Annotated in this window: 96 protein-coding genes and 2 tRNA genes (1 of these 98 cut by a window edge); 25 read left to right on the top strand and 73 right to left on the bottom strand. The window is 32.0% G+C overall.

The features are described from left to right. From TD29_RS06265 to TD29_RS06155, 22 genes are all read right to left on the bottom strand, one after another. Positions 1-101: the 5' end (the start) of a glycosyltransferase gene (locus TD29_RS06265; RefSeq protein WP_040279619.1), read on the bottom strand. The gene continues 982 nt to the left of window position 1, outside the view; the window shows 101 of its 1083 coding nt (coding positions 1-101); the start codon lies at positions 99-101; the stop codon falls past the left edge of the window. A 29-nt stretch (positions 102-130) separates the two neighbouring features. Then, positions 131-1360, bottom strand: coding sequence for an O-antigen ligase family protein (locus TD29_RS06260; protein WP_040279618.1), 1230 nt, complete (start codon positions 1358-1360; stop codon positions 131-133). Continuing rightward, positions 1353-2651, bottom strand: coding sequence for an O-antigen polysaccharide polymerase Wzy (wzy, locus tag TD29_RS06255; RefSeq protein WP_052466992.1), 1299 nt, complete (start codon positions 2649-2651; stop codon positions 1353-1355). The genes TD29_RS06260 and wzy overlap by 8 nt, the downstream gene beginning before the upstream one ends. Positions 2652-2990: 339 nt before the next feature. Continuing rightward, positions 2991-4250, bottom strand: a complete 1260-nt coding sequence (locus TD29_RS06250; protein ID WP_040279617.1) for an MATE family efflux transporter — start codon at positions 4248-4250, stop codon at positions 2991-2993. A gap of 65 nt (positions 4251-4315) precedes the next feature. Continuing rightward, positions 4316-5215 carry a sulfotransferase family protein gene (locus tag TD29_RS06245; protein ID WP_040279616.1) on the bottom strand — a complete coding sequence of 300 codons (900 nt, stop codon included), beginning with the start codon at positions 5213-5215 and terminating at the stop codon, positions 4316-4318. 46 nt (positions 5216-5261) lie between these two features. Next, entirely contained in the window at positions 5262-6206 is a 945-nt protein-coding gene (locus TD29_RS17820; protein WP_052466991.1) for a DUF4296 domain-containing protein, read from the bottom strand. A gap of 8 nt (positions 6207-6214) precedes the next feature. Beyond that, on the bottom strand, positions 6215-7468 hold the full coding sequence (locus TD29_RS06235) for a sulfate adenylyltransferase subunit 1 (protein WP_040279615.1): 1254 nt from the start codon (positions 7466-7468) through the stop codon (positions 6215-6217). A 14-nt stretch (positions 7469-7482) separates the two neighbouring features. Then, the gene (gene cysD, locus TD29_RS06230) at positions 7483-8388 is read right to left on the bottom strand and encodes a sulfate adenylyltransferase subunit CysD (RefSeq protein ID WP_040279614.1); all 906 of its coding nucleotides are present in this window, start codon (positions 8386-8388) and stop codon (positions 7483-7485) included. Beyond that, positions 8381-8983: an adenylyl-sulfate kinase gene (cysC, locus tag TD29_RS06225; protein ID WP_040279613.1), complete on the bottom strand. Its 603-nt coding sequence runs from the start codon at positions 8981-8983 to the stop codon at positions 8381-8383. The genes cysD and cysC overlap by 8 nt, the downstream gene beginning before the upstream one ends. A 37-nt stretch (positions 8984-9020) precedes the next feature. Beyond that, entirely contained in the window at positions 9021-9443 is a 423-nt protein-coding gene (locus TD29_RS06220) for a DUF2061 domain-containing protein (RefSeq protein ID WP_040279612.1), read from the bottom strand. Continuing rightward, the gene (cysQ, locus tag TD29_RS06215; RefSeq protein WP_040279611.1) at positions 9443-10252 is read right to left on the bottom strand and encodes a 3'(2'),5'-bisphosphate nucleotidase CysQ; all 810 of its coding nucleotides are present in this window, start codon (positions 10250-10252) and stop codon (positions 9443-9445) included. The genes TD29_RS06220 and cysQ overlap by 1 nt, the downstream gene beginning before the upstream one ends. Continuing rightward, a complete protein-coding gene (locus TD29_RS06210; RefSeq protein ID WP_040279610.1) occupies positions 10230-11276 on the bottom strand; it encodes a GDP-L-fucose synthase family protein in 1047 nt (348 codons plus the stop codon). The genes cysQ and TD29_RS06210 overlap by 23 nt, the downstream gene beginning before the upstream one ends. A 401-nt stretch (positions 11277-11677) precedes the next feature. Continuing rightward, the gene (locus TD29_RS06200; RefSeq protein ID WP_040279608.1) at positions 11678-13045 is read right to left on the bottom strand and encodes an SGNH/GDSL hydrolase family protein; all 1368 of its coding nucleotides are present in this window, start codon (positions 13043-13045) and stop codon (positions 11678-11680) included. Continuing rightward, positions 13045-14163, bottom strand: coding sequence for a GDP-mannose 4,6-dehydratase (gene gmd, locus TD29_RS06195; RefSeq protein WP_040279607.1), 1119 nt, complete (start codon positions 14161-14163; stop codon positions 13045-13047). Before gmd ends, TD29_RS06200 begins: the two co-directional genes overlap by 1 nt. A gap of 99 nt (positions 14164-14262) precedes the next feature. Next, positions 14263-15123: a dTDP-4-dehydrorhamnose reductase gene (gene rfbD / locus TD29_RS06190; protein WP_084203405.1), complete on the bottom strand. Its 861-nt coding sequence runs from the start codon at positions 15121-15123 to the stop codon at positions 14263-14265. Beyond that, a complete protein-coding gene (rfbC, locus tag TD29_RS06185) occupies positions 15113-15664 on the bottom strand; it encodes a dTDP-4-dehydrorhamnose 3,5-epimerase (protein ID WP_040279606.1) in 552 nt (183 codons plus the stop codon). The genes rfbD and rfbC overlap by 11 nt, the downstream gene beginning before the upstream one ends. 5 nt (positions 15665-15669) lie before the next feature. Continuing rightward, complete coding sequence (rfbA, locus tag TD29_RS06180) at positions 15670-16524, bottom strand: glucose-1-phosphate thymidylyltransferase RfbA (RefSeq protein ID WP_040279605.1); 855 nt, start codon at positions 16522-16524, stop codon at positions 15670-15672. Further along, a complete protein-coding gene (gene rfbB, locus TD29_RS06175; RefSeq protein ID WP_040279604.1) occupies positions 16521-17540 on the bottom strand; it encodes a dTDP-glucose 4,6-dehydratase in 1020 nt (339 codons plus the stop codon). Before rfbB ends, rfbA begins: the two co-directional genes overlap by 4 nt. Beyond that, positions 17530-18585: a hypothetical protein gene (locus TD29_RS06170; RefSeq protein ID WP_040279603.1), complete on the bottom strand. Its 1056-nt coding sequence runs from the start codon at positions 18583-18585 to the stop codon at positions 17530-17532. The genes rfbB and TD29_RS06170 overlap by 11 nt, the downstream gene beginning before the upstream one ends. 9 nt (positions 18586-18594) lie before the next feature. After that, a complete protein-coding gene (locus TD29_RS06165; RefSeq protein WP_040279602.1) occupies positions 18595-20286 on the bottom strand; it encodes a DUF6909 family protein in 1692 nt (563 codons plus the stop codon). Between the two features lie 29 nt (positions 20287-20315). Continuing rightward, positions 20316-21818 carry a GH3 auxin-responsive promoter family protein gene (locus tag TD29_RS06160; protein ID WP_040279601.1) on the bottom strand — a complete coding sequence of 501 codons (1503 nt, stop codon included), beginning with the start codon at positions 21816-21818 and terminating at the stop codon, positions 20316-20318. Beyond that, positions 21819-22685 carry a M23 family metallopeptidase gene (locus tag TD29_RS06155; protein ID WP_040279600.1) on the bottom strand — a complete coding sequence of 289 codons (867 nt, stop codon included), beginning with the start codon at positions 22683-22685 and terminating at the stop codon, positions 21819-21821. It lies immediately after the preceding gene. 114 nt (positions 22686-22799) lie between these two features. On the opposite strand from TD29_RS06155, the gene tatA reads away from it, so the two are divergent. Then, complete coding sequence (gene tatA, locus TD29_RS06150) at positions 22800-22985, top strand: twin-arginine translocase TatA/TatE family subunit (RefSeq protein WP_040279599.1); 186 nt, start codon at positions 22800-22802, stop codon at positions 22983-22985. A 78-nt stretch (positions 22986-23063) separates the two neighbouring features. Here tatA and TD29_RS06145 read toward each other — a convergent pair whose 3' ends face one another. The 3 genes from TD29_RS06145 to TD29_RS06135 all read right to left on the bottom strand — a co-directional run bounded on the left by TD29_RS06145 (position 23064) and on the right by TD29_RS06135 (position 26998). Next, positions 23064-24038 carry a DUF4837 family protein gene (locus TD29_RS06145; protein WP_316931849.1) on the bottom strand — a complete coding sequence of 325 codons (975 nt, stop codon included), beginning with the start codon at positions 24036-24038 and terminating at the stop codon, positions 23064-23066. Between the two features lie 22 nt (positions 24039-24060). Beyond that, the gene (locus tag TD29_RS06140; protein ID WP_040279692.1) at positions 24061-25659 is read right to left on the bottom strand and encodes a LysM peptidoglycan-binding domain-containing protein; all 1599 of its coding nucleotides are present in this window, start codon (positions 25657-25659) and stop codon (positions 24061-24063) included. Between the two features lie 151 nt (positions 25660-25810). Then, positions 25811-26998 (bottom strand): phosphoglycerate kinase, encoded by a 1188-nt coding sequence (locus tag TD29_RS06135; protein ID WP_040279598.1) that lies wholly within the window; start codon positions 26996-26998, stop codon positions 25811-25813. A 206-nt stretch (positions 26999-27204) separates the two neighbouring features. Between TD29_RS06135 and TD29_RS06130 the strand changes: the two genes are divergently transcribed. After that, positions 27205-28356: a DNA polymerase III subunit gene (locus tag TD29_RS06130; RefSeq protein WP_040279597.1), complete on the top strand. Its 1152-nt coding sequence runs from the start codon at positions 27205-27207 to the stop codon at positions 28354-28356. 9 nt (positions 28357-28365) lie between these two features. Here the strand turns inward: TD29_RS06130 and TD29_RS06125 are convergent, their stop codons facing one another. From TD29_RS06125 to TD29_RS06095, 7 genes are all read right to left on the bottom strand, one after another. Then, positions 28366-29211, bottom strand: a complete 846-nt coding sequence (locus TD29_RS06125) for a DUF4249 domain-containing protein (RefSeq protein ID WP_040279596.1) — start codon at positions 29209-29211, stop codon at positions 28366-28368. Between the two features lie 4 nt (positions 29212-29215). Then, positions 29216-31591: a TonB-dependent receptor gene (locus TD29_RS06120; RefSeq protein ID WP_040279595.1), complete on the bottom strand. Its 2376-nt coding sequence runs from the start codon at positions 31589-31591 to the stop codon at positions 29216-29218. 217 nt (positions 31592-31808) lie between these two features. Further along, positions 31809-32330: an OmpH family outer membrane protein gene (locus TD29_RS06115; RefSeq protein WP_040279594.1), complete on the bottom strand. Its 522-nt coding sequence runs from the start codon at positions 32328-32330 to the stop codon at positions 31809-31811. Between the two features lie 215 nt (positions 32331-32545). Beyond that, positions 32546-33421: a class I SAM-dependent methyltransferase gene (locus TD29_RS06110; RefSeq protein ID WP_040279593.1), complete on the bottom strand. Its 876-nt coding sequence runs from the start codon at positions 33419-33421 to the stop codon at positions 32546-32548. Between the two features lie 117 nt (positions 33422-33538). Beyond that, positions 33539-35410 carry a tRNA uridine-5-carboxymethylaminomethyl(34) synthesis enzyme MnmG gene (gene mnmG, locus TD29_RS06105; RefSeq protein WP_040279592.1) on the bottom strand — a complete coding sequence of 624 codons (1872 nt, stop codon included), beginning with the start codon at positions 35408-35410 and terminating at the stop codon, positions 33539-33541. Positions 35411-35572: 162 nt separating this feature from the next. Further along, complete coding sequence (gene ybeY / locus TD29_RS06100; protein ID WP_040279591.1) at positions 35573-35983, bottom strand: rRNA maturation RNase YbeY; 411 nt, start codon at positions 35981-35983, stop codon at positions 35573-35575. After that, positions 35976-39485 carry a DUF4175 family protein gene (locus TD29_RS06095; protein WP_040279590.1) on the bottom strand — a complete coding sequence of 1170 codons (3510 nt, stop codon included), beginning with the start codon at positions 39483-39485 and terminating at the stop codon, positions 35976-35978. Before TD29_RS06095 ends, ybeY begins: the two co-directional genes overlap by 8 nt. A 135-nt stretch (positions 39486-39620) precedes the next feature. On the opposite strand from TD29_RS06095, the gene TD29_RS06090 reads away from it, so the two are divergent. Next, positions 39621-40664: an alkane 1-monooxygenase gene (locus tag TD29_RS06090; RefSeq protein WP_040279589.1), complete on the top strand. Its 1044-nt coding sequence runs from the start codon at positions 39621-39623 to the stop codon at positions 40662-40664. Positions 40665-40749: 85 nt separating this feature from the next. Continuing rightward, positions 40750-42261: a glutamate--tRNA ligase gene (gene gltX / locus TD29_RS06085; RefSeq protein WP_040279588.1), complete on the top strand. Its 1512-nt coding sequence runs from the start codon at positions 40750-40752 to the stop codon at positions 42259-42261. A gap of 193 nt (positions 42262-42454) precedes the next feature. Here gltX and TD29_RS06080 read toward each other — a convergent pair whose 3' ends face one another. Continuing rightward, complete coding sequence (locus tag TD29_RS06080; protein ID WP_040279587.1) at positions 42455-43138, bottom strand: outer membrane beta-barrel protein; 684 nt, start codon at positions 43136-43138, stop codon at positions 42455-42457. Positions 43139-43215: 77 nt separating this feature from the next. Between TD29_RS06080 and TD29_RS06075 the strand changes: the two genes are divergently transcribed. Beyond that, positions 43216-44148, top strand: coding sequence for an SPFH domain-containing protein (locus TD29_RS06075; RefSeq protein ID WP_040279586.1), 933 nt, complete (start codon positions 43216-43218; stop codon positions 44146-44148). 58 nt (positions 44149-44206) lie between these two features. On the opposite strand, the gene TD29_RS06070 is transcribed toward TD29_RS06075, so the two are convergent. The 4 genes from TD29_RS06070 to TD29_RS06055 form a co-directional block, all read right to left on the bottom strand. Further along, on the bottom strand, positions 44207-44419 hold the full coding sequence (locus TD29_RS06070) for a hypothetical protein (protein ID WP_040279585.1): 213 nt from the start codon (positions 44417-44419) through the stop codon (positions 44207-44209). A 79-nt stretch (positions 44420-44498) separates the two neighbouring features. Beyond that, the gene (locus TD29_RS06065) at positions 44499-45659 is read right to left on the bottom strand and encodes a hypothetical protein (protein WP_040279584.1); all 1161 of its coding nucleotides are present in this window, start codon (positions 45657-45659) and stop codon (positions 44499-44501) included. A 54-nt stretch (positions 45660-45713) separates the two neighbouring features. Further along, the gene (locus tag TD29_RS06060) at positions 45714-46193 is read right to left on the bottom strand and encodes a DUF1761 domain-containing protein (RefSeq protein WP_040279583.1); all 480 of its coding nucleotides are present in this window, start codon (positions 46191-46193) and stop codon (positions 45714-45716) included. An 86-nt stretch (positions 46194-46279) separates the two neighbouring features. Next, positions 46280-48280: a glutamine--tRNA ligase/YqeY domain fusion protein gene (locus TD29_RS06055; RefSeq protein ID WP_040279582.1), complete on the bottom strand. Its 2001-nt coding sequence runs from the start codon at positions 48278-48280 to the stop codon at positions 46280-46282. A gap of 66 nt (positions 48281-48346) precedes the next feature. Here TD29_RS06055 and folB point away from each other — a divergent pair, with 66 nt between their 5' ends. Further along, entirely contained in the window at positions 48347-48709 is a 363-nt protein-coding gene (folB, locus tag TD29_RS06050; RefSeq protein WP_040279581.1) for a dihydroneopterin aldolase, read from the top strand. 92 nt (positions 48710-48801) lie between these two features. Then, positions 48802-48872 (top strand) — tRNA-Cys (locus TD29_RS06045). Positions 48873-49107: 235 nt separating this feature from the next. Here TD29_RS06045 and TD29_RS06040 read toward each other — a convergent pair. From TD29_RS06040 to TD29_RS06015, 6 genes are all read right to left on the bottom strand, one after another. Further along, positions 49108-49458 (bottom strand): hypothetical protein, encoded by a 351-nt coding sequence (locus tag TD29_RS06040; RefSeq protein WP_040279691.1) that lies wholly within the window; start codon positions 49456-49458, stop codon positions 49108-49110. A gap of 12 nt (positions 49459-49470) precedes the next feature. Further along, positions 49471-50145 (bottom strand): LysE family translocator, encoded by a 675-nt coding sequence (locus TD29_RS06035; RefSeq protein ID WP_040279580.1) that lies wholly within the window; start codon positions 50143-50145, stop codon positions 49471-49473. A gap of 70 nt (positions 50146-50215) precedes the next feature. Then, positions 50216-50890: a head GIN domain-containing protein gene (locus TD29_RS06030; RefSeq protein ID WP_040279579.1), complete on the bottom strand. Its 675-nt coding sequence runs from the start codon at positions 50888-50890 to the stop codon at positions 50216-50218. A gap of 121 nt (positions 50891-51011) precedes the next feature. Then, positions 51012-51221, bottom strand: a complete 210-nt coding sequence (locus TD29_RS06025) for a hypothetical protein (protein ID WP_040279578.1) — start codon at positions 51219-51221, stop codon at positions 51012-51014. A 4-nt stretch (positions 51222-51225) separates the two neighbouring features. Beyond that, the gene (locus TD29_RS06020; protein WP_040279577.1) at positions 51226-51522 is read right to left on the bottom strand and encodes a heavy metal-binding domain-containing protein; all 297 of its coding nucleotides are present in this window, start codon (positions 51520-51522) and stop codon (positions 51226-51228) included. A gap of 143 nt (positions 51523-51665) precedes the next feature. Then, positions 51666-53900: a ribonuclease R family protein gene (locus TD29_RS06015; RefSeq protein WP_040279576.1), complete on the bottom strand. Its 2235-nt coding sequence runs from the start codon at positions 53898-53900 to the stop codon at positions 51666-51668. A 1035-nt stretch (positions 53901-54935) separates the two neighbouring features. Between TD29_RS06015 and rpiB the strand changes: the two genes are divergently transcribed. The 3 genes from rpiB (at position 54936) to TD29_RS06000 (ending at position 56926) form a co-directional block, all read left to right on the top strand. Further along, positions 54936-55370 carry a ribose 5-phosphate isomerase B gene (gene rpiB / locus TD29_RS06010; protein ID WP_040279575.1) on the top strand — a complete coding sequence of 145 codons (435 nt, stop codon included), beginning with the start codon at positions 54936-54938 and terminating at the stop codon, positions 55368-55370. 100 nt (positions 55371-55470) lie between these two features. After that, positions 55471-56388: a cation diffusion facilitator family transporter gene (locus tag TD29_RS06005; protein ID WP_040279574.1), complete on the top strand. Its 918-nt coding sequence runs from the start codon at positions 55471-55473 to the stop codon at positions 56386-56388. A gap of 94 nt (positions 56389-56482) precedes the next feature. After that, positions 56483-56926 carry a GNAT family N-acetyltransferase gene (locus TD29_RS06000; protein WP_040279573.1) on the top strand — a complete coding sequence of 148 codons (444 nt, stop codon included), beginning with the start codon at positions 56483-56485 and terminating at the stop codon, positions 56924-56926. Here the strand turns inward: TD29_RS06000 and TD29_RS05995 are convergent. The 7 genes from TD29_RS05995 to TD29_RS05965 all read right to left on the bottom strand — a co-directional run bounded on the left by TD29_RS05995 (position 56923) and on the right by TD29_RS05965 (position 65226). Continuing rightward, entirely contained in the window at positions 56923-57786 is an 864-nt protein-coding gene (locus TD29_RS05995) for an OmpA family protein (RefSeq protein ID WP_040279572.1), read from the bottom strand. The genes TD29_RS06000 and TD29_RS05995 overlap by 4 nt on opposite strands. A 66-nt stretch (positions 57787-57852) precedes the next feature. Next, complete coding sequence (locus tag TD29_RS05990; protein ID WP_040279571.1) at positions 57853-59487, bottom strand: S41 family peptidase; 1635 nt, start codon at positions 59485-59487, stop codon at positions 57853-57855. Between the two features lie 14 nt (positions 59488-59501). Then, positions 59502-59879 carry a ribonuclease P protein component gene (gene rnpA, locus TD29_RS05985; protein WP_040279570.1) on the bottom strand — a complete coding sequence of 126 codons (378 nt, stop codon included), beginning with the start codon at positions 59877-59879 and terminating at the stop codon, positions 59502-59504. Further along, a complete protein-coding gene (locus TD29_RS05980; protein WP_040279569.1) occupies positions 59880-60689 on the bottom strand; it encodes a S24 family peptidase in 810 nt (269 codons plus the stop codon). 121 nt (positions 60690-60810) lie between these two features. After that, complete coding sequence (locus TD29_RS05975) at positions 60811-62688, bottom strand: M1 family metallopeptidase (RefSeq protein ID WP_040279568.1); 1878 nt, start codon at positions 62686-62688, stop codon at positions 60811-60813. 50 nt (positions 62689-62738) lie between these two features. After that, positions 62739-64358: a S8 family peptidase gene (locus TD29_RS05970; RefSeq protein WP_040279567.1), complete on the bottom strand. Its 1620-nt coding sequence runs from the start codon at positions 64356-64358 to the stop codon at positions 62739-62741. A 7-nt stretch (positions 64359-64365) separates the two neighbouring features. Next, a complete protein-coding gene (locus TD29_RS05965) occupies positions 64366-65226 on the bottom strand; it encodes an MBL fold metallo-hydrolase (RefSeq protein ID WP_040279566.1) in 861 nt (286 codons plus the stop codon). A 151-nt stretch (positions 65227-65377) separates the two neighbouring features. Between TD29_RS05965 and TD29_RS05960 the strand changes: the two genes are divergently transcribed. Beyond that, positions 65378-65713, top strand: a complete 336-nt coding sequence (locus tag TD29_RS05960; protein ID WP_241485229.1) for a DUF202 domain-containing protein — start codon at positions 65378-65380, stop codon at positions 65711-65713. Positions 65714-65746: 33 nt separating this feature from the next. Further along, positions 65747-67525 carry an SLC13 family permease gene (locus TD29_RS05955; protein WP_040279565.1) on the top strand — a complete coding sequence of 593 codons (1779 nt, stop codon included), beginning with the start codon at positions 65747-65749 and terminating at the stop codon, positions 67523-67525. Here TD29_RS05955 and TD29_RS05950 read toward each other — a convergent pair. Both TD29_RS05950 and TD29_RS05945 read right to left on the bottom strand, forming a co-directional pair. Then, positions 67522-69726 carry a SulP family inorganic anion transporter gene (locus TD29_RS05950; protein WP_052466990.1) on the bottom strand — a complete coding sequence of 735 codons (2205 nt, stop codon included), beginning with the start codon at positions 69724-69726 and terminating at the stop codon, positions 67522-67524. The two genes, TD29_RS05955 and TD29_RS05950, sit on opposite strands and share 4 nt — an antisense overlap. Further along, entirely contained in the window at positions 69723-70571 is an 849-nt protein-coding gene (locus TD29_RS05945) for a universal stress protein (RefSeq protein WP_040279564.1), read from the bottom strand. The genes TD29_RS05950 and TD29_RS05945 overlap by 4 nt, the downstream gene beginning before the upstream one ends. An 88-nt stretch (positions 70572-70659) precedes the next feature. Between TD29_RS05945 and TD29_RS05940 the strand changes: the two genes are divergently transcribed. After that, on the top strand, positions 70660-72510 hold the full coding sequence (locus TD29_RS05940; RefSeq protein WP_040279563.1) for a cation:proton antiporter: 1851 nt from the start codon (positions 70660-70662) through the stop codon (positions 72508-72510). A gap of 266 nt (positions 72511-72776) precedes the next feature. Here the strand turns inward: TD29_RS05940 and lepA are convergent, their stop codons facing one another. After that, the gene (gene lepA / locus TD29_RS05935) at positions 72777-74573 is read right to left on the bottom strand and encodes a translation elongation factor 4 (RefSeq protein WP_040279562.1); all 1797 of its coding nucleotides are present in this window, start codon (positions 74571-74573) and stop codon (positions 72777-72779) included. 154 nt (positions 74574-74727) lie between these two features. Between lepA and TD29_RS05930 the strand changes: the two genes are divergently transcribed. Next, entirely contained in the window at positions 74728-77145 is a 2418-nt protein-coding gene (locus TD29_RS05930; protein WP_241485228.1) for a TonB-dependent receptor domain-containing protein, read from the top strand. A gap of 105 nt (positions 77146-77250) precedes the next feature. Here TD29_RS05930 and TD29_RS05925 read toward each other — a convergent pair whose 3' ends face one another. Then, positions 77251-78366 (bottom strand): TolB family protein, encoded by a 1116-nt coding sequence (locus tag TD29_RS05925; protein ID WP_040279561.1) that lies wholly within the window; start codon positions 78364-78366, stop codon positions 77251-77253. Between the two features lie 72 nt (positions 78367-78438). Here TD29_RS05925 and TD29_RS05920 point away from each other — a divergent pair, with 72 nt between their 5' ends. Beyond that, positions 78439-79680 carry a M28 family peptidase gene (locus tag TD29_RS05920; RefSeq protein ID WP_040279560.1) on the top strand — a complete coding sequence of 414 codons (1242 nt, stop codon included), beginning with the start codon at positions 78439-78441 and terminating at the stop codon, positions 79678-79680. A gap of 103 nt (positions 79681-79783) precedes the next feature. After that, positions 79784-80176 (top strand): DUF4345 domain-containing protein, encoded by a 393-nt coding sequence (locus TD29_RS05915; RefSeq protein ID WP_040279559.1) that lies wholly within the window; start codon positions 79784-79786, stop codon positions 80174-80176. On the opposite strand, the gene TD29_RS05910 is transcribed toward TD29_RS05915, so the two are convergent. The 3 genes from TD29_RS05910 to TD29_RS05895 all read right to left on the bottom strand — a co-directional run bounded on the left by TD29_RS05910 (position 80160) and on the right by TD29_RS05895 (position 82705). Further along, positions 80160-80363 carry a hypothetical protein gene (locus TD29_RS05910; protein WP_040279558.1) on the bottom strand — a complete coding sequence of 68 codons (204 nt, stop codon included), beginning with the start codon at positions 80361-80363 and terminating at the stop codon, positions 80160-80162. The genes TD29_RS05915 and TD29_RS05910 overlap by 17 nt on opposite strands. Positions 80364-80577: 214 nt before the next feature. After that, complete coding sequence (locus TD29_RS05900) at positions 80578-81972, bottom strand: radical SAM protein (protein ID WP_040279556.1); 1395 nt, start codon at positions 81970-81972, stop codon at positions 80578-80580. Beyond that, the gene (locus tag TD29_RS05895; RefSeq protein WP_040279555.1) at positions 81962-82705 is read right to left on the bottom strand and encodes a prolipoprotein diacylglyceryl transferase; all 744 of its coding nucleotides are present in this window, start codon (positions 82703-82705) and stop codon (positions 81962-81964) included. Before TD29_RS05895 ends, TD29_RS05900 begins: the two co-directional genes overlap by 11 nt. 86 nt (positions 82706-82791) lie before the next feature. Here TD29_RS05895 and TD29_RS05890 point away from each other — a divergent pair, with 86 nt between their 5' ends. Next, positions 82792-83478, top strand: coding sequence for a hypothetical protein (locus TD29_RS05890; RefSeq protein ID WP_040279554.1), 687 nt, complete (start codon positions 82792-82794; stop codon positions 83476-83478). A gap of 97 nt (positions 83479-83575) precedes the next feature. Next, the gene (dusB, locus tag TD29_RS05885) at positions 83576-84568 is read left to right on the top strand and encodes a tRNA dihydrouridine synthase DusB (protein ID WP_040279687.1); all 993 of its coding nucleotides are present in this window, start codon (positions 83576-83578) and stop codon (positions 84566-84568) included. Between the two features lie 59 nt (positions 84569-84627). Here dusB and TD29_RS05880 read toward each other — a convergent pair whose 3' ends face one another. Both TD29_RS05880 and rbfA read right to left on the bottom strand, forming a co-directional pair. Then, positions 84628-85761 carry an ABC transporter permease gene (locus TD29_RS05880; protein ID WP_084203403.1) on the bottom strand — a complete coding sequence of 378 codons (1134 nt, stop codon included), beginning with the start codon at positions 85759-85761 and terminating at the stop codon, positions 84628-84630. A gap of 75 nt (positions 85762-85836) precedes the next feature. Continuing rightward, the gene (rbfA, locus tag TD29_RS05875; RefSeq protein ID WP_040279552.1) at positions 85837-86235 is read right to left on the bottom strand and encodes a 30S ribosome-binding factor RbfA; all 399 of its coding nucleotides are present in this window, start codon (positions 86233-86235) and stop codon (positions 85837-85839) included. Positions 86236-86418: 183 nt separating this feature from the next. Between rbfA and mce the strand changes: the two genes are divergently transcribed. Continuing rightward, positions 86419-86823 carry a methylmalonyl-CoA epimerase gene (gene mce, locus TD29_RS05870; RefSeq protein ID WP_040279551.1) on the top strand — a complete coding sequence of 135 codons (405 nt, stop codon included), beginning with the start codon at positions 86419-86421 and terminating at the stop codon, positions 86821-86823. 87 nt (positions 86824-86910) lie between these two features. Continuing rightward, positions 86911-86984, top strand: a tRNA-Ile gene (locus tag TD29_RS05865). A gap of 122 nt (positions 86985-87106) precedes the next feature. On the opposite strand, the gene TD29_RS05860 is transcribed toward TD29_RS05865, so the two are convergent. The 13 genes from TD29_RS05860 to TD29_RS05800 all read right to left on the bottom strand — a co-directional run bounded on the left by TD29_RS05860 (position 87107) and on the right by TD29_RS05800 (position 108153). After that, on the bottom strand, positions 87107-88483 hold the full coding sequence (locus tag TD29_RS05860) for a sugar porter family MFS transporter (protein WP_040279550.1): 1377 nt from the start codon (positions 88481-88483) through the stop codon (positions 87107-87109). Positions 88484-88542: 59 nt separating this feature from the next. Next, positions 88543-89364: an endonuclease/exonuclease/phosphatase family protein gene (locus TD29_RS05855; protein WP_040279549.1), complete on the bottom strand. Its 822-nt coding sequence runs from the start codon at positions 89362-89364 to the stop codon at positions 88543-88545. A 247-nt stretch (positions 89365-89611) separates the two neighbouring features. Continuing rightward, positions 89612-91378: a DUF4886 domain-containing protein gene (locus TD29_RS17815; protein ID WP_052466989.1), complete on the bottom strand. Its 1767-nt coding sequence runs from the start codon at positions 91376-91378 to the stop codon at positions 89612-89614. A gap of 59 nt (positions 91379-91437) precedes the next feature. Beyond that, the gene (locus TD29_RS05845) at positions 91438-93285 is read right to left on the bottom strand and encodes a family 43 glycosylhydrolase (protein ID WP_040279548.1); all 1848 of its coding nucleotides are present in this window, start codon (positions 93283-93285) and stop codon (positions 91438-91440) included. 3 nt (positions 93286-93288) lie between these two features. Continuing rightward, positions 93289-93528, bottom strand: coding sequence for a hypothetical protein (locus TD29_RS05840; protein ID WP_040279547.1), 240 nt, complete (start codon positions 93526-93528; stop codon positions 93289-93291). Beyond that, positions 93528-94481, bottom strand: coding sequence for an alpha/beta hydrolase (locus tag TD29_RS05835; RefSeq protein ID WP_152611469.1), 954 nt, complete (start codon positions 94479-94481; stop codon positions 93528-93530). Before TD29_RS05835 ends, TD29_RS05840 begins: the two co-directional genes overlap by 1 nt. Positions 94482-94563: 82 nt before the next feature. Beyond that, complete coding sequence (gene bglX, locus TD29_RS05830) at positions 94564-96906, bottom strand: beta-glucosidase BglX (protein ID WP_040279546.1); 2343 nt, start codon at positions 96904-96906, stop codon at positions 94564-94566. Beyond that, a complete protein-coding gene (locus TD29_RS05825) occupies positions 96906-97712 on the bottom strand; it encodes a carboxylesterase family protein (protein WP_040279545.1) in 807 nt (268 codons plus the stop codon). The genes bglX and TD29_RS05825 overlap by 1 nt, the downstream gene beginning before the upstream one ends. Positions 97713-97729: 17 nt before the next feature. Further along, complete coding sequence (locus TD29_RS05820) at positions 97730-99100, bottom strand: glucoamylase family protein (RefSeq protein WP_040279544.1); 1371 nt, start codon at positions 99098-99100, stop codon at positions 97730-97732. A gap of 3 nt (positions 99101-99103) precedes the next feature. Next, positions 99104-100462, bottom strand: a complete 1359-nt coding sequence (locus TD29_RS05815) for a glucoamylase family protein (RefSeq protein ID WP_040279543.1) — start codon at positions 100460-100462, stop codon at positions 99104-99106. Between the two features lie 112 nt (positions 100463-100574). Continuing rightward, the gene (locus TD29_RS05810; protein WP_040279542.1) at positions 100575-101984 is read right to left on the bottom strand and encodes a RagB/SusD family nutrient uptake outer membrane protein; all 1410 of its coding nucleotides are present in this window, start codon (positions 101982-101984) and stop codon (positions 100575-100577) included. A 12-nt stretch (positions 101985-101996) separates the two neighbouring features. Beyond that, positions 101997-105044 (bottom strand): SusC/RagA family TonB-linked outer membrane protein, encoded by a 3048-nt coding sequence (locus TD29_RS05805; RefSeq protein ID WP_241485223.1) that lies wholly within the window; start codon positions 105042-105044, stop codon positions 101997-101999. Between the two features lie 295 nt (positions 105045-105339). Further along, entirely contained in the window at positions 105340-108153 is a 2814-nt protein-coding gene (locus TD29_RS05800) for a helix-turn-helix and ligand-binding sensor domain-containing protein (protein WP_040279540.1), read from the bottom strand. Between the two features lie 239 nt (positions 108154-108392). On the opposite strand from TD29_RS05800, the gene TD29_RS05795 reads away from it, so the two are divergent. The 5 genes from TD29_RS05795 to TD29_RS05775 all read left to right on the top strand — a co-directional run bounded on the left by TD29_RS05795 (position 108393) and on the right by TD29_RS05775 (position 114622). Further along, a complete protein-coding gene (locus TD29_RS05795; protein ID WP_040279539.1) occupies positions 108393-109253 on the top strand; it encodes an EcsC family protein in 861 nt (286 codons plus the stop codon). A gap of 193 nt (positions 109254-109446) precedes the next feature. Continuing rightward, positions 109447-110190 (top strand): SH3 domain-containing protein, encoded by a 744-nt coding sequence (locus tag TD29_RS05790; protein ID WP_040279538.1) that lies wholly within the window; start codon positions 109447-109449, stop codon positions 110188-110190. A 141-nt stretch (positions 110191-110331) separates the two neighbouring features. After that, complete coding sequence (locus TD29_RS05785) at positions 110332-113352, top strand: ligand-binding sensor domain-containing protein (protein WP_040279537.1); 3021 nt, start codon at positions 110332-110334, stop codon at positions 113350-113352. A 63-nt stretch (positions 113353-113415) separates the two neighbouring features. Then, positions 113416-114165, top strand: a complete 750-nt coding sequence (locus TD29_RS05780; protein ID WP_040279536.1) for a LytR/AlgR family response regulator transcription factor — start codon at positions 113416-113418, stop codon at positions 114163-114165. 256 nt (positions 114166-114421) lie between these two features. After that, the gene (locus TD29_RS05775) at positions 114422-114622 is read left to right on the top strand and encodes a hypothetical protein (RefSeq protein WP_040279535.1); all 201 of its coding nucleotides are present in this window, start codon (positions 114422-114424) and stop codon (positions 114620-114622) included. Between the two features lies 1 nt (position 114623). Here the strand turns inward: TD29_RS05775 and TD29_RS05770 are convergent, their stop codons facing one another. After that, the gene (locus tag TD29_RS05770) at positions 114624-115214 is read right to left on the bottom strand and encodes a riboflavin synthase (protein WP_040279534.1); all 591 of its coding nucleotides are present in this window, start codon (positions 115212-115214) and stop codon (positions 114624-114626) included. Positions 115215-115343: the final 129 nt, after the last annotated feature.

The following is a 115343-nucleotide window of genomic DNA, read 5'->3' as shown; positions in this document are numbered from 1 at the left end:
TTAATGTTATGATTTAATAATCTTGTATGTAAATCTAAAACAACGGTTCTAATACCACCACTTTGAAATGAAAAATCTTCTAATACGTGTATAACGTTCATTACAAAAAGTTTATAATATCAACGGATTACTATGTCTCAGTTGATTCGTTTAATTTAGATGTAAACAGAAATAAATTAATAAAGAAGGAATAAAATATAACACCATCTTCGCGCTCAAGAATATTCTCTGAAAGCATGTTTAAACCAAAGTACAATAATAAAAAAAACAATAGTTGATTTCTATTTTTATTAGAAAATTTAAATATATAATAAAAGTAATAAAGAAACACAAACAGCCCAATTACACCTGCGTGTAAGAGGATACTTAAAAACTGATTGTGCGTATTATAACTTCGTACTGATATGTTTGGATTAGCTTCATAACATTCATTTAAAACATCTCTTGTATCTCCCCAACCATAACCAATTATTGGAGACTCTATTGCTTGTATAATAGCACATTTATAAATCATGAGTCGCGTTGCTGTTGATGATTTAGGGTTTTTGGTTAAACCTTCGATATCAACCAATTCTTTAAACCTATTGATGTTATTAAACTTAGGAATAAAGACTAGTGTTAACATAAAAATGCCTCCAAAAATTAAAAAATATAAGGCGGTTTTACTCTTAGTTTTAGTTTTTATAAAATATAATATGCCAACTATACCTAAACCTATAATAGGTCCTTTTTTATTTAATATGGCTAGAAAAACAAAAAGCAAGATTAATAAGAGAACGGGATATATGACTTTAGGCCTCTTGATGTTGTAGATAATATCTATTAAAAAGATAATGGCAACACCTATATGCATTGATAAATAAATAGAATGAATTTCATAGCCAATTATTCTCAAGTCTACTAGCGTATGATAATGAATGATAGTACTCTTAAATGTATAATACGGCTCTGTTAAAAAGTAATATGTAAATGTTGTAACTAAAAAGAAAACTAAAGTGAGTATGAAAACCCATTTTAGAGTTTGAATAACTGATTTATTAATTTGCTCTTTACAGTTATATATTAAAACAAACACAATAGGGTAAGCGATAAGAGAAAGTCCTGTTTCTAATTTTCTAAAGGCATAACTAAGGTCTTCTGAATATAAAATACTAAGTAATAGAATTAGAAAGAAACTCGTACTTATGAAAAACAGTTTAAACTTAAACTTATTATCAGATTTATTAACCACATAATAATAAATTGTACTTAATAAAAGCCCTATTACAGGAACTCCTTTAAATTTATCAGGCACAAGAATTATAGCACTATTTAATACTAGAAATATATTTAATAATTGTGTAGGCATTTTTTTAGGCATTTTTTGACTGTTTTTTTAATGCCGTTCTAAACAAAATAAAATAAATTTTTGGTATCAACAAAATAACCACAAAACTAGCAATCAAAAAGGCGTAACCATTAGTAAAATCACCTCTCAAGAAAAATATCATATGCATTGATGCATAAAATCCTGCTGCAACTTTTAATGGATCTCGGCTATTTATCCAAACAGACATCATAAATAGAAAATAGGCTAAAATTATTGCAAATAATATAATACCTACTATCCCAAAATTTATGTAGCCTTCAGACACTAAAGGGTTAGATAAATTGTTAAAACTTCTTTTCCCTTTTTCTTTATATTCTCTTTCTAAATATTCTCCAATATACTCACCTGTCGATATTGGCTTATCTACCCATATTTTTCTAGGCACAAAGAAAAAAACACCTCCAGACAGTTGTCTTCCATATGACAATCCATCTCTCTCGACATGTTCTATTGTAGCAGAAAAATTAATAAACGCATCATAATTTAACGTTGTAAATGTATTAGATACACCATGATTTTTAAGTTGATAAAGTAATAATTTAGGATTAGCCCTTAGTTGCTCTAATGAGTAACCAGAATGTGTGATTAGCGAAATGGTAGGAAATATAATCACCATTGCAAAAAATAAGAACAACAACGACTTAAAATTTGTATTTAACAATCTAGGTATTAAAAAGAAAATTATAGTTAAATAAATTGGCCCAAGAGCATTTCTCTTTTCGGTAAGAGGATTTTTTATGAGTAGTAATAAGATTAAAAACAGGATTGAAACCAGTAAAATGATGTAATAGTTAGTGTTTTTTTTCTTAGCTTTTTTAATATAGTAGATACTTAAAATAAATGCAGGAAAAGGGATCATTAAAATGATTTTCTCTCTTAATAGCAAAGCCGATTTAGAGGTGCCTACTAATGCTAAATAGTTATGTTCGAAATATTCAGCTTTTATATAGTCAAAATTAATTAAGAGAATCGCAATACTAATACCAAATAAAATCAAAATATGAATAGGCAAGTATTTATCAGTTTTGTAGGGCTTTAATTTAGCCTTTCTTGACATGAAGAAGCGGTAAGCGATAAAAACGACAACGTTAAACAAGAAAATATACAGATTTGTTTTTACCATTAAATAATCTTTATAGATCATTTTATTAGGCATTTTTAAATCATTGAGCTTGTATACATCATGTATTTGAAGCATTGGAGCTAGTATGAAAAACAAGAAACTAAATACAATAAAAGCGGCTAAAATTGGAGAAAACCTAGAATCCTTATATAAATACATTAAAGTAATTACAAACAGGACGAGAAAGTTAAGGGTAAAAAGTAATTTTAGATAAACAGGTACAACAGTAAAAAGTAGCAACGGCAAAAAAAGCGATACAAAAAGTAATAAAAATATAGTCTTGCCCTTCATTAAATTGATACTTCTTATAGCATGTTTATATAGTTCTCTATTGTTTAATAATTTAAAATGGTCAAATTACAATTTAAGTACAGAGATTAAATTTTAATAAATATAAAGCAAATATAATATAAACAGTAGATGTAAGAAATAACATCAAATGATATTATTAAATGTAAACCCATACGCGATTTACTTAGTGTTTTTGCGACTGATGCTTTATGTTAAGTACTTACTTAAAATAAACACACCTATTTTATCTTTTCTATAAATATAAATCACACCTGTTACATTCCAAAAAATCATACTAATACCTGTTGCTGCTGCTGCACCAAACATACCATATTGTGGAATAAAAATTAAATTTAAGATAATGTTTAACATCAAAGCAAGCACAAGTATAAATAAATACACCTTTTGTCTACCTGTCATATTGAGATAAACACCAACAGATCCACAAAAAGCATTAAACATTTGAGCAATAATCATGAGTACTAAAGCTGAATTTGCTATGACATAATTTTTACCAAATAATGCTAATATGTTTTCAGAAAAAAGAAAAATAAATAGTATTGCAGGAATCGTTAAATAAAAATTTAACATCGTAGATTTTACAATCAATACTTTTAGTTTTTGGTACTGATGGGAAAAATATAGCTTTGAGATATCAGGTGCTATTACCGCATTAATTGTTGTTAATATAATTCCTATTCCGGTTGTAATTTTAACTGCTGCACCATAAAAAGCCACTTGTTCAAACGACCAGTACTTTTCTAAGATAAAAACATCAAAGCTCTGCATCATGAGAAGCGTGATTAAACTAAAAGACATTGGTATTGATGTTTTTACAATTTCCTTGTACCCAATTTTAACCAATGATTTACTTTTTAGTTTTATGAGCTGAAAAATAATAATTAACGTCGTTACGAAACTTATTAGATAAAATATGAATATATAACCCTCTATTAAATATGAATAATCTTTTAAGGCGTATAGTACTAAACTTAAAATTAACAAACCTCCAAATCGAAAAATGTTCGACGCTATTTCAGACATATATAAGAGATTTAAACCTCTTAATACCTGAAAATTTAAAATAGAAACGGTGTAAGGACAAAGCACGAAAATCACTTTGTCAAATAAGTTTTTAACATCTTCATCTTCAAAGTACTCAATACGAAACCAATCACTTAAACACTTGTAAAACAATAAAATAACAATGAAATTCGAAATTAAAATTACAAACATGCGTTTGTATAAGGAAACTACTTGATTGAAATCATTTTGAGCTTGTAACTTTCCAGAAAACTGTAAAAAAGAATTATTCATCCCTAATAAACAAATAGCTCCACATAAAATTAAAGCATAACTCATAAAGTTAAACTTTCCAAAGAGCACCTCACTTGCATTATTAGTAATGATGAAAATTGCAATAAACTGTAATAAAATTCCAAAAACCTTTATAAAGAGTACGCTCATACTCTTCTTAAAAAACACAGATTTTAATGATTGAAGGGATTTCACTTATTTATTATTAACTATGTTTATTGTTTCCAAAAAGATAAATCTTTCTGTAAAATTTCTTGAAGCTTATCTATATCGTTATCAAAAACACCATTTAAATAATTAGCCTCATCCTGCTTTGTTTCTAAAGGCTTTAAATTGTTTTTTTGGATAACGTACTTAACTCGTGCACGAAAACTACTAGGTAACAAAGCTTTTAAAATAGATTTCACAAAACTATCCTTTAAAAGTAAAGTGTTTAATAATTGTGATTTAGGTTTACCCGAAATATTTCTATGTACTTCAGAGAAGTTATTTGACTCATTTTTAACCCCTAAAAATTCTAGAACTTCATTTGTAATTTCTTCTTGATTTTTTACAAATTCTTCAAAGATGATAACTTTTACATTGGTGAAATTTTCTAAAAAGGCCTTAGTGGAATCTGCATAAAAGCTGGCATTTTTATAAGCCCAAATAAACTCATAATCAAGTTTCATTCTTTCATCCTCCTTTTCTAATCCCTCAATAAATGACAAATTTTCTCTGCCGTCTCTTATTAAATGACCATAAGCCGAAAATGCTCTTTTTGAAGGATTTCTAAGCATAATAATAATTTTAGGATCTCCTAAAACTTCTTTTATTACAGGAATAGATTGATCATAATAATATAACAAATCTACACTAGACTCACCTTTATACTGGTTATCTTTAGCCTTCTTAAATAAATCTTTATAGCCTTCTAGTGTTTTTATAGCCTTCTTTTTTGTGAAGTCATCACCTTTGCCTTTATAAGCGTTTTCTAAAAAGCTATAAGTTAAATACTTTGGCTCTTTGGGATTACAAATAAACATGTTTTTATGTTCGTTTAAATAATCTCCTAAAGAGGTTGTACCGCATTTTGCAGCTCCTACGATTAAAAAATCTGGTAGTTTTTTATTCATATTTTTTTGAAGGTTCTATTTTTACAAATGCAATAAACCGTTACTCTCATTCTCTTATTAAAACAGGAATCGTAGTATAAACGTGAGAAAGGTTATCTGATTTTGACTCCCATACTTTTACCAATTTATCAATATCGGTTGGGCCCAACACGATTCTTACTTTATCAACTTTAGTTTTTACACGTATCTTACACTCATACCATTCTTTATCAACCAATTTGATAGAAGCTGTTTCATTAGTAAATAAACCTGTAGACTTAACCGCTTTTAACGTACCATCTTTTAAATTAAATAAAGCATCTACTCTATTAGGATAGATTCCTGAAATTCTAAAACCAAATGCACTATTATCTTTCGTTTTTTTAACATATATCGTGGCCTCTACTGATTCTCCTTTAGAAGTTTTATCGTTATTTACACTTAAATAAGCAGGATTGATTGTAGATTTTCGTGTGAGTTTAAAGACGTTTTTTTCTCGGTATTTTTCATCTGTTTCAAACACCTTTAGTCCAACATCTTCATACTTAAACACCTCTAAGTCAACATTAAAAGTATCAACTGTATTAGATTTTAATTGACCTCTTTCAGTTACAATTTTATCTTTATTACTTTTTCTCTCTTTATTTTCTTTTTTTTCTTTTACCTGCTTTTCTATAAGCGCTTCAATACGTTCTTTCTCTAAATTAATTCGGTTGTCCACCTTGGTATAAATAAGATCGTACGTTTCTATAGAACTAGCATAGTAATTCAAACTATTTACAAATTGTAAACTATCAATATTGTATTTTGAAAAAACAAACTGTTCTGGCTGTATACCATTGTCTTCTAATAGCTTCTTGTTTACACCTTTAGCATTAGTTAAAATGGAAGCCTCATAAATAACATCAACCATTTTTTCTTCGGAAATGAGATCCTCTGGTTTTGGTCTTTTATCAGAACATGATAATAAAACTACAACTATTATAAAAAGAACTAAAGATTGGTATTTCATAAAGCACTTTAAACAATCATTCCAGCAGCAACAGTTTCATTAGTTGTATCATCAACTAATATTATACTTCCGGTGGTTCTATTTTCTCTGTAAGAATCAATCATTAAAGGCTTAGTAGTACGAATTTTCACTTTAGAAATATCATTCATTTTTAGATCTTTATCTTCAGTATTACGATCTAAACTATCTACATTAATTTTATAAACAACCTCTTTAATCATTGCTTTTTGCTCATTACTAGTATGGCGAATGCTATATTTAGCTCTAGGCTTTGCAGGACTATTATTTAACCAACACAACATGACTTCAATATCTTGAGCAGATTCGGGCTTGTTATTAGAGCGCACAATCATATCTCCTCTACTTATATCTATATCATCTTCTAAGGTCATAGAGATAGACATAGGTGCATAAGCCTGATCTAATGTTTTGTCTAAAGTGTCAATCGTTTTTATTTTAGATGTAAATCCAGATGGCATAACTGTGACCTCATCACCAACTCTAAAAATTCCGCTAGCAACCCTACCAGCATAACCTCTATAGTCTCTATGCGTCTCGCTTTGTGGTCTAATAACAGTTTGTACAGGAAATCTAGCATCAACTTTATTAATATCGCTACTAATATGCATCGTTTCTAAAGTATGTAATAAAGGTGCACCTTGATACCAACTCATTGTTTCAGATCTATTCACCACATTATCTCCATTAAGAGCACTAATTGGTATAAATCTAATATCTTGAACTAATAATTTTGAAGAAAACTCTTCAAATTGATTAATAACTTTATTGTAAGCATCTTCAGCATAATCTACCAAATCCATTTTATTGATACACACAATAATATGAGGTATTTGTAGTAACGAAGCAATAAATGAGTGTCTTTTAGTTTGCTCAATAACACCATGTCTTGCATCAACTAATATAATCGCAGCATTTGCTGTTGAAGCTCCAGTAACCATGTTACGAGTATACTGTATATGCCCAGGAGTATCTGCAATGATAAATTTACGTTTTGGCGTTGTAAAATATCTATAAGCAACATCAATAGTTATACCTTGCTCTCTTTCGTCTTTTAAGCCATCAGTAAATAAAGCTAAATCTACACCTTCGTGACCTTTCTTTTTACTTGTATTAGTAATAGCTTCTAATTGATCCTCAAAAATGGATTTAGAATCATAAAGCAATCGACCAATAAGAGTACTTTTTCCATCGTCTACACTTCCAGCTGTAGTAAAACGTAATAATTGATTATTATCTAACATTGTTTTTTACCTTTTTAAAAATATCCTTGACGTTTTCTATCTTCCATAGCAGATTCAGATCGTTTGTCATCACTTCTGTTTCCTCGCTCAGTATTTCTCATACCTGCCACCTCTGTAGCTATTTTTTCTAATGTATCTGCATCAGATTCATCACCACCTGTAATTGTAATATCACCTAATGTTCTAAAACGAATTTTTTTAACTACAACCTCTTCATGATCTTCTAAAACTAAAAATTCAGAATTAGGTATCCAAGTGTCTTGTCTCCAAACCACTTCTCTTTCATGTGCAAAATATAATGAAGGAATGGCGATATTCTCTCGCTTAATATAATTCCAAACATCCATTTCTGTCCAGTTACTAATTGGAAAAGCTCTAAAATGTTCTCCTTCAAAGTGTTTTCCGTTGAAAATATTCCAAAGCTCTGGTCTTTGATTTTTTGGATCCCATTGACCAAAATCATCTCGATGTGAAAAGAAACGCTCTTTTGCTCGTGCTTTTTCTTCATCACGTCGTCCACCTCCAATGGCACAATCAATTTTATTGGATTCAATAGCGTCAAGTAACGTTGTTATTTGCAAAGCATTTCTGGTTGCGTTTTTACCTTTTTCTTCAGCAACACGACCATCATCAATAGATTCTTGAACAGAACCTACTATAAGCTGTACACCTAGATCCTTAATGATATCATCTCTAAACTGTATCGTTTCAGGAAAATTGTGACCTGTATCTACATGCATTAAAGGAAAAGGAATTTTTGCAGGATAAAATGCTTTTTTAGCCAAATGCGTGACTAATATAGAATCTTTTCCTCCTGAAAATAAGATCACAGGGTTTTCAAATTGTGCCCAAACTTCACGTAAAATGTAAATGGCCTCACTCTCTAATTCGTCTAAGTAATTTAAATAATATTTACTCATGGTTGAGTTGTAATTTTGGTGTTATAAACTCTACAATTCTAGTCACAGAATCTTCAATAGTTTCATTTTCAGTTTTAATTTCAATGTCAGGATTCTCTGGGGCTTCATATGGAGCAGAAATTCCAGTCATATTTTTGATTTCTCCAGCTCTAGCTTTTTTGTATAAACCTTTGACATCTCGACGTTCACATTCTTCTACACTTGTATTAATGTAAACTTCTACAAAGTTAACATCTTTAACGATAGTTCTAATATTCTCTCTATCTTTTTTATATGGCGAAACAAATGCAGCTAATACAATAAGTCCCGCATCTAGCATTAAATTTGACACTTCGGCAATTCGTCTTATGTTTTCGGTTCTATCTTCTGGAGCAAAGGTGAGATCGCTATTGATCCCTTTTCTAATGTTGTCTCCATCTAATGAATACGTTTTTAGGCCTAACTCAAATAATTTTTGTTCTACTAAATTAGCAATTGTAGATTTGCCTGAGCCAGAAAGCCCTGTAAACCAAATTAAAAATGAATTGTGCTTATGGGCTGTAATCCTATCTTTTCTTGATATTTGGTAATTATGAGCAATAATGTTCTCTTTCATTATTAACGGTTTAGGTTTTTATTTATAACGACTAGTATTAACTTCTATTTGATAAACCATAGTTAAGTTTATACCAAAAACGTTCGTGTAGATAATATAATAGCATTTTTGTTATGACCTCAGCAAATCCTATTTTTAATCCGGTTAAAGGATCTCCAGAAATCACCCAAGCAATAAGCATAGTGTCTATAGTCCCTATAAGTCTCCATGTAAATGTTTTGGCAATATGCCTTTTCCTACTTTCAAGAATTTCGCCTTCTTTAGATAGGTTTATTTTAAACCAAACACGTTCATGAAAGTAATATAATAACATTTTAGTAATAACTTCAGCTGAGCCTATTTTTAATCCTGTAATAGGATCTCCAGAAATTATCCAAGACAGAATTATAGTATCTATTGTACCAACAATTCGCCATGTAATGGTTTTAGCAATATGTCTTTTATGTGACTGATCTTTCATTATTTAGTAACAATAAACCAAGGGTTTAAAAGATTTTGCTTATTATATAATAATGATTGATTTGTTTCTTTCGAAATGACCTTTATACCAACTGCATTGCAAATTGCTTGGCCTGCTGCTGTATCCCACTCCATCGTAGGCGCAAATCTAGGATATACATCTGCACTTCCCTCTGCAACTAAACAAAACTTTAAAGAACTTCCTTTAGAAACAATTTCTACATCTTTACCATTAGCTTTAAGCTCATCTACATAGTCTAAAGTATCTTGACTCATATGTGAGCGACTACCAACAACCTCAACTAGGTTGCTCGTATTGTTTTTAGGCTTTAGCTCTTCACTAGAATTTAAAATCTCTGATATAGAAGTGTCATGAGAAGTTAATTCAATTTTATAAGCTTTATTTTTAGTGTTATCTGCAAAATAAAGTGTTTTTGAAGCTGGAACATAAATTACACCTAATAACGGTATTCCATTATTCACTAAAGCGATATTAACGGTAAATTCTCCATTACGTTTTATAAACTCTTTAGTTCCATCAACAGGATCTACAATCCAACATTGTTCCCAATTTTTTCTAATAGAATAATCAATTTGCTTATTCTCTTCGCTTATAATTGGAATTGGTGTGGGAGTCAAAAATGAATTAATGATATCATTAGCCTTTTTATCTGCTTCGGTTAAAGGAGATTTATCATCTTTAATTTCTACATTAAAAGCAGTGTCATACACTTGCATTATAACCTCTCCTGCTTTTAAAGATGCTTCTATAGCAATTTTTAAATTATTATTTATTTCTATACCACTCATACATCTTATTTATTCCGTCTTTTAACTCCATTTTATGTTTCCAACCCAGCGCATTTAATTTTGAGACATCTGTTAATTTTCTCAATGTTCCGTCTGGTTTATTTGTATTATAAATTAACTCGCCTTTAAATCCAACACTATCTTTTATTGTTTCTGCTAATTCTTTGATAGAAATATCTTCTCCAGTACCAATATTTATATGAGTGTTTCTTATTTCTTTATTTTCTGCGGAAAAGGTATCCTTAAAGTCCCTGTTTTGCATAATAAACACACATGCGTCTGCCATATCTTTAGACCATAAGAATTCTCTTTTAGGTTTTCCAGAACCCCAAATCTCAACCTTATTCTCAGAAACGCCAAAGGTAGATAAATAGTTTTTAGCGTCTTCAATATTTGTAATACCTAGATCTTCTAAAACAGCCTCAATTTTATTTTCGTTAAGTAATTTGGCCAAATGTATTTTCCTTATAAGTGCAGGTAAAACATGAGATTTTTCTAAATCAAAATTATCATTAGGACCATAAAGGTTTGTTGGCATTACAGATATGAAGTTTGTTCCATATTGCAAATTATAACTCTCACACATTTTTATACCTGCAATTTTAGCAATGGCATAAGGTTCATTTGTATATTCTAATGTATCTGTGAGAAGATAATCTTCTTTCATTGGTTGTGGCGCATTTTTAGGGTAAATACATGTACTACCTAAAAAGAGTAATTTTTTAACTCCATGCTTATAACTTTGATGAATCACATTATTTTGTATCATCATGTTGGCATATATAAAATCTGCCCTGTAGACATTATTTGCAATAATGCCTCCTACTTTTGCAGCAGCTAGAAAGACGTAGTCAGGTGTTTCCGAAGTAAAAAATTTTGAAACCTCATTTTGATTGGTGAGATCTAGTTCTTTGTGAGTTCGTGTAACAATGTTGTGATATCCTTTTTGTTGAAGGTTTTCTAATAACGCGCTCCCTACTAGACCACGATGTCCTGCTATATATATTTTAGAATTTTTATCCATAAAGCGTTATTAATTGTACTTTAGTTCTTTAATCATTAGGCTTAAGGGAACCACTAAAACGTTGTTTTAAGTTTCTGTTGGTTCTTCCCAAGCATTTACTTTTTTTGAGTTATCTGTTGGGCCAAATATGATCTATATATCATCTGAATTCAATTTAGCTGATAATACGTTTATTTTTTTTTCTTTACTTCTAGTATTGTTTATGAGTTTGCCAATTATAAATTCTGCGAATGAACTAATCACTATCAATATTAAAAATCTCCAATCCCACCAACTGTAAAAGAAATAGCTAGAAGCTAAAATAAAAAAAAATCTTGGCGATAGTTTTTGAGATAGTATCCAATGTAATGGAAAAACTATAGCAAAATCAATAGAATTAAATAACATTAAAATTTTGAATTTTATTTTTCTATTATGTATGGTTTAAGCACAATTAATTGCTTAAAACTTAAACCACCTTTAATAAGTTTTATATTTAAACTATGGTTATTGACCTTGTCACTCATAAATAGAGTGTATTTAGAATTATTCCTTTTTATAACTATACTATCCTGAATTAGTTGTTCAACATTAAATTTAATTTGAAATCCCTCAGGGGTTTCTTTTTTAAAGATATTTTCTATTTGAAAAACATAAAAGTCTTCTTTTTTTATTTCTATTCGTTCAGAATTTGAAATAAAGTCAGTTTTCGAATTTCCCTCACCATCAAATCCTGTTATACTTCCTTCAGTTTTAAACTTAAACTGTTTTGTTTCTCTATCTATATCAAAAAGGGTTACTGTCCAAGTTTCACTTCTTGGAAAGGCATTTCCAAAAGAAACATTTTTTATTGCTGGCATCCATGTTTGATAGCCTTCTGATGGTCTTGTTATATAATACGAACCTCTGTGCTCTGAAGGCTTCTTTCCATCTATTAGAACTTCGACAGCAGCTTCTTCTCCTATTGGACTAGCAAAAAACTCCACCCTATTGCCTGTGAAATTGGTTGTGATTTTTTTAGAAGCATTATCAAAATTTAATATAGTTCTTAAGCTATCATCTGTTTTAGGGTTATTAAGGGTATTCTTCTTAACAAACTTAGACAATACAATATTTCTCAAAAGCGCGTTTCCTTTATCATTTGGGTGCACATTAGGAGTTATAGTATTCCCCATAAGTTCATTGGGAGATATTGTATTGTTTTCCAAATATGCTTTCCATTGTGCTCTAACATCAATAAAACCACAATCATATTTTCTAGCAATGTCTTGAATAGCCTCCGAATCAAAATCATGAGATTTATTTATAGATTCTAATTTTGATTCTGGTGTATTCCAAACATAATGGTGATCTAACAAAAGAATATCAGAAGTCATTCTTTGTCTTATACGCTTAATTAAAGTGTCAAAAAGTCCGTCCTTAATACCATCATATGCATGAAATATGATCAAATCTGGATTTTCATGATAGACATCGTGTTCTGCGGTTTTAATAAGGTTAGGGATTGTAAACCCTCCTATTGGCTTGTGTTTAAAACTAATAATAGCAAATGGAAAGCGTTTTTTTAAAGAATCAACTAAAATATTTGTCTTCATTCCTCCAATAATCGATTGTCCATAAAACAATATCTCTACATTATTAGGATGTTCTTTTGTACTACTATTTAAAAGATTTAAGGTTCTATCAATGCCTTTATATCTTTTCTTAGGTATTTGCTCTAATTTTGAGCCACAAAACGATGTCAATACAATAATTAATGAAAATAAAAATGATAGTTTTTTAATAGTCATTACTCAAAGTAATTTTTGATTCTATAGCCTCCTTCTTTAAGGTATTGTTGCTTTTGCATTAATTTAATATCGCTGGTCATCATATCTTCAACTAAAGCTGGTAGGTCATATTTAGGAATCCATCCTAATTTTTCTTTTGCCTTTGTAGCATCACCAATAAGCAATTCTACTTCAGTAGGTCTAAAATACTTTTCATCTACAGCAATAACCTCTTTACCAACCTCAATTTGATATTCTGGTTGACTACAAGATTTAACAAAGCCTTTTTCACTAGAGCCTTCGCCTTTAAACTCGAGTTCAATACCAACGTGATCAAAACACATTTTAATAAAATCTCTAACCGTTGTGGTTTTACCTGTAGCAATGACCCAATCTTCTGCTTCATCGGCTTGAAGAATCATCCACATCATTCTAATATAGTCTTTAGCATGTCCCCAATCTCGTTGAGCATCTAAATTACCTAAGTAAATTTTATCTTGTAACCCTAAAGCTATTTTAGAAGTCGCCCTTGTTATTTTTCTTGTCACAAATGTTTCACCTCTAATTGGCGATTCGTGATTAAATAATATACCATTACAAGCATATATACCATAAGCTTCACGGTAGTTTACAGTAATCCAATAAGCATACATTTTAGCAACTGCATACGGACTTCTTGGATAAAAAGGGGTTGTTTCGGTTTGAGGTACTTCTTGTACTTTACCATATAGCTCAGATGTTGAAGCTTGATAGATTCTAGTTGTTTTTTCTAAACCTAAAATTCTAATGGCTTCTAATAAACGTAGTGTACCTATCCCATCTGCGTTAGCAGTATATTCTGGCATTTCAAAAGAAACGTGAACATGACTCATCGCTGCAAGATTATAAATCTCATCAGGCTTAACTTCTTTAATAATTCTAATTAAATTAGTACTATCTGTTAAATCCCCATAGTGTAAAATAAAATTTTGATTCTCTTCATGAGGATCTTGGTATAAATGATCAATTCTACCTGTATTAAAAAGTGATGATCTTCTCTTCACACCGTGAACTATATACCCTTTCTTTAATAGAAACTCACTTAAATATGCTCCATCTTGTCCTGTTACTCCTGTAATTAATGCTACTTTTTTCTGCATTTCTTATGTTTAAAACATTAGTATAAACCTATTTTAAATAGGCTGAATCTTTTGCAAATGTATGATTTTTGTTCTTATTTATCATACGATTAAATTGACTTACTCTTTTGTTAAGTGTTCAAGAACATCATCAACACTGTCTTTCCACTTTTTTAGTGGTTTATTATATAGTTGTTCTACCTTTTTATTATTCAACACACTGTATAATGGTCGTTGTGCTTTTGTTGGATAATTTTGTATGGGTTTAACATTTGAACTTTTGTTTAAATATTTTGATATATGTAATGCCAATCCATACCAAGTGGTCTCTCCTGTGGCCGAAAAATGATAAGTACCATAACTTGTGTTCTTTTTGCTGATTATAAAAAAAATAAATTCTGATAAATCACGACAACTCGATGGTGTACCTTTTTGCGATGTAATGATTGTTAATTTTTCATTTGCCTTAAGTTTATTAAATATCGTTTTTACAAAGTTGTTATTAAACTTTGAATACAGCCATGAGGTTCTTATAATAAAGTAATTGGAAAGGTGTTCTCTAATATATGTTTCACCTAATAACTTTGATTCGCCATAAGTATTTATTGGGTTTGTAATATCACTTTCTAAATAGGGAGACTCTTTTGAGCCATCAAAAACATAATCTGTAGATACATGAATTAAAGTTGTATTATATTGTTTGCAATTCACGGCTAAATTTTTAACTGCGTGAGCATTGACGTCTAGTGCTTTTTGCGTTTCGGTTTCGGCTAAATCTACGTTTGTAAAGGCTGCACAATTAATACAATAATCAAAGTTATGCTCTTTAAATAAATGCTCTACAACCTTACTGTTAGTGATGTCTAATTTAGATTTTTCTAAAAAAACAAAATCAATTGTATTGGTGAAATCATTAGAAAAATCTTTAATAGTTTTACCTAATTGACCATTACTTCCTGTAACTAAAACTCTAATTTTCATTTAAATATTCTGAAAGTGTTGGTAATACTTCATCTTTTTCTGAAAGTATGATTTCATCTTTTGATAGTCTCCAATCTATATTTAAATCGTTATCATTATAAATGATACCACGTTCTGCATCTTTATGATAAAAATTATCACATTTATAATTAATAATTGTGTTATCCTTTAGTACAACAAAACCATGAGCAAAACCTTTAGGTACAAATAATTGTTTTTTGTTCTCATCATTTAATTCTGCCGAAAAGGATTGAAGAAACGTTGGAGAGTCTGTTCTTAAATCTACACAAACGTCTATAATTGCACCTTGAACAACTCTAACTAACTTAGACTGCTCATATGCTCCAATTTGAAAATGCAGACCTCTTAAAACGCCTTTAGAAGACTTTGACTCATTATCCTGAACAAAATCAATTACAAGGCCTGTTTTTTTTTGAAAGTTATTAGCATTAAAGCTTTCAAAAAAATAACCTCTATGATCTTCAAATACACGAGGCTCAAGCACATAACAGTCTTTTAAATGTGTTTTTTCTACAATCATAAAAACTATAAGTTTCGTAAATACTCACCATAACCACTTTTAAGCAATGGCTCTGCTAACTTACTAAGTTGATCTCTATTTATATACCCCATTTTATATGCGGTTTCTTCTATACAACCTATTTTTAATCCCTGACGCTCTTCTATAACCTGAACAAATTGAGACGCTTGCATTAAAGAATTAAATGTACCTGTGTCTAACCATGCTGTACCTTTATCTAAAATTTCTACATGTAATAGCTTTCGTTCTAAATAGGTTTTATTGACGTCTGTTATTTCTAATTCTCCTCGAGGGCTGGGTTCTATATTTTTTGCTATTTCTACAACTGAGTTATCATAAAAGTAAATTCCAGGAACAGCATAATTTGATTTAGGATGATTTGGTTTTTCTTCTATAGAAAGGGCTTTATTATTTTCATCAAAATCAACCACACCATAACGCTGTGGGTCTTGAACATGGTAGGCAAAAATAATACCACCATCAATATCATTTAGTTGTCGTAATTTTTCTTCTAATCCAGAGCCATAAAATATATTATCTCCTAATATAAGCGCTACTTTATCTTGACCAATAAAGGACTCTCCTATAATAAATGCTTCTGCGAGACCATTTGGATTTTCTTGTACTTCGTATTTAAAAACACAGCCATAATCTTCTCCATTTCCTAGAAGTTCTTTAAATCTAGGTGTATCTTTTGATGTCGATATGATTAAAATTTCCCTAATACCTGCTGACATTAGAGTTGTTAATGGGTAATATATCATTGGCTTATCATAAACTGGCATTAGCTGCTTACTTACTACCCTTGTTAATGGGTGAAGCCTTGTACCAGAACCTCCTGCTAAAATAATTCCCTTCATACATTTTTATATTTATCTAAATACCAGTCAATTGTTTTTTTGATTCCAGTTTCAAAATTCTCATCGGCTTTCCAATGTAATTGATTTTCAATTTTTGAAGCATCAATAGCATATCTAAAATCATGACCTGGTCTATCTTTAACAAATGATATTTGCTTTTTATAAGAGTCTTGTTTAGGCTTTATATGGTCTAAAAGTTCACAAATTTTATTAGCGATGTACAAATTATCTCTTTCATTGTGTCCACCAATATTATAAGTTTCTCCTGATATTCCGTTTGTAAAAACCAAATCTATTCCCTTACAATGGTCTAATACATATAACCAATCTCTTATATTTTTACCATTTCCGTAGATAGGAATTTGCTCTCCATTAATTGCTTTTCTAATTATGGTTGGTATAAGCTTTTCATCGTGTTGCTTTGGTCCATAATTATTAGAACAATTGGTGGTTACAACATTCATCCCATAGGTATGAAAATAACTTCTAACTATAAAATCTGAAGAAGCTTTTGAGGCACTATAAGGACTGTTTGGTGCATAGGCTGTTTCTTCTGTAAACAAACCTGTTTCGCCTAGTGTTCCATACACCTCATCTGTTGAGATGTGATGAAAACGCTTAGCCTCACATCCTGCTTTAAAGGTATTGGCTGCTTCCATCCAATGGTTTTTTGCAACATCTATAAGATTGAATGTTCCAAAAATGTTTGTTTTAATAAACGCATCGGGATGCTTAATTGAGTTGTCAACATGAGACTCTGCTGCAAAATGAAAAATAGCATCAAAATTATAGGTCTCAAAGAGATTTTCTATTAACGCTCTATCACAAATATCCCCTTTAATAAAGGTATAGTTGCTATGAGATGCAATTGTTTCTAAATTAGAAAGCTCACCAGCATAAGTGAGCTTATCTAAATTTATAATTTTAGTAGATTTATAATTTTCTAGAAAATAAGGAATAAAATTTGAACCTATAAATCCCGCTCCTCCAGTAATTAAAATTGTTTTATCCTTCATATTCTTTTGCAAATTTTATCACCTTAATTGCAAAATACATAAGGAATAATATAAACATAGCCAGTAATGGAAAAATCAAAGTGTAGCGCTTTTCAAATTCATTAGACCTTAGGCCTATTTCCGAAAAATTTGTAATAACATCGTAGTAAACACTTTCTTCAATTTTTAGTTCATCTAAAACTCGAATAGAATCTCTAATGGCTATTTCATTTCTAAATAAATCAAATTCTTTAGTTTCAGTTTTCTCTTGTGTTAATGGTAATAATCCCTCAATTCCAACAGATACTGCTCGGTTTTTAGATTCTTGATTTAAAATTTGTAAGTATACTAATTGTAAAGAATCTATCTTTTTTAAATCTTTTAAATAAGTGGCTTTTTTAATTGCAATAGTGGAGTCTCTAACACGCATTAATTTTTTAGAATACTCATTATTGAATGTTGAGTTAAATCCATTTGAAAGATTTTTAAATATATTTCTTTTAGTAGACATTACTCTAATACTAAAAACATCACTAGAATATAAATCTCTATTTTCAACAAAATCTTCAAAAGTTAGTTCTTGAGCTCTAATGCTGTCTATAGATTTAGCATATTCATCATATTCTTGAATTAACTGATTTTCAGTTTCTGGACCAACATCAATTTCAAATTTTTCTATAGTTTTTATATCATCTTCAGAAATTTCAAAAATAGTCGCCAAATCGCCATAATTCTCACTTTCTAATAAAGAGTTGTAATAATCAATGTTAGAAACCAATTGATATTTAGAATTAAAATATGGTTTAACTAACATTTCAGAATAAAAAATTGGCGTTTTGGTTTTCTCTAAACCAAAGCCAACTAATAAAGCTAATAAAACGACTATAGAGATAAGTTTAAAATTCTCAATTATAGCTTTAATTAAAAAGACTACCGTTGAAAAAACTGCTTTAATAATTCCTCCTATAAAATTAAATATCTTATTAAAGAAATCTCCTATTGCATTAAATAAAACGCCTAAATCAACTTCTTCGTTGGTATTATTATTAGGTAAATTTTCGCTCATAGCTTTATATTATTTATTGAATATCTGTTGTAATATTTTTCTTGTTATTAGGTAGGTTGGTTTAACTCCTGAGGTGCCTAAACCACCCGAGGCCAATGTACTTCCTGTTTCTAATGGGTTATCACTAGCATAATAAGCATAACGCACTTTTACATTAGGGTTTATGCTGCCTCTAACCTTAGATGCTGCTTGTATCGCCTTTTGATAATGTGCACCTTCCATTTCTAATCCAATCACATTCCATGTTGAATTATAAAAGAACTTTAATATTTCTTTATTTTGCAATGATGTACCTAATACACTAATCATTGCGCCTTCAAAAACTTTTACACCTTGCCCTTCTAAATCTGATTTACTCAATTCATTTTTAAAAGGATAATTATCGGCTGTGCCTTCAAAAATATGAGCAGACGGAATCATAATATCGCCTTTATCACCTTCTAAAATACCGGCTTTACCCATAATGGAAACCGACTCTACATTTAAGTGCACTTTTTCATCGTTAACACGGTAAGGTTTTAAAAACTCATCAATAGTTTCATAAGCTTGCTCTCCAAAAGCATAATCCATAACAAATATAACTGGCTTCTCTTCATTTTTAAATGAATCACCAACGTCTATATCTGTTTTAGAAAAATCGATTTTATCTGTATCAAAGATTTGAACATCTATATTGGTTCCAGAGGTGTCCTTAATATAAGTCATTCCACTCTGCAACGCTTCTTTAGTAATTTTATTGCGTAAGGTTTCGTTATCTTTTTGGCTTATAGCTTCATAGACATCAAATATATCTTTTTTTGCGGCCATTGTTTTTAATGCAATTGGCGCAAAAATAGAATTCATTACACTATGCATATTGGCACTAATAACATGTATTGGACGACCTAGTAAGTTTTTCTTTTGAAGAACTTCTTTAATATTATCTGCCCAAATTTCTCCATGAATATGGTGACCTAATCGCTCTCTTAAAACCGGACTAAAAGTCACAGTACGCTTATTATTATTCACCACTTCTTCTATGGCAAGTTTACCTAACCAATATACAATATGAAGTAAACGTTCTGGTTTTACTTTGGTTGTAAATTTTGCATGAGCATTTGTTAGCTCTTCAAATGTTCTACCTAAAATATTTGCCGTGTGCGTAATTGCAATTTCTCGTTCTGGTTGGGTTAATTTCTTTTTAGAAAGTACTGCTTTTTCTAATTTAATCCAATCTCGTGTGGTTCTTCCTTGCTCATCAATTAAAACGCGTTTGCTTATTTTGTGAGACTCAATAAATAAAAAAGTAAGGTGTGTGAGAATGTCATAAATTTCCGATCGTCCTCGTGTGATTTCAATATTCATCTGCTCTGTATCTATACGATAACAGTTACGACGTCTTTTTGGCGGAATTATAGTTTTAAAGTGAGAATTACCATAGCCTTCATCACTTGTTAAATTAATAAATGTACACTCTTCAATACCTTCTGGCAATCGATCTATAACATACAACAACCCTTCTAGTTCTGCTTTTTCTTCAGAAATAGAACCATATATTTCAGGTCGTAATAACAATAAAGATTCTCTAAGTGTCTCACCAGAAACTCCCATTGGCTTATAAAACCCACGATTAAATAAATGTCGCATGGTAATATACATTCTCTCAATGGCATTAGAACTCTCCTGAGCCCTAGTTCTTTCGTGAATTTTTCTTTTATTCATTCATTATTGGTTTACGGACAAATATAGTATTATTTCAACAACTTTTGAGCGTATAATTTATTGGCAATTTTTCTATCATTAGACAGCCTTGGTATCTTATTTTGACCACCTAATTTTCCAATAGATTTCATGTAATCTTGAAACCCATTTTTCTTAATTTCTGAAATTTTAAGTGGTTGCAGCACATTTCCGAAGATTAAATCATAGTAATAGCTATTCTGTTTTTGCATTGAAGCATCTATTTTTTGTGCTAATTCTAAAAGGTTATGAGGCGAGTTTTCAAACTCAATAAACCACTCATGAAACGGTAAGCCAGACTCAGGATTTATTTGTGGCGCTACCGTAAATTCTGTTACACTCACGTCTAAATTTTGGGTTGCTTCTTGCAAAGCCTGCTCAACTTCTTTACCAATAACATGCTCACCAAACGCAGAAATAAAATGCTTAATTCGCCCAGAAACGATGACTCTATATGGTTTTGTAGATGTAAACTCAACAGTATCTCCAATATTATAAGCCCACAATCCTGCGTTAGTAGAAATAATCATCACATAATTAACTCCTGTTTTTACTTCGGAAATCGTTAGTCGTTTAGGTTGGTCGTCAAAAAAATGATTTGCTTCGATAAACTCATAAAACATCCCTGAATTTAACTGAAGTAACATACCTTTTTCATTTTGCTGATCCTGAAATGCAAAAAAACCTTCACTTGCAGGATACAACTCAATGCTATCAACTTTTCGCCCTATTAAACTTTCAAATTTTGCACGATAAGGCTCATAATTTACACCTCCAAAAATAAAAAGATTGAAATTCTTAAAAACGTCACCTACCTTTTTTCCTGTTTTTGCATTAATTTTCTCAAAATACATTTGAACCCAAGATGGAATTCCTGAAATGACAGACATGTCTTCGGGCAATGTTTCTTCAACGATGGCTTCTACTTTAGTTTCCCAATCTTCTATACAATTGGTTTTCCATGAAGGCATTCTATTTTTTTGAAGATATTTAGGAACAAAATGTGCTACAATACCAGACAATCGTCCCAATTGTATGCCGTTTTTTTCTTCTAAAGTTGGGCTTCCTTGTAAGAATATCATTTTACCATCCACAAACTTGCTGTTACCTGTTTCGGCTATATACATTAAGATTGCATTTCTAGCTGCTTCAACATGAGTTGGCATACTTTCTTTTGTTAATGGGATATATTTTGCTCCAGATGTTGTACCAGACGTTTTTGCAAAATATAAAGGTTTTCCTTTCCAGAGGATATCTTCTTCACCAGCAACAACACGATCAACATAGGGCTTTAAATCTTCATAATCTCTAATTGGTACGCGCTTTACAAAATCTTCATGAGACGTTATGGATTTGAAGTCATGCTCATTTCCGAAGACCGTATGACTTGCGTCTTTTATTAAAGATTTAAAAACCTTTTCTTGAGTTTCTACTGGATTGCTAGACCATTTTAAAACAGATCTCTTAATATGTTTTGCAAATAGCTTAGCCAATATTGGTTTAAGAGACATCATTTAATTAAAATCTATAAAATTGGTTGGGTTTACTGGGTATCCACTATTCCAAAGTTCAAAATGTAAATGTGGTCCTGTTGTTAATTCTCCGGTATTTCCTGCTAATGCAATGACTTCGCCAGATTTTACTAAATCGCCTTGTTGTTTTGTAATTGAGGCATTGTGTTTATATACAGAGATGAGTTCGTAACTATGCTCAATAATTACGACATAACCCGTATCTGCAGTCCACTCAGCAAAAATAACCGTACCATCTGCTGTGGCTTTAACTGGTGTGTTTTTGGCAACGACAACATCAACAGCATAATGTTTGTCTTTAACACTATAAGCTTCAGATATGGTACCATTTACTGGAGGAAACAACACGAAGTTTGTGGATGATATGGTAGACTCAAATACGTTATACTTGTCTTCTTTATCTACCAATTCTCTTAATAATGAATCTTCTTTTGTGGGTTTTAAATCTAATTGACCAGCGTCAATACTTGCCGCATCAATAATAGAGTCTCTATTAAACTCAACCGATGCAACATCACCTGTTAACACCTTTTTTATAGATGAATAATATTGTTCGTTAAGATTTATAACTTGTTGTAATGAGTCTGTTTTATAATTTAAAACGGTAGCTTGCTTCTTTAAAGCGGTTGATGAATAGCCTGGAATATATTCTTTTAATGAGGTAAATGCAATTAAAAAAATGGTACCAGCTACTAACAGTATTGTTCCTAATGATACAATCACAAAGACATTTAAACGCGTTAATTTTATTGCAAAACGCTCCTCAAAAGTATCTTCATTAAGAACGACCAAACGGTACTTATGAAGTAACTTTTTCTTAAATTTTTTTTCTTTCTCTTTTTTTGCCATTGTCCTACAAAATTAATTAAAATATGTGCAAGTTTGATTTACAATCTTAAAGTTTCACAATAAACGTTAGATTTGAAGTATAATTATTAAATTTGCAATTCAAAATAGAATATTATGATAGCATCAAGCATATTTTTAGCTCCTGGAGCATGGCAAATAATTTTAATCGTTGTTGTGGTCTTATTATTGTTTGGAGGAAAGAAAATCCCAGAACTTATGAGAGGTCTTGGAAGCGGTATCAAAGAATTTAAAGATGCCAGCAAAGAAGAAGACGGAACAACAACTACAGAAAAAGAATAACCAATTATTCTTAAAAACGTATAAACAAAAAAGCCAACGATTAGTCGTTGGCTTTTTTTTTACTTGTATTTTTTAACCTTATTTAATGGCTATAGATTTAATAATAGATTCTAGCTCAAACACATAATCACGCTTTGCAATTGATGGTGCAAACACATATCCTTCGGCAATGATATAACGGTTATTCACTTTATCTTCAATAGCGTAGTTTATAAAAGGTCCAGACATAAAGGCATTTTTTAAATCCCAAAGTCCGCGCGTTTCAAAAGCTGGTTTATTATCAACAATCACATTACTTATAAAAGGCGTAAACGCTGGCTCTGTTGCCATGTAACTGTTTTCTAAAGCACCTTCAATATGAATTTTACCTACAGAATCTCTCACTCTAACTACATCAACAACTGCACTATCACCTTTTCTTATAGAAGATAATGGCACTTCATACACCAATAAATCTACGTTACCGGTTTCAATATCTCTTCTAATCCAAAAGAAATCATCATCAGATTTTGCAATTCTATAAGCTGTAGGAAATTTTAAAGACACACCCAATTCTTCTTTCAAAGGTGTATCATTAAATAATGATTTACTGGTTCTTCGTTGACGTTCTGTGATTTCAGTTTTCTTAAAAGCATCAATAATTTTAGCCGAATTTTCTTTAATCTGTTCTATAATTTCAGCATTGGTTTGTCCAGAAATCACCACTAAAGTTTGAGGTCGAGCATAAGCATCTCTAGCAATTTGAGTTGCTGCTTCTTTCCCTTTTTCAATTTTTAAAACTGTTCTATTCTTTTTTGCAAATCCTGTAAAAACTTCGGTTGGCAATTGGCTCATTGAAAATTGAGGTTCGTCTTTAGATAAACCTTCAACAGATGCAGCAAGTACATCTCTAATAGTTTCACCTACATTGTTTTCCCATAATAGATTATCAGAAACAACTAAAATACTATTAATATCTCCCGAAGAGGCTGTAACGTATCTCTTTTCTTCGCCATCACCACATCCAAAAAATACCGTAGCTACTAATAAAATCCCTAAAATGTTTTTAATCATTTTTAATGTGTGTTAAGTTTTTTTATTTTGAGACAACTAAAGTGGTCCCTATTTTCAATTTATTACCACTAATACCGTTCCATTCTTTAATATTTTGAACAGAAACTCCTGGAAATTTTTGAGAAATGCTCCAAAGCGAGTCTCCTTCTCTCACTTTATAAGTGGATTTACCTGCAGTATTAATAACTTTTTTAGGTGTGTTAGATGAAGATGAAACTGTTTTTCTATTAGAATGTCTTGGGTATACTGTAAGTCGTTGACCAATTCTTAAATTATTACTTCGTAAACCATTCCATTGTTTTAGTTGACTCACACGTACTCCAAATTTTCTTGCAATTTTACCAAGGTAATCTCCAGATCGTACACGATATGTCGTTTTGCTTTTAGAATCAAATAACTGCGGAAGTGGTTTCTCTCGCTTACTCATTTCTTCTGTTACATACGCATAAATCTCGGTTTCATTAGTAACAAAACGACCAATGGCTTCACGAGGTAATCGCAACGTATAGTCTTCTCCTTTAATAAACGGAATAATATCTAACTTATACGACGGATTCAAAAACTGGAGTTCCTCAATGGGCACATCTACCAACTCAGACACTTGATCAAAAGAGATCATTTGTTTGACGTGTATCGTATCTGTTTCTACATAATGATATTGAGGTGGTTGTATTTTAAAACCATGCTCTTCAGCATATTCAAAAATATACATGGTTGCTAAAAATGCTGGCAAATAACCTGCCGTTTCACGTGGAAGATGTGGTCTAATATTCCAATAATTTTTGTAACCTCCAGAGCGTCTAATCGCTTTAGATACATTTCCAGGTCCTGAGTTGTATGCTGCCAAAGCTAAATCCCAATCGCCAAAAATTCTGTATAATCTTGCTAAATATTCACTCGCTGCTTTACTGGATTTTATTGGATCGCTACGTTCATCTACATAACTACTTACATCGAGTCCATGTTCTTTTCCTGTACCATACATAAATTGCCATAAACCAGTTGCACCAACTCTAGAGCGTGCTTTTGGTTTTAAAGCAGATTCTACAATAGCTAAATATTTGACTTCTAAAGGAATATCATTATTATCTAATGACTCTTCAAATAGTGGGAAATAATAATGACTCAAAGACATTAAACGCGACATAGAATTACGTCTATGTTTTAAGTACGATTTTATAACACTTTCTAGAGATGCGTTGTATTCTATATTAAAAGGTGTTCTTGCATTTAGTCTAGCTAATCTAGCTTTAAGCGTATCTGTTGATAACTCAGGATAATCAACAGGATCATATTTGAGCGTTGTAACCGATTCATAAATACTATCAAACAATACATTTGAGTATAATTCTTCTAACCATTTTTCATCCATTACTGCGGCTTGAGGTAAATCTTCAAGTTTGCGGTTTTGAATAGAATCTATTTCTGGTTTGATATTGATGCCTTTTTTAAAATAATTTTTGCCATCAATAATAGTGTCAATCACGTAGGTTTCGCCTTCAACAAAATCGGCTTCTGTGAGTCTTTTTATTTCTTTTTTCTTCGGAATTGAATCCTGACCAAAAGAAACTAAAGCACATAATAAAAAGCCAATAGTTAGAGTAATATGTTTGCGGTTCATTGGTTTCATAAGTATTAATCGTTCACTATATACCATAATAGTTTAACGACAAGTCAGCTAAAATCGTGTTTTTTTAGCTAAAATGAAAGTTTCATAGAACAATTTAACAAGGCTTGTAAGATTCTTCCGTAGTAAAATAAAAAATCGTGACCTACTCTAAAATAGCAGCAATTCCTGGTAACGTTTTCCCTTCTAGGCTTTCTAGCATTGCTCCTCCACCTGTACTTACGTAGCTTACTTTGTTTTCAAAACCAAATTGTTTTACAGCAGCAACAGAGTCTCCTCCTCCAACAAGCGAGAATGCTCCATTTTTAGTAGCTTCTGCAATAGAGTTTCCAAGTGCTATTGTGCCATTTGCGAAATTTTCCATTTCAAAAACGCCTAAAGGACCATTCCATAAAATGGTTTTGCATTGCATGACAACGTCATGAAAAATAGCCTTAGATTTTGGTCCGCAATCAAGTCCTTGCCAACCTTCTGGGATTTTATCCACATCTACAGTTTTGGTTTCTGCATCATTAGCAAAATCATTGGCAGCAATCACATCTACAGGTAGATGAATTTGTACATTTTTAGCTTCTGCTTGTTTTAAAATCTCAAGTGCTAGTTCCATTTTATCATCTTCACAGATAGAATCTCCTATATTTCCACCTTGTGCTTTTACAAAGGTAAAAGTCATACCTCCTCCAACGATAAGGTGATCTACTTTATCTAAAATATTTTCTATAATGGTAATTTTAGACGATACTTTTGCGCCTCCAAGAACTGCTAAAACTGGTTTTTCTCCAGTTTCCATTACTTTATTGATACTCTCGATTTCTTGAGCTAGCAAATTTCCGAAGCATTTATGATCTGGAAAAAATTGTGCGATAATTGTTGTAGAAGCATGTGCTCTATGTGCAGTCCCAAAGGCATCATTAACATAAATATCACCCAATTTTGAGAGTTGCTCTGCAAAATCTTTGTCTCCTGCAGTTTCTTCACTGTGGAAACGTAAATTTTCTAATAATAAAATTTCTCCTGGTTTTAAATTGGCAGCAGCTTCTTGGGCTGTTTCGCCAACACAGTTTTCAGAAAACTTTACTTCAACACCTAAAACGTCTTCAATTTTATTGACGATATGTTTTAAAGAATATTTCTCTTCTACACCTTTTGGTCTCCCTAAATGTGACATTAAAATACAACTGCCACCATCTTCTAAAACCTTAATAATTGTTGGTTTTGCAGAGACAATACGTGTAGCATCTGTAACCTTAAACTCATCATCTAGTGGCACATTAAAGTCAACACGAATTAATGCTTTTTTATTGCTGAAATTGAAATTGTTTAAAGTTTTCATCTATAGAGTTTTTAGAAAATTGTTATACGAAATCGTCTTAACTTTTTCTTTTATCTGCAAAGCAATGCTTTTCGGTTTAAAACAAAAAATCAATATAATTTCAACAAATGTAACCAATAAAACCTACTGATAAAAGCTGTTTTATAACGAAAACGTTTGCAGCTATTAGTTATTTAAAGATTTAAATAAAAAAGTATATTTGCTCTATGCTATTTTCTGAAATTTTAGGACAAGAACACATTAAAAGTCACCTTACCAAAAGTGCCGATTTTGGTCGCATACCACATGCGCAATTGTTTGTGGGTCCAGAAGGTTCTGGCACTCTACCAATGGCCATTGCTTATGCGCAATATTTGTTGTGTAAAAACACACAAGGTGAGAATTCTAATGGTATTGACAGTTGTAATTTAAAGTTTAAAAACATCTCTCATCCCGATTTACATTTTGTGTTTCCGGTAGCCACAACAGATAAGGTGAAAAAACATCCTGTGTCTAAACATTTTATGGAAGAATGGCGAGAGCTTATTGACAAACAACCTTATGGAAACTTATTTGATTGGTACAGAATTTTAGGTATTGACAACAAACAAGGTCAAATTGGTGTTGATGAAGCGCTAGATATTGTAAAAGCACTATCTCTAAAATCGTATGAAGGTGGTTATAAAGTCATGCTCATATGGATGGCAGAAAAAATGAATACTGCTGCTGCAAACAAATTGTTGAAACTTATTGAAGAGCCGCCAAATAAAACGGTTTTTATTCTTATTGCTGAAGATGAAGAGCAAATTATAAACACGATTAGATCGCGTTGTCAGGTATTACATTTTCCGCCATTGGCAGAAGATGTGATTAAAGAAGCTTTAATTAAAAATTATCAAATCCCTGAACCTGATGCGATTAAAATTGCGCATCAAGCCAACGGAAATTATAATAAAGCTTGCGATATAGTATATAGCGATAGTGAAGATACTCAGTTTGAAGATTGGTTTGTATTCTGGATTCGGTCTGCCTTTAAAGCCAAAGGAAACAAGAGTGCTATTCATGATTTGATTTCTTGGAGCGAAACGATTGCCAAAACTGGTCGTGAAACACAGAAGCAGTTTTTGAATTTTTGTTTGGATTTCTTCCGTCAAGCATTACTTTTAAATTATAAAGCCGATAGCTTAGTTTTTATGGAACCAAAGTCGTCGTTTAAACTCGAAAAATTTGCTCCTTTTGTTCACGGTAATAATATTATGGATATTTCCGAAGAGATACAAAATGCAATTTACCACATTGAACGCAACGGGAATTCTAAGATTATACTTACCGATTTATCTATAAAATTGACGAGATTACTTCATAAAAAAGCAAATTAATTGTTTGTATTACTCAAAGGTATATGAAGTTTTAACAACTTCTGTTACTCTAAAATATCCGTAGGCATAATTATCACTATTGGTTTCATTTATGCAATTACCTCTAACCTCTGCAGCTGTAGAGGAAAAGGGATCGCCTCCTCCATAATATTGCTCAATAAGTATTCTTACATAATTATAATAGCCTTCGGAAATTCCATATAACTGAATATCTACGATATCACCAGCTTGAAATGGTGCTTGATCATTATCATCGTCGTCGTCTTTTTCAAAGAAGTTATGAATTTCATTTCCGTTGACAAACTCATCAGATAAATCTTCTATAGTTGAGAATAAATCTCCTTGTTCATAGAAGCTAAATAGATAAAAATTATCTTCATCTGCAGGATCATCAAAATAGACATTAACTTCTAGGAGCTCGTCATCAAAACCGCCTTCTAGAGATTGTGTGACACTGTTTATCTCAGAAACTGCAGTTAACGTTTCTGTCGCAGTATAAGTTTCGTTATTATGAATAACTTCTAAATTATAGGTGTTGCCAATGATTGGCACAAAATTAGAAATGGTATATGTACCATCATTTTGATCGATGAAAATAAACTCCTGGTTGGTATCTATATTAGTCACTTTTACCGAAGCTCCTGTAACTATTGGAATAGTAGCAGTTTGAAAATATGGTGTTGATGTACTCAATTTTATGGTTTGATTGTTTCCTGTTGTTCCTTTTTCCCAATCTAAAGAACCTTCAATAACGAGTCTTGTTTGACCTGTAGGCACATCTACATCGATGACATCTTCACAAGCTGTAAATGCTAATGCAACTAATAATATGATGAGTTTTATATGTGTTTTCATGCTATTAAAATTTAAAATTATAAGATACTGAAGGAATTAAACCAAAAATAGATAGTCTTGTGGCTTCATTTAAACCGGTTTGATCGTTTTGTGTAAAGGTTATGGATGCTGCATTTTTTCTATTATAGAGGTTATAAATTCCGAAAACCCACTCGCCTTTCCATCGTTTATCTGGTTTATTATTTGGTGTGTATGTTGCTGAAATATCTAATCTATGGTAAGCAGGCAGGCGATCTTCATTTCGGTTAGAAAATGTAGCTACTGAAAATCCTTCGTAGTTATATTGCCCATTTGGATATGTTACAGGACGACCTGTTTGAAACACGATATTAGAGCTAAAACTCCATTTATTGTTGAGTTTATACATTCCGGTGAGCGAAATATCATGAGTTCTATCATAAGGAGTGTTGTACCAATTTCCATCATTAATTCCTGGTCCACCTGCTTGACCTCCTAAGGTACGTTGTTCAGATTTTGATAAGGTATAGGCTAGCCAACCTGTGAATTTACCTTTATTTTTCCGAAGTAAAACCTCTAAACCGTAGGCTCTTGCTTCACCATTTAAAATTTCGGTTTCTATGGTGTTGTTTCCAATTAAATCAGATCCATCTATGTAATCAATTCTATTATCTATGGTTTTATAATAGGTTTCAACTTCTAGCGCATAAGCTTTGTCTTTAAAGTTTTTGTAGTAACCAATAGCATATTGTGTGGAGCGTTGTGGCTTAATGTACTTGCCACTTGGTGTCCAAACATCTAAAGGTGTAACAGATGATGTGTTAGATAATAAGTGTAAATATTGAGTAGATTTTGTAACACTAGCTTTAACCGAAGACGCTTCATTTAGTTGATAAGATAAGCCTAAACGCGGTTCAAAATTATCAAAGTTTTGAATACTTTCACTTTTACTGTATGCTGTTTGAGATATTTCTTCTCCTCGCTCATAAATATCTAATTGACTATTATAAACAACAGGTTGATCATTTAAATAATTTGAGATGCTTTGACCTCCTAATCTAGAAAAAGTACTATATCGTAAACCGTATTGTGCTGTTAATTTATTCGTTATTTGATGCTCTGCACTTACGTATAAACCACCTTCAAAAGCGCGTTTTTGATCTAGTTTTAAATAGTTAATTGGTGACGATTGAGAAGTTGGCCTCACTTCTCCTGGGTTTAATTTATAAGAAATACCACTGGCACCAAATTCTAGTTTTACTTTATCGCTTAAATAGTATTTAAAATCGTACTTTAAATTATAGTTTTTTATGTCTGCAATCCAATCTAACTCAATAAAATCGAGTATAATTTGATAGTCATATTTGCTATAAATTAGGGATAAATTTGAAAAGAGTTTATCATTAAAAATATGGTTCCATCTTAGGTTTGCGGTTGCATTTCCGTAGGTGTTCTCAATAATTTTTGAAAGATTAAATACATCTCTACCAAAATAACCAGATAAATACACTTTATTGTTTTTGTTGATTTCGTAGTTCGCTTTTAAGTTTAAATCATAAAAAGATATTTTATCATCTTTTAAGTCTTCACTGGCTTTCATAAAAAGGTGAGCATAAGAGGTTCGTCCTGCGATTAAAAAAGATCCTTTATCTTTAACAATTGGCCCTTCTACAGCTAACCTACTTGAAATCAAACCTATACCTCCATTTATGTTGAAATTTTTATTGTTTCCATCCTTTTGTCTTACATCTAAAACAGAAGATACTCGACCTCCAAATTTAGCAGGTATATCTCCTTTATAGAGCTTAATATCTTTAATAGCATCTGCATTAAACACTGAGAAAAAACCGAAGAAGTGAGAGGTATTATAGATAATAGCTTCATCCAGTAATACTAAATTTTGATCTACAGCGCCTCCTCTAACGTTAAATCCAGAAGACCCTTCACCGTTATTAGTCACTCCTGGAAGCATTTGTAAGGATTTTATAACATCAACTTCTCCTAAAACGGCTGGCATTTGTTTTATAGTGCCTGCATTTAGTTTAGACACACTCATTTGTGGTTTTTTGATACTTACTTGTTCCGATTCTTCTGCAACTATGACGACTTCGTTTAAACTAGTCGCAGATTCTTTAAGCTCAAAATTCAAAGTTTGATCGCTATCTAATTGTATGTCTTGGGTAATACTCTCAAATCCAATATAAGATATGATAATGGTATAGTTCCCTTTAGCGGCTGTTAGTGAAAAGAAACCATATTCGTTTGTGACAGCACCATTTGAAGTTCCCTTTAAAAAAACGGTAGCTCCTAAAAGCGTTTCTCCATTATTAACGTCTTTTATGGTACCTCTTAAACTATACTTTTCTTGAGCAATGAGTAGAGAACTACATAAAAGACAGAAAGCTAATAAAATGTATTTCATTTTGATGAATTGATTGATTGATTGATTGATTTAGATATTGATGTTTTATTATAGACGCACCTAAGTTAGTTTTGTTACTTAAATACAACGAAAAGTGTTTGTTAAGATTGTTACAATTAACGAATTACTCGATTAAAATCTGTAATGACTTAAAACATGTCATAAAAAAAGCCGACTATTTAAAGTCAGCTTTTTTAATATCCTATATAAATACTAGTTATTCTTCTTTCTTGTAAGCATCGTTAAGCCCTTTTAAAATAACATCAGAAATATTATTTACATCTTCTCCATACATTACAGTAGATGTTACATCACTTGTTCCAAAAATGAAACTGTAACCATTTTTCTTACCATAATCTTCAACAAAACTTTTCATGGTTATCATAACAGAATCCATTTCTGTAGCATAAGCTTGTTGTAATTGTTGTTGCTCATATTGTAACTGTTGTTGCAATATTTGGCTTTTTTGATTAAATGCTTGTCCTTCTTGTTGTTGTTTTGCTTGAGACATTTTTGCTGAAGCAATTTGAAACTGCTGATATTCTAATTGAAACGCTTTTCCAATACTATCAGATCTTTTATTAAAACGATCCTCTCTGGCTTTAAATTTAGCTTCAACGTCCATTTTTTCCTGATAGTCATTTATCACTTCAGATCTATTAACGAATGCCATTTTTTTCTGTTCTTGGCAAGATGCTAAAACAAGTACAATTGTAAGTGCTCCTAATATTTTTTTCATTTTATTATTTTTAGTTATTTCTGCAAATGTAATAAAGTGGTTGAATTTATGTTAAAAACGCACTATTTAAATTATTAATAGTTATGGTTAATTAGATTTTTAAAACCTATTAAAATTGATTAATTTAAACCGCATTTCCTTTTAGAAACTTTTTAAACCAATATACTTACTCAACTTTGCAAGAGAAAATAGCTTAAAACGCTTTAAAATGCATTTTAGCTCTTTTTAATGATATAAATCATAGAAGAATACTCGTTACTGCGTTTTGCCTTCCTATTAGAACGCCAACCTATCCAAAATGCTTTAAACAAATTCATTTGTCCTCTTTTATATTTTTCTGAAAGTAACGATACATAATAGGCATCAAACGTCATAGGTTTTGTTTTTTCAACCAACATCTGTTTTGTTGCCACTAACCTCGAAATTGAAGTTTGAGAAAAATGCCATAAATGTCTCGGTACATCAAAAGCTGCCCAAAAATTTTTGTAATAATGAGCATCGTAACTTTTATAATTTGGAACTGCAATCACTAATCTCCCATTGGGTTTTAAAAGTGATTCAAAAATTTCGATATGTGATTCTAATTTTGGTAAATGTTCAAGAACATGCCAAAGTGTAATAACATCAAAACTTTGAGGTTTAAATCTCAATAAATGATCTATATTAAAAACCGAATCATCCGTTTTAGTATTTGCAATTATTCTTGCGTTTTCATTTGGCTCTATTCCCGAAACGTCCCAATGATTGTCTTTGGCAACTTTTAAAAAATCTCCTGTACCACATCCAACATCAAGTAGTTTTTTATCTTCGGAAATATTAGCACTCAATGCTAGGTCTGAAAAAGAATTAATAAGTTTTAATTTTCTCTTTAGTGCAATTCCTTTTATAAAATGATATGCTTTTTCAAACAGATTTCGTTTGGCATCTGTATGAGAAATATAATCGTCACTCTCATAATAAGCCCCTAATTTATCTTCAGAAGGTTGTGGATAGGTTTCTAAAAAATCAAATTCTTTATTATAAACCAACTCAAATTCTTCACCAGAAACAGAGTGATCTTTGACTTTTAAATAGGATGGTTTTTTATTCATAAAATAAATGCTTCAACTCCAAATACATTCGGAATGTTATGAAGTACAATAAGAGTTGTATTTAAATAATGTTCCACGTGAAACATTTACCTTGTTTATATATATATATTAAAAAAACTATCGTCCCATATAAACCAACAAAACAGAAATATCTGCAGGAGAAACTCCCGAAATTCTCGACGCCTGAGAAATAGTTACTGGCTGAATTTTTGTTAGTTTTTGAATAGCTTCAGTACTCATAGACTTCAATTTTGTATACTCAAAATTAGCAGGAATTTTCACATCCTCTAGCCTACTCAACTTATCAGCATTATTTTTTTCTTTCTTTATATACCCAGAATATTTAATCTGTACTTCTGCCTGTTCAATCACTTCTCTATCTAAATCATGATCTTTTATGTATTGCTCTACAGCATCAAAGCGTCGCATATCTTCCGAAGTAATATTTGGTCGAGAATACAGTTTAAACATTTTATCTGACTGCTTCACTAAGGCCGAATTTTTAGATTCTAAAACTGGATTTGCATCTTCAGGAGTAACACTAGTATCTTTAAAAAACTTCACAAAATTATCAGATTCTCTTTGCTTCTTTTCCATTCTACGTAAACGCGTTTCACTAGCTAACCCTAAATCATAACCTTTTGGTGTTAACCTAAAATCGGCATTATCCTGTCGCAACAAGGTTCTATATTCTGCTCGAGATGTAAACATTCGGTAAGGCTCTTCAGTACCTTTAGTAATTAAATCATCTACCAAAACACCAATATAAGCTTCATTACGTTTTAGTATAAATTCTTCTTTCTCTTGAACTTTTAAAGCCGCATTAATTCCCGCCATCAAACCTTGAGATGCTGCTTCTTCGTAACCAGTAGTCCCATTAATTTGTCCTGCAAAAAACAACCCTTCAACTAATTTAGTTTCTAAAGTATGCTTTAATTGAGTGGGTGGAAAATAATCATATTCTATAGCATAACCTGGCCTAAAAAACTTCACATTTTCAAATCCAACTACCGATCGTAATGCTTTAAATTGAACATCCTCTGGTAAGGATGTTGAGAACCCATTTACATAAACTTCAACCGTATTCCAACCTTCTGGCTCAACAAATAATTGGTGTCTATCTTTATCAGCAAACCTATTAATTTTATCTTCTATTGAGGGACAATATCGAGGTCCTGTACTTTGAATTCTACCATTAAACATTGGAGAACGATCAAAGCCTTCGCGAAGCAAATTATGAACCTCAGGACTCGTATATGTCATATGACATGAGCGTTGTTCTGTTAACGGTTTTATAGATTCTAAATACGAGAATTTTTCAGGCTGCGTATCTCCAGGTTGCTCTATCATTTTAGAATAATCTAAAGAACGACCATCCACTCTTGGAGGTGTTCCCGTTTTCATTCTTCCAGATTCAAAACCTAAATCGACAAGCTGTCCTGTAATTCCTGTTGCTGCTCTTTCTCCTGCTCTACCGCCTCCAAAATTTTTGTCTCCAATATGAATTAAACCATTAAGAAACGTTCCATTTGTTAGAACAACAGTTTTAGCTTTAATTTCCAAACCAAGTGAAGTTTTTACACCAACCACTTTATGATTTTCAATCAATAACCCAGACACCATTTCTTGATAGAAATCTAAATTTTTTGTTTGTTCTAATAACAACCTCCAATCTTCAGCAAAACGCATACGGTCACTTTGAACTCTAGGACTCCACATAGCAGGTCCTTTTGATTTGTTCAACATCTTAAATTGAATAGCAGACGTATCACTCACAATTCCGCTATAACCTCCAAGCGCATCAATCTCTCTTACAATTTGTCCTTTAGCAATTCCTCCCATTGCAGGATTACAAGACATTTGAGCAATGTTTTGTAAATTCATGGTAATAAGCAAGGTTTTGCTTCCCATATTTGCAGCAGAAGCAGCAGCTTCACTTCCTGCGTGACCTGCTCCAACAACTATGACATCATAAACTTCGTTAAACATAATTCTATGTATTGTTCCACGTGGAACATCTAAGTGCCTTCAAAAAAAGACATCTATTTATAATTAATTTTAAATGTATTGTTAAGCTTACAATATATACGATTTCCAAATAATCATATACTCACAATAATTTTTGCAAATATACACTGAAATCCTAATATATTAAGTCAGAGCTTTTAAGTAGTAATTCTCCTTGTCTCTCATAAGCTTTGCTTCGTCATCTGTTTTATCTTTATAGCCACAATAATGAAGTACGCCATGAATCATGACGCGTTTCAATTCTTCGGAAACATCCACCTTGAAATCTTTGGCATTATCAGCAACCCGTTCAACAGAAATATAAATATCTCCATGTAGCTCTTTTCCGACGGAATAATCAAAACTAATAATATCGGTTAAGGTATCGTGTTCTAGAAATTGAACATTTAATTTGTGTAAATAATCATCGTCACAAAAGATATAATTAAGCTCTCCTTCGTTACAATTTTCATTAGCGATTGTATTGGAAATCCATTCAGAAACTAACGCTTCATCTTCCAATTTAAAATCTGTTTCGTAGTTAAAACTAATCATTGACTTTTTTAAAATACTCTTGAACTTTCTTTTTATAAACTTGCTGCAAAGGTAGTGCTTGGCGGTTTAAAATTTCAGTAGTATTAAAATATTCTTTTGCCTTCGGGATTTGATTGGGTATCGTAGTATCGTAAGCCTTATTATTGGTTTCAGATTTACGTTTATTATCTTGTCCTTGCATAAATGTGGCGTTTTCTAATTTCAGCAATTGATGCTGTAAATCCATCATTTTTTGAAGCGTCTGGTTGGTAAAACCTTTGTTGATTAAATCCAACTCCACCTCTTCCATATCTTTCAATAACTTTTGACCAGAAGGATCACTAATACCATCTTTTTCTAACCGTTTTTGTAACGCCTCACGCAATTGTTGCTGCTTTTGGTAAATCTCATAAAGCTCACCATTTTGTAGTTCGCTATCGCCTTCGCCTTCACCTTCGCCACCATTACCATCGCCTTCTCCCTTTTGTTTACCTTCTTTACCATTCTTTCCATCTTTGCCATCTTGACCACCTTTTTTTCCTTTCTCGCCTTCTTTTTCGCCTTCTTTACCTTTACCACTTTCTCCATTCTCTCCTTCTTTGGGCTTTTTCCCTTTTTCACCTTTTTTCATGCCTTCTTCCATTTGTTTATTGAGTTCTTCTTGACTCATAATAATATCTGGAAGTTGTTCGCCTTGACCTTTACCTTGACCCATTGACGGATTCATTTCTTGGTTCATATTATCAAGCACATCACTTAAGAAGCTCGCTAATTCATTGGTAGCTGTAATGGTATATTGTTGTGATGATACACCTTGATATAGTTGATTTTCAGAAAGTTGACCTAGAGTTTTATCTATATTATAAAACACGTCTGTAATTTGAGAATTCACTTTCTCTGAAATCGCTGGTTGTCTCAATGACAACGAAAATAAGCTATCATCTATATGTTCAAAATGCTCTCGCAAATCATTTTGCTTTCTCAAAAACTTACCATATTCATTGTGGTTGACCTGTATACTTTTAAAATCATTCATTAAGTGTTCTTGATCAAAAGAAAACAATACAAGATTATCTAAAATTTGGCGTAATACATCAATATCCTCTTGCATTTGTTCGCCTCCACCCATTGACATAGATTGACTCATTTTTTGAGTCATCTCTTTCATTTTCTTAGCTGCTTGCTTTTGCTTTTTCGTAGCTTTTTGTTGCGAACTGGACGGACTTTCAGGCTGCTCACCATCTTGTTTTTCTTTTTCTTCTTGTTTTTCTTGAGGATCTTGTGGCTCACCATCTTTTTGTTGGTCCTGCTCCTTTTGCTCTTCTAAGGCTTCTGTAGCTTCCTTTTGGTCTTGTTTTATAGATTCCTCTGTTGGCTTATCCTGAGGTAAATCCATTGGTTTTTTAAGCGCCTTGTTTTCTTTATTTAGCTCTTCCATTTGTTTTTGGAAGTCCTCAAACTTTTCGTTAAGTTTTTCTTGTGCTTCTTTCGTATTATTTTCTTTGTTTTCTTCGGAAAGTTGCTCCTGCTCTTCAGCCAACTTCTCTAAATCTTTCATCAACTTCTCTGCCTTTTTTGCCACATAAAAACGCTTTGTTAATTCTAAAAGCTGCTTTAAACTTTTCTCTTTGTTTTTATTCTGCTTGGCTAATTCTTCTAGTTTTTGAGTAAATTCTTCCTTATTAATCTTCTCTTTCATCTTCTCCAACTCTTTCAAAAGCTTTTCATCTTTTTTGAGTTGCTCTTCATTTTCTTCTAAACGTTTTTGCAAATCTTCTTTAAATTTGTCTTTCTCTTTATCTTCATTTTGAAACTCCTCAATGTTTTCTTTCAATTTTTTATTAAACGTTTTCATGAGTTGCTCCTGCTCTTTTTGACGTTTTAAAAAGTTTTCGAATTTCTTTTTATCATTAAAATTAAGTTCCTCTTTTTCTTTTTGAGTTTTAGATAATTCTTTAAGCTCCTTATCTTGATCTTTTAATTTATCAAAAGTTTTACTTATATCCTTAATGGTTTCATTTTGCTCATTGAGTTGTTTTTGTTCTTCTTCATCTTTTGTTAATTTTCTATAACTAAATACCGAACTTTTTGAGCTTTTATAATTATGAATGGCATCATTGTCAAACACCTGAAAATACAACTCATAATCTACACCTTCTTCAAGATTTAATTGATTAGGAAACGCACTTACAAATTCATCAAAATTTGATTTTGAAACCGTCATCACTTCATATAATTTAGCTTCAGGCGTTTTGCTTGGATAATACACCAATTGTAATTTACTCAAACCATAGTCATCACTCACCTGTCCGAAGAAATACAAAGTTTGATTATCTAATGAATCTTTTTCCATCTTTACATTCATTTCAGGATAATTATCTTTGATAACGTTTAGTGAGAATGCTAAATTCTCATAATCTTTTAACGCCTTATTGCTTGTACTAATGCTATAATCTGTATTGTTATAAATACGTTTTGTAGCTTTAAAATTTCCGTCGGAAATAGACTCAAAAGCAACCGTGTCTTTTGCATAAAATACCACCTCATCTGTAGATTTTGTATTGACGTTCCAGGTGACATTTGTACCTTCTGGAATTGTAGAATTCCCAGTACTTTTTAAGACCTCATCTTTCTTTTTTGTGTAGGCTGGATAATCTAGTATCATTTCAAAATTAACAAGTGTAGGCACTTTTATAATCTCTAAATTGTAATTTTTAGACCGCACATTATTTGCCGATAAGCTAAACGCAACCGCTTCTTTAGGTTGTGAAAACACATACTCAAATTGTCCTGGAGCAGTTTGCTGCATAAAAAATGACTGACCATTAAAATGTATTTGCGCATTTTCTGGGATGATCTCTCCAGCAGTGTTAACGGTAACCTTAAAATCTTTGTTTTCTATAGCTTTTAAATTCTCATTAATTACAAAAAACTGAAATGGTGCAGGAGGCTCATAAGCCGTATTATAATTAACCACGCGTTCATAACTATCGCTAAACCAATTAATTTTTCCTGTTGCAAAAGACAAGAGTAATATCGCAATTGGAATTGCAGCATATTTTAAATATTTGGTGTTTTTTTTGAAATTTATAGCCAATTTGAACGGAATTGGGCTTAATTCGGCAGATTTTTGCTCAATACTGGCTGCTAGTAATTCAGATTTTGAATGGTCTTGATTTAGCTGAAGCACATTTAGCAACTTATCATTTACCTCAGGAAAATGATTACCTATTATTTGAGAAGCATCATTATAATTGATCCCTTTTTGCAGTTTAAATAGTTTAGCAATTGGGAATATGATAAACTTAGCAAACAACGAAATTTCTACAGCAATAAATATCCAAAATAGAATTGTTCTCGCTGTTGGGCCTAACCATAAAACATACTCAATAAGTAAGGTTACTATCAGATATAATAACCCAATAGCGAAAAATAAAATAGCGCCTTTAAGCAATTCATTCGTGTAATAACGTTTTATAAACTGCTCTAATTTGGATTGTATGTTTTTAAAACTTGTTGCCATATCTTTAAATAACTTAATGAAGTGGTTTAAATGGATAACGTTCAAACTACTTCACAATATAGAATTTATTTTTTACCTGAAATTGTTTAAAACTGGTAAGATTCTGTTAATTTAGAGAAGTTATTCTTAAAACCAATGAAAGACCTAAAATACTTAGCAGCATTTTCTATACCTGTTGTAGCATTTATAAGTATCTATTTAAAAGGCTCGTTTGTGTTTTTAACCGTCATATTTTCATTTGTAATCATTCCAATATTAGAACTAATTTTTCCGGTAGAAACCGAAAATTTATCACAAGAAGTTGCTGAAAGTAAACTTAAAAATAAGGTTTTTGATTGGCTATTGTATCTCAATGTACCCATTGTTTACGGGTTGGTTGTCTTCGGAATATATGAAGTAAAAAACACACCTATCGTCACGTATGAATTGGTAGGCATGATCTTTTCTGTTGGTATTGTTTTAGGCGTTAACGGAATTAATGTGGCTCATGAGTTAGGTCACAGATCATCTACAAACGAACGTTTTTTAGGTAAAGCTTTATTGTTGCCTGCACAATACATGCACTTTTATATAGAGCATAATTTTGGTCATCATTTGCATGCAGCAACTCCTGAAGATCCTGCAACAGCAAGATACAATCAATCGGTTTATTCATTTTGGTTTACATCCATTTTTAGACAATATGTGAAAGCATGGAATATTCAGAAAAAACTACTAAATAACAACAAAAAGACTTTCTTTTCGGTCAAAAACGACATGTTTTGGTATGTTTTAATCCAATTTGGGTATTTATTGACTGTGTTTTATGTCTTCGGAAGTATTGGGTTGATCTTTTCTATTTCCGCAGCAATTATTGGAATTTTACTTTTAGAATCTGTAAACTATATTGAACATTACGGTTTGTTACGCTTAAAAACAAAATCTGGTCGCTACGAACGCGTTAAGGAAAAGCATTCTTGGAATTCTAACCACGTGATTGGAAGGATTGTTTTATATGAATTGACACGTCATAGCGATCATCACTTTAAAACGACCAAAAAATATCAGATTTTAGATTGCCATGATGAGAGTCCGCAAATGCCATATGGTTATCCAACATCAATGGTTTTGGCTATGGTGCCTCCTTTATGGTTTGGGATTATGAATAAGCGTGTGCCTAAAGACATGATTGTTTTATAGTTCCTAATATGTTGAAATAAGAGAATAGCATTTTCTTTGTTCTTCTTCTACTCTATTCTATCTTTGCAGTCTTAAAATGAAACCCATGACCAAACCCGTTCGCGTGCGATTTGCACCAAGCCCAACAGGACCTTTACATATTGGAGGCGTTAGAACAGCGCTTTTTAACTATTTATTTGCTAAAAAACATAATGGTACGTTTGTACTTCGTATAGAAGATACCGATCAAAATCGTTATGTGGAAGGTGCAGAAGATTACATCGTAGAATCTCTAAATTGGTGCGGCATCCCATTTGACGAAGGTGTTGGGAAGAACGAAAAGTTTGGGCCTTACCGTCAAAGTGAGCGTAAGCATTTGTACAAACAATATGCTGATGAGCTCATAGAAAAAGGGCATGCGTATTATGCTTTTGATACTGCCGAAACTTTAGATTTTCACAGAAAAGATCATGAAGCTAAAGGAAAAACATTTATCTACAATTGGCATAACAGACTCAAATTGAGTAATTCATTATCACTTTCTGAAGAGGACGTAAAAGCAAAATTAGATGCTGGTGATGATTATGTGATTCGTTTTAAATCACCTCAAGATGAAACCTTGCATTTAACAGATATTATTCGTGGTGCTATTAAAATTGACACCAATGTTTTAGATGATAAAGTGTTGTTTAAAAGTGACGGCATGCCAACCTATCACCTAGCAAATATTGTAGATGACCATTTAATGGAAATCTCACACGTTATTCGAGGTGAAGAGTGGTTACCATCTCTAGCATTACACTATCAATTGTATGCCGCTTTTGGATGGGAAGCTCCTGAATTTGCACATTTACCATTAATTTTAAAACCAACGGGAAAAGGAAAACTAAGCAAGCGTGATGGTGATAAATTAGGATTTCCTGTGTTTCCTTTAGAATGGACAGACCCTAAAACTGGAGATGTATCTAGAGGTTATAAAGAAGATGGATATTTTGCTGAAGCCATGGTAAACTTTTTATCCTTTTTAGGTTGGAATCCTGGTACAGAACAAGAAATTTTTAATCTAGACGAGTTAATACATGCTTTTGAATTAGAACGTGTGAATAAGGCTGGAGCTCGTTTTGATCCTGATAAAATAAAGTGGTTTAATCATCATTATATGCAAGAGCAAGATAATGTTGAACTGGCGCTTTCATTCCAAAATTTAAGAACAGAATTAAAAGAAATAGACATAAATTACATAGAAATGGTCATTGCTTTAATTAAAGAGCGTGCGACTTTTGTGAGTGATTTTTGGGACTTGAGTCATTTCTTTTTTGCTGCACCTCAAAGTTTTGATGATAAAGCATCTAAAAAAGCAATTAAAGAGGAAACAGTAGATATTTTAACTAAGGTTAAAGAACTTGTAAATAGTGTTGACGATTTTACAGTAGAGCAGCTACAAACTACGGTTAAAGATTGGATTACCTCTAATGAGATTGGCTTCGGAAAAGTGATGATGCCATTACGTTTAGCGCTTGTTGGAGCATTGCAAGGTCCAGACGTATTTGATATTATTTATATGATTGGAAAAGCAGAAACTTTGAAGCGTATTGATGGTTTAATTGCCACTGTTTAATTTAAAAAGACAAATGTCATTTAGAAAGAGACACGACTGAAGAATCTTTAAAATTTCTTTACCAAAAGATTCTTCAGTCGTACTCTGAATGGCAAACCTTGACTTCGAATTTGATTAAGGTGATTACGTAGTCGTAATAGATTTACTGCTTTTCAATTTCGCTAAAGCTATATTGAACAAAAACGTAAGAATTTTAAAGCGTTATCATTAACGCAAAAGAAAGCATACTTTGGTTTCCTTTAAATTTTTCTGAAGAAGGTGTCGTTGTGAGACTTTTATCATTAAGTTTTCCTAGAATATTTGTAAATCCGTAGCTATAACTAGCTCGTAATCTAAAATTTGCAATTCCTGCAGATGCTCCTATCACACCATTAACATTAAATTGAGAAATATCTGTGATATCTTTAGCCAATAAAGCATCATATCCATCAATCACAAAGTTTTCTTGACTATCATCTTTTAGTTCTAAACTCGTGTTGTATTGTAACTGCGGACCAAAATCAATTGTTAGATTATCTGATAAAACTTTAGCATGTAATAAAAACGCAACTTGTACTGTTTTGATTTCATATTCAATAGGTTCTTGAGTGATTGTTGTTAGACTTGGTCTCCCTGTAATTTCAAGAGAATTTTGAGCGTACTGAAACCCGTAACTAACTGTATACCATTTATGTGGTAACTCTACCGTTGCAATCATACCACCAATAAAACCATCACCACTTTTAGTTGTAAAATTATCTGTTTTAATATCATATTGGGTTAAACCTCCAATTAAACCAATTCCGTTTTTAATGGCATAACGATTATGTTGAGCTAGAGAGATTGTAACAAAACCTAAGCAAAACGCTACTAATAATATAAACTGTTTTTTTTGCATGACTACAATGTGTGATTTGAACAAATATAACTTAATTTAGTAACTGATTATTTTATCTAACCATTAATAACATTCTTATGAGAGATTTTCCTATTTACATTATACCTATTATTTTTTTCGGATTAATCATTTTAATATCGTCGTTTTTTGTTGTGAAGCAACAAACCTCGGCAGTTATAGAACGATTTGGTAAATTTCAAAGTATTAGACATTCAGGATTACAGCTTAAAATCCCTTTAATTGATAAACTTGCAGGTAAATTAAGTTTAAAAATTCAGCAATTGGATGTCATTATAGAAACTAAAACTTTAGATGATGTATTTGTACGCTTAAAAGTATCTGTACAATATCGTGTGATTAGATCAAAGGTTTATGATGCTTTTTACAAACTAGATTATCCTCATGATCAAATAACGTCTTATGTATTTGATGTTGTACGTGCAGAGGTGCCTAAAATGAAATTAGACGACGTTTTTGTGAAAAAAGATGATATTGCAATTGCAGTAAAAACAGAATTAAACGATGCCATGTCAGAATATGGGTTTGATATTATTAAAACCTTAGTAACCGATATTGATCCAGATGCACAAGTAAAAGCAGCTATGAATAGAATTAATGCTGCAGATCGTGAAAAAACCGCAGCTCAATTTGAAGGTGATGCTGCTCGTATTTTAATTGTAGAGAAAGCCAAAGCCGAAGCTGAAAGTAAGCGTTTACAAGGTCAAGGTATTGCCGATCAACGTCGTGAAATAGCAAGAGGATTAGAGGAATCTGTAGAAGTTTTAAATAAAGTTGGGATTAACTCGCAAGAAGCTTCTGCATTAATCGTAGTTACACAACATTATGACACGTTACAATCTATTGGTCAAGAAACCAACAGTAATTTAATATTGTTACCTAACTCTCCTCAAGCAGGAAGTCAAATGCTTAATGATATGGTTGCTAGTTTTACTGCCAGTAATCAAATTGGTGAAGCCATGAAAAATGCTAAAAAGAAAAAGTTAGAATAAATAATAGACGATCTAACTGTAAAACGCCTCAAACATTATTTTGAGGTGTTTTTCTATTTTAATGTTTATCATCATACTCAGAAACTAACCTTTTGAGTTCTTCTAAATAAGATTGAAGTTCTTTTTCGTTGATTGAAGCGCTATGATTATCACCAGATGGTAAGGTGCTTTGCGTTTCATCTAAATATTTCTGTAACTCTGGGTAATTGTTCTCTATCGTTCTAGTTACAGTAGAAATTTCTGTAAGTATTTGTCTTGTTTTATCGTTCATAATAGTATGCTTTTATGCTTATATAAACTACAAAATTTCATGCATAATATGAAATTATAAAGCGTGTTTAACGAGACTTTCACACTTTAAAAGGATGACGTTCATCCCATTCTCTAATAGGATTAGCATATTTAACCACCAATTTTAAAACGGTATTAGCTATGATATTATTGGTGTGCTTTACATAAATATGCATGCCAAAAGGCTTGGCTCCTACTGAACTTTTAATCTCCATCGCTGTTCTCGCAAAAATGACATGTTTAAAATGATTGTCAATACCAAATGAAGCCATATCAAATAACATATTGAGATATAGTTGATGTTCACGTTGTAGCTTTTGTTGATAGCCTAAAAAATAAGTTTCTAATCTGTTATCATTTAAAATCAAGGTATAAAACCCTACAAGTTCATTGTTAATAAAATATCCAAATACTTTAAAATCGTTTTTAAGTTCCAATTTTAAGTTATAAAAATGGTCTTTATGAAGCTTAAACGAGTTTACTCCTGCGTTATCAGATACATTTTCATACAAATCGTATAACTGATTACTAAAGGCACTAACATTCTCAAGAGATAGTTCTTTACGCTGTATTATATTACTTTTTTTTAATGCAGTTTTATAACGACTTCTATATTTTTTATTAAAAGCAGCAATGTAATCTTCAGGTGAATTCCAATCACTTCTAACCTCAAAAATCATATTGGGTTGTACTTGTGCTTTATATAAATTTTCACTTCGGAAATAGGCCTCACTAGAATGTATCGCATCATCATTAAAGTAATCTTTATAAGCAATAATGCGTACTTTTTTATTGTGAGTGGTTTTAATTTGTTGAGCTAAAGTGTTTAAGCCTTTTGAAATTGTATCTAAAAATGCGTCTTGAGAAAGGTGTTTTGAATTATGATAAATACCATGCTGACCCGTATGCATTAAATTACCGACAATTAGTGCATTACCCTTAACAATTTTGGTGATGAGCACTTTTCCGCAGCGCTTAAAAAAGGGATTAGATGTTTCTCTAAACACATCATTAACATATAATTCAACACGTTGAATAATGGCAATACCAACTAAAATTTCAGCAGAAAAAACACCAAGAAAATAAGTAGAAATATTACTCGGACTTGAATGCTCTAGCGCTTTTAAAAAAGACGTTTTTAAGAAAATATCGTTTACAGGAAGTGCGTCCCAAGAATCAGGTAGATCGTTTACACAATTGTATAGTTTGTAATGTATCAATAAAAAAAAATAGAGGTTGAAAATTACAATTCTCAGCCTCTAATTAAGTTAAAATTATGCTGTCCAACCAGAAATTATACTTCCCATAATTGTTAAGCAAACAATCCAATATCCAGCATTTATTAAAATATATTTTCCACTTTTTCTTTCAAACAACGCGTTAATACCAATTATTGGCAATACTAGCATTATTCCAGCGATTGCACCATGAAGCGCACCATGTTTAAAGGTTCTCCAGGTGCCTTCAAATTCTTCTAAAAAAGCCTGTGTGGTCGCTCCATCAAGGTTGCCTTCGGTTAACCCATAAACGCCTAATTCATGAATCACTAAAAAGTTTGTAAAAAAGGCTAATAGTAAAGATAATAGTAGTGATACTCCAAAAATAACTGCCATATTTCCACCTCTCATTTTGGCTTCTGTCATTTCTGCTGCACGCATCCATGCAATACCAAATATTTTTGGGTTATACCAAATAAATCCTAAAACAACAGGTATAATAGCAGCTACAAGAATTGCCAAATAATTAAATTCCATAATAAATTAATAAAAGTTAGTGTGTTAAATGTACAAAAAAACCTCTAAGGGTGATGCTTAGAGGTTTTCGAGTTTGTTAATAGTCATTAAATAGCGTTAGCCTCAGCTACTAATAATTGGTTTTTATCTTCTTTTGCTTTGGCTATAAATGCATTAATTGCTTCATTTTTTTCTAATCCGTTGTTCAATAAAACGCCTAAACTAATCATTGTTATAATTCGTGTTCCTGCTTTTTTTACAGACGTGCCAAAAAGAGGTTCTAGATCTTCATAAGTGACTTGTTTTGCTAATTCTTGTATTTCTGCTTTAGCCTTTTCTCTTTGATCGTCTTTCATTCTATCATACTTTTTACCGTATGATTTTATTTGTTCTATTGCAGGACGATTATTGTGTTGTGGCTTTGGTTTATTATCTTGTTGCTGTTGCGGTTTTTGCTTAGCCCAAGAGTCTCTTAAACCTACAATTTTATTAAATACTAACTGCTCTGGTTTAGAATCGTCATCAACATTAAAATATCCTAAACGTTGAAACTGAAATCGATCACCAATACTAGCTTCTACCAAACTAGGTTCAACAAACGCCTCTATAGTTTTAAGTGAGTTTGGATTTATAAACTCCATAAAATCTTTGTCTTGATGACTATCTGGAGCTTCATCCATGAACAACCTGTCATATTCTCTAACCTCAGCTTTTACAGCATGTTGTATAGACACCCAATGTAAGGTACCTTTTACTTTCTTTTCGGTATCTTTAGAGTATGTACAATGAATTTCTGTAACCGTACCATTTGCATCTTTTACTACGCTTTCTGCTTTTATAATGTAAGCATTTTTTAAACGCACCTCACCTCCTAGCTTCAATCTAAAAAATTTACTACTCGCCTCTTCTTTAAAATCGGCTCTTTCAATATAAATCTCTTTAGAAAAAGGTACCTTTCTAAATCCTGCACTATCATCTTCTTGGTTATTTTCTGCTTCTAACCATTCTACGTTATCGTCTGGATAATTAGTAATAACAACTTTAACAGGATCTAAAACGACCATCACTCGAGGTGCTGTATAATTTAAATCTTCACGTATACAGAATTCTAAAAGCGATACATCAATTACATTTTCACGTTTGGCAACACCAACTTTATCTATAAATGTTTTGATAGAATTTGGAGTATAACCACGACGTCTTAAACCAGAAATTGTAGGCATTCTAGGATCATCCCATCCAGACACCACACCATCTTGAACCAATTTGAGTAATTTACGCTTACTCATAATGGTATAACTCAAGTTTAAACGTGCAAATTCGCGTTGTTTTGGCTGCATAGGCAACTCATTTGAGGCATAACCATACACATGCTCCTTAAACCAATCATAAAGCTCTCTATGAGGCTTAAATTCTAACGAGCATAAACTATGTGATATTTGCTCTATATAATCGCTTTCACCATGCGTCCAATCATACATTGGGTAAATGCACCAATCATTAGCTGTTCTATGATGATGTTTTTTCAACACACGATACATAATGGGATCTCTCATGAGCATATTAGGATGCTGCATATCTATTTTAGCTCTTAAAATATGTGAACCTTCATCAAATTCTCCAGCTTTCATTCTTCGGAAAAGGTCTAAATTCTCTTCCACGCTTCTATTTCTAAAAGGGCCATCAACTCCTGGTTGCGTTGGCGTTCCTTTTTGCTCTGCCATAGCTTCACTAGACTGAGAATCTACATACGCTTTACCATCTTTGATGAGTTGTTCTGCCCAATCATAAAGTGTTTGAAAATAATCTGAAGAATATAATTCATTGGCCCATTTATAACCTAACCATTCAATATCTCGTTTGATAGCATCGACATATTCTTGTTCTTCTTTTGCAGGATTAGTATCATCAAATCGAAGATTTACAGGTGCATTATAAGTTTCTCCTAAACCAAAACTAATGCCAATGGCTTTAGTGTGACCAATGTGCAAATACCCATTTGGTTCTGGTGGAAAACGAAAACGGAGTTTATCTTTTGACAACCCATTTTTTAAATCTTCTTCTATGATATGCTCAATAAAATTGAGCGATTTTGTTTCTTCAGACATAGTAATAAAATATGAAGCAAAGTTATTAAATATTTGCGTCATATATTTGTTTTAAAATAGAACGTTTTGGGAATAATAAAAGTTGAAAATATACGCGTTTTTGCACATCATGGTTGCTTAAAAGAGGAAACTAAAATTGGTAGCAATTATCGCGTAGATATCGAAGTTAAAGCAGATTTAAAAACCTCTGCTAAAACCGATGAATTAAGTGATACTGTTGATTATGTATTACTTAACAAAATTGTAAAAGAAGAAATGCAACAACCTTCTAAACTTTTAGAAACGGTTGCCAAACGTATATTGACACGTATTTTTTCCGAAGAAAAACTCGTAAAAAAAGCGACTGTGAGTGTTAGTAAATTAAATCCGCCAATTGGTGGTGATGTTGATCGTGTAACCATTAAAATGACCGAAAGACGAAAAAAGTAAGTGTTTTTGTTATTAAACCTGAGGTTTAATGCTAAATTTTTATAAATTTGCTTTCTCGCTAGAAATAGTGAAAACCTTTTAAAATTATAAAGGGTGTCGTGGCCGAGTGGCTAGGCAGTGGTCTGCAACACCATCTACAGCGGTTCGAATCCGCTCGACACCTCAAAAAAACCTCAACAATTGTTGAGGTTTTTTTATGTGCTAAATTTAAAAAAAAATTAATTTGAGCTTAGCAGCTCGAAACTAATAATTCACATTTTAGAGAAATCTACACAGAAAACTAGTAGCGCGAGCTACTTTTATCAAAATATATTACGATTTTGGTAAACCTTGGAATGCGAGGTAACAATTAAATTTGATGATTTTTAGTACGAAATTTATGCATTCGTAAGACTTTATCAATTAAACCAAACCGCATAACGCTGTCTCCTCAACTCTAAGGCTAAGGTTTCTTCCATTTTAAGTGCTTCTGCTCTGGTAGATATAGGATCAATGTGATTGTACAAACTTGGTCTTAGATAAGATCCATATTTTTCAACGATGTTTGCCGATATTTTATACCCTTTTTTATTACGATGACCTGTTTTGTGTTGTAGAAAACGTTCTTTAGGTGTTTTACTAGTCATGCCAACATAGAGACATTCTAAAACACCATTAAACTGCGGATTGGCTTCTCTAAATTTTCTATTTTCAGTATAAACACGTTTTGAAAGTTCTATAACATAAATACGATATTCGGTTTTTGCCATAGTGTGGTTCATTTATAAACGATGTTCTATTTCTTCTTGAAGTCGTTCTTTTCCCTTCGGAAAAAAGCCTTGAACCAATAATAATATACCAAAGCCTAAAATAGCTAAAGCCACAATTTTTTTGGTTTTAAAAATGAGTCGTGGTGTGAGTTTACTTCTTAAGCGTTTTGCAGCGGCAATTTTAAGTAAATCGGTTAGAAAATAAACGGTTAACATTGTGGTTATAAAAACTTCTACGCCATATTCAGATTCTGTGATGGTGCTTCCTATAACTATAAAACCTAACCAACCTATTAAGACACCAATGTTAATAAAATTGAGAAGAAAGCCTTTAATAAAGAGTTTTCCGAAGACATTTTTCTCAATCTCAACTTTATGATATTCTCTAACTATAGATCTAAAAGATTTAGATGTTTTCATAAAAGAAATAACACCATAAGTGACTAATAAAATACCACCAAACACAATAAAATTAGGATCGTCCTTTATTTTATCTACGAGTTTGTTGGTACTGTAAAAGGCAAGAAGTATAAAAACGATATCTGCTAATATCACACCAAAATCAAAAATTAGTGCGCTTTTAAATCCTTTAGTAGCACTAGTTTCGAGCAGTACAAAAAATACTGGACCAATAGTGAATGCTAGTATAATCCCAAAGGGAATAGCCGCTAAAATATCGTCAAACATAGTTATGAAATAGCTTTACTACAAAGCTAAGAAAAAAGTATCGTACTACTCACTATGTTAGAATGATAGTTTAGTTGGCACGACTAATACTACCACCAAAGGTCGTTTTTTCTTTAATGTTAGAAGGGTTACCATAAATAATAACATCTCCTCCTGCTGTTACTCTAGCATCTACCATTTTTGAAGCATTGACATCTGCTTCTCCAGCTGCTTTTATTTTTACAGTTGTATTTTTAGTTTCAAAGGCTTTACCTTCATAAATACCTCCTGTGTTGAGTGTAATATCTTGAGAGTTTGCTTTACCTCTCGTTTCTATAATTCCGCCAGTAACAGCTCTTATTTCTACCTTTTTAACATCGAGACCCACTACTAAATGTGCACCTTCTTGAGCACGAAGTTCTATACTATTTTGTTCAATTAACTCATTTGCTGTAATAAAAGCACCTTCGTTACCATCAATTATATCTAGTGTTGTATAGTAAACCGAAACAAATGTGCGTTGCCCATTAAAGGTTTTATCAAATTTCATACGAATTTTTAATTTTCCGTTTTTATTGATCACTTCAACATCATCTATATCGTCTCCTGTAATTTCAACTTTTGCTTCGTTAGATTTTATAAGGTTTACCACTATTAAATCAAAGACTTTAACTTCATTAAAGTCACCTACTCCTTTTTCTTTAGGATTTTGAGCTGTTAAAAGCGATGTAATAACGAGTAATGCGATAGTAAAATATGTTTTCATCTTAAATGTATTTTAATGTATTTACGTTTGTATTTGTAATAAAGATGAGACAGAAGATGAAATGTTACAGTTTTGATTTAAATAGGTATCCTTTTTTAAAAAATCTCCATTTTAATAGTAATTATTTCCCAAATTGTTTTTGTATAATATGCTGTTTGGGAGATAATAATAATAATACAGTTAAAATAACACCAATAATAATAATAATAATAATAATAGTAATACTAAGGTTAGTAACCTTGAAAATTAGTCTCAATATAACAAGTGTTAATACATAAATAACTACGGCAATAAAAAACCTTATGAGATACACTTTTGTTTGTGTTTTCATAATTTTAAGCTACAGATACAGCAGTTCCTGTAACCGAAACTATTGCGTAATTACTTGCTAACAATTCAATTTCTACTTTAATACCAACAATAGCATTAGCTCCTAATTTCACGGCATTATCAGTTAAGCTTTTAAAAGCAGTTTCTTTTGTGATATCAATACTATTTTGGATGGCTTTATGGTACTTTGACATACTAAAACCCATGGCTAATTTCTCTTCGTTGATGGCAACTCCTGTTACAATGCCTTTATAATCTAAAATTTTAAAGCCTTCAATAGAATTTGTTGTTGTTAAAACCATATGTTATATTTTTTAATTGGTATTATTTTCTTCGGAAATGTTACAACCAAAAAAGAAGTGCTACTAAATTAAATATTCTGTTATATATATCTAATGTAATAGCACAATTATTGTGATGTTTTATATTTCCGAAGTCAGAAAATTTAGTGCTCTTCGTGTTTACCAATTAAGGTAAAATCTAGATGTTTTTTAACTAAATCTGTATTTTTAACTTTTACAACAACTTCATCACCAAGTTGATACATGGTTTTTGAATTTTTACCTATAAGTGCATAATGGTCTTCATCAAATTGATAATGATCGTCTTTCATATCGCGAACGCTTACCATACCTTCACATTTATTCTCAATGATTTCTATGTAAATTCCCCAATCGGTCACACCAGAAATAACACCAACAAAGTTTTCATTTTTATGATCTTCCATAAAACGAATTTGCATGTATTTGATCGAATCTCTTTCGGCTTTTGTAGCGAGATATTCCATGTTACTAGAGTGGTTACACTTATCTTCATAAGCCTCTTGACTTACAGATTGTCCGCCATCCAAATAATGCTGTAATAGACGATGTGCCATGACATCTGGATAACGACGAATTGGTGAGGTAAAGTGGCTGTAATAGTCAAACGCTAAACCGTAATGACCAATATTATGCGTAGAATATTCGGCCTTACTCATGGTACGAATGGTTAAGGTATCTACTAAGTTTTGTTCTTTTTTACCGTTGACATCTTTCAATAAATTATTTAATGAAGACGATACACTTTTACGGTCTTTAAAATTTAATTTATATCCAAATCGACCTACAACATTTTGTAAAGCAGCAAGTTTACTATCATCTGGTTCATCATGTATACGATAAATAAATGTTTTCTTTTGCTTACCTATAAATTCACCTACTTTTCTATTTGCTAAAAGCATAAACTCTTCAATAAGTTTATTGGCATCTTTACTGGTTTTAAAGTGAATACCTACTGGATTTGCCTCTTCATCTAGATTAAATTTTACTTCAACCTTATCAAAAGAAATTGCTCCAGAGCTCATACGTTTACGACGCATAATTTTTGCCAATTCATCTAACTTTAAAGTGGCTTGAGCTACTGCTTGAGAGGTTTTGTATTCCTTTCCTGTAAGCGAAACCTCTTTTGGGATTGTAAGATCAATTTTATTAGGATTATTAAGTACGTCTGTACCTTTAAGAGCTATATTATTTTCGATAATAACTTGTGCTTCTTCATAAGCAAAACGCGCGTCAGAATAGGTGACTGTTCTACCAAACCATTGGTCTTTAATTTCGGCTTTAGCATTCATTTTAAACACAGCAGAAAAAGTGTATTTCTCTTCATGTGGTCGTAATGAACAAGCTCCATTTGATAAAACTTCTGGAAGCATTGGTACTACTCTATCTACTAAATAAACCGATGTTGCGCGCTCATAAGCTTCGTCATCTAAAACGGTTCCTTCTTGTAAATAATGTGAAACATCTGCAATATGAATTCCTATTTCAAACAAGCCATCATCTAAGACTTTAAATGATAACGCATCATCAAAGTCTTTAGCATCTTTAGGATCTATGGTAAAGGTTAAATCTTTACGCATATCACGACGCTTAGCAATTTCTTCAGGTTTTATTTCTAAATCTATTTGATTAGCAAATTCTTCTACGTCATGCGGAAATTCTAATGGTAAACCATATTCTGCAAGAATAGCGTGAATTTCGGTATTATGTTCTCCTGGTTTTCCTAGAACTTTCAAGACTTTTCCTGAAGGAGAATCGGCTTTTTCTGGCCAATCTTCTAGAGATACTAATACTTTATCACCTTCTTCGGCTTTGTTAATTTTGTTAATTGGTACAAAAATATCGGTATGCATTTTATTACCATCAACAACAACAAATGCATAGTTTTTATGTATTTGAATAACACCTACATATTCACTTTTTGCGCGTTTAATAATACTGGTGACTTCACCTTCTATTTTACCACGTTTTCTACGCTTGTAGGCATAAAATTCTACTTCATCTCCATGAAGGGCTTTGTTCATATTGTTAGAAGCAATGTACACATCGTCTTCAAAATCGTCACTAATAATATAGCCAGATCCTCTAGATGCCATATCGACTCGACCAATATGATATTCGGTATTAACAATGGCTTTAAATTTACCACGATCTACTTCTTCAATCTCTTGTTTTGCTTTGAGTTGTTGTAGTTTTTTTATAATTTGGTTTCTACTACTAGCATCATTAACGCCAATTTTAGAAGCAATTTGTTTATAGTTAAAAGTTGAATTTCTATCTTTTTTTAAAATACTTAGAATTGTATTTGTTAGGTTGGAAATCTTATTATTTGAAGGTTTCCTGTGTTTCTTTCTACTCATGTAATTTGTAATCTAATTGTGTGTCATTAAAAGTGAAGCGAAGAATCTCATTTATTAAAGAGATTGCCACGCTGTGCTCGCAATGACAATTAATAATCAACTTAATAATAGGAGGAGAGAAGTTATTAAGTTTATGCAAATCTACGCTTTAATTATTTAATAGTATTTCTAAACCGTTAAATTATACCAACTAAATAGTTAAATATGGTATAAAATTGGTTTCTTTTTAACTTATTTTTTGTCATAAGATTAAACAGTAGCTATGGTTATGCTTAAATGTTATTACTGAATTCATCTAAAAAAAATTGAATAGTTAGCTTAATAAAAAAGAGCGATTAAATTAATAACTCGTTTGATAATATGATGACTCTTTAATTTAATTTACAATCAACTTTTTAGAGCTATTACCTTTATTGGTTGTAATCTCAACTTAAAAATTGTAGTTATCAACATATATATATATAATATCACTTTTCTTTTAAAATTTAAAAAAAACAATGGTGGTTATTATAGTGTGTTAATAATGGCTATAACTTTTTTAAATTTTGTTTTGATAAGTGACTTATGAGAATTACTTAATATATAGTTAACATTAACTTTACATATAACAGCCTCATTTTTAATCAAATTTAGAATGCTATTAACAGCTGTTAATAACCTATGTTGACAACTTACTTTTAATAAGTATTTATAAAATTGATGTTAGTATCCTACAAAAGGGATGCTCATAACTTCGCCAAAAAAAAGCATTAACTTTTTAGGTTATCAACATTATAGTTGTGATTGTAAAAATTACTGGATAATCCTAATAAAAGTTTTCAGTACTTAAGATAAGATATTAACAAGTAATGAATATAAATAGCTATAGATGTTAACATGTTACATTTCCGAAGAAAAGAACACCTTAACAAACTTATATTTTATGAATAAGTATATAACTATTGTCGTGGTTTTGTTATTAGCAATTATTAACTTTAAGGTTTTAAACAATTGTTGGTTTCTGTTATTATAGAGACTAACTTAAATCTTAAATTAATGACGATTTCAATAGGTAACGACCACGCAGGAACTGAGTATAAACACGCTATTTTAGCGCATTTAGAAGCTAAAGGATATACTGTTAATAACTATGGTACAAACACAAATGACAGTGTAGATTATCCAGATTTTGTTCATCCTGTGGCTACAGATGTTGCTAATAACAAGGTGGATTTTGGTATTTTAATCTGCGGAAGCGCAAATGGAGTTGCTATGACGGCTAATAAACACCAAAACGTTAGAGCCGGAATTTGTTGGATTAAAGAAATTACTGAACTTACAAGACAGCATAATAATGCCAATATTTGTTGTATTCCTGCACGATATACTGCATTACAACAAGCCATTGCTATTGTGGATACTTTTTTAGACACTCAATTTGAAGGTGGACGTCATCAAAATCGTGTGGATAAAATTCCGTTAAGTTGTTAATAAGGTCTTGCAACATGAAATGAAGCTTCTTTTGTATTAGTGAATAATTTTTAAGTTACTTCTTTAATTCTATATAACATGACATAATTACGATACCAGAATGAGTCATTCTCACAATCATAACCACTCTCATAATCATAGCGATTTAAAAGGTAGAAATCTCATCATTTCTATTCTATTAAACATTGGTATTACTGTGGCACAAGTTATTGGTGGATTACTCTCTGGAAGTTTATCATTATTAAGTGATGCACTTCATAACTTTAGTGATGTAATTTCATTAATTATAAGCTATATTGCTAATAGATTATCAAAACGAAAAGCGTCTCTTCAAAAAACATTTGGTTATAAGCGTGCCGAAATTTTAGCTGCTTTTATAAACGCATCAACTCTAATAATTGTAGCAATTTTATTAATAATTGAAGCTGTAAAACGTTTTCAAAATCCGCAGGATATTGAATCTAGTTTAGTTATTTGGTTATCATTTATTGCTATACTTGGTAACGGTTTTAGTGTGCTTCTTCTTAAAAAGGATAGTGCATCTAATATGAATATGAAAAGCGCTTATCTCCATCTTTTAACAGATATGATGGCAAGTGTTGCTGTTTTAATAGGTGGCTTATTAATGAAGTATTACCAATTATTTTGGGTAGATAGTGTGTTAACTTTTGCTATAGCATTATATTTGATAGTAATGGGTTATCACTTATTAAGAGATTCATTTAAAGTGTTAATGTTATTTACTCCAAATACCATACAGGTAAATGATATTGTTGAAGCCATACAAAACATAAAAGCTATAAAAAATGTACATCATGTACATATTTGGCAACTAAATGAAGAAGAAATTCATTTAGAAGCGCATATAGATTTTAAAGATGATATTACACTATCCCAATTTGATGTTATATTGCAAGAGGTAGAAGATTTGGTGTTTCATAACTTCGGAATTAATCATGTTAATATCCAACCAGAATATGGTAAAGATGGTGATAAGAATGTGATTGTACAAGATTGATTGCATTCAAAATTTCAATGCCAACTTGAGATGAAAACTAGATAAAAATATGAGATTACTACGTTATATACACTTTACAATGATACTCTAGATGATGATAGATATAAAAATAAAAGCTTTTAAAGACCTTACAACTCAAGACCTATATGACCTGCTACAATTAAGAAGCGAAGTGTTTGTAGTAGAGCAGGATTGTGTGTATCAAGATATTGATGGTAAAGACCAAAAAGCATTACATGTTATTGGTTTTAAAAACCATAATGTTGTTGCTTATACAAGACTATTTAAACCAGGTGATTATTTTGAGAAAGCTAGTATTGGTAGAGTAGTGGTGCGTGATCAAGAACGCGAACATAAATATGGTTATGATATTATGAAAGCTTCTATTAAAGCCATAAAGGAACATTATAATGAAACTGAAATTAAAATTTCTGCTCAAACGTATTTAAAACGTTTTTATAATAATCTAGAGTTTTATGAAGTAGGAGAGGAGTACCTTGAAGATGGAATTCCTCATATTACGATGGTTAAAACCTAATTATTACTTCTACTAACGGTTTGACCAACATAAGTAATTAAAATCTCTACACGACGATCTAATTTAGGTTCACCACCTAACGGAAACTTTCTGCGCATACCAACATATTTCATACGTCGTTTATTCACACCTTGTTTTGCTAGGTAATCATAAATAAATTTTGCTCTCGCCACAGATAGATTTCGCTTTTTAGTTTTACGATCTATAGCATCTCTACTATTTTTTGTACAGCACACATGCCCTTGTATTGTAAAATATAAATCTTTACGTTCTACAAGTATATCTGCAAGCTCTTTTAAGGTTTCTTTAGATTCTGGTAATAATTTACTGTATCCCGTTTTAAATAATATATTATTGAGTTCAAATTTATCTCCTGCTTTAAGTTCGCCTTTTAAAAGCTCTGTAGCTTCTCTCTTTTTAGCATTTGTTATTTCTGTAGCTTCTTTTGTTTTAGGCGGAAATACAGACGATACAATAATCTCAACTTTTCTATTTAAACCTCGTATTTTACTTAAATCATTTTCTTTTATAAGTCTAAGTAAAATTTCACCTTTACCATCAACATTAGTAATCACAGATTCATCAAACTCATTATTTGAAAAAATTGTTTTTATAGAATTAGCACGATCTTGAGATAGTTTTAGGTTGTAGGTATCACTTCCTCTATCATCAGTAAAGCCATAGATAGAAATTTTTGCAATATCCATACCTTCAATTTGAGATAAAAACATCAATAACCTATTATGCTCAGTTGGAGGTACTTCAAATTTATCGGTTTCAAAATAGACTTCATGAGTCATCTCCTTTTGAGCCATCAAAAGTTGCGATAAAAGAAGCGTTATAAGTAGTATTTTTTTCATATTAATAGTTAAAACATAAATTAAATATAATTGATTTTATGTTTTGGTCAAATTTTTAAATGGATATCAATCTAAATATCCTAAATAATTAGATGGATTTTTAAGTATTTCTACACCTTTTTGAATTTCAAAGTTATGAGCAATATAATACGTATAAAGACCTTCTCTATAGAAATATCGTTTTACAATTTCATCAGATAATAAGGCTAATAATTGCTCTTTATTATTATCAATAGCTTTATTTTTATACGTGTTTAATGACGAAATTAAGTTTGAATAATTAGTATCAATTTCGGCATCTAATTGTTCTTCTTTTGCCACAGCAATGGCTTCGGCAAATGCCTTTTCGGTTTTCGTTTCAAAATTAAAATTATTTGCTTTTAAAAAGTTTTTAAAGTTTTTAAAATCGGCATCAGTTAATTTAAAATTCTCTAGATCTGTTACAGTATTGTTGTAATAGTATTCTGTTCCATATTTAAAAATTAAGTTGTCATTAATGATAGCTTTGGTCATGGGACTCAATATGGTTTCTTCTAATTCTAAATCTGGTTGTACGCCTCCTCCATCATAAACCGTTCTTCCTTTTTTAGTTTTAAAGGCGTTATAATTTTCTTGTTTTGTACGTGTGGCTTTTCCGTTTTCATCACGATTCCAATAATCAAGTGCTTGGATGCAACGACCAGAAGGTGTGTAATATCTAGAGATTGTTATTTTCATTTGTGTGCCATAGGTTAGTTTTTTAGGACGCTGTACAAGTCCTTTTCCAAAACTACGTGCTCCAATAACGACAGCACGATCTAAATCCTGCAAAGCTCCAGATACAATTTCACTTGCAGAAGCGCTAGAACCATCAATTAATACCACCAACGGAATTTCTGTATCCATAGGTTCGTTTTTTGTATAATAGGTTTTATTATACTTCTCTACTTTTGATTTTGTGGTAACGACCAACTGGTTTTTTGGTACAAAAATATTGGTAACATTTACGGCTTCTCTTAATAAACCACCTGGATTTCCTCGTAGGTCTAAAATCAGTTTTTCGGCACCTTGATTCTTTAAATCCCGAAGTGCGCTTTTAGTCTCAGCTGAGGTTTTGGCGTTAAATTTCCGAAGTACAATATAACCCGTATTTTCATTAATCATAGAGTAATGAGGTACGGCATGAATGTCTACAGCTTCTCTTTGTATGGTTGTATTTTGTGTTTTACCTTGCCTTACATAAGTAACATCAACACGTGTTCCTGCACCACCTTGTAATAAGTTTCCTGCGTCATCTTTAAAATCTGCAACGGTCACATTATCTACTTTAATAATTTCATCACCTGCTTTTAAACCCGCTTTATCTGCTGCATAATCTTTGTAAGGTTCAACAATAACTAAACGGTCTTTTAGCGTTAAAACATTGGCGCCAATACCTGTATAATCTCCTGCATTATTTATTCTAGCAGATTCTACATCTTGTTCATTGTAGTAGTTTGTATAAGGATCTAGATCTGCAAGCATACTTTTTATTGCAGTATCCATTAAATCTCCTGGATTTGTATCATCAACATAGTTCATGTTGAGTTCTTTAAAAAGTGTCGTAAAGATTTCTATTTGCTTGGCAATTTCGAAAAAGTCGCTTTTAAAAGCGGTTCCACTAAAAAATATAGTCAGTGCAAAAAGTGGGATTAAAACACGTTTTTGTAGTAGTTTTTTCATGTGATTATTAGCGTTTATTTTAAAGATACTTTTTTTGCAAAGGCCTCTAAAAGTTGTTTCATTTTTTTATCTATAGAATCAAAATCTGTTCCATCCTTACCAATGTACAAAATCATTAACGTATATGATGATGAAATGTTGTTAAAATAAGCACTTTTGTTTAGTCGATAGCCTTCTCTTAACAAGCGTTTGATGCGATTTCTATCAACAGCTTTTTTAAAATTTCGTTTGCTTACAGAGACACCTGTTTTAAATTGCGTATCATCATCAAAATTAGATTTTAAATAGACCATACGTAATGGATAGGCACTTACCGATTTCCCTTCGGAAAAGAGGTGTTCTATTAATTTTTGGCTTTTAAGCTTCTCTTTTTTAGGATAAGAAAATGACATCTAGTTTTTAGAGTTTTGTGATACTTTTTGTTGGAGTTCTAGAAGTTTACTTTCTAAATCATGCAGTCTATCAGAAACATCAACAGGTTCTGGCATTTGTTTAGACGCATACATGGCTACATCCCAAACTTCCATAATATCTTCACTATTTATAGTAAATGTAGGATAATTTCCATCTTTATTATCACTTTTTAGAATGAGTTTTCCTTGGTCTTCAATACGATTAATAACACGTTTTAAAACCACACCATCATTTTTACTGATAATGATATATACGCGACCATCTTTAATGTCATTAAATGCTTCTATGTAGCGACCAAAAACCATATCACCATTAAAAAAAGTGCCTACCATGGAGTTGCCTTGAACTTCAAAACATCTAAACGTTCCATTGGTGAGTTGAGGCATATAAAATGCTGGTAAAGTTTCAATAAATTCTGCATCACCATATCCATCTAAATAACCAGCTCTTGCTTTTACAGGAACAAAAACTACGTTTTCTTCACCATCTGGAGTTGTAGTAACTACTTTTGGCATTCCTGAATATGTTGGAGTATTTACAATATTTGATTTTAATAGAACTGTACTTTTTCCGAAGAGATAATCAGGATTGATATCAAACTCATCAATAATTGCAGCGAGCACATCATAACCAGGCTTGGTTTTTTTACGAGAACCATCTGCTTGAGGTCTGCCATTAACAATACTGTCTACGGTAGTTCCTGTTACTCCAATACGTTTTGAAAACGCATAATTATTAAGCTGAAAATGATTAATAATCGCTGTAATTTTTTCGTCTATAGTTGTCATAATTTTAAAGGTTATAAAATTACTTAAAAATCAAACATTTGTGTAATTTCTAGGTTTTTATTACAATAAAAAAAAGCTACAATAGTTAAATTGCAGCTTTTAGATTGTAACTAGTTAAGTTTTAATCTTCTTTAACTAAAGGGTATATATTATTGTCTTTATTAACATCTGCCAACTCTCCTTTTGCATCAATTTGTACAGATTGTACTGTTTTAGATGTTTCTAATGTATATGTAGGAAAAGCCCAAGCCCAATCTTCTTTTACGGTTGCTGAGGTTGGTTTTGTACCACGCATCATGCGTAAAGGAATATAAAAATTTTCGGTAGAACCATCTATATAAGTTACTGTCAAGTCTAAAGGCATTGGCATTAAACCAATTCGCTCTAGTGTTATTTTATTACCATTTACTGTTTTTACCGCATAATCTATAGTATTGGTAGTTTGTGCAAAATCAATAAGGTACCAATCTAATTCTAGTCCAGAAACACGCTCTGCAGTTCTTACAATATCAATAGGTTTAGGATGTTTAAAAGCCCAATCATTAAAGTACTTTTTAATGGTAGTTTTCAAATTTTCCTCACCAATAATATAACCTAGTTGTGACATAAAAACAGCCCCTTTACTATAAGCAGCAGATCCATATGCTCGATTAATATTATAACGATCGGCATGTGTTGTTAGCGGTTGTTCATAACCCGAATTTGCTAAATTAATGTAACCACGATAAGAACCACTCAACGGATTATCTTTTCTATAATCCATAATCTCTGCCATGGCTAAAGCAGAAATATAACTAGTAAAGCCTTCATCCATCCACTCATGTTTAGCTTCGTTTGTTGCCAATAAAAATTGAAACCAAGTGTGTGCCAATTCATGCGCAGTCACACCAACCAAACTCCCAAAACTACGTTTTCCTGTGATGAGTGTAGACATGGCATATTCCATACCACCATCACCACCTTGTATCACAGAGTATTGATCATAAGGATAGTTTCCAATATGCGTGCTAAAATACTGCATTAACTCCACTGTTTTAGGTTGCATCTTTTTCCAATTCTCTAAGTTCTCTTTAGGTAAATCTTTTTTGTATAAAAAGTGAAGCATTGGTCCATTAGGAACTTGCATTGTATCATGTATATAATCTTTATCTGCAGCCCAAGTAAAATCATGAACATTAGGTGCTAGAAAGTGCCACGTATTGGTTTTCCCTTTTTTCTTTTTTACTTTTTCTTCGGAAATGTAACCATATCCTATCTCGTCTGCATTTTGCAAATTACCCGTACCTCCAATTATATAATCTTTATCAATGGTAATTTTTACGTCAAAATTTCCCCAAACACCGTAAAATTCGCGACCTATGTAAGGATCTGCGTGCCACCCTTCGGTATCATATTCTGCCAATTTTGGGTACCATTGTGTCATAGACAGTGCCACACCTTCTTTATTATTTCTACCTGAACGTCTAATTTGCTCTGGCACTTGACCTTCAAATTTCATATCAAACTCAACAGTTTTTCCTGCTTTGATTGGTTTTTCTAAATCTACAATCATCACAGTACCTTCAACTTCAAAGTCAAGTTTTTTACCATTAAGTTTTAGTGAAGAGACGTTTATATAACCAATTTCATTGTTTTTTAATTTTGAAATGCGACTTACATAAATTGGGTTCTCTTTTGTGCCTTGGTTATTAACCATCCTGCCATCTGGATCTTTAATGCTTTGTAAACGTGCATCCATTTCACTTCCTGGCTGAAATGCATTAAAGTACAAATGATAATACACGCGATATAAATCATCTGGTGAATTATTGGTGTATTTAATAGTTTGTTTACCAGTAAATTGATAGCTTTTTACATCCATATCAATAGCCATGGTATAATCAGCTTGTTGTTGCCAATACTGGTTTGTTTTATACTCAATAGTTGGGTTTTGTGCATTTATTTCCGAAGAAAAAAATGTGATACACAACATTAAGAGTGTGCTTAATTTTAGTTTCATAACTATTACTTTTTACTTGTACTTAGAGTGCAATTGAAGTATTAAAAATATTATTTTCCATTAGCCACTTGTGATGCCAATATTAATGCGTTGTAGGCATTTACAATACGTCCAGATTTTGAAATTTCACTTAGAGATTTTACTTGTTTATCTGAGCCGATGGTTACTTTTGCTTTGATTGGTAATCCAGAATCCATTAAAATTTGTTTAACCTGAGCTGCAGTTAAACTTGGATATTGTGAGCGAATTAATGCAGCAACACCAGCAACATTTGGTGCAGCCATTGAGGTTCCGCCTTGAAATTCATATTCGTTTTCTGGCATGGCAGAGTAAATTTCACTACCTGGAGCAAAAACGTCGACATTCACTTTTCCGAAGTTAGAAAAATCAGACACCATTGTTGCGCCATATTTATAAGTTAACGACCCAACTGTAATCACATTATTTGAAACCTCTGGACCTGTACCAACAGCATCATTTGGATAGTTATGAGCTACATCAATATTTTCGCTATCGTTACCTGCTGCGTGAACAAAAAGAACATCTTTATCTGCAGCATATTTAAGTGCATCACGTACCCAATCACTGTGAGGTGAGAATGATTTACCAAAACTTGCATTAATGATTTGTGCGCCATTATCTGCTGCATAACGAATGGCTAAAGCAACATCTTTGTCATATTCATCTCCATTTGGAGTAGAGCGAATTGCCATAATTTGAACGTTATTTGCAACACCATTCATTCCTTTATTATTGTTGCGCTCAGCAGCTATAATTCCAGAGACATGTGTACCATGACTTTCGTCTTTTATAGAAGGTCTTGGATTGTTGTTTCCATAACCTGGTTTATCATTTAAATCATTAGGATCATCTCCTGTTTTACGACCTTTTAAATCTTTGTTTAAATTTACGTTAAGACGATCATTAACTTGCTCAAGACCTTCCTTAAAAACTTCTTTAGCCTTTGCTACAGATTCTAAATCGTTTGCATATACAAATTGTGCTATTTGTACAGCTTGTCCTAATTGTTCGTTTTCTGTTTTAATGGCAAGTACTTCGGCTTTTGTATAATCTGTTTTACCAAAATGTTTAGTTAAAATCTCATCAGCCATTGTTACATATTGCAAATTTTGCTCGCTATTGGTTTTATACCCTAAGTATTTTTGATACTCAGTGTTGTATAATGCTTCAGCTTCAGCATATCTAGGTGCGGTTTTATCTCCTGCAGCTAATATTCTTACATATTCTAATTGCTCATCATAGCCATCTCCAACAAAATTCCAACCGTGAATATCATCTACGTAGCCATTGTTGTCATCGTCTTTGCCATTGTTTGGTATTTCATTTTTATTGGTCCAAAGCACGTCGTCTAAATCTTCATGATCTATGTCTGTACCACCATCAATTACAGCTACAATAACGGTTTTACCTTTTTTGTTTTTAATAATATCACTATAGGCTTTATTAACACTCATTCCTGGTATAGTATCTTTAACTAAATCTAAATGAGCCCATGATTGTTTTTCGTTTTCAGTAAGTGAAGCTTCTTTGAGTGGAGATGTGTCAATGTTTTCTAAAGGGGTAGACAGTACTCCTGCTGTTGCTCCACAACCAAATAAAACGGTTGAAAGAATTAATGTGTATAAAAAAGGTTTAAATAATTTGATCATAATTGTATTAATTGAATATATCGTTTGTTGTAAATGTATCTTTAAGTCGCACGCCTTTTTCGGTATGTTGTACGGTTATAATTTCGTTGTGTGCATCATGTTCTAAAAACAAATAGTAATCCTGATTTGCAGCTAGATTTAAAAAGTGTTCTTTTTCATCTAAGGTTAATAAAGGTCTTGTGTCATAGCCCATCACAAAAGGTAGAGGTAAATGACCAACGGTTGGTAATAAATCTGCCATAAAACAAATGGTTTTCCCTTTGTAATTAATCATTGGGATCATTTGTTTTTCGGTATGACCATTTGCAAAAAAGATATCAAATCCTAATTGAGAATTTTTTAAGATATTATTCTGTGGAAGGTTAGTGAATTTCAACTGACCACTATCTTCCATTGGTAAAATGTTTTCTTTTAAAAACGATGCTTTTTCTCTGTTGTTTGGTTTTGTAGCCCAATCCCAATGGTTTTGATTACTCCAAAAATGTGCATTTTTAAAAGCGGTTTCATAACCGGTTTTATCTTTGTTCCATTGTACGCTACCACCACAATGATCAAAATGTAAATGCGTCATAAAAACATCGGTAATATCATCACGATGAAAACCATGTGTTTTTAAAGAGTTATCAATCGTATCATTTCCCCAAAGATGATAATAGCCAAAAAACTTTTCACTTTGTTTATTACCCATTCCTGTATCAATTAAAATGAGTCTATCGCCATCCTCAATAAGTAAACAGCGTGCTGCAATATCTATCATATTATTTGAATCGGCAGGATTGGTTCTGGTCCATAGAGATTTAGGTACAACACCAAACATGGCACCTCCATCTAATTTAAAATTACCAGCATTTATAGGATATAATTTCATGTGAGAAAATAATTGAGATGCAAATTACTAAAAGCGTTAAACATTATTTGAGTTTGCTATTAATTATTGAGGCATTTTTAACATATTTAAAGCATGTTTATCTCTTTTGAAATTAAAAAGATTTAAATTTATGTGATAAATTCTTTTTGCCATGAAACGAACATCTAAAACCAAAAAAATGAAACTGTTGAGATTTGGTCGTGATTTTGAACCAGATCAACAAGTCATTTTGAGAGATTACCTTGCTATTGAGAGAACTCGATTAGCAAATGAGCGTACGTTACTGTCGTATATTAGATCATCATTGTATTTACTTTTGGGAGGTATTGCTTTTTTTCAACTCAAAGAATTCTCTAATTTTAAATATTTAGCTTTAGTATCATTAATTTTTAGTGGTGTCTTTTTTGTAATAGGAATTTATAGATTCACACTTTTAAAAAAGAGTCTAAAAAAAGTCTACTATAAATCTGAGGAGCAAACAAAATAATTAGGTTAAATAGATTAAGATACTCTATGTGAAATGGATTTGATAATTACATTTTCTATAATACTATTTGGAGTTTTTCTTTTTGTAAGAGATTACTTTTCTATTGATACAACTTCAATTTTAATTATGGCAATGTTTATCGTTGCTGGTGTTTTAAGTCCTGAAGAGGGCTTTTCTGGTTTTAATAATCCAGCAACCATAACTTTGGGTTGTATATTTGTAGTGAGTGGAGGTGTTTTTCATTCAGGAATTTTAGACGGCTTGAGTACTAAAATTGTTAAAATAGCTAAAACCAATTATGTTATTGCATTAATTGTTTTTTGTTGCATTTCGGGTTTTTTCTCTGCATTTATAAATGATACAGCAGTAGTTGCTCTATTACTTCCTATAGCCTTGAAAGTTTGTAGAGAAACAAATATTAAACCTAGTAAACTATTAATGCCCATTTCATTTGCCGCTTTATTTGGTGGAACTTGCACATTAATTGGGACATCAACAAACATTTTAATTAGCAGTTATGCAAAAAAGTATAATGTAGAAGAATTAGGAATGTTTGAATTTAGTGGTGCAGCATTTTGTTTGTTGCTAATTGGATTTGCTTACATTTTTTTTATAGCTCCTTTATTATTACCCAAAAACAGCGATGAAAATGATGATTTTACTAAAAAAGCAAAAACCTACATCACAGAGCTTTTTGTAGAAGATGACTGTAAAGATGTAAACTCTGTTTTAAGATCATCTCAATTAGTAACTAATTATCAGGTTAATATCCTTTCAATTCTTAGAAATGGAGTTTTAAAGCATAATTTTAGTTTAGACACAAAAATTTTAAAAGGTGATATTTTAAAAATTATACTACCTCCAGAAACCTTATCACAATTATTAGATATTGATGGATATACCGTTAAAGGTAATAACCGAATGAAAGATGCCGAAGAGAAATTTAAATCCTTTAACCTCTATGAAGTCATTATTCCTTTTGGTTCTAGTTTATCTGGAGTCTCATTAAAAGAGATTAATTTTAGGAGACAATACAACTCTTCAGTCATTGGTATAAGACAGCGAGGAAAAAATAATTTTGAAAAATTAACAAACATAAAGCTCAAGGAAGGTGATATGTTGTTAATTCTTGGTCAAGAAGAGGAAATTAGTAATTTAGAATCTAATAATCTTATTGTAAGACTTTCAGAATATGAGAAAAAGAAAACCAATTACAAAAAAGCAATACCAGCATTATTAATTGGTATAGGTGTTATTTTAGTGGCATCATTAAATATAACATCAATTTTAATAAGTGCAATGGTAGGCGCTTTATTAATGGTATTACTTGGGATACTAAAACCAATTGAAGCCTATAAGGCTGTAGAATGGAAAGTGATTTTTATGATGGCTGGAGTACTCTCAATGGGTACAGCATTAGAAAAAGTTGGAGGTGCAACGTTGATTGCAAACTATATAAAATCTACACTAGGTCAATATGACGCTCAAATTACTTTGAGTCTCATTTATTTAGTCACTTTTATTTTTACAAATTTAATCTCGAGTAAAGCTACTGCAGCTTTGATGGCTCCTATAGTAATTATGCTATCTAATTCAATGAATATCAGCGAGAGACCATTTCTTATAGCTGTGATGTTTGCCTGTTCACTTACCTTTATGACACCAATGAGTTATCCAACAAATACGATGGTTTATGCGCCAGGAAATTATAAGTTTAGCGATTTTTTAAAGGTAGGCACACCACTCAATATTATTATTTGGATATCGGCTTCCTTTATAATCCCTTATTTTTTTCCTTTTAATCCTAATTAATTAGTCTTTGAAATTACATCTTTTAGTCGTTTCCCAAAATCTATGAGCGCTTTAATTTCTTTAGTACTTGCCAAACGTTGTTTACTAAATATGAGCAAGCTATTGCCATTAGATTCAATATGATAATATGGGTTACACTCAAAAAAGTGAATCAATTCATTTGTAAAAAAGGTTTTAATAGATTCAAGATGTTCGCCTACCAAATGAAACCGTTTAGAAAAATCGGGATGGTCATCAAAATTTATATCTCTAAAACCAGCAATAGCATAAACCTTATCCATTAAGGTTTCTCTATCTAGAGAAAATATAGGTATAGCGTCATTTAAATTAATGTGTAACATAGATGTTCTCACAACTTCTTTTGCTATAAATTCACCTTCAGAAAACTCAATATCAAATAATTTGGAGTTAGTATTATCGTTCTTTAATTCGTTATAAATATAATTGGGTTGCTTGGTTTTAAAAAACAGAAAAGGATCTAAAAACCCAGTGTTTCTATTCTTATCTGCACTATAAGTAAGGTGATAATCTTTTGCAATAGCCTCTAGGTTTTCTTGTCTTTTGGTTAAGTTGTACCCAAATAATGTAGGTACAGCAGCAATTTTTCGTAAAGCAAAAGGGTGTTTAGAATCCGAATCATGCATATCTAAACCAACTATATCAAAATGACCTCCATTTTTTGTAAACGAACTTTGATAATTATTAAGATTTTCCATAACGGTATGATCTACAAAGTCACACATAGAAAAATCTACAATAACATCATTATCTGTAGAGATCGCATTGAGTTTTTGCTTTAATCTATAGAAATTTGCGAACGTGCAAAAGTGCTTAACACTTACGTAGTAATTAGATTTTTCGTCATCTTCTTTAAACATTAATACATTAGGTTTTATCCAATGTCTTAAAAATAATGTGACGTTTTTATTAATTACAAAATGAATGATTATAGTAATGATTACACCTGCGGAAATCCCTAAAATTAATCCAAATTTTAAAGTAGTAAGAAGCGTCACAAAAAATATAATAAGCTGCTCTTTTCCTACTGAAAAAATCTTCTTTATCAAATCTGGTGATGCTAATTTATAACCTGTATAGACCAAAATAGCCATGAGTGCCGACAACGGAATTCGGGTTAACTGTGTACTAAAAGCCACAATAAACACGACAAGAAATAGAGCGTGAAAAAAATTAGCAGACCTATTACTACCACCATTATTAACATTTACAGAGCTTCTTGCTATTACAGTAACAACATTTAAACCTCCAACAAAACCACTTCCAATAGTACCTAACCCTAGGGCTTTTAAGTCTCTATTAACGTTAGATCGTCTTCTTTGAGGATCCAATTTATCTACAGCCTTAATACTTAAAAGAGATTCTATACTAGCAATTAGGGTTAATGATAACACGCTGCCCCAAAATGGTAAACCTCCAATTTTTGCAAATGATATTTTTGGTAATTGAGTAGTAATTTCTTTAAAAGAAGGAATTGCAGGAATCATATAATCTTTTGAAATTGGATTGTCTTGATGTAAAAACAATTCAAAATAATAACTAAAACCAATAGACAAAATTACAATCCACATGGGAGCAGGTATTAATTGCCAATATTTATTTCTAAGTTTTGGATAAAATATCATAATAGCTAAACTTATAAGTCCAGCTGCTGCTGCATAAATAAGTCCAGTATTTTCATAATGCAAAGCGTCATTTATAGTAAAAGGAATTTCAACCAAGTAATCTATAGTATTTTCTCGCGTAATTTTATGCCCAAACATGATGTGAAATTGCTTACCAAGTATAATAAGTCCAATGGCAGCTAGCATACCTTGAATAGCAGATGATGGAAAAAAGTCGGCCAAATTACCCATTCGTAAAAAGCCAAGCAACATAATCAACACACCAGAGCAAATAATAGCAGCATAAGCACCTTCTAATCCAAGCGTCGTTATAGCTACTAAAGTTACACCTACTAAGCCGTTTCCTGGTCCTGTAATTGTCACATGACTACCACCTAAAATCGATACAATTACACCTCCAACAATTGCAGTAATTACACCAGCAATTGCAGGAGCATCACTTGCCATTGCAAGTCCTAAGCCTAAAGGTAAAGCTATAAGACTTACCACAAAACCTGAAAATATATTTTTAGGTAATTGTTTAAAAAAATGTGTTATGTTATTTTTTTTTTGCGTCATTGAATGATTAAAACATCGGTTGGTAACTCAGATAAAATGTATTCGATATCATGCGGAAAAATGCGATCCCAAAAACTCGTTTTACTAGGCGCATTCATCACAAGTAAATCGGCTCTAACAAATTGTGCATAATGACCAATACTATAGCCTCGTTTTCCAAAAATAGATTGCGTTTTTGTAAGCACTCCAGCTTTATAAGCTTCAGGAATTTCAGTAATAATACGTTGTACACGAGAATCCTCTCTCATTTTTAGACGTTCTTTGACGATATCAGATTTCCGAAGTGATTCATCATCATCTACACTAACAGCAACCTCTTGCTTAGTTATTTCTTCAACAATCGTAATTTTTTTAGACTGTAATTTATGAGACATATAATATGCTATGGCAATGGTTTGTTTGGTCTTTGGATCATCAAGACCGTTTACCACAATATGTTGACAAGGCACTCTATTTATAGATGGTTTAATGAGTAATAAAATAGAACACTTGGCTTGTCTGGTAATTTTTCTAGCAATGGTACCTAAATAATATTGTACAAAATTTTCCTTTTGAAGAGCTCCTAAAATGAGTAAATCCACTTTTTTTTCTTCGGAAACAGATAAAATCACATCCACTGGGTTACCCGTTTTGAAGACGAGATCGTAGTTGAGATGATCTTTTATAAACGGATGGATGACATCTAAAATCTGTTGGGTTTTATCATCAGATTTTTCACCCACGTGAATAAGTACCAATTTACTCTCAAAAAAGAGGGCTAATCGTGCTGCTTCATATAGGTTGGCTTTTAAATTTGGAGAAAATGCAACTCCAATTCCTATAGTCTGAAAATGTTTATTGGTCAAGGGCTATGAAATCAATTTTGAGGGTAAGTTAATATTTTTTTAACTGTTACAATAGTTTCAGTTATATTTAGCTTCAAAATTACATTACATGTTAGAATTAGCAGGAATTATCATACTAGGAATATTGGCACAATGGTTCGCTTGGAAATTTAAAATTCCAGCAATTTTACCTTTAATTTTAATTGGACTTCTAGTAGGACCAATTGCGGCAGAGTTTTTAAGTCATGATGGTACAAAATGGATAGAGCCCATTTGGAATGGAGAAGAGGGACTTTTTCCTGGACAAAGTTTATTCTATTTTGTCTCTTTAGCCATAAGTGTTATACTTTTTGAAGGAGGATTAACGCTTAAAATGAGTGAAGTTAAAAATGTAGGACCTGTAATTACAAAGTTAATTTCTATAGGATCAATTGTAACATTTTTTGGTGCTGCTATTGTTGCTCATTTTACGTTTGATTTAAGTTGGGAGATTTCATACTTATTCTCAGGTCTAATTATTGTGACTGGACCAACAGTAATTACACCAATTTTAAGAAACATCCCCTTAAAAAAAGATATCTCTGCCGTTTTAAAATGGGAAGGTATTTTAATAGATCCTATTGGAGCATTGGTAGCCGTTTTGGTATTTGAATTTATAAGTGTTGATGGTGGAGGAGAATTTACAAAAACAGCACTCATAGAATTTGGAAAAATTGTACTGTTTGGAACCACGTTTGGGTTCACATTTGCACACGCTATGAACTTAATTATAAACAAAAAATTAGTACCTCATTATTTATTAAATGTGTTTGCGTTAGCAGCTGTTTTAGGTGTTTTTGTTTTGGCAGATACTTTTGCACATGAGTCTGGATTATTAGCTGTTGTTGTTATGGGAATGGTTTTAGGAAACTCAAATGCACCTTATTTAAAAGAACTGCTGTACTTTAAAGAATCATTAAGTGTATTATTAATTTCTATCTTATTTATTTTATTGTCTGCCAATATAAATATGAGCGATTTATATTTAATTTATACCTGGAAAACAGCTGTGTTATTTGCTGCTGTTGTTTTTATTATTCGACCTTTAGGTGTGTTTTTAAGCACACATGGTTCTTCATTAAAATTTAATGAAAAATTGTTTATTAGTTGGGTTGGTCCACGAGGTATTGTAGCTGCTGGTATTGCATCACTTTTTGGATTAAAATTAGCAAAAGAAGGTGTTCCTGGTGCAGAATACATTACGCCTTTGGTGTTTATGATTGTTTTAGGTACTGTATTACTAAATGCCACTACAGCACGTTTATTTGCTAAATTGATTGGTGTGTTTTTAGCAAAATCTAATGGTATTTTAATTGTTGGTGCTTCAAAAGTATCAAGACTTATTGGGCATTATTTAGAAACCCATGGCAGGCACGTAGTGTTAATAGACAGCAATCCTAGTAATATTTCAAAAGCTAAAGAACTAGGTCTTGAAGCCATAAATACAAATATTTATTCTGATACCTTAATGGATAATATCGAATTAAACGATGTTGGTTATTTAATGGCATTAACAGGAAGTAATGATATTAATACATATGCCATTAATAAATTTAGTAAGCAATTTGGTGAAAATGGATCTTTTAGATTAGTAAGTGTTGATGAAATGCGTGATAATAACAATAATCCTAAAGAAGGTTTGTTTTCTCAAACAGACGATTTTACATCGCTCAATAATACGGTTAGAAAATTCCCTAGTATACAAGAAATTGAATTAAGAGATAAAGCGCATTATGAGAACTTAATTGAAGTCTCAGATAATGATAAAGACATCATCCCATTATTTATTAAAGATGATGAATCTGAAATTCATATTATATCCTCTTATAATAAAGATGTTAAAGAGATAGGCGAACATTGGCATTTGGTATATTTAGGAAAACCTTTTGATGTTGAAGAGGTCGCAAATGAAGAGGCTTAGTACATCATGTCTTAAATTTCTTTGTATATGATTTCGTAAATACGCTAAAAAAGAGTTCAATTTTCTTCGGAAATATGAACGCGTTATAATGACGTCTTTTAAAAGGTGTACCGTTTTGGTTAGTAAAAACGTGTAGGTTTTGTAAATGAAAAAGACAACATTGTACAGTCTATCCTATTTCCGAAGCCATAGAAATTTAAACAATTTTTAAATAGATAGATGACATTTTTTAGATTAAAAGACGCCTTTTTGCAAAGGCGTTTGTGTTAATCGTTCAATTTTAAAACAGCCATAAATGCTTGTTGAGGTATTTCTACGTTACCTACTTGACGCATACGTTTTTTACCTTTTTTCTGCTTTTCTAATAACTTACGTTTACGAGAAATATCACCACCATAACATTTTGCAGTTACATCTTTACGTAAGGCTTTTATAGTTTCACGAGAAATAATTTTTGCTCCAATGGCAGCTTGAATTGGAATATCAAACTGTTGTCTTGGGATGAGTTCTTTCAGTTTTTCACACATTTTTTTCCCAATATTTTGAGCATTGTCTGTATGTATTAATGCAGAAAGTGCATCGACGGTTTGTGCATTTAATAAAATATCTAATCTCACCAATTTAGAGACTTTCATTCCTATAGGTGAATAATCAAAAGAAGCATAACCTTTAGACACTGTTTTAAGGCGATCGTAAAAATCGAAAACAATTTCGGCAAGCGGCATTTCAAATGTTAATTCAACACGTTCTGGAGTTAAATAAGTTTGATTTAAAATCATACCTCGTTTCTCAATACATAAAGACATCACATTACCAACAAAATCAGATTTTGTAATAATTGTAGCTTTAATAAACGGCTCTTCAACACGATTTACTGTTGTTGGTTCTGGTAAATCTGAAGGATTATTAACAATAAAAGCTTCGTCTGGATTTTTATTTGTGTAGGCATGATATGATACATTGGGAACCGTTGTAATTACCGTCATATCAAACTCACGTTCTAGACGTTCTTGAATGATTTCCATATGAAGCATTCCTAAAAATCCACAACGAAAACCAAAGCCTAAAGCAGCAGAGCTTTCTGGTTGAAACACTAAGGACGCATCATTTAATTGCAGTTTTTCCATAGAGTTACGAAGCTCTTCGTAATCTTCGGTATCTACAGGGTAAATACCAGCAAATACCATTGGTTTTACGTCTTCAAACCCGTCAACAATATTAGTTGTTGGGTTGGCAAAATCTGTTATGGTATCTCCAACTTTTACTTCTTTTGCTGTTTTAATACCAGTAATTAAATAGCCAACGTCACCAGCTTTTACACTTTTTTTAGCGACTTGATTTAATTTTAATGTACCAACTTCATCTGCAAAATAATCTCTATCTGTAGCGACAAACTTTATTTTTTGGCCTTTTTTAATTTCACCATTAAACACTCTAAAATAGGTTTCAATTCCTCTAAACGTGTTATAAACCGAATCAAAAATTAAGGCTTGTAAAGGCGCATCTACATCACCTTTTGGCGCAGGAATACGCTCAATAATTGCTTTTAAAATATTGTCAACTCCAAAACCTGTTTTTCCACTAGCATGAATTACTTCTTCTGGATCACAGCCTAAAAGTTCAACAATATCATCTGTAACTTCTTCAGGATTTGCACTTGGTAAATCTACTTTATTAAGTACAGGAATAATCTCTAAATCATTTTCTAATGCTAGATATAAGTTTGAAATCGTCTGAGCTTGGATACTTTGAGCTGCATCTACAATCAATAAAGCACCTTCACAAGCTGCAATAGATCGAGATACTTCATAAGAGAAATCAACGTGACCAGGTGTATCAATAAGATTGAGTACATATTTTTCGCCTTCAAATTCATAGTCCATTTGAATGGCATGTGATTTAATGGTAATCCCACGTTCACGCTCTAAATCCATACTATCTAGTAGCTGGTCTTGTTTTTCACGAGCTGTTACAGTATCTGTATAATCTAATAAACGGTCTGCTAGTGTACTCTTACCGTGATCAATATGTGCTATTATGCAAAAATTTCTAATGTTCTTCATAAACTCTAATTCACCTCCTTAATGATTCGCAAATATAATCGAATTATTATGCATATAATATCATTAATGTTTACAAAAAGCATTTAAGTATAGAAAAACCATAAAAAGATTTCAAAAACAAATGTTATCTTGCAATACTAAACCTAAACTAATTTTGAAATTCATTTATATCCTGACTGTATTACTCTTGTGTTCTTATTCGAGCATTGGTCAGGAATATACGGTTTCTGGAACGATTATAGACGCTAATAATAAAGGCATTGAGTTTGCAACTATTATCGTATTTAATGAGGATCAAACCGAAGTTTTACATGGCACATCTACAGACGTTAACGGTTTTTTTAATTTAAATAATTTAGATCGAAATATTTATTTCATTAAAGTTAGTTTTATTGGTTATCAAAGCTACGAACAAAAAATTGTACTTACCGGAAGCTTAGATTTAAAAACAATTTTATTAGAAGACGATATAGAAAACTTAGATCAAGTGACCGTAACTGCTAAAAAACCAACACTAATACGTGAAGCTGATCGTCTTGTTTTTAATATAGAAAATACGGCTTTAATAGAAGGTAGTATGCTTCAAGTTTTAAAAAGTACACCTGGAGTATTGGTATTGGGTGACGAGATTACGGTTAAAAATTCTAATCCTACGGTTTATATTAATGATAGGAAAGTACATTTATCATCAGATGATTTGACTCAACTTTTAGAAGGGTCTTCTGCTAATTCTATTAAATCTATAGAAGTGATTACAAATCCTTCAGCGAGATATGATGCCGAAAGTGGAGTGGTGTTGAATATCGTTATGAGTAAAAACCTTATTGCAGGTTATAGAGGTTCGGTATCAACAAATTTTACACAAGGTGTTTTTCCTAGATATGATGTTGGAACAAACCATTTTTTCAAAAATAAGGACATTAGTTTTAATGTTAATTATAACTATTCAAAAGATAAACTAAATAGAGATAGTGAGGATACCGTTAACTATTTAGATGATACTAATGCTTTAAATGAATCTTGGCGCTCACTAACCAATAGAAATACTTGGAAAGAAACACACAATCTCAATGCTAATTTTGATTATTTTATCAATGATAGTAATACTTTAAGTGTTTCTACAAATACGCTATATCTTCCTTATTTTAAATATAGTATAAGTAATAATACCGAAATTACAGATGTAAATAATGATTTCTTGTCGCGTTTTACTGCAGATAATTTATCACGAGACAATAAATATAACATAGGTGTTGATTTTAACTTTAAACACGACCTTACCAAGGGATCATTGATTGTTAATGGTCATTTTACAACTTATAATTACGAAAGGAATCAAGGCGTAGTGAGTAATTTTTTTGATAGTAATAATGATTTTCAAAATGTCTCTGCTTTTAATACTCATGCTAATCAAGACACGCAAATTTTGGCTGCTAAATTGGATTATAGTTTACCTATAAACGATAATTCTGAATTTGAAGCTGGTATCAAAACTTCTAATATAAAAACAGAGAGCGACATCACGCAATTTGATATAGATATAACTACAGGAACTGAAACTATTGATAATTTAAATTCAGATGTTTTTGATTACGATGAACACATTTATGCGGCTTATGCCAATTATGCCTTAAACACCGAAAAATGGAGTATAAATGCAGGTTTACGAGCTGAGCAAACCAATATTGAAGGTGTTTCTCTATCCACAAGTCAGGTTAACACTCAAGATTATTTAGAGTGGTTTCCTAATGCGAGTGTGCAATATAATATTAGCGATACATACAACATATATGCTAATTATAAACGCAGTATCACACGACCTGGATATGCAGATTTAAATCCGTTTCAATTTTTCTTAAACGAAAGTTATGTGATTTCAGGTAACCCAAATTTAGTACCAACCTTTACAGACCATGCCGTTATAGGAACGACTTTGTTTAGTGATTTATTAACCATTGAAGCGTATTATAAAAATTTTGATGGTGCAATATCTGAAATACCAAGGCAAAATAATGACACCAACATTATAGAATACATAAGTGTTAATTTTGATAAAACGATAGAGTTTGGTTTTGATTTTCTAACTTATTTTAATGTTAATGAACGTTGGTCTATTTATGCAGTAACTTCGTTTTACAATTTTGAGGAAGAAACCAATTTTGGAAATGGTTTTGTAAAGCAAGACCAATGGTCTAATTTTTCAGTATTACAAAATGATTGGACCTTTTTAAAAGATAACAGTTTAAATGCGACGTTTACTTTAACCTATAGCAGTAAAAATCTTCAAGCGTTTCAAACCGTAGAAAATCAGTTATTTTCAGAATTAGCGATTTCTAAAACACTATTAAAAAACAAAGGAGTGCTTTCTTTAGCGGTTAGTGATTTGTTCAATATGCAAGATCCTGAGGCTAGTACAAGATATCAAAATCAGTTTAACTCAAGTTTACGTGATGTAGATACACGCTACATTAAACTAGGTTTTCGTTATAAATTTGGAAACACAAGACTTCAAACAAATCAACGTTCATCTAACACAGATGAGCGAGATCGTTTAGATAAAGCAAAAAATTAATGTTTTTTATAGTTTAACAATAGCTTGTATCGTCACTATTTTGTTTGTCAAAGCGTAGTGACGAATCTATAATTTAAAGAATGTCTTTTTTCAAAGGTATTGAGGTTAATCTTGCCACTCTGCAATAAACAAGTTTGTATCGCGTCCACCTCCATTATTACGATTAGATGAAAAAGCTAAATATTTTCCGTCATTAGAAAACACTGGAAAAGCATCAAATGTTTCACCATGAGTGACACGTTCTAGGTTTTTACCATCAATATCAATTAAGTATAAATTAAAGGGGAAACCACGTTCTGCTTCAAAGTTTGAAGAGAATAAAACTTTATTTCCTGAAGGATGAAAAAACGGACTCCAATTTGCGTTTCCTAAATCGGTTAACTGACGTAAATCACTTCCATCCGCATTACAAATGTATAATTCCATTTCGGTTGGTTCAACTAAGCCTTCAGCTAATAAATCTTTGTATTCTTTAATTTCTTTTTCTGTTTTAGGACGAGAAGATCTAAAAATAAGTTTTGTTCCGTCAGGAGAAAAGAAAGCACCACCATCATAACCCAATTCGTTAGTAATTTGTTTCACATCGCTACCATCAATATTCATAGTGTACAATTCTAAATCACCACTTCTTGTTGAGGTAAATACAATTTTATCACCTTTTGGAGATACTGTAGGTTCAGCATCGTAACCAACTTCATTAGTTAATTGCTTTACAATATTACCTTCTAAATCGGCCACAAAAATATCGTAGCTATCGTAGATTGGCCAGATGTATTTCCCGTTTTTACGTAAAGGTGTATCGGGACATTCCTTTTGCTCTAAATGTGTAGAAGCATAAATAATATGTTTATTATCTGGTAAAAAATAAGCGCAAGTTGTACGACCTTTTCCTGTAGATATCATTGGAGGCGCAATACTGTCTGTAAATGTTTGGTTAGCATTCATCAAAAACATTTGATCACAATTGACGTTCCATGCTTTACTATTAGATTGAAAAACCAATTGCTTATCATCAAAACTCCAATAAGCTTCAGCATTATCTCCACCAAAAGTGACTTGCCTAATGGCTTTAAAATGTTTTTCTTCAGGATAGATTAACGCGTCTTTACCAGCTTCTAAAACTTCAGTTTGTTTCACTTTTTTTTCTTCGGAAGCTGTTTTAGGCTCGTTTTTACAGCTCAAAACTGCAAATGCTATTATGGCTAAAATAGTGTATTTCATAAATTCTGTTTCTACTGTAAGGTTGTAGGTATGATTGAATTATTTACTTAATTTTGTGTAAAATTAAGATATATGCGTACTAATTACCTAATTATTGTCATTTTTTTGACGGTTTTGACGGCTTGCAAGACAAATTCCGAAGAAAACATTAAATCAGTAACAATTAAAGAAGATGTCGCCTTTTTGGCAGATGATAAACTAGAAGGACGCCAAACAGGAACCGATGGTGAACTTAAAGCAGCAAACTATATAGCAAAACGTTTTGAAGATTTAGGCCTAGAAGAAAAAGGTACTAAAGGTTATTTTCAAGCGTTTTCATTTAAGCCAAAAACTGATCCGCATCAAGAAATAAACTACACTGTTGTTGATGGAGATAGTACCATTACAGGAACAAACGTCATTGGGTTTTTAGATAATAAAGCCGAAAATACAATTATTATTGGTGCGCATTATGATCATTTAGGTTATGGAGCAGAAGGCTCGTTGTTTAGAGGTGAAAAGAAAGAAATTCATAATGGAGCAGATGACAATGCAAGTGGAGTAGCGGTTTTACTCAATTTAGCTGAAAAGTTAAAATCGGCGAACACAGGCAACAACTATTTATTTATGGCTTTTTCTGGTGAAGAAATGGGATTATTAGGGTCTAATTATTTTAATAAAAATCCTACTATAGAGTTATCAAAAGCCAACCTAATGCTCAACATGGATATGGTTGGTCGTTTAAAGCAAGATAGTACGCTAGCGGTTTATGGTGTTGGCACATCTCCAATTTTAAAGCAAGTGATAAAAGCTAACAACTCTAAGTTTAAAATCATAGAAAACGAATCTGGTGTTGGACCAAGTGATCACACATCTTTTTACAATAGTGATATTCCTGTATTACATTTTTTTACAGGTCAGCATGAAGATTATCATAAACCAGGTGATGATACTGAGAAGTTAAATTACGAAGGGATGGCAACGATTTCATCTTACATTTTTGATATTATTTCAGATCTAGATGATAATGGTAAGTTACCTTTCAGAAAAACAAAAAATGAAAGCGAAGATGTACCACGATTTAAAGTTGGTTTAGGTGTCATTCCTGATTATCTTTTTGATGGAAAAGGCATGCGAATTGATGGTGTAAGTGAAGACAAACCAGCACAAAAAGCAGGTCTTGAAAAAGGAGATATTGTCATAAAACTTGGAGATAGTTTGGTGACAGATATGATGAGTTATATGCGAGCGTTATCTACTTTTGATACTGGTGATACAACAAAAGTGATTGTCAAACGTGATGACGCTGAGGTAGAAAAAGATATTGAGTTTTGAATTAGTTATTTGTCATTTTGAAGGAGACACGACTGCAGAATCTCTAATACATTAAAACAAAAAGATTCTTCGCTAGCGCTCTAAATGACATGAAATCATAAATATGCTAAAAACCAAACAAGACATCATCACTAAAATTCACTTATTCATCTCAGTATGTATTGTGATTCCTGTGGCTTTTGTGTATGGTTTTGAACCCAGTTTAAGTTTTGACATGTATGTTGAAACGGTTGATGAGCGCAATTTCCATAAAGCTATAATGGGTTTGTATTTGGGATTTTCTGTAATTTGGATTTTAGGCATTTTTAAGTCTCATTACCTCAAAACAGCACTTCTTACAAATATCATTTTTATGCTAGGTTTAGGTTTTGGAAGAGTATTGAGTATTATTCTTGATGGCCTACCAACATTTGGTTATGTGTTTGGTACCGTTGCAGAATTGTTTTTAGGCTTTTATGGTGTTTGGGTGTTAAATATTTTTAAAAACCACTCATAAGTGCACCGCAAAGCCCAAGGCTAATTATAGTATACACAACAGCAATAATAAAAAGTACTTTTGCTGCTTTTTTGTTTTTACCATAAACAGCGATACCAATTATAGTTAATAAAATTCCTGGGCCAAACATGATTAATAGTATCATGATAAACAAACCGTCAAAATTCATATTTGGTGATAAAAACATGGTTTCTAGTTGTTAAAAATTAAATTACCCCAAATTATAATACTCAAAAATGTGTATACTGTGGCAATTATTAAAATTATCTGTCCTCTTTTTTTATGTTTTTTAAGTTGAAATAATCCAATTAGAAATAAAAAAACAGGTAACAAGAGCAAAATCAAAACAATAATTATGAGAACTAGCGCATAACCATCTGCTCTATCTAGAATTAAAGATATCATTTAATTTCGTTTCTAAGTGCTTCTAATTTTGCTTTTTTATCATCGCGATAAAATAAATTCATGGTTTCAAAAGGGATAATTTTGTTGTCTTTATCAACGATATGCACACATGACTTTTTAATAGCTCTTACATCAAAATTATAAGCATCTATAAATTGCATAATGATGATTCTAAATAAATTATCATATCCCAACTCTGGCGCATCAATATTTGGTAAACAGCACATGATAGATTTAAGGTTTTCCTCAGCCTTTTCTACTGAATTTCCTGTACTAAACAACTCAATCATTTTGCCTTGTAATTGTTCGTCTTGCTCGTAAATAATAGTGTTTTTGCTATTATCTAACAAATCATTAGGATTTATATAGCGTGTTAAAGGGAATACTTCATCTCCCAATTTTAAAGCATAACCCATCACTAGAGCATCAGGATTGCAAGGTACTGGTAGCAAATCGTCACTATTAAAAATAGAGGTTTGCTCCATGATTTTACGTCGCACTTCGGTTAAGGTCATTCGATCTGTTTCTGGATCAAAATTATCTAAACGACCTGCTATTTGTGTAGGCTGAAATGTGACACCTCTAATACATTTTTGTTTTAAGGCATAGTTGATAATCTTTCCTATTTCACCATCATTCAATCCTTTTTGAAGCGTAACAACCAAAGTGGTTGATAGGTTTAAAGTGTTGAGGTTATCTATAGCTTGTTTTCTAATATCAGTTAAATCTGCACCACGTAATTCTCGTAACACAGCATTTTCAAAGGAGTCAAATTGAAGATAGATCTCAAAATCTGGAGCGTAGGTTTTTAGTCGTTCTGCGAAAGCAAAATCTTTAGCAATTTTAATACCGTTGGTATTGAGCATTAAATGGCGAATAGGCAGTGATTTTGCATAATCCATAATCTCCCAAAATTGCGGATGTATTGTTGGTTCTCCTCCAGAAATTTGCACCACATCAGGCTCCTTTTCATTTCTCACAATAGTATCTAACATGGCTTTAACTTCATCTAAAGTACGATGACGACCATAAGTGGGTGATGAACCAGCATAACACGTCGGACACGTAAGATTACAGCGATCTGTAACCTCAACAACCGTTAAACACGAATGCTGCTCGTGGTCTGGACACAAACCGCAATCATAAGGGCAACCATAATCGGTTTTTGTATTAAACGTATATGGTGTTTCACTAGGTTTATTATAGTTTCTAATGTTTTTATAATACTCAATATCATCAGCAATAAGGACTTTAGAATTCCCATGCTCGTTACAGCGTTTGAGCATGTACACGTTTCCGTTTTCAAAAACGATTTTAGCATCCACTCGTCGTAAACATTCTGGACATAAACTCATTGTAAAATCGTAGTAGGTATAGTTTCTAACTGGCATTGTTTAGTTTTTGAATTAAAAATTTGCTGTAATACAACCAACAAATTACACATAAAAGCTGAATTGTACTCAACCCAAACACATGAAAAACATTTGGCTTTAAAAATTCAATACCAAATCTAAATCCAAAATAGGCCAGCATAAAAAGCTTAAAAAGTTCTCCATTTTTCAGGTTGGCACGTTTATGTAGAAATTGTAATCCTAACCATAACATCACTAAAAAAATGAGTTCATAAAGCGAGGTTGGATGTCGTAAGAGACCGTCTCCTAAATCCATTCCAAAACTTGAAGTTGTTACATTTCCGTAGGTAAATTCATTAATACCAGAAAGGAAACAACCTACGCGACCAATAAAAATGCCTAGAATAATAGGGAAAACAAATAAGTCTCCAGATGAAGCTTGCTCACCAATAATTTTTTTAGCCAGCTCAACACCAAGCAAACCACCAAATAAACCACCCATAATGGTTTTGGTATTGAGAAGGTTTATAATATGTTCTGCGGAAAAATCAACTAAAGGGTTCTCGAGAATCCCAATGAAGCGAGAGCCAATCAAAGCACCTAAAGTTGCACCAAGGATGATAGATAACCGATTTCCAGAATTTATATGATCGTCACCTTTGCGACGTAAAATCACATAATATCGAAAGGCAATAAAAAACGCAAGATACTCTAATATTAAGTGAGTATTTAGCGTAATACCAAAGAGTTCTGGTTGGAATGGGATTTGCAATTTAAAATCAATTTATGGTTGTGAAACTAGGTTTTTGTATGAAAAATTCTAGATTTGTTAGATGTTAATATATAAAAACTCTATTTATGAAAAAATTAAAACTTCTTGGCACTTTATGTTTTGCTATTTTATTGACTGCTTGTAGCAGTGATGATTCTTCAAGTTCAGACCCTTCAGTTAATAATGATGACTATCTTTATTTTATTTCGGGTAAAGTGAATGGCGAATCGTTTGTTTATGGTCAATTAGAATCAGCTACAACTGCAGATTATTATTTATCCCTTTCTGGAAATTCTATCACAACAACCTGTGCTTATTATCCAGATACTGGAGGTTTAAATTATGCTATTGGTGTGTATCCTGAATTTGAAACTGAGAATAGACCAAGTATGTCTTTTGATTTTATTCGTTTTTATTTATGTGGATCAGAGGAGAGTGCTTCTCAAACTTTTAATGATGCTTTTCCTGTAAGTTATTATGATTATGCAGTGAGTGACCATGTTGTTTCTGGTTCTACAGGAGATGTAAGTGCACAATTTACATTTGATTCTACAGGTGATGTATATTATAGTTCATTAGGTGGAGACCAAACAGGAAGTACATTTGAAATTACAAGCTCTGTAAACAACAATGTTACATTTGGAGCTCAAACATTACAAATTGAGCAATTGTTAGAAGGTAATTTTACAATGAAATTATATAACGTAGATGATCCAAGTGACGTCATTGAAATTACAGATGGTCAATTTAAACTGCCAATACCTTTTGATTAATTAGAAAGTTATAAAATATTATAATTAGCCTCTACTTTAAGTAGAGGTTTTTTTTATGCTGAATAAAAACCCTAATTTTACGCAAAATAAATTGAGTTTGGTAAAAATAGGCGATATAGAACTTCCAAATTTTCCGTTGTTGTTAGCTCCAATGGAAGATGTTAGCGACCCACCATTTAGAGCATTATGCAAGGAGCAAGGAGCAGATGTGGTGTACACTGAGTTTATCTCTAGCGAGGGTTTAATTCGTGATGCGGCAAAAAGCGTGATGAAACTCGATATTTACGAAAAAGAACGACCTGTTGGGATCCAAATTTTTGGTGCCAATATGGAGAGTATGCTGCAAACTATTGATATTGTTGAGCGTTCTAACCCAGATATTATAGACATTAATTTTGGTTGTCCTGTAAAAAAAGTTGTGAGTAAAGGTGCAGGAGCAGGTATTTTAAAAGATATCTGCCTTATGGAACAACTCACTGCCGAGATGGTAAAACGTACCAATTTACCTGTAACCGTAAAAACACGTTTGGGTTGGGATCATGACTCTATAAAAATTGTTGAGGTTGCTGAGCGCTTACAAGATGTTGGTTGTAAAGCGATTTCTATTCATGGACGAACACGTGCACAAATGTATAAAGGTGATGCAGATTGGAAACCTATTGCGGCTGTAAAAAACAACCCTAGAATGCATATTCCTGTTTTTGGAAATGGCGATGTTAATACGCCTGAACGTGCTATGGAAATGCGAGACAGTTATGGTTTAGATGGTTGTATGATTGGTCGAGCTACCATTGGTAATCCTTGGTTTTTTAAACAAGTAAAACACTATTTTAAAACAGGTGAACATTTAGATCCAATTTCTATGGCAGAGCGTGTAGATGCGGCTAGACGACATCTTCAAATGTCTATTGATTGGAAAGGCGAACGCTTAGGTGTTTTTGAAACGCGACGTCATTATACAAATTACTTTAAAGGGATTCCAAACTTTAAAGAACACAGAATGAAAATGGTAACCAGTGACGACTCTAAAGATGTATTTGCTGCATTTGATGAGGTTTTAGAGTTATTTGGCGATCATCAGTTTTCTTGATATCGCTGAGTCATGAAGTTGATTTAGTACCTACTGATGACTGATTAATGCTTACATCGTTATCCTTTCACTAATTCTCGAGTTATGCGCTGCGATGCTAATTTAGATGCTAAAATTCCTAAAACAAAAATTGTTACCATAACAATTATAAAATTGATACCCTTAATTTCTACTGGATAAGGCAATGAAGGCGTTAGCATAATAAGAGCAAATTGTTGTTGCAAAAAGATAATTACAAACCCTAGAATTAATCCTATTGTACCAGCGAGAACAGTCATTAAACTGCCTTGTAAAAAGAAAATTCGTCTGATTTCTTTTGTTGTTGTTCCTAAATTAAACAGTGTGTTTAAGGAGGCTTTTTTATCTAAAATCATCATGATTAACGCACCAACAACATTAAAAAGCGCGATAATAATAACTAAAGTAAAAATAAGATAAACAGCCATATTTTCGGTGTTGAGCATTTTGTAAAGTGCGTCGTTTAATTGAGCTCTATTTTTGATGATGGCACGATTTCCAAAAATAGTTTTTAATGCTTCGGAAATTTTAACCTCGTTGGCTTCGTCTTCTAATTTTAGTTCTATTGATGATACTTGAGCTTCATCATAATTAAGAAGGTATCGTGCTGTGTCGATATTAGCAAAAATGTATTCGTTATTGAGTTCTACATTAATATCAAAAATGCCAATATTGTAGGCTAGTACGGAATTAAAAGCGCCTTTTACAGATGTGATTTGACCTTTTCCAGGTTTTGGGACATAGATTTTTTGATTTCTAGTGAGATCAAGAACACCAAAAGATAGTTTGTTAGAAATGCCTCCACCTGAAACAATTTGATTGGTGCCTGGTTCTAGCCAATTTCCGTAGTAAATCATAGAATCAATCGCAGTTACTTTGGTGAAGTTGTCATCAACACCTTTCATGGTAACGATTTGTTTTTTACCATCAAACTCTAAAATAACGCGTTCTTCAATGGTTTTAGAAAAACTGTGTATTCCTGGGATGTCATTAATTTTAAGAGCGTCTTCATTTGAGAACATAAAAGATTTTCCTTCACTAGGAAACACTTTTAAATCTGGATCTACAAAAGATGAAAATTCTAGACTAAAGTTTTTTAATCCTGCAAAACCTGAAAGCACAATAAACAGTGCAGCAGCGGCAATTACTGTACCAGAAGCTGCAATAATGGTCATGATATTTATAGAATTATTGCTGCTTTTAGAAAACAGATACCGTTTTGCTATGTAAAGAGCGACATTCAATTTATATTATTTCTTTTTGCGTTTCGCCAAGAGATCGGCTTCTTTAATTGGGTCTTCTTCACGTTTGAGAGAACGTTCAATACCGTCAATATATTCTAACGAGTCGTCAATAAAAAATTCGAGATTAGGCATGCGACGTAATTGATTTTTAGTGCGTTGCGCCATTTCATGACGAATTAAAGGTGTGTTTGAGCGAATGCCTTCAATGAGTTCTTTCCCTTTTCCGTTAGGAAAAACGCTGAGGTATACTTTTGCAACCGATAAGTCTGTGGTTACGTTAACTTTACTCACAGAAATGATAACGCCACGCATTCCGCCATCTGTAGCTGCTTTTTGTAATATATCTGCAAGATCTTTTTGTAAAAGTCCGCCAATTTTTTTCTGTCTTTGAGTAAATTCTTCCATAATTATAAATTTAAGTCGTTATGACATCTTCATCTGTACTTACTAATATAACGACTTTATCAAAAATAAAACCAGGTTTTGGTTTCCAACTGCAAAAATAGGCGATAATTAAGGATTATGTTAACTTTGAAACTCAAATATTAATGAGATTTCCGTTTTCACGGAAACTGAAAAGAGTTTCACATGGAAAAAATAGAACATATAGGTATAGCTGTAAAAGATATTGAAGCATCAAATGAGTTGTTTGGTGCACTCTTTGGAAAAAAACATTACAAAACTGAAGCGGTAGAAAGTGAAGGTGTCATCACATCTTTTTTTAAGAATGGACCTAATAAAATAGAGTTGTTACAGGCAACTAATGAAGATAGTCCCATTGCAAAATTCATTGAAAAAAAAGGAGAAGGGATTCATCACATTGCTTTTGCAGTTGCCAATATTGAAAAAGAAATTGCTCGTTTAAAAGGCGAAGGATTTAAAATGATACATGAAAAACCTAAGAAAGGAGCCGATAATAAATTGATTGCTTTTTTACATCCAAAGGCCACAAATGGTGTTTTAATAGAGTTATGTCAAGAGATTGACTCGTAAATTGCTTTAAATTCTTGTAGAGTTTTAAAATATGTAGTAATATTGCACACTCTTTTAAAAGAGAAAAGATTGATACTTGTATCAATTGGTCCCATAGCTCAGTTGGTTAGAGCACCTGACTCATAATCAGGTGGTCCTTGGTTCGAGCCCAAGTGGGACCACTTTAATTTACTATAAAGCCTTGAATATCATTTGGATAATCAAGGCTTTTTTTATTTAGTATTAAGTAATGCTTAAGTTTTTTATAAACGCATTTTTAATAGTTACACTTGCTTGGAAGATATTACTTCCAAAAGTCTTCAATCTCTTCAAGAGTTTTTCCTTTAGTTTCAGGAATAAATTTATACGTTACAAATACTATAATTAAAATAAAGGCTATAAAAATATAGTATGGCAATGAACCGTTCCATGCTGCGCTATTATTAACTTCACTTCCCATGACAACTGGAAAAGACTGTGAAACAACATAGTTTGCAGCCCATTGTGCTGCTACGGCAACAGACATGGCAACACTTCTAATTTTATTTGGAAACATTTCTGACAACAGCACCCAAACTACAGGTCCCATGGATAATGCAAATGAGGCAATAAAAAGTAAAACTCCAATTAATGATAACACACCAACACTATTTGTTTGCAAGGTAATTGCTAAAAGTAAAAAACCAAGAATCATTCCTGCAGAACCAATGTAAAGTAATGGTTTTCTACCAAATTTATCTACAGTAAACATTGCTACAAAAGTGAATACTAAATTAACAAAAGCCAATAGTATTTGTTGTGCAAGTACATCCTCTTTTCCAAAGCCAAGCGCTTTTTCAAAAATGTCTGCTCCATAATATAAAACTGCATTTATTCCTGTAAACTGTTGCAATACTGAGAGCACTGTACCAATGGCGATAATTACTAAAATTGCTTTAGCAAAATAATTAACTTTAATTCCATCATTAGTTTCATTTAGTGATGCTTTAATTTTTGCCATTTCCTCTAAAGCTATATCCTCTCCATTTATTTTTTTTAAAATGGTTAATGCATCTTCATCTTTTCCTTTTAGAGCTAACCACCTCGGACTTTTAGGAACAATAAATAATAACACTAAAAATAATATACTCGGTATTAATTCTGACCAAAACATACGACGCCATCCATATTGTATGTTTTCTGATTCACTTAAATCATTCCCAATAAAATATGTAGCTAAAAACACGACAAAAAACCCAATTACGATTGCTAATTGATAATAAGTTACCATACGTCCTCTAATATTAGATGGTGCTATTTCAGCAATGTACATTGGTGCATTCATTGACGCTACACCAATACCTAATCCTCCTATAATTCTAAAAACGACCAACATTGATACTGATTGAGGGAAAAGCTCTGGTAAACCCGAACCGTACGCAGAAACTGTAAAGAAGATAGCTGATATGATTAACGACCATTTTCTCCCTATTTTTATACTTAAAGGTCCTGCAATAACAGCACCAACAAAACAACCTAATAGTGCGCTTCCAACAACCCAACCTTTTAACCCATCACTCAATTCAAAATACTCTGTAAGATAAAATTGAGCTCCATTAATAACACCTGTGTCATAACCAAATAGCAAACCTCCTAAAGCGGAAACTGCAGCAATCAACAATAAGAATATACTTTTTTTCATTTTTTTTAATTTATTTATTAGCTAGTTTAAAGGTTTTTTTAAATTAGAATGATTATGATTTATAACATTATTTTTATTAATACTGGTAAATGATCTGAAAGATAATGCAGATTCCAATTATCACTTAAAACGGCATATTTAGAAACGCTAATAGTGTTACTAACAAAAGCATAATCAATACGTCGTGTTACTGGTTTATCAAACTGAAACCCATTAAATGTGCCTTCGGGTCCAAATACTAATGCTGCAATTTCTTTAGAGTCTCTCAATTCAGTTTTTATATGTGTAATACTTTCATGATCTGGCTCCATATTAAAATCACCAGTTAGTATTACTGAATGATTATCTTTATTTAATTCCTTAATTTTTTTAATAATTAATGGTACACTGTTTTTTCGAGCCTCTTTGCCAACGTGGTCAAAATGTGTATTAAAGATCCAGAATTTTTTACTTGATTTTTTATCTTCTAATAAAACATAGGTACACACTCTATTACAAACAGCATCCCAACCTATACTCACACTGTTTGGAGTTTGTGACAGCCAAAATGTACCCGAATTCATTATGTTGAACTTATCTGTTTTATAAAAAACAGCCGAAAATTCACCTTCATTTTTACCATCGTCTCGACCAACACCTACATAACTATAGTGTACTAAAAGACTATCCATGTCTTTCATTTGATTTGGCATCGCCTCTTGTACGCCTAGTACATCAGGTTCATAGAACTTTATTTGATTGGTAATAAATGCCTTTCTATTAGTCCAACTATTGTCTCCAACTTTTGGATAATCCAATTTGATGTTATAAGACATAACAGAAAAATTTTGGGCAGAACCAAAACTTGAAAAGGCTAAAACGATGACTATTAAATATTTCATATTAATAATTTATTTAATAAGTAAAACTCTATTTGTATTGAATTTCTTGTTACACTAAAAGCCTACAATAGTAAATAACATTACGTCTATTTAGCAATGTAATAGAGTAATAATGGTGTTTCTAAGTTTAAACAAAATAAAAGTCTCTTTAAATGAAGTTAGTGACGAAGCAATTTTTGTGTTCGAATGATAAAACCTAACAAAGGATAAACGAGCAAATAAAGAGACCTTATTTCATAATTACTGTCTACTGAGGTGTTATTTTCATTGCATTAATATAATAAAATTGATTCCCGTTAGTATTAGCATCACCTGCTGAAACTTTTAAAGTAATTTTACCGTCTGCATCAGCTTGTACATTAGAAATACAAACAGTATCTGTTGCATTATTTGCAGCATTTAAATTAGCCGTTTGCTCGGTAGCACCAACAACAGTATAATCAGTATCTCTATTATCACTTACGCCATTTCTTGAAGCAAAGAAACAAAACTCATAGGTGTCATTAGATTCAAAACCTGTGAATTCTATTATACTTTCTTCTAATGGAGGGTTTGAACCCCAAGCTAGTGCATGAGAATAATAATTAGAACGTGAAACATCATCAGACATATTGAAATCTGTTGTTGTAGAACCTGCGCCAGAGGTGTTATTTACACCTCTAAATCGAGCAGTCGTTGTAGCAGCGATGCCTGTAAAATCACCATTTGGATATAAAATATTTGCTATACCAACACCTTCTAAATGGCTTGAATATGCGTTCCAACCATCAGGATTATTTGAGCTAGCGAAATTGATAAAAACAGGCTCAGAAATAATACCGCTTCCTCCTGAGGTTTCATAATCGGTTAATACCGTAATTTCATTGGGATTTAACACTGCTTGATGTGCAGCTTGTTGTGCTAACTCTCTAAAATAAAGTGATATGCCATCAGCTTCATAAGTATTTCCAATTACCGATTCATTAAATAACATTTCATACCATGTACATGAAGCTGTATATTGACCTAAATCATTTAAATGATATCCATCACGAGTAAAACCATCACCTAAAAAACTGGTTCTTCCATTTTGAATTGCAGTTGCAGCAGGTATAACCTTATCAGTAGGCATTAAATTTACGGCTTGAGTGTAGGCTTGAGTGATGCCATCAAACATGGTCATTTGATCATTATTATAATTTGCAAAACCAGAGTGAGTTGAGTTTTGAGCATATGCCCACGTTTTATGTAATATGTACTTTGTGCATGGATTAGGATCATAACTCTTTACAGCATTATAAACAGTTGGTAGAGGATTTATAAAGGTGTTAAAAAGCCCAGATTCGTAACTAGCTTGTTGAAAGCTAATATAGTCCCAATTTTCATCATTTACGGCTTCGGAAATGGAAACACCTGAAGATACCGTACGTGTACCATCTAAATTAATTTTTCTATAACTATAACTGCTAGAATTGCTTGTAGCATTTGAAGCGTGTGTATCTAAATTTGCTGAACCTATATACATGTTTCCAACTATAACTTGTTTGCCTTCAGCATTGGCTATACCCCAAAAATACGCTTCTAAGGCATCTTCTGAAAAACTATTTCCAATGGCTAGGATTTTTAAAATCCCATCATTTTCGTCATCAATAGTTATCTCAACAGAAGCAGAAACTGCTCCATCATCTGAATCTAAACTCATAGTAACATTCCCTTCTGTAATGGTTTGAATTTCTACAGCAAAGGTTAAAGGGTCTACTGTGAAATCTACCATACCAGCAGGCTCTGCTGTCCAAGTATAGCTTCTTGCAGGAAAAATCACACTATTAAATTCAGGAATAATTGAATATTGGCAACTTGTTGCTAAGGTTAAATTGGCAGGTATTATAGCTTCAGTTTCTACATTTAATGTTTGTAGACTTCCTAACGGTGTAATATCATCTTCTTCACTACATGAATTAAGATTAATCAATAAGAGTACGCAAAAACAAAGTTGCGCCAACTTCTTTAATTTGTTGGTTGTTAGATTTTTCATAATTATAATTATTTAGTTAATATTCAAATTCAAATTATTGCTATTAATGGGCTAGATTATTAGTCTACAAATACGATATTACTTGTTTCAGAAATGCCGTTTTCGTTATACGCTTCAATAGTGAAATAATAAGGTGTATCTCGATCTAAGCAACGCATAAAATGTGTATTGGTATCGTAAACTTGCCATGATTGATATAGCTTATCTTTAGAAATTCCCCAACGAATGTTATAACCTTGAGCACCTTCAATTGCGTCCCATGAAAAGGTCGCATCTCTTCGGTCTTTTTTACGATTAATTTTAAAGTTAGACACTTTGTGTGGTATTTTTCCTAAGCCTTTTCCAAACACTCTAATTTCTGACATTGCAAAATTATTTCCAGGTACTTTAATATTGTTATATCTTACATATTTAGCCTTAACAGGTGTTTCTAGCTCTATGTAAGCATTTGGTGTATCTTGGTTACTTGTACTTCTATCAATAACAGTTGTCCAGGTTTTTCCATTTTCAGAAACATCTATAGTAAACTGATGTTTTAAGTTATCTACTCGTGTGTAAATTCCAGATTCGTGGTCGTGAAAGTTTAATTGAATGGCATTGATATTTGCAGGGTTTTGCATTTCAATGGTTATCCATTGTTTATTATTATTGGCTTTTGCGACCCAAAAGGTTTTTGGATTTTCATCGGTTAATACTTTAGACCTAATATTACCGTTTGGATCTTTTTCAATAGGTAATTCAGTAATTTCAACTTCATCATCATTTGAAGTGAATTTCTCAACTTGTTTTAGTGATGACGACACTGTCACATTTCCTTTATAAGACAAAAGCATCCATCCATTATGTTGTCCTGCTTGTGTAGGATGATTTGTGCTAAAACGAGGATAATCACCATATGCTGTATTGGTGTACATTAAACCCTCGTCATCAAAATAGGTGGGAAACATGCATAAGCGACGTTCCCATTGTGCATTAGAAGCCAATGCCATCGTGGCAAAGTGCCAATATTGACCGTTGGTTTGTTTTACAGTTATACCGTGACCAGCTCCATTAGTAAAACCACCTGGTTTAAAACTCATGGGATTACTTTTCATATACTCAAATGGTCCAAGTGGAGAATCACCAATATAAACACCATCTGCATACACATTAAATTGAGTGCCAGGAGCTGCATATTGTAGGTAATATTTTTGGTTGTGCTTGGTCATAGAAGCACCTTCCATATAACCTTCTTTAAGTGTTGGATGAAAGTTGTTTTCTCCAAAACGCTCCCAACCATGTTCTTCTTCGTTAAGATTTATTAAATCTTTTGTTACACCTATTTCTAGAAAGCGATCATCTTTATTCAACATTTTTACTTTGAGCGGATTTACATTAGAGGATCCCCAAAATAAATAAGTCTTTCCGTCATCATCGATGAATAATTCTGAGTCTTGAATATTATTTGAAATCGATGCTGTTGGAGTCCAATTCCCTTTTTTAGGATCATCTGTGTAAAGAATACTTCCATAACCTGCAGGATTACCTGCAAAATAAACTAATGAATCTTTATAATTGAAAGCTGTTGGAGCGTTACTACCTTCAAAAAACCATTGTTGTGGTTTAATAAAGTCCCAGTTTATCAAGTCTGTAGAATGCCAATATCCAAATGAACGTGTGACAAACATGTAATATTCTCCTTTAAATTCTATAACCGCAGGATCAGCTCCAGAACGATACGATTGATTTCTATTAGAATTATATACCATGTAGGTATAATCTATATCTAATGGATTGATGTAAGTTTCAAATCCTTTTTTTTGTAGTGCTTTTTCTTCAGTATTAGACGACTGTTCTGTTATCTCATTCTTATCGATGTTGCACGAAAAAAGAAGTGTAATAATAAAGAGACAAAGTATTTTTTTCATGATTTAAAATTTAGTGTCTTTTTCAGAAGTTAGATTAAAAGAAATATCAGTTTGAATTCTTAATGTTTTAAATTGTATATGAACTCTTTTTATTTTTCTTTTTAGTGTTTGATCAAATTCAAATAGTGTTAGTTTGTATTTGATTCGTAATTCTGTGAGTTTCGATTCTTCGCGCTTTTTTAAACCTTCATTGTAAGCTTGAATAGCGACAAGACTTATTAATAAAAGAGTTAAATACCACATTACTTTTTCGTTTTTATAATTTTAGTTTGAACAAGCTCATCATTGATAATAGTTCGGTCAAAAAAATTAAATACTATATCTAGTTCTTCAAAAGGGATTCTTGATATTTCATGCCTTGCTTCTTTTACGATATTGAAATAATATGCAGTATCGAATAGCTCTAACTTTTTAGCGATTACGTTAGATCCATCTAACATGATGTAACCGTCTTTATTTGGATCACAATAATGATGTGGCGCGTTATCAAAAGGCACTAATTGATCTTTTGTTCCATGGTATAAAACAGAAGGGACAGCATTTTCTTTAGTGATATAACTTGCATTAACAATTGCACCAGCACATGAAAATACACCTGCAAATTTCACATCTTTATATTTTTCTTTGTCTGCTATGAAATAGTCTCTCATAAAAACAGCATTAAGGCTACCTTCTGCACCTGCACTACTACCTCCTGCTATAATTTTAGTAATATCAACTTGAAGTTCATTGGCATGTTCAACAATGTATTTTGCGGCATCCAAGTAATCTATAGCTGCTTGTTTAAAGGTTTCTAATTTGTCGTCTTTTGGGCAATCACAACCAAAACCGGTTGCTGTATTTTTTCTTAATAATCGATAATCGATAGATATGCCTATGTAGTGTTGATTGTTGGCCGCATATTTAACTAAATTTTTATCATCTGGATATGCGCGATGACTTCCCGAAAATCCTCCTCCATGCATCCAAAGAAGTAACGGTAGTTTCACATTTTTATCAATATTTTTAGGTGTGAATACATCCATTTTTAAAGTGTCTGTTCCTTTTATAGCATACGTATAGGTTTTAAAACTTACATTCTCTACTGAAGGCTTTTGCTTAGAATTAGCACTCAGATTTTGAGCAAAAGTCTGACATGAAAAAGCCACACAAAATAGTAAGATTAGGGATTTGTACTTAAAATTTATATGTGGCATAGGGTTGCTATTTATCTATTAGGAATTAGTTTTTTAAATCTACGATATCATGTGTTTATCGATTGTAATTCATGTTGTTATGTTATTTGGTTAACTCAAATTCTTTCATCAATTTTGTGTCAGAATTTGTACCTACAAACACTTGAAATTGTCCAGGTTCTGCTACAAAATCTAATGATGAATTGTAGAATTTTAAATCCTCAACAGTTACTGTAAATGTTATAGTTTCTGTTTCACCTTTTTTTATTTCAACTTTTTGAAAACCTTTTAATTCTTTTACAGGTCTTGTAACCGAACCAACAACATCTCTAATATAAAGCTGTACAATTTCTTTACCGTCATAATCACCAGAATTGGTAACATCTACTGAAACTTCAATATTTCCATTCATGTTAATTGAAGGTGTATTAATAGTGAAATTGGAATAATCGAAGGTTGTATAACTTAAGCCATAACCAAAAGGGTAGAGTGGCTCATTACGAACATCAATGTAATTACTCTTAAACTTTTCAAATTCTCCTTGATCATTTCCTAATGGTCTACCTGTATTTTTGTGGTTATAAAAAAGGGGTATCTGCCCAACATTTCTTGGGAATGTTGCTGTTAATTTTCCCGAAGGGTTAACGTCTCCAAATAGGACATCGGAAATTGCTAAACCAGCTTCACTACCAGGAAACCATACATTAAGAATAGCTGGCACGTTTTCATTTTCTTCAACTAAAACAAGTGGTCGACCAGTAAATAAGACTAAAACCACAGGTTTTCCTGTTTTCAATAAGGCATTTAATAAGTCTTTTTGTACTTGTGGAATTCCTAAATTTGTTCGACTACTGCTTTCTCCGCTAAATTCTGCAGACTCTCCAATGGTTGCTATGATGATATCAGATTTAGAAGCTATTTGAAGTGCTTCATCTAACAATTGTTTATCTGTACGATTATCGCGTGGAATATCTTTACCAAACATCGTAGCTCGTTTTTCTAATTCTAAATCGTAATCAATATTACTACCCTTAGCATACAGTAAGGTTGCTTTATCACCAATTACTTCTGTTAGCCCATCGAAAACTGAGTTCGATTTCTCCTGTTTAGTAGCCACACTCCAAGTTCCTGCCATATTATTACTAGCTTTAGCTAATGGACCAATTAATCCAATAGTTCCAGATTTTTTAATAGGAAGTAATTGTGCTTCATTTTTAAGCAACACCATAGATTCTGCAGCTACTTTACGTGAAAATGCTTTATTTTCTGGTGTGAAAATTTCAGTTTCAGATCTATTGATATCACAATATTTGTAAGGATCATCAAAAAGTCCCAATTGAAATTTTGCCGTTAACATTCTTCTTACCGCTGTATCAATATCGTTTATTGAAATGTTTCCGTTTTCATATGACTCTTTCAGCGTTTTCACAAAAGCCGCAGGTATTGAAGGAGAATCACCAGCCATATCCATATCTACTCCTGCTTTTAAAGCCTGTTCAGAGACTTGGTGTTTATCACCAACTCCATGCTGTGTCATTTCGTAAATTCCTGTATAATCAGTTACAACAAAACCATTAAAACCCCAATCATCTCTTAATAAATCTGTAAGCAACCATTTGTTTCCGGTTGCTGGTACACCGTCAATTTCGTTAAATGAAGCCATTACAGAACCCACACCAGCATCAACAGCAGCCTTATAAGGCTCTAAATATTCATTGTACATTCTAATTTTACTCATATCGACCGTGTTGTAATCTCTTCCTGCTTCAGATGCTCCATACAAAGCAAAATGTTTGACACATGCCATTAAGGTGTTGTTTTTACTTAAGTCATCTTGCTGATATCCTTTAACCATAGCTTCAGCAATTCTACTGCCTAAAAACGGATCTTCACCATTTCCTTCTGAAACGCGTCCCCATCGAGGATCTCTAGAGATATCAACCATTGGTGAAAACGTCCAATTGATACCAGCAGCACTTGCTTCATTAGCTGCTACACGTGCTGTTTTTTCTATCATTTCCATGTCCCAAGAACTAGATAAACCTAAGGGAATTGGGAATGTTGTTTCGTAACCATGAATAACATCCATTCCAAAAATTAATGGAATACCTAATCTGCTTTTTTCAACAGCTATTTTCTGAACTTCATAAATTTTCTCAACGGTTTTTATATTAAATAAGCCTCCAACTTTTCCCTCTTCTATTCGTTTTCCTACATCTGAACCTTTAGCAGAACCTGTAGTAATATCTCCAGAAGTTGGTAAATTAAGTTGTCCTATTTTTTCATCAATAGTCATTAAATTTAATATAGAATCTACCTTTGAAGCAAAAGGACTCTCTGTTTCCTTTTTCGATTTTATTATTGTGTTAGTTTCAGAATTACAACTTAAAAGTAGTATTGCTAGTAAGGCAATTGCAATTGTTTGAACGTTAATTAATTTCTTCATTATTTTAATTTAGAATTTGAAAAAAGCCATTTTAAAAGGTCTGGTTCTGCAAAAGCGGGATCCCAACTGTTATGGTTTGCAAAATCATATAGTGTAAGTTTTGGAAATCCACCTGCGCTTATAATAGCTGAAGCCATATTTAGAGATAATAGTGGGTCTACTACATCATCTTTGGCTCCATGTAAAATCCATAGCGGAACAGTTTGCGCATAAGTTGTTACAGATTCTGGATCACCACCTCCACAAATTGGAATTCCTGCGGCAAACATTTCTGGTTTTCTATGAATAATTTCAAAAGTACCCATGCCTCCCATTGACAAGCCCATAACATATATTTGATCTGTTTTTAGATAAGGTTTAGCAACCATTTCATCCATTAAATCCATAACTAATGTCATTGAAGTGGTTGGTGCTTCGTTGTATTTATATTTAAACGTTATTGGCTTTGTTGTTCGATCTGCCTCTAACTTAGACCAATAATCATTTCTAGGACACTGCGGAAAAATTACTATTGCAGGAAATGAATCTCTTATTGTTTCGTTTAAAAACAACGTGCTTCCGTGAGCGAGTTGTCTCTTATTATCATTGCCACGCTCTCCAGCTCCATGAAGCATTACTACCAAAGGATAAGTTTTGGATTCATCGAAATGTTTAGGTAAAAGCATTCTATAGTTTAGTGTATCTTCTTTTACAATATGTTGCTCATATGTAAACAAATCTTTTGATGATTGTTTTTCTTGCGCTTTAGCAGTATTTGGACTAAAAGTTATGATACTAAAGACTAAAAATAAAAGCTGATATTTCATGTTTAATTGTTTATAAATTAATATGTAAATCCTAATGTGTTTAAACCGTTTTGAACATCTTCGTTTTGCATGAATAAATTCCATAATAGTCCTGTTCTATAGTTTTCTATCATTATAATTTCGGGCCCTTGGTCTATAGCTAAATATTGCTGAGAAACCCAATCATTATATTGTGGACTAAAGGCGTCATAGAATCCAGCTGGTCCTAATAGAATAGCTTTTTTACTATAGAAGTAATGCATTGCTGCAAGAGACTTTTCAGGTGTATAAGGAATAGAACTAATAGCAGCTGTAGGTGAAATTACACCTAAATCATTTTCTGGTTCGTGTGCAGAGTAACCTGTAGATCCATCAGAATTTCTACTATAACTAGCTGTTAAACCCCAACAATCTTCCCCATAATCAGCATAATTATTTGGATTACTAATACAATGTTGATAATTGATATTAGTATGGTTTACATTGAGGTCCCAATAATTTGCATACTGGTCTGAAAGGTTGGTAGGATTTAATCCTAAAAACGAATAGTGTGCCCAAAATAATGGTCCAGTACCAGCTCCAGCATGGTCTAGGATAAGCGGAATATTATATTCACTTATTGCCGTTGTAATATTTCCATTATTTGCCCATCCTTCATGATAAACTTCAGGTGTGATGGCATAATCTGGTGATGCTGCTCCTAATATAAAAGCGATTAAAGTTTCATTGTATCCTTTTAATTCTAAATTAATTGCAAAATCATTATCTGGACTCCAATGCCAAAATAAAGAGTTTTGATTTTGTGTATACCAGTTCCATTCTACGCCTTTCCAGAGTTCATCTGCTTGAGTTGCTAATGCAACCTCTTCGTCATTACCATTTTTATAATATTCTTTAATACAAATTAATCCTTGAGCAAAGAGAGCGGTTTCGACTAAATCACCTCCATCATCTTGACTACTAAAAGGAATAACATTTCCGTTAGTACCATCAATCCAATGTGGCCATGCACCATGGAAGCGATCAGCATCTTCAAAGAAGTCTAAAATTTGGCTTAATCGATCAAATCCTTCAGTATTAGAAATATATCCTCTTTCGATACCTACTAATATTGCCATAAGACCAAAACCGCTACCACCTGTGGTTACAACATTTTGACTGTTAGAAGAATCATAAGGATGATAGCGCTCTCTAGCTGCACCTGAGTTAGACTCTGCATAATCCCAAAAGTATTTAAAAGTTTCTTGTTGGGTTAAATTCAATAGGGCTTCGTCTGTTATTGTATCAACAATCACAGGATCATCATCTGTAGGGTCAGGGTCATCTATACCTTGATAGTTTGATATACTATCATCTTTACCACAGCTAAAACAAATTAATGTAATTAAGAATAGGCTAAAACATCTCATATTTTAATTCTTTTTATATTTAAAACCCAACTTGTCTAAGCCCGATTGTACATCTTTATTTTTCATAAATAAATTCCACAGAAGAGCTGTTCTATGATTTTCAATCATTACAGGAATTGGACCTTGATCTATTGCTAAATAACCTGGTTTATACCAATTAGCTTGAAAACTGAATGCATCAAATGGTCCGTACTTACCAACTAAACTATCATGATTGTTATAAAGATTTTTTAAAACATTCATACTTTCTTTTGGCGTATATGGAAATGACGACAATGCTGCTGTTGGCGCTATTACTCCAATGTCGTTCTCTGGTCTATGTCCATAGTAACCTTTTATAGAATAGCTAGATGTTAATCCCCAAAGACTATCCCCATATCCTTTGAATTTTAATGGGTTATCTACAGCATATTTGTAATGTATTTTGGCTTGATTTTGAGTTAATTTCCAATAATCGGCATATTGATCAGATAATCCATTTGGATTTAATCCTAAATAGGAATAATGCGCCCAAAATAATGGTCCAACGGTATGATTATCATGCTCATAATAGTTAAGCACGAGATCTTCTCCGTAATATGTTTTATTAGATGTGATTTTACCATTTCTAGCCCAACCATTTTCGTAAACCGATTTATTAATTGAATGTGTAGGAGATGCGGCGGCTAAGACATACATGATTAAGCATTCATTATATCCACCAACAGGAAAATTCATATCCCAACCATATTTTGGTGACCAGTGCCAATATAAAACGTCTTCACCTCCTTTGGTGTACCAATCCCATTCTACACTTTCCCATAAGTTATTAATCTTAGCAACTAATTGTTTTTCTTTTTCAGAGTCACCATCATAGTATTCTGCAACAGTTAATAAGCCTTGTATTAAAAATGCTGTTTCTACTAAATCTCCACCATCGTCTTTTTTACTAAAAGCAAGTACTTTCCCTGTTTCACCATCTAACCAATGTGGCCAAGCTCCATGAAAACGATCTGCTTTTTCAAGAAAAGCAACATTTTTAAGATATCTATCTAAAGCTTCCTCCTTATTTATAAAGCCTCTTTCTATACCAGCTAAAATTGCCATTACACCAAATCCACTACCGCCAATTGTGACAGTTTGTTTAGGTGATGAAGGATAATTATCATTTAAATGTAAACGCTCTCTAGCTAAACCTGAATTTGGTTCTGCACCTTCCCAAAAATAGTTTATGGTTTGGAACTGAATAGTGTCTAAAAGACTGTTTTCGTTTAGTTTAATATGAGATTGCACTGTTTTTGGAGGCTGCTTTTCTGCTTGTTTACAGTTATAGAGGCCCAAGGCCATAATTAAAATGGTGATATTAAATGCCGAAAATTTCATTTGTGATTTTTATAAATTTAACTGCATCTAATACGTTACAGATGCAGTTAAATTAAGGACTAATTCAAACAATGTATGGTTGTAATTGTACTGTTTTTTTTTGTTTCTAATTTTACCAATTAGGATTTTGAGTCATCTCTGGAGTTTGATTCAACTGAAGTGATGGAATCGGAAACAATTCATGTTTATTAACCACAAATGTTTTTCCATCAGAAGCCATTGCACTTTGAGCTTCACCTGTTCTTATAATATCAAACCATCTATCATGCTCAAAAGCTAATTCTAATCGTCTTTCTTTCCATATATCTTGAAAAGTTGGAGAATTAATAGACGTAAGGTTAACTCTATTTCTTACTCTATTTAATGGAGTAGAGGCATCTGCACCAACATGAAGAGCAGCTTCTGATTGAATTAATAAGACTTCAGCAAAACGAAGTATTCTTACATTTTTATCACCATCACTATCACCTGCATTAGCACTAGAATATGCTTTTTCACTATACATTGGATTTTCTGTAGAAGCACTTACTTCCCTTCCGTCCCACATTGTTTCACCTGCAAAAATTATCGTTGCATCTCTTCTAATAACATCTCCTTCTGCATTGAATGCATTTAATAGATTTTGAGAAGGAATATTAAATCCCCATCCCCAACCACTGGTGCCTCTAGCACCTTGAACTTGTGAATATTGTTGTACACCATGTGCAATAGACTCACCTCTACCTTGAACTTCAAAAAGAGATTCTATACCATTTTCTTGAGACGCTCTCCATAATTCTTCGTAATTACCGTGTAAATCATAATTTCCACTTGTTACTACTGCTGTAGCCATATCGTAAGAATCTTGCCATTTTTCATCATATAAATATACCTTCGCTAGTAATGCTTGAGCTGCACCACGTGTTGCTCTTCCTAAATCTGCAGCAGCGTATTCGCTTTTTGTTGGTAATAAATCAATAGCATCTAGTAAATCCTGTTGAATAAACCCGTATACATCTGCTTTAGGCTGACGCACAACATAATCGATATGTTGTAAAGGAATATCTCCAAAAGAGCGAACTAACCAAAAATAGTTTAAAGCTCTCAAAAATTTAGCTTCTCCTATAAGTCTATCTTTATAGGCCTGGTCTGTTAAACCGTAATCTGTCGTGTAAGAAATAGCGATACTTGCTCTTCCTATACTTTTATACCAGTGCTCCCACATGGCTAAAACAGAAGGTCCTGTAGTTGTATGTTCTAAGGCATCTAGTAAATGTTTATCTGCTCCAGTATCTGAGGCCGAACTTCCTTTATCTGCATTATCTGATATGATTTCTGTTACTCCCAAATAAGAGAACGAATAATCCCAATCTGTAAGCATACCGTAGATTCCGTTTACCATTTCTTCAGGCTCTACAACAACTCCACTATCTGCGGCATCTATTTCTGACCTACTATCTACATCTAAATAATCATCGCTGCAATTTGCTAATAAAAGCAAAGTGAAAAGCAAAATTCCGAATTTTGTTATTTTTAGTTTCATTTTCAATTTTTTTTATAGTTCAATATTTACACCGAATAAAAATGTTTTAAGTGTAGGGTAAGCAGAAAGTTCAATACCTCCAGTACCAGCTGAAGTACCAATAATTTCTGGAGTAAACCCTGAATATTTAGTAAACATAAAAGGGTTTTGTGCTGTAGCATAAAGTCGTATTGAGCTCACACTTTTTATAACATCTTTTAAAGTATATCCTAATGTGATGTTATTTATTCTAAAATAATCACCATCCTCTAAGTAATAATTAGAAGCATAAGAATCTCGATTTGCCCCTGGATTTGTGTTTGTAGATCCTTCTCCAGTCCATCTATAGTTAAATACATCTGCTGTTATATTTTCACCACCATTTATACGAGTACCTTTGAGGCCATTATATATTTTATTACCTCCAGCACCATAGCCTTCAATAGTTAAATCTAGATTTTTATAATTTAGACCTAATGAAAGTCCATAGGAGTAAGTTGGTAAATAAGATCCAAAAAACTTTTTATCCTTATCGTCAATAATGCCATCATCATTTAAATCTGAATATTTTAAATGTCCTGGTAGTGCACCAGAAATACTAGGGTTTTCATCTATTTCTTCTTGATTTTGCCAAACACCCTCTACTTCATACATCCACCAAGAATATAATGGCTGTCCTTCTTCTAAACGTTTTGTTATTTGACCATTACCTAAACTTCCACCAACTTGTCCGTCATAAGCAGATTTAACATTTTCAACATTATTTTTATTTGTAGAAAATATTGCTCCAATATTGTAAGATAGATCATCAGTGATATTGTCTCTCCATTTTAAATCAATTTCAATACCTTTATTAGTGACTTCTGCTCCATGATCATAAAAGCTACCAGAACCTTCGGTTGTATAAACTGGAGTTACTAATAAAATGGCATTTTCAGTATTTCTATTGTAATAATTAAATTCGGCATTAAACCTATTATTAAAACCTGTTAAATTTAGACCAGCATTAAATTCTTCGGTAATTTCCCATGATATTGGAAGTATTTCTGCTCCATAGGCAGCGCCAAAAACTAGATCTTGATTTGCACCAAATGCATAGTTTACGCTACTACTACCTGTGCTAGTTGTTATTGTTGTTTGATTAAACGGCACTCTAGAGTTACCTACTTTTCCCCAACCAGCTTTTAACTTAAGAAAGTTGATAAACGAAACATCAAAAAAGTTTTCATTAGAGACTGCCCATCCAGCACTTACAGCTGGAAAGTTGTCAAAATAATCTTCGTTGCTATCATTTTTGAAATTACTAGTACCGTCTCTTCTAATATTTGCTTGTAAGAAATATTTACTATCATAATTATACATCAATCGACCAAAATATGATTGCTCTCTTGTAGGAGTAGAATAAAATTGAGAAACTACCTTTTCATAGTTATCATCAGCAAAATTGATGCTCCAATAATTTTCCTGAGGAGGCACTCCATATCCTAGGGCATACATTGTAAAAACATCATTTCTCTGTCCTCTGGAAAATCCTGCTACAGCATTAAAATTATGTACAGTATTAAACGTTTTGTCAAACGTTAAAAACCCTTCTACATTGTATCTATAACTTTCTGAACTTGTATAAGACAAACTATTATTTGCATATGTTGTGACTTCAGGATTATTATCTTGATTGATTTGAAATTCTTCATCTGTTCTAGTTGGATCACTGATTAACCAAAGTGCTCTGGTATCATTAAAGCTTCTATTTTTAAAAAAGGTTTTTGTTGCTGTATATCTACCAGAAGCTTTTAAGTAATCTGTAATATTTAAATCGGCTTGAATACTACCTTGTAAATCGGTTGTATTATTCACTTGGTTCGTATATTCCACTGCAGCTATTGGGTTGCCCACTGAGTTGAGAGATCCAATAACATCTGTATTTGAACCTAGATATGTTGCAATACCAGTTGTTTGATTCCAAAATGATTGACCATATTGACCACTCTCATAATACACAGGAATAACTGGTGCTTGCCTATATGCTGAATTAAAAGCATTAAACGGTTTTGGTAGAGATTTTATAAAAGATCCGCTTAAATTAGTGCTAATCTTCATACGATCTTCAAACAATTCTACACTATTATTAGCTCTAATTGTATTTCTATTATAATCTTGATCATCTAGAATACCATCTTCACTATAATTATTAAAACTAAAAAAATACTTGATATCTTCACTCGCTCCAGAAATAGCAATGTTATTAGAATTACTAAATCCAATATCTGTTAATTCATCATACCAATCTGTGTCATAAGGTTGGTCAGGTGATAAAAACGTTGTTTCTCCATTTATAAATTGGTTTTCATTAAAATACCTAACATATTGACTAGAATTAGCCATTTCAACAGGATTTAACATTGATTTAGCGCCATAATATGTAGATAATTCAATCTTCATTTTTCCTTTTTTACCGCTTTTTGTCGTTACTATAACAACACCATTAGAGGCATTCATACCATAAATACTTGCAGAGGCAGCATCTTTAAGAACATCAAATGTTTCAATATCTTCTGGGTTTATATTACTAATACTATTGACTTGCACGCCATCTACAATGTAGAGAATATTACTTCCAGCAGATGCTGTACCTATACCTCGTATTATAATGTTAGGTTCACTGCCAGGAGCATTTGTATTGACAATATTTACACCTGTCATTTTTCCTTGAATAGACTGAAGCGCATTAACTGCAGGTTGTTTAGTTATTTCAGCTCCTGAAACACTAGCAATAGCGCCAGTTACTTCTTTACGTTTTTGAGTCCCATAACCAATTACAACAACCTCATTTAAACTTGCTATATCATCAACTAGTGCAACATCAATTTTTAGTTCATCTTTAACTGTAATGGTTGTTGTCTCAAAACCTAGATAACTGTACTCTATTTGATCTCCTTTATTTACTAATAAGGAGTAATTACCGTCAAAATCGGAAGACGTACCTGTGCTTGTCCCTTTAATTATAATACTTACTCCAGGTAAAGGTATTCCATCACTTTTACTCGTTACAATACCATTAATTTCAATTTGCTGTGCCATAGTGCAAATTGAAACAAACAGCATCAACAATAGACTGATTTTTGTTTTCATAAAATTGATTACTATTTAAATTAGACTGTTAGTTTATTTGAGTGACTAAGTTATAATCTAATGTTAATTCCTATAATTATCTATTTACATTTTAAATACGTCATAAAACACTAAGAAGGTTAAAAAGTGTTAAGGAAACAGTATTTGACGTAATATAAATATATAAAAAAAACGTTGTAGTTAGCGAGACAATCGCAATGTGACGTATAAATGACGTAGTTTTAATTGAGGATATAAGAATAAGTTACACCTGATTTTTAATATTTAATAAATAATCAGCTAAAGAAATGTCATTTTCTAAATTTAATTTCTTTTTTAGTCGATATCGGTGTGTTTCTACTCCTCTTACTGAGATATTCATAAGTGGAGCAATTTCTTTAGAAGAAAGATTCATTTTGATGTAGGCACAAATCTTTAAATCTTTAGGTGTAAGTATTGAATGTTTGGTTTTTAAAATTTCGAAAAACTCATCGTGTACTTGACTGAAATTATTTTCGAAAACTTCCCATTCGTCCTTTAATACTATTGAATTATCTAATTTTTTTACAATCCTTTTATACGAATAGTAATTATTAAATCCTTCTTTGTTTACCATCAAGTCTCTTTTAATGTCTTGAAGCGTTTCATTTTTCTTTACTAATGCCATTGCGTTATTGGCTAGTTGTTTACTTTTTAATTTAATCTCATTTTGTAACGATTCATTTTTAAGCTGAACAATTCGCTTTTCGTTTTCTAACGTTTGTTCTCTAAGTAATTTTTGTTGCTCTTTCTGGTATTTAATTTTTATTAAACGTTGTTCTTTTGCGATCTTCTTATTGTGAAGCGTATAAAAAATAACTAGAATTAAACTCGCTAAAAGGAAGTATAAAAAATAGCCAAGCGTATCTCTGTACCATGGCGGATAAACTTCTATATCTAAAGATTGAGCTGACGAAGTATTACCTGCATTATCACAAGCTCTAAATAACAAGCTGTATTTACCATCAGTTAAATTTGATAGCTCTACTTGGGTTCCTTCTATTTTATGCCATGAATTATGAGCAATGTTGTCATTTGCTTCAGTCACAATATATTCGAAATGATGATTTAATGATTTTGAAGATGAAAATTCTATGGCTAGACTTTCTTTAAAATTAAAACCTAGCCCATTTGCTTCTACATTATTAACAGGAATCCGTTCTCCACTTATGCTAATGGACTCAATACTTGGTTTGTACAATTTATTGTTAGTATTTGAAGTGCTATTAATCAGCATAAAACCATTGTCTAAATTTAAAGCATATAGCGAATCACTAATTTTAGAAATATTTTCATAGCCAACTATAAATCTATTTTTTAGAAAAAGGTTATTTAGAAAAAAGTCCTCATCTATGTTGTCAAACGATGTGAATTTTATAAAACCTCCGTTATTTTTTAGAGCTATTAGATCGGTATTATCTTCTGAAATGATATAACTATTTTCACCTAATCGTTTATTAAGTAGATCATAAGGAATTATGGAGTCTAAAATAGGTTCATAGCGTTGCCATCCTTCGTTGGTTTTAAAACTTATGTTATTTCTTATATTATAAACCCTAACATTGTAATTAGAACTAAGACCTTTGTTTTGATAGGTTTTAACAGAGGTGATTGAATTATAATTCTCATCAAAACTTATTTTAGAAACCCCTTTAGTAGCATGAGCAACCCAAGCTGTTGTTGGATCTTCAAAAACTAAAAATCGAGAAGGAATTGTCGTCTCTCCTAGATGTGTTACTAACCACTCTCCTTCATTTTTTTCAAATTTTACGAGGCCTGAATATGTGCCTTGTATATATGTATGATTTTTTTCCGGTAATTTTTTAATCGTCCAACCTCCAGTATAATTTGAGATTAAAGTTAATTTATCCTTCTCTACAATAAAGGTGCCTTCGTTATGACCACAAAAAAGTTGTCCTTCAATTATTTTTAAATCCCAAACCTGACCTTGAGAACCTTCTATGAAATGGAGCTTATCGTTTTTATTTAATCTAAAAAGTCCAGTGTTACTTCCTATATAAATACAGTCTTTATATTTTATCACATCGTATACAGCTCCAAGTTTGCCCGATTGATCATTAAAAAAATAATGATGACTATCTAAATCCATTTTTGAAATCCCATTATCTAACCCTAACCATAAATTGTTAGATTTATCAACGTGTTGTCCTAATACTGTATTATTGAGCAAGCCATTTTCTTTACTAACATGAAATTTCAAATTGCCTTTGTCATCTGTTAAAAACAAACCATCTTTTATAGTCCCAAAAATCATTTCGCCATTTGCCAATTGTGAAAATTTATTAAGTTGATGGTGCTTAATTTCTTCATCAATAGTAAACCCTGTTGGTTTTAGTTGATTATTATTTAGAAAATAACTGCCCTTCAATGAGGTTAGTAAAAGTAAGTTGTCATTATAGCTCACCAATGAAACTATTTTCGTGTCAATTAATTTAGGATCATAAAAAAAGGGTTCTAGTGTATCATGCTCTAAAGAGAAAATGCCTTTATTTAAAGTGCAGATGTAAAGTTTGTTGTCAATAACATTACTAGACATTATAGATGACTTTGGACTTAATTGAATAACATTCTTGTAGTCATAGATATAGATGTTTAAAAATGAACTAAAAATAATTTTGTCCTGAAACTTTACAATTTGCCAAATCTCTTCGTTTGGAGAAATTTGGTCAATAACCTTTTCGCTAAGAGAGTAGTATTTTAACAGTCCGAGGTCATCTTTTTCCCAATATCCAAATTCTTCATAAGAGCCAGTAAACACAATATCTTTGTCTGTAAATACAGAACGAACTGTTGTTTTATTTGGTAACTGATAAAATTTCCAATCTATACCATCATAAGCCAGTAACCCATTGTTATTTGCAACATAAACACCACCATCTTCGGCTCGTGTGATATCCCAATTTTGATTTCCAGCCTTATATTCTGCTAAAGTATAATTATGGGTGCTTGGCGAATACTGGCCATAAGCTTTTATTAAAAATAATATGAAAAACGATAATATGTATACGGTCTTTTTCAATTTTTAGGGAACATCAATTTCATTAAAACAATTTTTAAAAATAAGAATAAATAAACTAAGGCTATATGTTATAAATGTATAAATAGGATTAGAAATATCATTTAATGAAATAACACTAATTTTTGTGTTATAATGATTACTTTTAAATTAACAGGCTGTAACAATCTTAGATGCTCAGCGACAAATAGTTTTAAATTAAGTTGTATTAAACCTTAAAAACAGAATCTAATAGCTAAACTTTGAAATTAACCACAAACACAATATCACCCGAAGATTTAGAAGCATTGAAACTCGCAAAATCTAATATGCTAAATATAAGTTGGGCCATGCGAAATGTGAATAAAATTGGCGATACAGTAGAAACTGGGATAAAATTTGTACCAGAAAAAGTGGTGGTTAAACTGCAAAGCATGACGCAAAAAGCATTATTAAAAGTCATCAAAGCCAACTTGCTAACCATTCAAAAAAACAAAACCTTTAAGAAACCCTCAAAAAAAACATATAAGAGTATTGTTACAGGAAGTGGCGCGCTTAGCGGTTTTTTTGGATTAACGACAGGTTTTGGTACTGCGATTTTCGCTTCAGAATTAACAATTACTACCAAGTTTTTAATGCGTACTATAATGGATATTGCTAGAAGCGAAGGTGAAGATATTTATACACTAGAAGGTCAAATGGCATGTCTAGAAGTATTTGCTCTTGGTGGAGATTCTAAAGATGATGACGATTTAGAAATAAGTTATTATACAACTAGAATTGCAATAAATTCGGCATTAAACAATGTCTCTACAGCCAGTTTAAAAGTGGGATTAGACACATTAATAAAGGGAGCGAGTGCTTTAGGTTCTGGTGCTTTAAGTAGTTTTGTGTCTAAAATTGCAACTAGACTGAGCCTTTTAATTAGTGAAAAATTTCTAGCCCAAGCTGTACCAATTGTTGGAGCAGTTGGTGGTGGTAGCCTAAATTATATATTTATAGATCATTTTCAAAAAATGGCAACATCTCATTTTACGATCAAACGATTAGAACGTCAATATGGAGCAGCTAATGTGAAGTTGATTTACGAAACTATAAATGTGTCTAAGACTATTAAAAGCTAACATCAAAACAATTTTATTTACTATAAACACCAACTAAAACCTTCTATTATGAAGGTTTTTTTATTTTCTAAACCTAATAATTAAACGAATTCTAAACACTTCCTTACGAATTCTAGAAGCGTCCAAATTTTACTGTAGTCTCTATATATCTTTGAGGTATCAAACAAATAGTTTAACCCAAAAACAAAATATTATGAGAACTTTAAAGAACACCCAAAACGAAAACAAAACACAAACAAGAGTATCAAAATTGTTTCAAGCAGTAATGATTTTAGCAATGTTATTTGTAGCATCAAATATTTATGCACAAAATAAAGAAGTAGAATTTGATGTTTATACAAATTCTGCAGCAAAAGCATCACAATACCTTCTAGGAAACGATGTTGCCCTTAGAGATTGTGCATCTGTACAATGCGAGAAATTAACAACGCTTAAAATAGGAACCAATGTGAGGTTATTAGCAAAAAGTGAAACATCTCAAACAATAAACGGAGTAACTAGTAGATTTTACAAAATAAAAATGGGACCACAAGTAGGATGGATTTGGGGAGGACTCATCTCTCAAAAAACAATGGTAAGCCAAATCAATCCAGAAATTAAATTCGTATTTGGTGAAGCAGGAGTAGATTACAAAGGCTATAAGCGTTTTCAAATTAGAGCTGTAAAAAACGGACAAGAACTAGACAAAATCTTTGTAAAATCTGAGTCGTTAAATCACGATTTAGTGAGTATTATCAACAAACAAGACAATACATACGGTACAGATGTTATTACACTTTGCAATCCAGATAGCGAAAGCTGTGATGTTACAAGTACCAACTCCTACATCGTATTTAAAAATGATAAATTAATGCAAACCACAACTTTGGTGGCTTTAGAAAAAATAGAATTACAAGACGATAATTACGCAGTATCCTGCGAATTTGAAAACAAATAAAAAGTTAGTTAATTGATGTTTAGTGATGTTTTTAGCGCTGTAACTCTTAAAGAGTGCAGCGCTTTTTCATTGAAATAAAATACGAGAAGTATAAAAAAATGCGTTCAAAATTGTAAGTTGCAAATACAAATAAATACCATATTGAAATTTAAAATCACATATAACCTTCTTCTTTTTTTCTTCGGAATTTTCTTCGGAAATATCCACTCATCAAACGCTCAAAACAAGCAACTACAATCGCTAACTCTAGAAGACGGTTTGCCGCAATCTCAAGTATATGCCATTGCTCAAGATCATAAAGGCTATTTATGGTTAGGAACCCAAGGTGGAGGATTGGCACGTTTTGATGGCGAAATTTTCACCGTCTATAACGAGTCTAAGGGTTTGGCTTCAAACTACATTAATGCCATCCATTCTCAAAATGACACCTTATATATTGGTACAAAACGCGGTCTCTCAATAAAAATAAAACAGAAGTTCATAAACATAGAAATTCCTGAAATTGTTAAGATAAATATTTTCGACCATCAAGTGATTGTATTAACCACAAAAGGTGTTTATGCTATAGATAAAAATCTATCAGTAAAAAAAGTAAACTTAAACCCTCAAATTGATAATACTCAAATTAACGATTATATTTATTTTGATAAAAGGTTTTGGTTAGCAACTCAAAATGGCCTCTGGAAATTTGAAGGTCAAATAGCATCTCCAAAACATGTAGAAAAAGTAGAAAATGGTGATTTTAAAACCACTGTTGGGTTTGTTAATAAAATAATAGCATCAACATTTAATGATGGTACATTTGTATTTGATTCTCGAGATTTTGACGACCAAATTTTAATAAAAGAACCACTTAGAATAAATAGTGCTACAATTATAAATAATCAACTGTGGCTAGGTACACAGCATGATGGAGTTTCGGTAATGGATACCAATTCTTGGTCTGAAATTTTATCACTAAATACCTCAAACGGACTTTTGGTTCCTGATGTGAAACAAATTTTTAAAGACAAACAGTCTAATATTTGGATAGCCACATCTGGAGGTGGATTGTATAAATATTTCCAAAATAATTTTAAGCATTTTAATACTGAAACAGGACTCAACGGAAATCGCGTCTATGCAGTTCATCATAGCAATAAAGCAATATGGATATCAAATTCTGAAGCTGGATTAATTAAAATAGACAAGTTTGGAGTTCATGATATCGATATTCCGCAAGCGTTTTCTCAAGTAAAAATAAAAACGATTGCTAGTGATAAAAGTGGAAACATTTGGGCAGGATCTGAAGGTAGAGGTGTGCTATTTAAAGGTGAATTTACAAAAGACTCTATTGTAATTGATACGCTAAAAAAATCGAAGTTAAAATTTCCGAAGACAATAGAAATCTCAAAAGTATTGAGTACAGATAATGGGTTTCCGTTTGATTGGATTAGAAAATTACAGGTGTCTAACGATGCGATGTATGCTGCTACTTATTCTAGCGGAATTGTAAAATTTAATTACAATCCTAAAAGCGATAGCTTACAAGTTTATAAAACTTTTGGAACTCTAGATGGTATTGATGACCTCTATATTATGGACATGATTAAGGACAGCAAAAATCGTTTATGGTATGTGACCAAAAAAGGTCATTTGGGTTATGTTTTTAAGGATAAAGTCACGCATTTAGGTCAAGTTTTAAAGCAACATGTGCAGATTAATTCTATTGTTTTTAAAAATGAAACATTGTATTTAGGAACAGCAGGAAAAGGGGTTTGGTGGTCTAATGACGATAATTTTGAATCCTTTAAGAAATTAGAAGGCGCTAAAAAAGGGGCTTCAGATAATATTTATCAACTCATTTTTGATGATCAAGGATATCTTTGGGTTGGTACAGAGCGTGGTGTTGATAAGCTAGAATTAGATAAAGACAATATTATAAAAGATGCCTTTTTCTTTGGGAGAAATGATGGATTTTTAGGAGTTGAAACCTGTTTAAATGCAGTAGATAAAGATGATAATGGTCACCTATGGTTTGGTGCGCTTTACGGCTTAACCGAATATCAACCTACCGAAATAACACGTGATACCGAAAAACCAAAACTCTTTTTAGAAGATGTTAAAGTAGAGTTTGAAAGTATAGACTCGTTGCAGTATTATTCAACTAATGTTTTGAAATTAAATCCCGAGCAACAGCAAATGAGTTTTACTTTTAAAACAGTAGATTTAGATCATCCCAACGGTATTGAATATCGGTATAAATTAAATACTAACGAATGGAGTCCTTGGTCTAAAAATAATACTCAAGATTTGCCTGAGCTTAATTATGGTGCGCATGATTTTGTTGTGCAATCAAGAAATCATCGTTGGGTAACGAGTGAGCCGCTTAAGTTTTCGTTTTTTATTGAAAGTCCGTTGTTTAAAAAACCATGGTTTCAATGGTTACTCATTGCAGCTGCTATTTTGTTGTTAACGTTTATAGTGTATCAGTATATTAAACGTTTGAAACGAAAAAATTCCGAAGATAAAAAAAGACTAGAACTAGAGAATCATCTATTAACCTTGGAGCAAAAGGCGTTGCGTTTGCAAATGAATCCGCATTTTATTTTTAATGTACTTAATGGTATAAAAGCAATGGCACCAACCAAGCCAGAGAAAATGAATGAAACGGTTAACAGTTTTGCAACTTTGCTTAGAGAGACCTTAGTTAATTCTAGAAAAGATAGTATTTCATTAGATCAAGAAATAAAAACAATTCGTCATTATATAGAAGTAGAGCGTTTAATGGCAGAGCAACCTTTTGAGTATAAAATTAATGTAAATACAAATTTAGATGCTGAGGAGATTTTAATTCCTCCAATGCTTATTCAGCCTTTTGTAGAAAATGCGATAAGGCATGGTATACTTAAAGGGCCAAGGGCAGGAAAGTTGATTCTAGAATTTACAAATACTGACGATATTTTAAAAGTTACTATCATAGATAATGGTGTTGGTATTTTTAGTTCTCAACAGCAAAAACCTAAAACCGATCATCAATCTATGGCATTGACAGTAACTAAAGAGCGGCTAGAATCCATCTCTGGAGCAAATGCTTTAGAAATTTCAGAAATTCAATTGGAAGATGGGAGTATTGGTGGCACGACCATTGTATTTAACATCCCATTAGAAACAGATTATTGAGAGTAAATTGTATAAGATTCAATTATTAATAATGATACCAGAAGTAATTTTAAAAACAAAATTATGCTAACAGCAATCATCGTAGAAGACATGAAAGACGCAATGCAGCTTTTAAAAAGTGACATTGAAACTCATCATAAAGACATACAAATTATAAACACAGCGCAAAGTGTTGTAGAAGCTGCTAAAGTGCTTAGAAAAGAGCAGCCAGACATATTGTTTTTAGATATTATGTTGGGAGATGGTACGGGTTTTGATGTTTTGGAAATTTTTCCGGAGTTAACCTCGAAAATTATATTTGTTACAGCAAGTGATGAATTTGCTATTAAAGCTTTCAAGTTTGCAGCAATAGACTATGTCTTGAAACCTTATGCTCATAACGAATTATTAGATGCCATTGAGCGCGCTAAGCAACAAATTCAACCCAACAAAGAGCGTTTAACTATATTAAAAGAGACCTTAACCGCTCCAGAAAAAAAACCAGATAAAATATCTCTACATACACTAGATAAAATAATCATTGTTAATTTAAACGATATTGTTAGATGTGAGTCTGATAGTAATAACACAATGTTTCATCTTCATGATGGCAAAAAGGTATTTGTAACTAAAACCTTAAAATATTTTGCAGATTTATTAAAGCCAACAGGGTTTTTGAGAATTCATCAAAGCCATTTGGTTAATTTACAATATATAAGTGCTTTTATAAAGACCGATGGTGGTTATTTAATGCTAAAAAATGGTGAGAATGTTCCGGTATCAGTTAGAAAAAAAGCAGAAGTTATTGAAATATTAGATCAAATGCATCGCTAGTTAATAGTAGGTTTAAAACCATTAAAGAATTTGTTTCGTAAGTACTAATAAATATAAACAACCTAGTAACAATTATTTAAAACGAAAAAAATGTTGAAACTCATGAGTTTATCGCAAAAAACTATATATTTGATTTTAATATAATTTTAACGCTATACCGTGAGGCTGTACATTTTGTCGAATATATTAGCGTTTTACGGATGTTTTTTTGCTATTATAATTTGTTGAGACCTTTTTTTTATACATTTACACCCTAATGAAAATACAAAACAAGAAAATCCCAGCCTCGATCTTATTTGTTTTAATAAGTTGTGTATGTGTCGCACAAGATGGTGCACCACCACCACCTATGCCACCACCACCACCAGGATTACCTATTGATGGATTTACGACGTTGGCCTTAGTTGTAGGTGCTTACATAGGTATAAAGAAAACCTTACAGAGATCAAAAAACTAGTTTACAGTCTGTTGTTGTAGAGCTTTTGTATATATTTCCCTAATACATCAAATTCTAAATTAATTTTAGAGCCCTTTTTCAAGTGTTTAAAGTTCGTATGTTCGTATGTATAAGGAATTATAGCTACACTAAAACTATTATTTTGTGAGTTTACAACAGTTAAACTTACACCATTAACAGTGGCAGATCCTTTTTCAATAGTAACATTACCTAAGGTGTCATCATAACTAAAAGTAAATATCCAGCTACCATTGTCTTCTTTTATGCTTTCACAAGTTCCAATTTGATCTACATGTCCTTGTACAATATGTCCATCCAAACGGTCACCCAACTTCATAGCGCGTTCTAGATTTACAAAATCTCCTATATTTAAATCACTAATATTAGTTTTATCAATGGTTTCTTTAATTGCAGTTACGCTGTAGTGTTCTTCGGAAATCTCAACTACCGTTAAACATATGCCATTATGAGAAACACTTTGATCTATTTTTAACTCGTTAGTAATGGCGCTTTTTACTGTTATATGTAAATTATCTTGCTCTTTATCAAGCTTTGTAATAATTCCTAAATCCTCAATAATACCTGTAAACATAATGTCGAATAATTTTTGAATTCAAATTACGTGTTAGACTTAGATACTAAAAATTAAATCAACAAAATAAGAAGTGTTTATAGAGCATTTAATATAGTATGACTATTTTAAAGCCGAAAAAACAAGTGA

The sequence above is a fragment of the Psychroserpens damuponensis genome (assembly GCF_000826655.1).
GTDB lineage: Bacteria > Bacteroidota > Bacteroidia > Flavobacteriales > Flavobacteriaceae > Psychroserpens > Psychroserpens damuponensis.
This window is presented reverse-complemented; position numbering and strand designations above follow the sequence as displayed.

Coding starts and splice junctions, on each gene's coding strand:
- TD29_RS05835 (WP_152611469.1), bottom strand. CDS start 94,481: ATGCCACATATAAATTTTAAGTACAAATCCCTAATCTTACTATTTTGT.
- TD29_RS05840 (WP_040279547.1), bottom strand. CDS start 93,528: ATGTGGTATTTAACTCTTTTATTAATAAGTCTTGTCGCTATTCAAGCT.
- TD29_RS06170 (WP_040279603.1), bottom strand. CDS start 18,585: ATGAGCGAAAATTTACCTAATAATAATACCAACGAAGAAGTTGATTTA.
- TD29_RS06020 (WP_040279577.1), bottom strand. CDS start 51,522: ATGGTTTTAACAACAACAAATTCTATTGAAGGCTTTAAAATTTTAGAT.
- TD29_RS05990 (WP_040279571.1), bottom strand. CDS start 59,487: ATGAAAAAACTACTACAAAAACGTGTTTTAATCCCACTTTTTGCACTG.
- TD29_RS06145 (WP_316931849.1), bottom strand. CDS start 24,038: ATGATTAAAAACATTTTAGGGATTTTATTAGTAGCTACGGTATTTTTT.
- TD29_RS05975 (WP_040279568.1), bottom strand. CDS start 62,688: ATGAAACTAAAATTAAGCACACTCTTAATGTTGTGTATCACATTTTTT.
- TD29_RS06030 (WP_040279579.1), bottom strand. CDS start 50,890: ATGAAAACATATTTTACTATCGCATTACTCGTTATTACATCGCTTTTA.
- TD29_RS05845 (WP_040279548.1), bottom strand. CDS start 93,285: ATGAAAAAAATACTTTGTCTCTTTATTATTACACTTCTTTTTTCGTGC.
- TD29_RS06070 (WP_040279585.1), bottom strand. CDS start 44,419: ATGAACGATAAAACAAGACAAATACTTACAGAAATTTCTACTGTAACT.
- TD29_RS06015 (WP_040279576.1), bottom strand. CDS start 53,900: ATGAGTAGAAAGAAACACAGGAAACCTTCAAATAATAAGATTTCCAAC.
- rfbD (WP_084203405.1), bottom strand. CDS start 15,123: ATGAAAATTAGAGTTTTAGTTACAGGAAGTAATGGTCAATTAGGTAAA.
- cysD (WP_040279614.1), bottom strand. CDS start 8,388: ATGAGTAAATATTATTTAAATTACTTAGACGAATTAGAGAGTGAGGCC.
- TD29_RS05860 (WP_040279550.1), bottom strand. CDS start 88,483: ATGAAAAAAAGTATATTCTTATTGTTGATTGCTGCAGTTTCCGCTTTA.
- TD29_RS06200 (WP_040279608.1), bottom strand. CDS start 13,045: ATGACTATTAAAAAACTATCATTTTTATTTTCATTAATTATTGTATTG.
- TD29_RS06220 (WP_040279612.1), bottom strand. CDS start 9,443: ATGAAAGATCAGTCACATAAAAGACATATTGCTAAAACCATTACATGG.
- TD29_RS06035 (WP_040279580.1), bottom strand. CDS start 50,145: ATGTTTGACGATATTTTAGCGGCTATTCCCTTTGGGATTATACTAGCA.
- tatA (WP_040279599.1), top strand. CDS start 22,800: ATGATAGCATCAAGCATATTTTTAGCTCCTGGAGCATGGCAAATAATT.
- TD29_RS05780 (WP_040279536.1), top strand. CDS start 113,416: ATGCTAACAGCAATCATCGTAGAAGACATGAAAGACGCAATGCAGCTT.
- TD29_RS05910 (WP_040279558.1), bottom strand. CDS start 80,363: ATGTTTTTATCACCAAATATGAATTTTGACGGTTTGTTTATCATGATA.
- TD29_RS06005 (WP_040279574.1), top strand. CDS start 55,471: ATGAGTCATTCTCACAATCATAACCACTCTCATAATCATAGCGATTTA.
- TD29_RS06120 (WP_040279595.1), bottom strand. CDS start 31,591: ATGAAATACATTTTATTAGCTTTCTGTCTTTTATGTAGTTCTCTACTC.
- TD29_RS06125 (WP_040279596.1), bottom strand. CDS start 29,211: ATGAAAACACATATAAAACTCATCATATTATTAGTTGCATTAGCATTT.
- TD29_RS06135 (WP_040279598.1), bottom strand. CDS start 26,998: ATGAAAACTTTAAACAATTTCAATTTCAGCAATAAAAAAGCATTAATT.
- TD29_RS05915 (WP_040279559.1), top strand. CDS start 79,784: ATGCTAAAAACCAAACAAGACATCATCACTAAAATTCACTTATTCATC.
- TD29_RS05815 (WP_040279543.1), bottom strand. CDS start 100,462: ATGAAATTTTCGGCATTTAATATCACCATTTTAATTATGGCCTTGGGC.
- rfbC (WP_040279606.1), bottom strand. CDS start 15,664: ATGATTGTAGAAAAAACACATTTAAAAGACTGTTATGTGCTTGAGCCT.
- TD29_RS06165 (WP_040279602.1), bottom strand. CDS start 20,286: ATGAATAAAAGAAAAATTCACGAAAGAACTAGGGCTCAGGAGAGTTCT.
- TD29_RS17815 (WP_052466989.1), bottom strand. CDS start 91,378: ATGAAAAATCTAACAACCAACAAATTAAAGAAGTTGGCGCAACTTTGT.
- mnmG (WP_040279592.1), bottom strand. CDS start 35,410: ATGTTTAACGAAGTTTATGATGTCATAGTTGTTGGAGCAGGTCACGCA.
- rpiB (WP_040279575.1), top strand. CDS start 54,936: ATGACGATTTCAATAGGTAACGACCACGCAGGAACTGAGTATAAACAC.
- TD29_RS06250 (WP_040279617.1), bottom strand. CDS start 4,250: ATGAGCGTACTCTTTATAAAGGTTTTTGGAATTTTATTACAGTTTATT.
- TD29_RS06025 (WP_040279578.1), bottom strand. CDS start 51,221: ATGAAAACACAAACAAAAGTGTATCTCATAAGGTTTTTTATTGCCGTA.
- TD29_RS05890 (WP_040279554.1), top strand. CDS start 82,792: ATGAAAAAATTAAAACTTCTTGGCACTTTATGTTTTGCTATTTTATTG.
- wzy (WP_052466992.1), bottom strand. CDS start 2,651: ATGTATTTATATAAGGATTCTAGGTTTTCTCCAATTTTAGCCGCTTTT.
- TD29_RS06110 (WP_040279593.1), bottom strand. CDS start 33,421: ATGAATAAAAAACCATCCTATTTAAAAGTCAAAGATCACTCTGTTTCT.
- TD29_RS05825 (WP_040279545.1), bottom strand. CDS start 97,712: ATGAAATATCAGCTTTTATTTTTAGTCTTTAGTATCATAACTTTTAGT.
- TD29_RS05950 (WP_052466990.1), bottom strand. CDS start 69,726: ATGACGCAAAAAAAAAATAACATAACACATTTTTTTAAACAATTACCT.
- TD29_RS05775 (WP_040279535.1), top strand. CDS start 114,422: ATGAAAATACAAAACAAGAAAATCCCAGCCTCGATCTTATTTGTTTTA.
- TD29_RS06155 (WP_040279600.1), bottom strand. CDS start 22,685: ATGGCAAAAAAAGAGAAAGAAAAAAAATTTAAGAAAAAGTTACTTCAT.
- TD29_RS05770 (WP_040279534.1), bottom strand. CDS start 115,214: ATGTTTACAGGTATTATTGAGGATTTAGGAATTATTACAAAGCTTGAT.
- TD29_RS06000 (WP_040279573.1), top strand. CDS start 56,483: ATGATAGATATAAAAATAAAAGCTTTTAAAGACCTTACAACTCAAGAC.
- TD29_RS06075 (WP_040279586.1), top strand. CDS start 43,216: ATGAGAGATTTTCCTATTTACATTATACCTATTATTTTTTTCGGATTA.
- TD29_RS06260 (WP_040279618.1), bottom strand. CDS start 1,360: ATGCCTAAAAAAATGCCTACACAATTATTAAATATATTTCTAGTATTA.
- rfbA (WP_040279605.1), bottom strand. CDS start 16,524: ATGAAGGGAATTATTTTAGCAGGAGGTTCTGGTACAAGGCTTCACCCA.
- TD29_RS06090 (WP_040279589.1), top strand. CDS start 39,621: ATGAAAGACCTAAAATACTTAGCAGCATTTTCTATACCTGTTGTAGCA.
- TD29_RS17820 (WP_052466991.1), bottom strand. CDS start 6,206: ATGAAATACCAATCTTTAGTTCTTTTTATAATAGTTGTAGTTTTATTA.
- TD29_RS05970 (WP_040279567.1), bottom strand. CDS start 64,358: ATGATCAAATTATTTAAACCTTTTTTATACACATTAATTCTTTCAACC.
- TD29_RS06160 (WP_040279601.1), bottom strand. CDS start 21,818: ATGATGTCTCTTAAACCAATATTGGCTAAGCTATTTGCAAAACATATT.
- TD29_RS05960 (WP_241485229.1), top strand. CDS start 65,378: ATGAAACGAACATCTAAAACCAAAAAAATGAAACTGTTGAGATTTGGT.
- lepA (WP_040279562.1), bottom strand. CDS start 74,573: ATGAAGAACATTAGAAATTTTTGCATAATAGCACATATTGATCACGGT.
- rbfA (WP_040279552.1), bottom strand. CDS start 86,235: ATGGAAGAATTTACTCAAAGACAGAAAAAAATTGGCGGACTTTTACAA.
- TD29_RS06095 (WP_040279590.1), bottom strand. CDS start 39,485: ATGGCAACAAGTTTTAAAAACATACAATCCAAATTAGAGCAGTTTATA.
- TD29_RS06060 (WP_040279583.1), bottom strand. CDS start 46,193: ATGGAATTTAATTATTTGGCAATTCTTGTAGCTGCTATTATACCTGTT.
- cysQ (WP_040279611.1), bottom strand. CDS start 10,252: ATGAGTGGTATAGAAATAAATAATAATTTAAAAATTGCTATAGAAGCA.
- TD29_RS06210 (WP_040279610.1), bottom strand. CDS start 11,276: ATGGATAAAAATTCTAAAATATATATAGCAGGACATCGTGGTCTAGTA.
- bglX (WP_040279546.1), bottom strand. CDS start 96,906: ATGAAGAAATTAATTAACGTTCAAACAATTGCAATTGCCTTACTAGCA.
- TD29_RS06140 (WP_040279692.1), bottom strand. CDS start 25,659: ATGAACCGCAAACATATTACTCTAACTATTGGCTTTTTATTATGTGCT.
- TD29_RS05955 (WP_040279565.1), top strand. CDS start 65,747: ATGGATTTGATAATTACATTTTCTATAATACTATTTGGAGTTTTTCTT.
- TD29_RS06235 (WP_040279615.1), bottom strand. CDS start 7,468: ATGTTAGATAATAATCAATTATTACGTTTTACTACAGCTGGAAGTGTA.
- TD29_RS06130 (WP_040279597.1), top strand. CDS start 27,205: ATGCTATTTTCTGAAATTTTAGGACAAGAACACATTAAAAGTCACCTT.
- TD29_RS05925 (WP_040279561.1), bottom strand. CDS start 78,366: ATGAAATACACTATTTTAGCCATAATAGCATTTGCAGTTTTGAGCTGT.
- TD29_RS06055 (WP_040279582.1), bottom strand. CDS start 48,280: ATGTCTGAAGAAACAAAATCGCTCAATTTTATTGAGCATATCATAGAA.
- gltX (WP_040279588.1), top strand. CDS start 40,750: ATGACCAAACCCGTTCGCGTGCGATTTGCACCAAGCCCAACAGGACCT.
- rfbB (WP_040279604.1), bottom strand. CDS start 17,540: ATGAAGGATAAAACAATTTTAATTACTGGAGGAGCGGGATTTATAGGT.
- TD29_RS05805 (WP_241485223.1), bottom strand. CDS start 105,044: ATGGCACAGCAAATTGAAATTAATGGTATTGTAACGAGTAAAAGTGAT.
- TD29_RS05900 (WP_040279556.1), bottom strand. CDS start 81,972: ATGCCAGTTAGAAACTATACCTACTACGATTTTACAATGAGTTTATGT.
- TD29_RS06115 (WP_040279594.1), bottom strand. CDS start 32,330: ATGAAAAAAATATTAGGAGCACTTACAATTGTACTTGTTTTAGCATCT.
- TD29_RS05820 (WP_040279544.1), bottom strand. CDS start 99,100: ATGAGATGTTTTAGCCTATTCTTAATTACATTAATTTGTTTTAGCTGT.
- mce (WP_040279551.1), top strand. CDS start 86,419: ATGGAAAAAATAGAACATATAGGTATAGCTGTAAAAGATATTGAAGCA.
- TD29_RS06245 (WP_040279616.1), bottom strand. CDS start 5,215: ATGAATAAAAAACTACCAGATTTTTTAATCGTAGGAGCTGCAAAATGC.
- TD29_RS06080 (WP_040279587.1), bottom strand. CDS start 43,138: ATGCAAAAAAAACAGTTTATATTATTAGTAGCGTTTTGCTTAGGTTTT.
- gmd (WP_040279607.1), bottom strand. CDS start 14,163: ATGCAGAAAAAAGTAGCATTAATTACAGGAGTAACAGGACAAGATGGA.
- ybeY (WP_040279591.1), bottom strand. CDS start 35,983: ATGATTAGTTTTAACTACGAAACAGATTTTAAATTGGAAGATGAAGCG.
- rnpA (WP_040279570.1), bottom strand. CDS start 59,879: ATGTCATTTTCTTATCCTAAAAAAGAGAAGCTTAAAAGCCAAAAATTA.
- TD29_RS05920 (WP_040279560.1), top strand. CDS start 78,439: ATGCGTACTAATTACCTAATTATTGTCATTTTTTTGACGGTTTTGACG.
- TD29_RS05855 (WP_040279549.1), bottom strand. CDS start 89,364: ATGAAATATTTAATAGTCATCGTTTTAGCCTTTTCAAGTTTTGGTTCT.
- TD29_RS05880 (WP_084203403.1), bottom strand. CDS start 85,761: ATGACCATTATTGCAGCTTCTGGTACAGTAATTGCCGCTGCTGCACTG.
- TD29_RS05790 (WP_040279538.1), top strand. CDS start 109,447: ATGAGAACTTTAAAGAACACCCAAAACGAAAACAAAACACAAACAAGA.
- TD29_RS05980 (WP_040279569.1), bottom strand. CDS start 60,689: ATGACAACTATAGACGAAAAAATTACAGCGATTATTAATCATTTTCAG.
- TD29_RS05940 (WP_040279563.1), top strand. CDS start 70,660: ATGTTAGAATTAGCAGGAATTATCATACTAGGAATATTGGCACAATGG.
- TD29_RS05995 (WP_040279572.1), bottom strand. CDS start 57,786: ATGAAAAAAATACTACTTATAACGCTTCTTTTATCGCAACTTTTGATG.
- TD29_RS05965 (WP_040279566.1), bottom strand. CDS start 65,226: ATGAAATTATATCCTATAAATGCTGGTAATTTTAAATTAGATGGAGGT.
- cysC (WP_040279613.1), bottom strand. CDS start 8,983: ATGAAAGAGAACATTATTGCTCATAATTACCAAATATCAAGAAAAGAT.
- TD29_RS06040 (WP_040279691.1), bottom strand. CDS start 49,458: ATGGCAAAAACCGAATATCGTATTTATGTTATAGAACTTTCAAAACGT.
- TD29_RS05810 (WP_040279542.1), bottom strand. CDS start 101,984: ATGAAACTAAAAATAACAAAATTCGGAATTTTGCTTTTCACTTTGCTT.